At 43.7% G+C, this 115,343-nt stretch carries 101 protein-coding genes, 1 pseudogene and 1 riboswitch (2 of these 103 cut by a window edge); of the genes and pseudogenes, 56 read left to right on the top strand and 46 right to left on the bottom strand.

Annotation, left to right across the window (positions count from 1 at the left end; genetic code table 11):
- Window positions 1-315: the 5' end (the start) of an amidase gene (locus C0J08_RS01045; RefSeq protein WP_212654296.1), read on the bottom strand. 1,257 nt of this gene lie to the left of the window's left edge; the window shows 315 of its 1,572 coding nt (coding positions 1-315); its start codon is at window positions 313-315; its stop codon lies beyond the left edge, outside the window.
- Window positions 316-522: 207 nt separating this feature from the next.
- Between C0J08_RS01045 and C0J08_RS01040 the strand changes: the two genes are divergently transcribed.
- Window positions 523-1,299, top strand: coding sequence for a helix-turn-helix domain-containing protein (locus C0J08_RS01040; protein WP_212654295.1), 777 nt, complete (start codon window positions 523-525; stop codon window positions 1,297-1,299).
- A 195-nt stretch (window positions 1,300-1,494) separates the two neighbouring features.
- On the opposite strand, the gene C0J08_RS01035 is transcribed toward C0J08_RS01040, so the two are convergent.
- Window positions 1,495-2,445, bottom strand: a complete 951-nt coding sequence (locus tag C0J08_RS01035; RefSeq protein WP_212654294.1) for a LysR family transcriptional regulator — start codon at window positions 2,443-2,445, stop codon at window positions 1,495-1,497.
- A gap of 109 nt (window positions 2,446-2,554) precedes the next feature.
- On the opposite strand from C0J08_RS01035, the gene dctP reads away from it, so the two are divergent.
- The 6 genes from dctP (at window position 2,555) to C0J08_RS01005 (ending at window position 8,529) form a co-directional block, all read left to right on the top strand.
- Window positions 2,555-3,568 (top strand): TRAP transporter substrate-binding protein DctP, encoded by a 1,014-nt coding sequence (gene dctP, locus C0J08_RS01030; RefSeq protein ID WP_212654293.1) that lies wholly within the window; start codon window positions 2,555-2,557, stop codon window positions 3,566-3,568.
- Window positions 3,569-3,694: 126 nt separating this feature from the next.
- Window positions 3,695-4,144: a TRAP transporter small permease gene (locus C0J08_RS01025; protein WP_212654292.1), complete on the top strand. Its 450-nt coding sequence runs from the start codon at window positions 3,695-3,697 to the stop codon at window positions 4,142-4,144.
- Window positions 4,145-4,146: 2 nt separating this feature from the next.
- Window positions 4,147-5,424, top strand: a complete 1,278-nt coding sequence (locus C0J08_RS01020; protein ID WP_212654291.1) for a TRAP transporter large permease — start codon at window positions 4,147-4,149, stop codon at window positions 5,422-5,424.
- Between the two features lie 9 nt (window positions 5,425-5,433).
- Window positions 5,434-5,769: a hypothetical protein gene (locus tag C0J08_RS01015; RefSeq protein ID WP_212654290.1), complete on the top strand. Its 336-nt coding sequence runs from the start codon at window positions 5,434-5,436 to the stop codon at window positions 5,767-5,769.
- Window positions 5,770-5,780: 11 nt separating this feature from the next.
- A complete protein-coding gene (locus tag C0J08_RS01010) occupies window positions 5,781-6,764 on the top strand; it encodes an alpha/beta hydrolase (RefSeq protein WP_212654289.1) in 984 nt (327 codons plus the stop codon).
- Between the two features lie 484 nt (window positions 6,765-7,248).
- On the top strand, window positions 7,249-8,529 hold the full coding sequence (locus C0J08_RS01005) for a hypothetical protein (RefSeq protein ID WP_212654288.1): 1,281 nt from the start codon (window positions 7,249-7,251) through the stop codon (window positions 8,527-8,529).
- A gap of 153 nt (window positions 8,530-8,682) precedes the next feature.
- Here the strand turns inward: C0J08_RS01005 and C0J08_RS01000 are convergent, their stop codons facing one another.
- The 3 genes from C0J08_RS01000 to C0J08_RS00990 all read right to left on the bottom strand — a co-directional run bounded on the left by C0J08_RS01000 (window position 8,683) and on the right by C0J08_RS00990 (window position 11,662).
- The gene (locus C0J08_RS01000) at window positions 8,683-9,579 is read right to left on the bottom strand and encodes a mechanosensitive ion channel family protein (RefSeq protein ID WP_212654287.1); all 897 of its coding nucleotides are present in this window, start codon (window positions 9,577-9,579) and stop codon (window positions 8,683-8,685) included.
- A gap of 50 nt (window positions 9,580-9,629) precedes the next feature.
- Window positions 9,630-10,682: an AI-2E family transporter gene (locus tag C0J08_RS00995; RefSeq protein ID WP_212654286.1), complete on the bottom strand. Its 1,053-nt coding sequence runs from the start codon at window positions 10,680-10,682 to the stop codon at window positions 9,630-9,632.
- A gap of 92 nt (window positions 10,683-10,774) precedes the next feature.
- A complete protein-coding gene (locus tag C0J08_RS00990; protein ID WP_212654285.1) occupies window positions 10,775-11,662 on the bottom strand; it encodes a DMT family transporter in 888 nt (295 codons plus the stop codon).
- A 236-nt stretch (window positions 11,663-11,898) separates the two neighbouring features.
- On the opposite strand from C0J08_RS00990, the gene C0J08_RS00985 reads away from it, so the two are divergent.
- The gene (locus C0J08_RS00985) at window positions 11,899-12,495 is read left to right on the top strand and encodes a hypothetical protein (protein ID WP_212654284.1); all 597 of its coding nucleotides are present in this window, start codon (window positions 11,899-11,901) and stop codon (window positions 12,493-12,495) included.
- A gap of 56 nt (window positions 12,496-12,551) precedes the next feature.
- Window positions 12,552-12,701: pseudogene (locus C0J08_RS22820) on the top strand (DUF2256 domain-containing protein).
- Window positions 12,702-12,751: 50 nt separating this feature from the next.
- On the opposite strand, the gene C0J08_RS22705 reads toward C0J08_RS22820, so the two are convergent.
- On the bottom strand, window positions 12,752-13,852 hold the full coding sequence (locus C0J08_RS22705; RefSeq protein ID WP_212654283.1) for a methyl-accepting chemotaxis protein: 1,101 nt from the start codon (window positions 13,850-13,852) through the stop codon (window positions 12,752-12,754).
- Window positions 13,853-14,213: 361 nt separating this feature from the next.
- Between C0J08_RS22705 and C0J08_RS00965 the strand changes: the two genes are divergently transcribed.
- On the top strand, window positions 14,214-14,597 hold the full coding sequence (locus C0J08_RS00965; RefSeq protein ID WP_212654282.1) for a SpoIIAA family protein: 384 nt from the start codon (window positions 14,214-14,216) through the stop codon (window positions 14,595-14,597).
- A 28-nt stretch (window positions 14,598-14,625) separates the two neighbouring features.
- Here the strand turns inward: C0J08_RS00965 and C0J08_RS00960 are convergent, their stop codons facing one another.
- A complete protein-coding gene (locus C0J08_RS00960) occupies window positions 14,626-15,348 on the bottom strand; it encodes a metal-dependent hydrolase (protein WP_212654281.1) in 723 nt (240 codons plus the stop codon).
- A 268-nt stretch (window positions 15,349-15,616) separates the two neighbouring features.
- Here C0J08_RS00960 and mtgA point away from each other — a divergent pair, with 268 nt between their 5' ends.
- From mtgA to C0J08_RS00940, 4 genes are all read left to right on the top strand, one after another.
- Window positions 15,617-16,297, top strand: a complete 681-nt coding sequence (gene mtgA, locus C0J08_RS00955) for a monofunctional biosynthetic peptidoglycan transglycosylase (protein ID WP_212654280.1) — start codon at window positions 15,617-15,619, stop codon at window positions 16,295-16,297.
- Window positions 16,298-16,752: 455 nt separating this feature from the next.
- On the top strand, window positions 16,753-19,728 hold the full coding sequence (locus C0J08_RS00950; protein ID WP_212654279.1) for an NAD(P)-dependent oxidoreductase: 2,976 nt from the start codon (window positions 16,753-16,755) through the stop codon (window positions 19,726-19,728).
- Between the two features lie 116 nt (window positions 19,729-19,844).
- The gene (locus tag C0J08_RS00945; protein WP_212654278.1) at window positions 19,845-20,975 is read left to right on the top strand and encodes a glycerate kinase type-2 family protein; all 1,131 of its coding nucleotides are present in this window, start codon (window positions 19,845-19,847) and stop codon (window positions 20,973-20,975) included.
- A 167-nt stretch (window positions 20,976-21,142) separates the two neighbouring features.
- Entirely contained in the window at window positions 21,143-21,556 is a 414-nt protein-coding gene (locus tag C0J08_RS00940) for a universal stress protein (RefSeq protein ID WP_212654277.1), read from the top strand.
- Window positions 21,557-21,706: 150 nt separating this feature from the next.
- Here C0J08_RS00940 and C0J08_RS00935 read toward each other — a convergent pair whose 3' ends face one another.
- Window positions 21,707-22,498, bottom strand: coding sequence for a DsbA family protein (locus tag C0J08_RS00935; RefSeq protein ID WP_212654276.1), 792 nt, complete (start codon window positions 22,496-22,498; stop codon window positions 21,707-21,709).
- 204 nt (window positions 22,499-22,702) lie between these two features.
- Between C0J08_RS00935 and C0J08_RS00930 the strand changes: the two genes are divergently transcribed.
- Window positions 22,703-24,631, top strand: coding sequence for a B12-binding domain-containing radical SAM protein (locus C0J08_RS00930; protein WP_212654275.1), 1,929 nt, complete (start codon window positions 22,703-22,705; stop codon window positions 24,629-24,631).
- 58 nt (window positions 24,632-24,689) lie between these two features.
- Here the strand turns inward: C0J08_RS00930 and C0J08_RS00925 are convergent, their stop codons facing one another.
- Window positions 24,690-25,901 (bottom strand): MFS transporter, encoded by a 1,212-nt coding sequence (locus tag C0J08_RS00925; protein WP_212654274.1) that lies wholly within the window; start codon window positions 25,899-25,901, stop codon window positions 24,690-24,692.
- 133 nt (window positions 25,902-26,034) lie between these two features.
- On the opposite strand from C0J08_RS00925, the gene C0J08_RS00920 reads away from it, so the two are divergent.
- A complete protein-coding gene (locus C0J08_RS00920) occupies window positions 26,035-26,904 on the top strand; it encodes a LysR family transcriptional regulator (protein WP_212654273.1) in 870 nt (289 codons plus the stop codon).
- Window positions 26,905-26,997: 93 nt separating this feature from the next.
- Entirely contained in the window at window positions 26,998-28,638 is a 1,641-nt protein-coding gene (locus C0J08_RS00915; RefSeq protein ID WP_212654272.1) for a diacylglycerol kinase family protein, read from the top strand.
- A gap of 69 nt (window positions 28,639-28,707) precedes the next feature.
- On the opposite strand, the gene C0J08_RS00910 is transcribed toward C0J08_RS00915, so the two are convergent.
- Window positions 28,708-30,696, bottom strand: coding sequence for a BCCT family transporter (locus tag C0J08_RS00910; protein ID WP_212654271.1), 1,989 nt, complete (start codon window positions 30,694-30,696; stop codon window positions 28,708-28,710).
- A gap of 256 nt (window positions 30,697-30,952) precedes the next feature.
- Entirely contained in the window at window positions 30,953-31,405 is a 453-nt protein-coding gene (locus C0J08_RS00905; RefSeq protein WP_212654270.1) for a PA2169 family four-helix-bundle protein, read from the bottom strand.
- Between the two features lie 294 nt (window positions 31,406-31,699).
- On the opposite strand from C0J08_RS00905, the gene C0J08_RS00900 reads away from it, so the two are divergent.
- Window positions 31,700-33,700, top strand: a complete 2,001-nt coding sequence (locus C0J08_RS00900) for an oleate hydratase (protein WP_212654269.1) — start codon at window positions 31,700-31,702, stop codon at window positions 33,698-33,700.
- An 89-nt stretch (window positions 33,701-33,789) separates the two neighbouring features.
- Here the strand turns inward: C0J08_RS00900 and thrS are convergent, their stop codons facing one another.
- From thrS to C0J08_RS00885, 3 genes are all read right to left on the bottom strand, one after another.
- Window positions 33,790-34,974: a threonine--tRNA ligase gene (gene thrS, locus C0J08_RS00895; protein ID WP_212654268.1), complete on the bottom strand. Its 1,185-nt coding sequence runs from the start codon at window positions 34,972-34,974 to the stop codon at window positions 33,790-33,792.
- 301 nt (window positions 34,975-35,275) lie between these two features.
- Entirely contained in the window at window positions 35,276-36,565 is a 1,290-nt protein-coding gene (locus C0J08_RS00890; RefSeq protein ID WP_212654267.1) for a GGDEF domain-containing protein, read from the bottom strand.
- A 141-nt stretch (window positions 36,566-36,706) separates the two neighbouring features.
- Complete coding sequence (locus C0J08_RS00885) at window positions 36,707-37,168, bottom strand: Lrp/AsnC family transcriptional regulator (RefSeq protein ID WP_212654266.1); 462 nt, start codon at window positions 37,166-37,168, stop codon at window positions 36,707-36,709.
- Between the two features lie 136 nt (window positions 37,169-37,304).
- On the opposite strand from C0J08_RS00885, the gene C0J08_RS00880 reads away from it, so the two are divergent.
- From C0J08_RS00880 to C0J08_RS00850, 7 genes are all read left to right on the top strand, one after another.
- Window positions 37,305-38,345 (top strand): zinc-dependent alcohol dehydrogenase family protein, encoded by a 1,041-nt coding sequence (locus tag C0J08_RS00880; protein WP_212654265.1) that lies wholly within the window; start codon window positions 37,305-37,307, stop codon window positions 38,343-38,345.
- A 159-nt stretch (window positions 38,346-38,504) separates the two neighbouring features.
- Window positions 38,505-39,554, top strand: coding sequence for a LacI family DNA-binding transcriptional regulator (locus tag C0J08_RS00875; RefSeq protein ID WP_212654264.1), 1,050 nt, complete (start codon window positions 38,505-38,507; stop codon window positions 39,552-39,554).
- Between the two features lie 109 nt (window positions 39,555-39,663).
- The gene (locus tag C0J08_RS00870) at window positions 39,664-40,941 is read left to right on the top strand and encodes a sugar ABC transporter substrate-binding protein (protein ID WP_212654263.1); all 1,278 of its coding nucleotides are present in this window, start codon (window positions 39,664-39,666) and stop codon (window positions 40,939-40,941) included.
- 88 nt (window positions 40,942-41,029) lie between these two features.
- On the top strand, window positions 41,030-42,109 hold the full coding sequence (locus C0J08_RS00865) for a carbohydrate ABC transporter permease (RefSeq protein WP_212654262.1): 1,080 nt from the start codon (window positions 41,030-41,032) through the stop codon (window positions 42,107-42,109).
- A complete protein-coding gene (locus tag C0J08_RS00860; RefSeq protein WP_212654261.1) occupies window positions 42,109-42,987 on the top strand; it encodes a carbohydrate ABC transporter permease in 879 nt (292 codons plus the stop codon). Before C0J08_RS00865 ends, C0J08_RS00860 begins: the two co-directional genes overlap by 1 nt.
- 19 nt (window positions 42,988-43,006) lie before the next feature.
- On the top strand, window positions 43,007-43,999 hold the full coding sequence (locus tag C0J08_RS00855) for a glycoside hydrolase family protein (RefSeq protein WP_212654260.1): 993 nt from the start codon (window positions 43,007-43,009) through the stop codon (window positions 43,997-43,999).
- A gap of 2 nt (window positions 44,000-44,001) precedes the next feature.
- A complete protein-coding gene (locus tag C0J08_RS00850) occupies window positions 44,002-45,063 on the top strand; it encodes an ABC transporter ATP-binding protein (protein WP_212654259.1) in 1,062 nt (353 codons plus the stop codon).
- 71 nt (window positions 45,064-45,134) lie between these two features.
- Here C0J08_RS00850 and C0J08_RS00845 read toward each other — a convergent pair whose 3' ends face one another.
- From C0J08_RS00845 to C0J08_RS00835, 3 genes are all read right to left on the bottom strand, one after another.
- Entirely contained in the window at window positions 45,135-46,424 is a 1,290-nt protein-coding gene (locus C0J08_RS00845; RefSeq protein ID WP_212654258.1) for a sensor domain-containing phosphodiesterase, read from the bottom strand.
- A 184-nt stretch (window positions 46,425-46,608) separates the two neighbouring features.
- Complete coding sequence (locus C0J08_RS00840; RefSeq protein WP_212654257.1) at window positions 46,609-48,819, bottom strand: PepSY domain-containing protein; 2,211 nt, start codon at window positions 48,817-48,819, stop codon at window positions 46,609-46,611.
- A gap of 18 nt (window positions 48,820-48,837) precedes the next feature.
- Window positions 48,838-49,314: a DUF2271 domain-containing protein gene (locus tag C0J08_RS00835; protein WP_212654256.1), complete on the bottom strand. Its 477-nt coding sequence runs from the start codon at window positions 49,312-49,314 to the stop codon at window positions 48,838-48,840.
- Between the two features lie 178 nt (window positions 49,315-49,492).
- On the opposite strand from C0J08_RS00835, the gene C0J08_RS00830 reads away from it, so the two are divergent.
- The 4 genes from C0J08_RS00830 (at window position 49,493) to C0J08_RS00815 (ending at window position 52,306) form a co-directional block, all read left to right on the top strand.
- The gene (locus tag C0J08_RS00830; RefSeq protein ID WP_011978061.1) at window positions 49,493-50,158 is read left to right on the top strand and encodes a response regulator transcription factor; all 666 of its coding nucleotides are present in this window, start codon (window positions 49,493-49,495) and stop codon (window positions 50,156-50,158) included.
- A complete protein-coding gene (locus C0J08_RS00825) occupies window positions 50,148-51,485 on the top strand; it encodes a sensor histidine kinase (protein ID WP_212654255.1) in 1,338 nt (445 codons plus the stop codon). Before C0J08_RS00830 ends, C0J08_RS00825 begins: the two co-directional genes overlap by 11 nt.
- Before the next feature lie 108 nt (window positions 51,486-51,593).
- Entirely contained in the window at window positions 51,594-51,869 is a 276-nt protein-coding gene (locus tag C0J08_RS00820) for an Lrp/AsnC family transcriptional regulator (protein ID WP_212654254.1), read from the top strand.
- 29 nt (window positions 51,870-51,898) lie between these two features.
- Complete coding sequence (locus C0J08_RS00815) at window positions 51,899-52,306, top strand: GFA family protein (protein ID WP_212654253.1); 408 nt, start codon at window positions 51,899-51,901, stop codon at window positions 52,304-52,306.
- A 37-nt stretch (window positions 52,307-52,343) separates the two neighbouring features.
- On the opposite strand, the gene C0J08_RS00810 is transcribed toward C0J08_RS00815, so the two are convergent.
- Entirely contained in the window at window positions 52,344-53,501 is a 1,158-nt protein-coding gene (locus tag C0J08_RS00810; protein WP_212654252.1) for a methionine aminotransferase, read from the bottom strand.
- Window positions 53,502-53,675: 174 nt separating this feature from the next.
- Window positions 53,676-54,752 carry an alkene reductase gene (locus C0J08_RS00805; protein ID WP_212654251.1) on the bottom strand — a complete coding sequence of 359 codons (1,077 nt, stop codon included), beginning with the start codon at window positions 54,750-54,752 and terminating at the stop codon, window positions 53,676-53,678.
- 217 nt (window positions 54,753-54,969) lie between these two features.
- Between C0J08_RS00805 and C0J08_RS00800 the strand changes: the two genes are divergently transcribed.
- From C0J08_RS00800 to C0J08_RS00790, 3 genes are all read left to right on the top strand, one after another.
- Window positions 54,970-55,623, top strand: a complete 654-nt coding sequence (locus C0J08_RS00800; protein WP_212654250.1) for a TetR/AcrR family transcriptional regulator — start codon at window positions 54,970-54,972, stop codon at window positions 55,621-55,623.
- Window positions 55,624-55,636: 13 nt separating this feature from the next.
- A complete protein-coding gene (locus C0J08_RS00795) occupies window positions 55,637-58,030 on the top strand; it encodes a glycoside hydrolase family 3 C-terminal domain-containing protein (protein ID WP_212654249.1) in 2,394 nt (797 codons plus the stop codon).
- Window positions 58,031-58,127: 97 nt separating this feature from the next.
- Entirely contained in the window at window positions 58,128-59,513 is a 1,386-nt protein-coding gene (locus tag C0J08_RS00790; RefSeq protein WP_212654248.1) for an MFS transporter, read from the top strand.
- A 104-nt stretch (window positions 59,514-59,617) separates the two neighbouring features.
- On the opposite strand, the gene C0J08_RS00785 is transcribed toward C0J08_RS00790, so the two are convergent.
- The 6 genes from C0J08_RS00785 to C0J08_RS00760 all read right to left on the bottom strand — a co-directional run bounded on the left by C0J08_RS00785 (window position 59,618) and on the right by C0J08_RS00760 (window position 65,334).
- Window positions 59,618-60,535, bottom strand: a complete 918-nt coding sequence (locus tag C0J08_RS00785; RefSeq protein WP_212654247.1) for a ribokinase — start codon at window positions 60,533-60,535, stop codon at window positions 59,618-59,620.
- Window positions 60,532-61,467 carry a dihydrodipicolinate synthase family protein gene (locus C0J08_RS00780; protein ID WP_212654246.1) on the bottom strand — a complete coding sequence of 312 codons (936 nt, stop codon included), beginning with the start codon at window positions 61,465-61,467 and terminating at the stop codon, window positions 60,532-60,534. Before C0J08_RS00780 ends, C0J08_RS00785 begins: the two co-directional genes overlap by 4 nt.
- Window positions 61,464-62,468, bottom strand: a complete 1,005-nt coding sequence (locus tag C0J08_RS00775) for a phosphoglycerate dehydrogenase (protein WP_212654245.1) — start codon at window positions 62,466-62,468, stop codon at window positions 61,464-61,466. The genes C0J08_RS00780 and C0J08_RS00775 overlap by 4 nt, the downstream gene beginning before the upstream one ends.
- A 3-nt stretch (window positions 62,469-62,471) precedes the next feature.
- On the bottom strand, window positions 62,472-63,749 hold the full coding sequence (locus C0J08_RS00770; protein ID WP_212654244.1) for a TRAP transporter large permease: 1,278 nt from the start codon (window positions 63,747-63,749) through the stop codon (window positions 62,472-62,474).
- Complete coding sequence (locus C0J08_RS00765; RefSeq protein ID WP_212654243.1) at window positions 63,746-64,267, bottom strand: TRAP transporter small permease; 522 nt, start codon at window positions 64,265-64,267, stop codon at window positions 63,746-63,748. Before C0J08_RS00765 ends, C0J08_RS00770 begins: the two co-directional genes overlap by 4 nt.
- Before the next feature lie 74 nt (window positions 64,268-64,341).
- Complete coding sequence (locus C0J08_RS00760; RefSeq protein ID WP_212654242.1) at window positions 64,342-65,334, bottom strand: TRAP transporter substrate-binding protein; 993 nt, start codon at window positions 65,332-65,334, stop codon at window positions 64,342-64,344.
- A 133-nt stretch (window positions 65,335-65,467) separates the two neighbouring features.
- On the opposite strand from C0J08_RS00760, the gene C0J08_RS00755 reads away from it, so the two are divergent.
- Window positions 65,468-66,172, top strand: a complete 705-nt coding sequence (locus C0J08_RS00755) for a GntR family transcriptional regulator (RefSeq protein ID WP_212654241.1) — start codon at window positions 65,468-65,470, stop codon at window positions 66,170-66,172.
- A gap of 271 nt (window positions 66,173-66,443) precedes the next feature.
- Here the strand turns inward: C0J08_RS00755 and C0J08_RS00750 are convergent, their stop codons facing one another.
- Together C0J08_RS00750 and C0J08_RS00745 are read right to left on the bottom strand one after the other, a co-directional pair.
- The gene (locus tag C0J08_RS00750; protein ID WP_212654240.1) at window positions 66,444-67,409 is read right to left on the bottom strand and encodes a carbohydrate porin; all 966 of its coding nucleotides are present in this window, start codon (window positions 67,407-67,409) and stop codon (window positions 66,444-66,446) included.
- Window positions 67,410-67,728: 319 nt separating this feature from the next.
- Window positions 67,729-69,405: a GGDEF domain-containing protein gene (locus C0J08_RS00745; protein ID WP_212654239.1), complete on the bottom strand. Its 1,677-nt coding sequence runs from the start codon at window positions 69,403-69,405 to the stop codon at window positions 67,729-67,731.
- 506 nt (window positions 69,406-69,911) lie between these two features.
- Here C0J08_RS00745 and C0J08_RS00740 point away from each other — a divergent pair.
- The 4 genes from C0J08_RS00740 to C0J08_RS00725 all read left to right on the top strand — a co-directional run bounded on the left by C0J08_RS00740 (window position 69,912) and on the right by C0J08_RS00725 (window position 74,642).
- Complete coding sequence (locus tag C0J08_RS00740; protein ID WP_212654238.1) at window positions 69,912-71,162, top strand: DEAD/DEAH box helicase; 1,251 nt, start codon at window positions 69,912-69,914, stop codon at window positions 71,160-71,162.
- Window positions 71,163-71,313: 151 nt separating this feature from the next.
- Window positions 71,314-72,390: a GGDEF domain-containing protein gene (locus tag C0J08_RS00735; protein ID WP_212654237.1), complete on the top strand. Its 1,077-nt coding sequence runs from the start codon at window positions 71,314-71,316 to the stop codon at window positions 72,388-72,390.
- 380 nt (window positions 72,391-72,770) lie between these two features.
- On the top strand, window positions 72,771-73,691 hold the full coding sequence (locus tag C0J08_RS00730; RefSeq protein WP_212654236.1) for a hypothetical protein: 921 nt from the start codon (window positions 72,771-72,773) through the stop codon (window positions 73,689-73,691).
- A 93-nt stretch (window positions 73,692-73,784) separates the two neighbouring features.
- Complete coding sequence (locus C0J08_RS00725) at window positions 73,785-74,642, top strand: PA4780 family RIO1-like protein kinase (RefSeq protein WP_212654235.1); 858 nt, start codon at window positions 73,785-73,787, stop codon at window positions 74,640-74,642.
- 27 nt (window positions 74,643-74,669) lie between these two features.
- Here C0J08_RS00725 and C0J08_RS00720 read toward each other — a convergent pair whose 3' ends face one another.
- Complete coding sequence (locus C0J08_RS00720; protein ID WP_212654234.1) at window positions 74,670-75,224, bottom strand: TetR/AcrR family transcriptional regulator; 555 nt, start codon at window positions 75,222-75,224, stop codon at window positions 74,670-74,672.
- A 119-nt stretch (window positions 75,225-75,343) separates the two neighbouring features.
- On the opposite strand from C0J08_RS00720, the gene C0J08_RS00715 reads away from it, so the two are divergent.
- The 3 genes from C0J08_RS00715 to C0J08_RS00705 all read left to right on the top strand — a co-directional run bounded on the left by C0J08_RS00715 (window position 75,344) and on the right by C0J08_RS00705 (window position 77,918).
- A complete protein-coding gene (locus tag C0J08_RS00715; protein ID WP_212654233.1) occupies window positions 75,344-75,841 on the top strand; it encodes an HPP family protein in 498 nt (165 codons plus the stop codon).
- Window positions 75,842-76,034: 193 nt separating this feature from the next.
- Window positions 76,035-76,718 (top strand): 7-cyano-7-deazaguanine/7-aminomethyl-7-deazaguanine transporter, encoded by a 684-nt coding sequence (locus tag C0J08_RS00710; RefSeq protein WP_212654232.1) that lies wholly within the window; start codon window positions 76,035-76,037, stop codon window positions 76,716-76,718.
- A 276-nt stretch (window positions 76,719-76,994) separates the two neighbouring features.
- Window positions 76,995-77,918 (top strand): SphA family protein, encoded by a 924-nt coding sequence (locus C0J08_RS00705; protein WP_212654231.1) that lies wholly within the window; start codon window positions 76,995-76,997, stop codon window positions 77,916-77,918.
- Between the two features lie 78 nt (window positions 77,919-77,996).
- Here C0J08_RS00705 and C0J08_RS00700 read toward each other — a convergent pair whose 3' ends face one another.
- The 4 genes from C0J08_RS00700 to C0J08_RS00685 form a co-directional block, all read right to left on the bottom strand.
- On the bottom strand, window positions 77,997-78,515 hold the full coding sequence (locus tag C0J08_RS00700; protein ID WP_212654230.1) for a YgjP-like metallopeptidase domain-containing protein: 519 nt from the start codon (window positions 78,513-78,515) through the stop codon (window positions 77,997-77,999).
- Window positions 78,516-78,579: 64 nt separating this feature from the next.
- A complete protein-coding gene (locus tag C0J08_RS00695) occupies window positions 78,580-79,350 on the bottom strand; it encodes an inositol monophosphatase family protein (protein WP_212654229.1) in 771 nt (256 codons plus the stop codon).
- A gap of 27 nt (window positions 79,351-79,377) precedes the next feature.
- On the bottom strand, window positions 79,378-80,403 hold the full coding sequence (locus C0J08_RS00690) for a LacI family DNA-binding transcriptional regulator (protein ID WP_212654228.1): 1,026 nt from the start codon (window positions 80,401-80,403) through the stop codon (window positions 79,378-79,380).
- Window positions 80,400-81,197 carry an MBL fold metallo-hydrolase gene (locus C0J08_RS00685; RefSeq protein ID WP_212654227.1) on the bottom strand — a complete coding sequence of 266 codons (798 nt, stop codon included), beginning with the start codon at window positions 81,195-81,197 and terminating at the stop codon, window positions 80,400-80,402. The genes C0J08_RS00690 and C0J08_RS00685 overlap by 4 nt, the downstream gene beginning before the upstream one ends.
- Before the next feature lie 170 nt (window positions 81,198-81,367).
- Between C0J08_RS00685 and C0J08_RS00680 the strand changes: the two genes are divergently transcribed.
- The 4 genes from C0J08_RS00680 to C0J08_RS00665 all read left to right on the top strand — a co-directional run bounded on the left by C0J08_RS00680 (window position 81,368) and on the right by C0J08_RS00665 (window position 85,373).
- Window positions 81,368-82,438: an ABC transporter ATP-binding protein gene (locus C0J08_RS00680; protein WP_212654226.1), complete on the top strand. Its 1,071-nt coding sequence runs from the start codon at window positions 81,368-81,370 to the stop codon at window positions 82,436-82,438.
- Window positions 82,439-82,454: 16 nt separating this feature from the next.
- Window positions 82,455-83,603, top strand: a complete 1,149-nt coding sequence (locus C0J08_RS00675) for an ABC transporter substrate-binding protein (RefSeq protein WP_212654225.1) — start codon at window positions 82,455-82,457, stop codon at window positions 83,601-83,603.
- An 87-nt stretch (window positions 83,604-83,690) separates the two neighbouring features.
- Complete coding sequence (locus C0J08_RS00670; protein WP_212654224.1) at window positions 83,691-84,521, top strand: ABC transporter permease; 831 nt, start codon at window positions 83,691-83,693, stop codon at window positions 84,519-84,521.
- Window positions 84,522-85,373 (top strand): ABC transporter permease, encoded by an 852-nt coding sequence (locus C0J08_RS00665; protein ID WP_212654223.1) that lies wholly within the window; start codon window positions 84,522-84,524, stop codon window positions 85,371-85,373.
- Between the two features lie 5 nt (window positions 85,374-85,378).
- Here C0J08_RS00665 and C0J08_RS00660 read toward each other — a convergent pair whose 3' ends face one another.
- Window positions 85,379-86,101, bottom strand: coding sequence for a sulfite exporter TauE/SafE family protein (locus C0J08_RS00660; RefSeq protein WP_212654222.1), 723 nt, complete (start codon window positions 86,099-86,101; stop codon window positions 85,379-85,381).
- A 130-nt stretch (window positions 86,102-86,231) separates the two neighbouring features.
- On the opposite strand from C0J08_RS00660, the gene C0J08_RS00655 reads away from it, so the two are divergent.
- Window positions 86,232-87,146 carry a LysR family transcriptional regulator gene (locus C0J08_RS00655; protein WP_249344459.1) on the top strand — a complete coding sequence of 305 codons (915 nt, stop codon included), beginning with the start codon at window positions 86,232-86,234 and terminating at the stop codon, window positions 87,144-87,146.
- On the opposite strand, the gene C0J08_RS00650 is transcribed toward C0J08_RS00655, so the two are convergent.
- From C0J08_RS00650 to C0J08_RS00640, 3 genes are all read right to left on the bottom strand, one after another.
- Window positions 87,141-87,956: a DUF547 domain-containing protein gene (locus C0J08_RS00650; RefSeq protein ID WP_212654220.1), complete on the bottom strand. Its 816-nt coding sequence runs from the start codon at window positions 87,954-87,956 to the stop codon at window positions 87,141-87,143. The two genes, C0J08_RS00655 and C0J08_RS00650, sit on opposite strands and share 6 nt — an antisense overlap.
- A 3-nt stretch (window positions 87,957-87,959) precedes the next feature.
- Window positions 87,960-90,110 (bottom strand): dihydrolipoyl dehydrogenase family protein, encoded by a 2,151-nt coding sequence (locus C0J08_RS00645; RefSeq protein ID WP_212654219.1) that lies wholly within the window; start codon window positions 90,108-90,110, stop codon window positions 87,960-87,962.
- A 188-nt stretch (window positions 90,111-90,298) separates the two neighbouring features.
- The gene (locus tag C0J08_RS00640) at window positions 90,299-91,510 is read right to left on the bottom strand and encodes an MFS transporter (protein ID WP_212654218.1); all 1,212 of its coding nucleotides are present in this window, start codon (window positions 91,508-91,510) and stop codon (window positions 90,299-90,301) included.
- A gap of 304 nt (window positions 91,511-91,814) precedes the next feature.
- Here C0J08_RS00640 and C0J08_RS00635 point away from each other — a divergent pair, with 304 nt between their 5' ends.
- Window positions 91,815-92,852, top strand: a complete 1,038-nt coding sequence (locus C0J08_RS00635) for a GGDEF domain-containing protein (protein ID WP_212654217.1) — start codon at window positions 91,815-91,817, stop codon at window positions 92,850-92,852.
- Here the strand turns inward: C0J08_RS00635 and C0J08_RS00630 are convergent.
- From C0J08_RS00630 to C0J08_RS00615, 4 genes are all read right to left on the bottom strand, one after another.
- Window positions 92,849-93,889: a linear amide C-N hydrolase gene (locus C0J08_RS00630; protein WP_212654216.1), complete on the bottom strand. Its 1,041-nt coding sequence runs from the start codon at window positions 93,887-93,889 to the stop codon at window positions 92,849-92,851. The two genes, C0J08_RS00635 and C0J08_RS00630, sit on opposite strands and share 4 nt — an antisense overlap.
- 41 nt (window positions 93,890-93,930) lie before the next feature.
- The gene (locus C0J08_RS00625) at window positions 93,931-94,914 is read right to left on the bottom strand and encodes a GlxA family transcriptional regulator (protein WP_212654215.1); all 984 of its coding nucleotides are present in this window, start codon (window positions 94,912-94,914) and stop codon (window positions 93,931-93,933) included.
- A gap of 1 nt (window position 94,915) precedes the next feature.
- Window positions 94,916-95,818, bottom strand: coding sequence for an EamA family transporter (locus C0J08_RS00620; RefSeq protein ID WP_212654214.1), 903 nt, complete (start codon window positions 95,816-95,818; stop codon window positions 94,916-94,918).
- A gap of 152 nt (window positions 95,819-95,970) precedes the next feature.
- Window positions 95,971-96,900, bottom strand: coding sequence for a DMT family transporter (locus C0J08_RS00615; protein ID WP_212654213.1), 930 nt, complete (start codon window positions 96,898-96,900; stop codon window positions 95,971-95,973).
- A gap of 122 nt (window positions 96,901-97,022) precedes the next feature.
- Window positions 97,023-97,200: riboswitch (FMN riboswitch) on the bottom strand.
- Between the two features lie 171 nt (window positions 97,201-97,371).
- On the opposite strand from C0J08_RS00615, the gene rarD reads away from it, so the two are divergent.
- From rarD to C0J08_RS00595, 4 genes are all read left to right on the top strand, one after another.
- Window positions 97,372-98,283 (top strand): EamA family transporter RarD, encoded by a 912-nt coding sequence (rarD, locus tag C0J08_RS00610; RefSeq protein WP_212654212.1) that lies wholly within the window; start codon window positions 97,372-97,374, stop codon window positions 98,281-98,283.
- A gap of 229 nt (window positions 98,284-98,512) precedes the next feature.
- Window positions 98,513-98,950, top strand: a complete 438-nt coding sequence (locus C0J08_RS00605) for a hypothetical protein (protein ID WP_212654211.1) — start codon at window positions 98,513-98,515, stop codon at window positions 98,948-98,950.
- A 132-nt stretch (window positions 98,951-99,082) separates the two neighbouring features.
- Window positions 99,083-99,889, top strand: coding sequence for an ATP-grasp domain-containing protein (locus C0J08_RS00600; protein ID WP_212654210.1), 807 nt, complete (start codon window positions 99,083-99,085; stop codon window positions 99,887-99,889).
- A gap of 143 nt (window positions 99,890-100,032) precedes the next feature.
- The gene (locus tag C0J08_RS00595) at window positions 100,033-101,415 is read left to right on the top strand and encodes a histidine-type phosphatase (RefSeq protein ID WP_249344457.1); all 1,383 of its coding nucleotides are present in this window, start codon (window positions 100,033-100,035) and stop codon (window positions 101,413-101,415) included.
- Window positions 101,416-101,480: 65 nt separating this feature from the next.
- Here the strand turns inward: C0J08_RS00595 and C0J08_RS00590 are convergent, their stop codons facing one another.
- Window positions 101,481-101,951 carry a hypothetical protein gene (locus C0J08_RS00590; RefSeq protein ID WP_212654209.1) on the bottom strand — a complete coding sequence of 157 codons (471 nt, stop codon included), beginning with the start codon at window positions 101,949-101,951 and terminating at the stop codon, window positions 101,481-101,483.
- A 623-nt stretch (window positions 101,952-102,574) separates the two neighbouring features.
- Here C0J08_RS00590 and C0J08_RS00585 point away from each other — a divergent pair.
- From C0J08_RS00585 to C0J08_RS00565, 5 genes are all read left to right on the top strand, one after another.
- Window positions 102,575-103,600, top strand: coding sequence for a LacI family DNA-binding transcriptional regulator (locus tag C0J08_RS00585; RefSeq protein ID WP_212654208.1), 1,026 nt, complete (start codon window positions 102,575-102,577; stop codon window positions 103,598-103,600).
- A 185-nt stretch (window positions 103,601-103,785) separates the two neighbouring features.
- The gene (locus tag C0J08_RS00580) at window positions 103,786-104,811 is read left to right on the top strand and encodes an ABC transporter substrate-binding protein (RefSeq protein ID WP_212654207.1); all 1,026 of its coding nucleotides are present in this window, start codon (window positions 103,786-103,788) and stop codon (window positions 104,809-104,811) included.
- 84 nt (window positions 104,812-104,895) lie between these two features.
- Window positions 104,896-107,130: an ABC transporter permease gene (locus tag C0J08_RS00575; RefSeq protein WP_249344455.1), complete on the top strand. Its 2,235-nt coding sequence runs from the start codon at window positions 104,896-104,898 to the stop codon at window positions 107,128-107,130.
- Window positions 107,127-108,200, top strand: a complete 1,074-nt coding sequence (locus C0J08_RS00570; protein ID WP_212654206.1) for an ABC transporter ATP-binding protein — start codon at window positions 107,127-107,129, stop codon at window positions 108,198-108,200. Before C0J08_RS00575 ends, C0J08_RS00570 begins: the two co-directional genes overlap by 4 nt.
- Window positions 108,201-108,217: 17 nt before the next feature.
- Window positions 108,218-109,021: an inositol monophosphatase family protein gene (locus tag C0J08_RS00565; protein WP_212654205.1), complete on the top strand. Its 804-nt coding sequence runs from the start codon at window positions 108,218-108,220 to the stop codon at window positions 109,019-109,021.
- Window positions 109,022-109,100: 79 nt separating this feature from the next.
- Here the strand turns inward: C0J08_RS00565 and C0J08_RS00560 are convergent, their stop codons facing one another.
- The 5 genes from C0J08_RS00560 to C0J08_RS00540 form a co-directional block, all read right to left on the bottom strand.
- Complete coding sequence (locus C0J08_RS00560) at window positions 109,101-109,370, bottom strand: amphi-Trp domain-containing protein (protein ID WP_212654204.1); 270 nt, start codon at window positions 109,368-109,370, stop codon at window positions 109,101-109,103.
- 5 nt (window positions 109,371-109,375) lie between these two features.
- Window positions 109,376-110,701: a metallophosphoesterase family protein gene (locus C0J08_RS00555; protein ID WP_212654203.1), complete on the bottom strand. Its 1,326-nt coding sequence runs from the start codon at window positions 110,699-110,701 to the stop codon at window positions 109,376-109,378.
- 172 nt (window positions 110,702-110,873) lie between these two features.
- Window positions 110,874-111,959, bottom strand: coding sequence for an HprK-related kinase B (locus C0J08_RS00550; protein ID WP_212654202.1), 1,086 nt, complete (start codon window positions 111,957-111,959; stop codon window positions 110,874-110,876).
- Window positions 111,959-112,867: a GAK system ATP-grasp enzyme gene (locus C0J08_RS00545; RefSeq protein WP_212654201.1), complete on the bottom strand. Its 909-nt coding sequence runs from the start codon at window positions 112,865-112,867 to the stop codon at window positions 111,959-111,961. The genes C0J08_RS00550 and C0J08_RS00545 overlap by 1 nt, the downstream gene beginning before the upstream one ends.
- Window positions 112,860-114,545, bottom strand: a complete 1,686-nt coding sequence (locus C0J08_RS00540; protein WP_212654200.1) for a phosphotransferase — start codon at window positions 114,543-114,545, stop codon at window positions 112,860-112,862. Before C0J08_RS00540 ends, C0J08_RS00545 begins: the two co-directional genes overlap by 8 nt.
- 200 nt (window positions 114,546-114,745) lie before the next feature.
- Between C0J08_RS00540 and dgt the strand changes: the two genes are divergently transcribed.
- On the top strand, window positions 114,746-115,343 hold the 5' portion of the coding sequence (gene dgt, locus C0J08_RS00535; RefSeq protein WP_212654199.1) for a dGTPase. The gene runs 902 nt beyond the window's last position; the window shows 598 of its 1,500 coding nt (coding positions 1-598); its start codon is at window positions 114,746-114,748; its stop codon lies beyond the right edge, outside the window.

The raw sequence follows: 115,343 nt of genomic DNA, 5'->3' as shown, positions 1-115,343 counted from the left end.
CTCCTGGTCAGCCTTATGGGCTTCCTGCAATAGAATGTTTCTGTCTCTTAAAGAAACCACCGCATTGTAAGTTGGATTATAGGTATCAATTTGAGCCAAGTAGCTGTTCATGACCTCGAAACAACTGACCTGCTTATTTTTGATGATTTGGGACAGATCTACAGCACTCAATTTCAAGAGTTGATCAGGGGAGTTGACTCCATTCTGTGCAGATAAGGCCCAACTTGGGGTCACCTGAACAGCTGCTGCCAGTACCCCTAACTGACCGCCATTTTTTATTAATTGTCTACGGGTTAAATCAATTGAAGAACTCACAGCATATACTCCTTAAAGTAGATTTCGTATGAATCCCATACGCTACTTCATAACGTGGAATGATGCCGATTTACTGGTTCCACAATACGGAATCAAATCTTTTACCGGACCGGTCAGTCTTCAAAAATGCTATTGCGTCAGAATGAACTATCGACCATATTTATTTAATCAATTTTTCTAAAATTAAACATAATGGTCTAAAGCAAGATGCACTCTAAAGCCCTGCAGAAATCAAAGCTGATTATGGACACCATAAATGCCAGTGAAAGCGGAGCTCTTAGCTTGGAAAATATTCATATTTTGACACAGATACCTAAGCCAACTGTAAAAAGGTTGCTGGATGATCTGCAGGATCTGGGCGTGGTTTACCGCAAGCTGAAGGATAAACAGTATGTTGTTTTGTATAGCCGAGGCCAGGATGATAATGATAAATACCTACTGGCCAGAGAGTTATCCCCTATCCTGACTCAGCTCCATAAAGAAACAAGCATGTACTCTGATATTGTCTATCTTCACAGGGGGGCACCGGTTATATTGGAAAGCAACTTTTCCTATAGCAATATCAGGTCTGCAGCTGAAAGAATAATGGACATCAGGTTTAGCCCATTACTGTCTGCTGCGGGACGGGCACTCTATAGCGAAAATAATATTTACCACCGCTCACAGCAAGGTTACAGTGGACTTAACTTTGAACAGTTAGCCGCTGAAAAAGCCTGCGGTATCTATCAACGTATCCCCGGCAGCTGGGAGCACCCATTTCCTCCACCCTTTCCTTTAGCCGCCATTGCCTTGCCTATACGTTTTAAACAAAAAACAGTTGCGGCTATTAATCTCTATTGGAGCACTCAGCTTCCACCTTCGAGCCAAATTCCCCCGTTTAAGTTAACCGCATTACATAATGCAAGAAATACCTTAGAAAAAATGCTACAGCAAGAGAGTGTTTGCCGTAAAACGCTGCCGCAACTGCTCCAGCAGGAATGGTAATCCCTCCATTTTATGGGGCCTTGGGGGCAGATAAATTTAATCCATCTGGCTCGGTTTCCTACCGCGCGTTCTTGGCGTCACTCGCCTACCTGTTAACTTCTCAATCTCTTCTTTGAATCTGTCATTCCCCAGTGCCATCTCTGAATGCGTAGCGGATCGAATCCGTCCAATCTCTTCTTTTGGAATATGATGTTCTTATCTGGTTGATTGATCATATATATCAGCCGGCCATTTATCCGTCTGAATCAGTTCCGTAACGACTTTAAGAAGCACCTCTTCAACCCGCTTAAGTAGATAAGACTCCGCTTTTTGCCGTCGAACAGCCAAGGATACCGTACGTGTAAACGAAGGCTTCACAATACGCTTATTAAATAGGGTTCCTGTGGTAAGTTCAGGCATAACGGACGACCTTGCCAAAATTGCGGCACCTAAACCTAACTCAATTTGCCTTATCAACTGGTGCCCTGCATCGATCTCAAGCACGATATTTAGATCGATTCCTTGTTTGTTTGCTTCCTTTTGTACTTCTGTTCTAAGGCCATGCCGCCGACTTGGAGCAATGAGTGGAATACGCTCTAGATCTTTGACCTCCAACTCGTCAGGGAGTTTGCTATTCAACTCTGAGTTGCAAATTAGATAAAGCTCTTCACAAAGCAGGTGAGTGACTTCAATTTGCGGAGTAGAGGTTCGATTAAACACAAAAGCAAAGTCTATCTCGCCAGTCTCTAACCATCCCTCGAGGTAACCGGAAAATGCCTCGGCTACCGTCAGCTCTATGCCTGGTAGAGAATTCTTCACTGCAAATATTAGAGGCGTCGTAAGAACTGCTGACACGGATGGAGGAAGACCTATCGAAACGGCTCCGACAGGGGATCCTTCCCAAGCAGCAATTTCAGCTATTGCATCGTCAACTAGTAGATTCAGCCGAGAAATATAACTCAGCAGTATCTTACCCTGCTCTGTGGGTTCTATTCCTCTCGAATGCCTTTTCATCAACGATGTATTCAATGCGGACTCAAGTCTTTGCATTCTTTGAGTCACCGCTGATTGGGTCGTGTTCAATTCTTTGGCAGCCCGAGTCATGTTGCCTACTTCACAGAGAACTACGAAATCATTTAGTAACGCGATATCCTTGGATCTCAACAAACTATTACCTTATATAATACCTAACCCTTAAAAACATAATTATTATTGATACTGTGTAAGAAGTAAACTGAACCTCTCGATCAAATAATTCTAAAAACAGGAGATATCTATGAAACGCTTTTTCACTGGGCTAATCTCAACCTGCACTTTAGCCGTGTTCACCCCCCTAGTGTTTGCTGCAGACTACCAACTAGATATTTCGTTGGACACCGCTCCTACCCATGTGCGAAATGTAGCGATGGTTAAATTTGCAAATGAGTTAAGCAAGCGCTCCAACGGTCAGCTTGAAGTGCGTGTATTCCACGCAGCGGCTCAATACAAAGGTGCAAACGTGCCGACAGCGCTTGCGCAAGGCGCTATCGATATGGGTGCTCCCATGCATCAACACTTCTCTAAAATCATCCCTGAAGCCGGTACTGTCCTGTTACCTATGTTCTATGGCGCCAGTCCAGAGAAAATTCACGCCGTTTGGGACGGTCCAGCTGGTGATGAGTTAAATCGTCTTATCGAGAAAAAGCTTCGCGTTAAAGTAATTGGGCGCTGGTTCGACCTAGGATATGGAACGGTATTCACAACCAATAAGCGGTTAGAGAAACCAGAAGATATGGATGGTATGAAAATACGTGTTCCTGGCGGCGCAGCGAACGTTCAGCGCTATAAAACGTTCGGCGCTAATCCTGTATCAATTCCGCTTTCTGATCTCCCTCAGGCTCTCCAACGAGGAACAGTCGATGGCATCTGGTCCACACAGGAAACGGTACGTTCTGCAAAGCTCTGGGAGAGTGGTATTCGCTACGGATTCGAAGACCGCCAGGCTTATCTGCAATACGTGCCAATGATTAGCCTAAGATCTTGGAACAAATATCCGACAGAAATTCAGAACCTTATTACTCTTACTTGGAACGACATGATTGACGAGGTTCGCTATGTCGCTACCGAGCACCAATTGGAAGCTCGTCATATTGGTGCAAGAAATGGCATAGAGACTGTCGATCCAACCCCTGAAAGCCTAGAAAATATGCGCCAACGCCTTCTCCTCGGCCAGCCTGAAGTGGTTGAAGAACTCGGAATCTCAAAAGATTTCGTTGCAATGGTCTCGGCTGAGCTCGATAAGCTCAACTGATCAGCATAGGGAGAACAAAATAGTTCTCCCCCTTTCAAGCTGGAGGTTATCCATATGGTAATTTTTGCTACCTGGCTCACTCGTGCATCTAAATGGCTGGCAGGTGCTGTAGGGGCATGTGCTTTGTTGCTCCTATGTGCGGTGGTCATTACACGCTACTTTTTTCCCCACGCATTCCCTGATTGGGGCACTGAGGTCATCATCTATTTAACGGTATGGGCTCTGTTTTTATCAATCGGAGAACTCGCGTTGAACGCGGGACATGTCAATGCCGACTTTGTCGTTGCCCAATTATCAACCAAAAAACAACGCACACTGGGTATCCTTGCTACGCTTATGGGTTTGACTTTTTCTGTACTGTTTTTCTACCAAGGATACGCGGTTGTCGAATTTGCTCACATGCTAGGTGAGGAAGGAGACAGCACTCTGAGGCTCCCCAAATGGATCTACTATTTGGCACTTCCTACCGGGATGGCGCTTCAGTGCATCGCCTATCTCACACGTCTCTGGTGTGAGCTTGTCAACTCGAATCAGTTGCCATCGGCTTCCCATTCAGACGAACTGCTTGGAGACTAATCATGGAATTTTTGTACGTAGGTGTGGCCCTTCTATTGGCTCTCGCACTAGGTATCCCTATCTATATCGTCTTGGGGCTACTCGCCGCAGTGATGTTCTACATAGAAGGCACGCCTCTGATGGCTCTCGCCCAAATATATGTGGACCATCTCAATTCAATAACACTGCTAGCGATCCCGTTTTTCATAATATCCGCTACATTCATGCAGCGGGGAGGGATCGCACAAGCACTGGTAGACTGGGCAAATGCCTGGGTTGGGCGCTTCACCGGAGGCCTTGGTATCGTTTGTGTCACGGCAACAACGATCTTTGCTGCAATCTCTGGGTCATCCGTCGCCACAGCGGTAGCGATGGGATTAATCATGGTTCCGGCCATGCTGAATCAAAAGTACGACCGCTCCTTTGCTGTAGGACTGGTCGGTGCATCCGGTACGTTAGGTATTCTGATTCCACCAAGCTTAGCTTTTATAGTCTTCGCGATTATTGCCGAGGAATCAGTACCACGACTATTCCTTGCCGGTGTCATTCCAGGTTTGATTCAAGCAGCCTTGTTTATTACATACTCGATATGGATTGCGAAGCGGCGCAATTACCCTCGCCAACCACCACTGCCGAAAGATGAATTTGTCGCTGTTAATATTCGAGCGCTTCCCGCTATTGCTGTGCCTGTCGTCATACTCGGGGGAATCTACAGCGGTATCGTGACCGTTTCCGAATCTGCTGGCATTGCAGCGCTGGTTTCTATCGTTGTAAGCGTATTCGTTTACAAAGGCTGCGGAATGAAGGACATCATTCCGATTATTGGGGATTCGATGAAATCCACAATATCCATTGTCATGATCATTATCACAGCTCTAGCCTTTGGGCATTGGTTAACGAAATCAGGTGCTCCTCAGAATCTAGCAGACTGGGTAATCAGCCTGAATTTAGCAACCTGGCAGTTCTTAATAGTCATCAATATTCTATTTTTGGTGTTGGGCACATTCCTAGAAGTGTTTGCGATCATGTTGATCACCTTACCAATACTGCTTCCACTTTTGGCACCGATGGGAATCGACCCAATTCATTTTGCAGTGCTGATGGTTATCAACATGGAACTTGCGCTATTAACACCACCAATCGGGCTAAATATTTTTGTCCTCAGTTCGATCACCAAAACGCCAGTTGCAGAGACCATAAAAGGCGTACTGCCATTCATGGTAATTCTGCTTATTCTCCTAATCGCAGTGACTTATATACCTAGTTTGTCGCTTTGGTTGCCAACATTAGTTTACGGGTAGGAGCGAATAATGCCTGTTATCAAAATTTTTTACTCAGAGACATTGGATGCTGCGGTTCGGGAGCAGAATGAAACAATCCAAGCGGGTTTAGAGCACATGATGCGAGAAGTCCTGCGGGCCGATCCAGCAAAATGCCAAGTCGTTTTCTCATGCTCAACATTTGTGACTCCGCTACCCGTATACGTAGATATGCAATTTAGAGCGAACGAGTACCGACAAGGAGCGGTGATAGAAACCGCGATGGACAAAGTAGTCGATGTAGTAGGTAAGGCTCTATCAACCGGCATTCGTATCCGTGCGTTCGCCATCGACCAATCAACTCTTTACGCCCGTGATGTCGATTAGAGGGAATGAAAATGTATTCAGAAAAGCAAAATCAGATAAGTATCTCCGAGATCGGAAGTTTTTTCTCAGGTGGACGCATAATTACCTTGGAAGGACAACCGACCCGTGAAGTTCAGGTTGCTCGTAATGCCAAGCCTCGATTCGTAGACCTTAACGGCGACTACGTCACAGGTCAGGCCTACGTACAATTCACACGTCAAGCCAAACCAGTATTCGACAGTCCATTAATGTTTTGGCACGGTGGAGCCATGACGGGTGTCACTTGGGAAACGACCCCTGATGGGCGACCCGGATGGCAAATGTACTTCTTACGCAAAGGCTTCGATACCTATGTTTGTGACGCGGTAGAGCGTGGCCGTGCTGGCTGGTCACCCTATCCAGAGATCTACGATACATCACCGATTTTCCGCACACGTAACGAAGCTTGGAGTTTGTTTCGATTCGGTCCAGCATCGAGTTGCAAAGATGAAAATCGCCTAGCAGCTAGTTTTCCAGAGCTGAAGTTCCCGATTGAACAGCTAGATTACTTCTGCTCACAATTCGTCCCTCGCTGGACTGACCATGGCGCGATAACACTCGATGCCTACTATGCTGCGGTGGAAAAAATTGGTCCCGTTTGGTTGGTGGCACACAGCCAAGGAGGAAACTTTGCCTTAGAAGCGGCTGCAAAGCACCCTGAGCTATTTCGTGGTGTGGTCGTAATTGAGCCAGCTTCTGCTCCTGCTGATATCGGAAATGCAGCACAAGTGCCGCATCTATTTGTGTGGGGCGATTACATAGGTGGTTCTGAAACATGGAAGGGATATAGAGCTCAGGTGGATGCCTATGTTGCTCAGTTGCAGGATCTCGGCGGCAACGTAGAGGTAATCGATCTTCCAGCGCTGGGAATAGTGGGTAACTCTCACGTACCAATGATGGACTCGAACTCAGATCAGGTTGCTGACCAAGTTTTCGATTGGATTAAGCGAAATGACAATGAGTCAGGTGAAAATTAATGCATCTGGTTCGGTGCCCAATCACTCTTTCTGGGCATCACTCGCCTACCTATTAGCTTCTCAATCTCTTCTTTAACAACAATTGGAGCCAGATGAAAATTAATTCATCTGGCTCCATCTCTTATTTACACTCTGCGCCTGATGGCTGATCCTATTGAGTGTTAGAGACTCTTTAAACGTCAGCGTACGATACGGGAAAGGGATCTCGATACCGGCGTTGTCTAGTGCGAAGGCGTTGTCTAGTGCGAAGGCGTTGTCTAGTGCGAATTAAAAGGGTCAAATCCCTTAAATAGTGGTTTTTTGACTAAAAGAGCGCTAAGGTGACGAGAGATTCTTTTCTGAATTCATCACCTAAATCGAGTTATTAATGGTACTCGTCTTGGGAGTTCATCATTTCCCAAGAGATGAATTTAATACCAAACACAATAAGGCTAAAGAAGTGAATCGGGGTTGTGTTTGAATCAAGGAGACTCAAGGAGAGCTTATGATACGGTTACTAAGGCGATTACTCACCCTCATAGAAACTCAAGACACTCAGGAAAGCCCCCCTTCTAACTCGACACTCTGCTCTTACAATAAACAACCTGTTTTACCTCAAGGGAGTAGTCCGGTGGGGTTACAAAATTGGTTATCGATTAATCACCCTGAATACAGTATGTCGTCGTGGTGCTTTTATGGAAGCCTGATAGACAAACAAAGTAGCAAAATGGCAGGCATCAGTACCATTGTTCAACAGCAACAAGACTTTCCTAAACAACCGCCCTACATTGCCGAATGGTCATTGTGCGACCAAGATACTAATGGATATGTCGTTATTCCTTTTCTGCTTAGTTCCCCTTCTAAGGTAAAATACAAAAAACCATTTAAAATCGACATCGATCTATTTGAAAAAATCGACACTCTATCAATCCAACTCATCTCAGGCAAAATGGGAGAGGCAGGAGCACGCTATCAACTCTCTGGGGTTGATATCTCGTTTCACTTAGATACATGGCAATATAACATCATCCTGCATGACGCCTTTGGCGCAATTCAAGTTGGCTATGGGCCTCAATCTTTTCTTCCACAATACTTGTCTAAGGAGCAGAGCGAAGCCATTTCGAACGAATACCAAGGCAGTGTTCAGAATTACCTTGAAGACACTGAAGACACAATGCAGGGACAAGGCTCTTACTATTATTCTCTTCCCTTACTTGAGGTAGAGCACTTCACTATTAAGAAAAACAACCAGCCATACATGGCCGGAGATTCTGGTCATATATGGGTAGATTATGTAGTACAAGGGTTTACCACCGACTCACTCAAAAAACTGGGTAAAGCCAGCTGGCGTTTCTTTGCAATACAGTTCCCGGCATCTTTAAACCAGCAATTAGCTGGCCCCGCAGCACTCATGATTTCAATGGTTCAAGCAAATCCAGCCAACCAGTGGGAAAATGTAAATACCGCAAGCTTTTATTATAATCAAAACAACACTACAACAAATGGTGCAATACGACCCGAAGTTGTCTGGCAAATGGATTCCATTGTCTTTTCCCCAACGAAATTCTGGACTGCTCCAGACGGCTCAAAGATTCCAGTGGAATTCGAAATCACACTGGAATCCGGCAATTCAAAATCTCTGATAAAAGCCAAAGCAAACTGCGATAACCAATTTATACCATATGTAGACAAATATGAGGGTATCTTCAATGTGACGGCCAATATTCAAACAGACACCTTTGAGTTTAAAAACTTACAAGGCTTTGCTTGGGCTGAAGTACACTAGTAACAAATTGAAGCTCTATTTCATCAAGAATGGGGCCCAGAGCCCCAGTACGTATCAATAAGAGACACAGGATCTAACCATTTATACGGAGTGTCTCTAAGCAACCAAAATATTTGAGTGCCATGATGACCGTTGAGCCGAATACAAAAGTAACTATGGCTTATTTTTCCCATTTTCCTGCGCCGCAGGCCCTTCTTTACCGCTATTGAGCGTTAGAGGCTCCTTAAACGTCAGCGTACGATATGGGAAAGGAATTTCGATACCGGCGTTGTCTAGCGCGTATTTAATGGCCGTTACCACTTTGTCTCGGCTAACGTGCAGGCTAAGTGGATCAGATTGCGCCCACCAGCGAACAGTAAAATCTAAAGAGGAAGAATTAAATTCACGAGCATACACTTCGACGCCGCGTTTTTGGTCTATCTCTTCAATACTTTCTAATGCTTTGGTAATGACCTCACGAGCTTTATCTACATCTTCGCCATATGCCACGCCAACCACCAGATCGAAGCGACGACTACCTAGGTCCGTCAATATGTAGACAGGATTTTTAAACAGAAAACTATTCGGCACGACGATGAGTTGATCGTCGATTTTTCGCAGGTAGGTTTCTCGTACGGTGATCTTTTCAACTCGACCACTGACCCCTTCGCATTTCACATAATCATTGATCCGCATAGGTTTACGCAGCATGATCAAGATACCAGCAAAGAAGTTTTCAAATATATCTTTAAACGCCAAGCCGACCGCCACTGATCCTAAACCCAAGACGGTTAATAACTTAGCCGGTGTGAGGCTGGGGAAAATAATCGTCACTGCAAACAGCACGCCGATCGTCCATAGCGTTACCTTGCTTAGGGTAATGAATAGATCGCGCAACGAAGGTCGTATATTGGCTCTTTTTAACGATTGTCTTAGCAGCTTGGTTAAAACCGCAGACAAAAACCAAGTCAGAATCAACACCACGACCGCGATGAACAATAAAGGCAGTACTTCTATTGTGCCCAGCCACATACTCTGAGCTCTTTCATACAGCGGTTCGATAAATTTCATCAATAAACTCCCGTTGCTCACTGAAACCGTTCAATATTGAGCATAAAGCATCATTGACCCAAAGGACGAATCTTTTCACCCAATACGTCGCACACATACAGCATTTGCACGATAACAATCAGGGATACCAACATGGGAGTAGAGAGCGCCAAGCCCTGCAAACCGAAGACAGCGCCCATTAACATTTGGCCGCTTAACATGACGGCAGGCGGGAGTGAAACGGCTTTTTTTTGCACGTAGGGTGTTAAGATATTACTTTCCAACAACTGTACGATGAAGTACACCATCACCACATAAAGCGCTTGGGTTGGGCCTTCAATCAACCCCACCAAAATTGCCGGAATAGCAGCGGCTATGGGACCGATGAAAGGCACGAACGATAGCAAACCTGCCATCACGGCAAGCGCCATGATCAGCGGCATATCCAGTACCCAAAGACCAACCGCCGTTAAGACACCAACCGCCGCCATGGAGGTCGCTCGTCCAATCAACCACCATTTTAGTGCGTGATAAACAGCCGACATAACCTCGTTGAGGCGGTCGCGCTTTTCTCGTGGAAAGAGGAACAAAAAGCCTTGAATATAAGGCTTTGGATGAAGTGCCAAATAAAAGCCAATAAACAGCATCACAAAGAGATCAGCAAAGGCCCCAAAGATGGAGGAAAACGCGCCAGTCACTTGACCCATTAACTTTCCTGGAGACAACGGCGCTTGCTGCCATTGCTCTCTTGCCCAATTTAGCAAGTGCTCTCCCCAAGTTTGCTGCTTGAGGTAAGTTTGTAACTGGTTTAAACCACCGTTCAACTGCTCGCTTAATTGCACCATTTGATCGGCAATCGCAGGGCCTGCGACATAACAGGCGAAGGTTAACAAACCACCCAATACGGTTGCCACCAGCACTACCAAGCTCCAACGAGGCAGAGGTAAAACAACTTGTAGCGGACTGGCCAGCCCGACCAAAAACACGCCAAATAACGCGCCACCAAACAGTATTACCAGCACGTAGGCCAAATGCCATAACAATAAAAAAATACTCAGCGCGATGGCAATGATGCCTATGGTCGCCAATAATCGACGCATGTAATGGCTATAATCAGATCCCATCAATTACTTCCTTCGTTTTTATCGTTATTACAGTCACAGGAAAATGTCACTTACCAGCTAACATAGTATGACTTGATACATTTAGCTGATCATTAATCGTGGCGGCGTTGCAAGTAAATCACATACAAACCACTGGCAATGACAATCCCCGCCCCAATAATGGTCCATCTGTCTGGTAGCTCTCTGAATACTAAAAAGCCAATAACAGTGGCAAACACCAATAGGCTGTAATTGAACGGCTGTAACACGGAGGCTGGCGCGTACTCTAGGGCTTTCACTAACAATAGCTGAGCGGCCACACTCAACACCGAAATCACGGCCAATAGAATCCATTCCTGCATACTCGGCTCACGCCATACGGTGACGCCAAAAACGGTTGCACACACACACCCGACCAAGGCCATATAGAGTATGTTGGTATTAAAACCATCGCCCGCCGAACTTACTTGACGAGTGACCACATGATAACCAGCAAAACATAAGGCGGCACTGAGCGGTATCAGAGACTCAGGTTTAAAAACGTCCAAACCAGGTCGAAGGATAATCAATGTTCCGATAAAACCAGCACACACGGCCAGCCAAGATTTCAGACTTACTCGCTCTCCTAAAATGGGCGCCGCCAAGGCAATAGCCAGCAATGGAAACACCGCCATTAAGGAATGGGATTCAGCCAAACCAAGATGACGTAACGCCAAGTTAAAAATCGCAATTTCAGCAATGGATAATAAGGAACGTAATATTTGTAACTTAGGACGAACTGATCGTAGCGCATGACGAATCGTACTCTTGCGCATCACCCACACGATCGCAAACACAGCAAATACCCAATAACGCACTAAGACAACTTGTGCCACCGACATGTCCTGCACAAGAATTTTCGTCACGGCATCTTGCGAGGCAAATACCAACATAGCAGCTAGGCACAACAACACGCCTTTTCCTACTAAGCGGGAGCCCTCTTCCGTGTTCGATGGATTCATTTGGCTTTTGCCCTTCTATGGTGTGTTGATGATTTCAGGATTGTAAAGCATCTCAAAGAACAATTGGGCAATTTAAAATTAGGCGCTGAAAACCTTTTTGACTATCGCTGAATAGACAATCCATAATCCACTTTAAACGACCTATTTTGGTGCAAATTTGACGTGTTTTGTGCGTCTATTTCGTTGCAAAGTCGGTAGAATCGAGTTTTACGCTATCAAATGGAGCAAGGCGGCAGATGGATTTCAATATCAAGCTTATCTTTAGTGGCATCGCCATTGCGTTGGCGATGATTGGCTTTGTGCCTTACATTGTGCTGATCCTGCGTGGCAAAGTGAAGCCGCATGTATTTTCGTGGGTGATTTGGGGCATTACCACCACCATCGTATTCTTTGCTCAGCTCGAAGCCGAAGGCGGCGTGGGCGCATGGCCCATTGGACTATCTGGCTTTGTCACCATTTTGATAGCCATACTGGCCTATCTCAAACGCGGTGATGCCACCATCACTAAATTGGATTGGGTCTTTCTCGCACTGGCTTTGGCGTCTTTGCCACTTTGGTACGTTACCAATGATCCCTTGTGGGCAGTGTTGATTCTAACCACGATCGATATGATAGGATTTGGGCCGACCTTCCGAAAAGCCTACCATCGACCTTTTGAAGACAGTCGTGTCTTCTTCATCATTATGATTTTACGTAATGTCTGTTCTGTGGTGGCGTTAGAAGCCTATTCTGTTACCACGGTATTATTTCCATTCTGCTTGGCGGTGGGATTCTTGATCTTGCTGATTATTCTGCAATTTCGTCGCGGAGTGTTGTCGCATCAAGCAGCGTAATTTAAGTTGTAAAAATGCACTGAACCTAAGCCATGGCTGTTTACGTATAAGCAGCTATGACGCATAAAAAGCCCCATTTACCCGAAAAAATTTGCCCCACCTGTCAGCGTCCCTTCGCATGGCGTAAGAAATGACAGCGAGATTGGCTGCAGGTGAAATACTGCTCTGAACGCTGTAAACGCCAAGCCAAAAAAGAGGCGGTATAATCACCTCTTTCTGTACTAAATTTGCCGAATTCACTTAAAGAGATAACTTTCTAAGAGATGGTTTCCTGAAGCTGTATTGAAAGTGCTTTAGCTTCCAGTGTTCGTTCATTAAGGCGCTGTAATCGCTCATTTACTTCCACTGCCAATTTACCGATATTGACTTGTTTGACGGAGTTTTCGTTAACGAGTTGGTTAATTTCAGTCACCTCATTACAGATGTCTGCCAAAGACTCACCCGCTTTATTAGACAGCTCGACGGTGTTATGTACCGACTGAACACTGCCATCGATATTTTTCACCGCTTCTGAGACGCCTTTTTGAAGGCTTTCAATCATGGCTTGAATGTCTTGGGTGGATTGCTGAGTTTTGCTAGCAAGATTGCGAACCTCATCGGCGACAACGGCAAACCCTCGGCCTTGTTCGCCAGCACGAGCCGCTTCAATGGCCGCATTAAGCGCCAACAGGTTTGTTTGATCAGCAATGCTACGAATCACATCCAAAACAGACGAAATTTGCGCTGAGTTGTTAGAGAGCAGATTAATCACATCTGAGGTTGAGGAGACTTGATGAGTGAGCTCCTGAAGAACACCTTCGGCCAGCTGTAGGTTTGTGCGACCTTGATTAGCATCGTCCACTAGAGTTCCCACTTTTTGCGTAATGATGTTGGTATTGGCCGCAACGCCTTGAATGAGCGGAGCACTATGTTGGCGATGTTCTAGAATCTCCGCTAGATCTTGTTCCTGTTTATTCGCAATCTGACTCAGTACATCAATTTTACTCTGCAATGATGCTGCTGCCAGCGGCTCAGTTACTGGTAGGTTTTCATGATTAGGAAGTGTTAATTGTTGCAGAGCATTATCGATCCAAAGCGCTAAATCATCCGCCTTCGTTGGCATAGCCAAGGATGTATGATTGGTTGCGTACTTAGCCACCCCATCGACAATAGACTGATGCATCTGGTGTTGATAGCGGTACATCTTTAGATACCAAAAAGCAGAAAACATGGCGAATGCTGCGAGTAACCAGATCAGAATTAAACTCATACCTCTTGTCATAAAATCTATCAGAGTGAGCTGTACCGTAAAAGCGGTGGCAATCAGTGTTTCCGCAATCAGCAACCCAATAAATTGCACTTTCTGTCTATCACCCATAATCTGTTCCTATTTTTATTTTTGTGAACAATGCTTCAAAGGGATTTGATAGGAACACAAAACTGATTTCTTTTATAATTGTTTATTCAGTAACCAGTTTCAATTTTGAGATAGGCCTATCCAATTTGATCAAATAGAAAACCTATAAAACACTAGGGCTCGGCTTAACAGCACAAGCATTCCCACGCTCGTCATTCGCTTTAAACGATACTCTCTTTTTCTGGTCGATTTGTTGACACTCGCGACCAAAAACGCAAATTTCACCGCCTTTACTGACTATCTATGCTGAGTTAATCAACTTTCACATCGACTACTTTGCTTTACAGTGAACCTATCTATTCAAGCTACTTAGGAGCGGATTATGTCTGTCTATCAAAACGGTGTGACACTGAATGCAAAGCGTTATAACGACAAGCTGTTACTCAGCATGAAGACATCAGGCCACCCAAGTGACAGGGATTTTGAAAGCATCACGCCTCAGTTAGAAGCGGCGATTTATTCGATTCATTCACCCTATGCAGCCTTACTGGTCGACATCAGTGAATTCAAAGGTTGGAGTATAAAAAGTGCGTGGTCCGAATTTTTATTAAGCCAAAAACTCGGTAGTGAATTTGATCGCATTGCTATTTATGGCAAAAGCCCTTGGCAAAACCTACTTATCCGTGTGATCAGCTGGTTTATCTCGGCAGACATCAAGGTATTCAAACGTAAGAAAGACGCCACAGACTGGGTTATGTCTTCATAAGCCAGTCTTTGTCTTATGATGGTATTTTCTAGCTCCAAAGCGAAGGGAGTGCCTTTAGCTCTTGCACCAACCATGTGGCTAACGTTTCGTGCTCGGGCCACCAAGCAAAGGCATCCAGCCAAGCATCCGCAGCTGGGCTAAGCCAGTAACCGACAACACAGCCAACAACTAACACGACCGAAGCCAGCGGCTCCCCCCAGTCGGTGAGCTTCATTGCCGAACCAAATGAACGTTTAATGCGCATTCCAGAAAGCTCGATGCTATATAACTCATCAAGAGCCAGGTGAATGGTCGCACCAAGAAACACAAAGGCACCAATACCCCACGCGGTTTTCTCTGGCAAGGCGAACAAATGATACGCCGCTGGCACAGCAAGAATGGCAAACATCGTATTCGCCAATACACTATGCAATGTGCCTCTGTGTATGGTGAATTGCTCAAACGCCCAGCGAACCGGAAACCGCACCAGCAGATAGCTGACAATCGCTAGCGCGAGAATTTGCCAAGGCAATAACTTATCCATGCCAAAGGCAATCGCTAAGCCACCAGCCAAAGCACCAAACAGCCGAAATATTAATCGAATAGCCGCCGAGTNATCGGCGTCTATATCTGGTAACAAGCCACCAAGCGTGCCGGCCAAGGCGTAAAAAATCGCCTCGTTCATGTTGGCGAAGCCCATAATAAAGCTGGTAGCCGCCAAAGGCGCACTCAGTGCGGCCGCCACAGTCACATGGGTTTTAAAATCAGCCATTAATATATTTGCCTTATTTCTAAAATCTTGTATATGATCAATTTTTACATAGGGTTAAAGGTTAGTGGGCGCATACTACAGGAAATAAATCACAGAATGAAAGACATTCATTTGTAAAAAAATCATAAACGTTTAAATGCTCTTATTTGCCGCGTAGATTTTTATTCTGGTAACTCGAATGAGAATAACAGGAGGCCGCATCATTTTTTGTTTATACTTATGCGCAATCTGGGTTAAAAACCCCGCTCAACTTATCAAGAGACAATAAATGGCAAAACGTAAACAAGGTATATTCGATAGGATTTGGTTTGTTGTATGGCGTTTCTTGCTGTTGTTCGTGATTGTTTTATTACTGTTTCGGTTTGTACCTCCCCCCACCTCGGCTTTTATGCTGCAAAGCCAATACCCGGTCAAACAGACTTGGATCAGCATTGATAAGTTGCCACCTTATGTGCCTCTGGCGGTTGTAGCCTCTGAAGATCAGCGGTTCCCTCAGCACTTTGGTATCGATTTTACAGCGATCAGTAAAGCACTCGACCAATACGACGATGGCGACGGACTGCGTGGTGCCAGCACCATCACCCAACAAACTGCAAAGAATCTTTTTCTCTGGCCAGGGCGCAGCTTTATCCGCAAAGGTCTAGAAGCTGGCTTAGCCATAGGCCTAGAAACCCTTTGGGGTAAAAAACGTATTCTTGAAGTGTATTTAAACATCGCGGAATTTGGCAAAGGTATCTATGGTGTTGAAGCCGCCAGCCAATATTACTTTGGTCGTTCCGCCAGCCAGCTCACCATGAACCAAGCAGCACGACTGGCTGTGTTATTACCCAACCCACGCAAACGTGATCCCAACCATTTAACGACTTATCTTCGTCAACGAGTACATTGGGTTGAACAACAAATGCAGCAGCTTGGATCGGGGTATCTGACACCGATGCTGGAGGTTTAAGTGACACTTTTAAAGATAAATTAATGGAATAGCACTTATCCCGCCAGTTGGCACTATTCGTCACATTCATCCCATTAACATGGCAAGTAGAAAATCACGCTACGACCAAACTAAATCGCCAACCAAAGCCCACCATCATTGGTTTTTGTACACTATAAAGCCTATTTTAAAATACATCACTCTTTATCAGCTTGTAGGTAAAACGCATAATTTTGGCGTTTTCAGAACACTTTTGCATGTTTGAACAAGATTACACTCCTGCACTAGCACAAATGTTATACAGATTTTTTCTTATGCTCCTTTGTGCTTATGAAAAAGAAGCAATGCTCTGTTAGGGTGCCTGCATAGATGAAGCATTATCTGTGGGGATAAGACAGAGACTCCTCTGCCTGGTTTTTAGAATAGCCATAACGCCAGAGCATACGTATTTAACTATCTTGCAGGTAATGAAAAAGATGACTTCTATTGAGCAACTCAAATCCGCTCGCGCCAGTGCGCTTTCTCTAACTAAAAACGGAGCCCCACAAGCAACCAGTAACCAGTTCTTTGGTGTGGGTCCCATTACGGATATGACTCAAAATGAAGTCGATGCACGTCAACTACGCTTTGAGTTCGACGCTTGGATAGAAGAAAACTACCCAAAATTAGACGATAAAGGCAATCGTATCGGTAGTTTTACCACGGCTGAAATCGGTCGCGGTATGCACCGTGGTTACCCTGCGGACAAAGTCCTAAACGATATGATGCGTGAAATCCATCGCTACTTTGGTTTCCCAAAATCCAATCGTATGGCGGTAGGTCTTGGTGGCGGCCACAGTGGTTTTACGGCCGCCGCATTGCACCTAATGACAGCAAACGATGCTTCACAAATCGTCTATGTCGATACACCTAAACCTGAGTCGGCAGAAGGCAAGGCGGGCGGATTCTTCCGTCAATCTTGGGGTACGCAACTCACGGAATTGCAGCGTTACGCAAGCAATGGCGATGAAGGCCGTATTTTATTCGCAGAAGGTGAAGGTGCCATTCCAAGCGCCGACGCCCTGTTAAAAAAAGGTGTGAAACTCTTTTTCGGTGTTGGTCATGAAACAACTGGCGCGACCACCTATACCGAACAAGAAATTACGAACCTTTTAGAATGGGTTGATGCCAATCCTGAAGAACATCATGCCGTTATTGATGCGACCTCTTTACTTGGTGCCATGCCTTGGGCACAGCATCTAGTTGATGGCGTTCTAAGCAAATGTAATCTATTCATGCCATTCCAAAAAGCCATCGGCGGCATCTCTGGTTACTTTGTCGTGTCTCTGACAAAGCCGGCACTTGCTCGTATCAATACGAACCAAAAAGATCCTTCCTGGGCCATTCCTCGCCAGCTTAAAATTGCCGTACCACGAGATGCAAAAGCACCGCTAACCAGTGAAAAAACCACTGACCTTGGCCCCATTTATGACGCCGAAAAGGACCAAATGCTTGGCGGTATTATCAATACATTTAGTACCTTAGCATTTGCTGAAACCACGTTTGCGATTCTACGAAACGAAAAAATGATTGGTGACGTTTACGCCCTGAACGCCCGCTCAACAGCAAACCGTGAGAAAGTAAACCAATGGATCGACAACAACGATTTATTTGAATTAGGCGTTGCCAACGCAGACTCTCGGGGAGCAGCGGTCACGCTATTAAAAGTCACAGACAGCGACATTACAGACCCTGATGTACACGCTAAAATCATCGCCAAATCTAAACAAATTCTGGGGTACGAAGGAATTACACACAGCGATGGCATGCATGAAAAAGGTCTTGATGTGGCTCGATACGTTAATGCCTTCCCGGGCACGCCTGGTGATTATCGTGCATGGATCGGTGGTATTCGCCCTACACAAGACATCACAGCACTACTAGAAAATATTCAGTACTGCTATTTACGTGCAAAAAATGCGGTCCTAGAGGACATGCTAGCGGCACAAGGTGAATCATTCGAAAGCGCCATATCGGCTACAACCGAAGGCGATATTCGTGTAGACGATACCGATCGCGCTTACAAAGTCTTGATCGCCGATCTTGTCGGTATGGTATTTGATGCCGATGGTCATGCAGACTACAGCGAAGTCGCTACTTACGTGCAATCTAAAGGCGGCGAATTCCACGTCGGCTCTCTTTCTGATGCAGCTGAGCTGGCGAAAGGCAAAGTGCATTTCTTCTATCAACCAAGCCTTAGCCGTGAAGATGAGCTTTTAGCAGAAACCAGTGAAGGCCAATACGATGCCGTGATTGCCGCGGCGACCTTTTTCCCGGCTGAATCAAAATTCGAGCTTGGTGGCGTTCGTATTGGCGCCGGTACAGGCAACATGGGTTCTGCAAGTTGGGGTGGTGGTAACGGCGACGGTGGTGTTGCCCCCTTGATGAACACACCAAGCTTTAATTCACGTGCAACAGCACAAGCGGCAATGAAAGCCTTGTTAAAAGTGCTTCCAGACCTTCAAGTATCCAACATGCATAATCGCGTTGTGGCTGGCGATTTCGATACCGGTAAAAATCTTGCAGAATTTCCGACCACTAAACTAGAAGGCAAAAAACTGGCCGTAATTGGTTACGGTAATATCGGTCGTGAAGTAGCAAAGCTTGGTGCCGCATTTGGTATGAAAGTGTCTGTCTATGCTCGCCCAGCCCACCAGCAATGGATTGAGTCCGAAGGCTTCACTTATGCAGCTAGTATCGTTGCAGCAGCGCATGATGCAGACGTACTCAGTCCACATACTGGCCTAGGCGCTTTCAATGCAGACATAGGTAAATTCAGCAACTCCGACATCATCAATGCAGAGGTTTTTTCTGCGATGAAAAAAGGCGCCGTGCTGGTTAATTACGATCGTGGCGAAGTGGTTGATATTGAAGCGCTTGATACGGCACTTACCAGCGGTCAAATTAGCTATGCCGCTATTGATGCCGATCTATTCAAAGACCCAAATACTGGCGAATTATCGGGTCCTATGGTTCCATATCGTAATATCTATGAAAAACACGTTGGCAAAATGGAACTTCTTCCGCACGCAGCGGCAGACACCGAGCACGTTTCTCGCGTAGAAGGTGCAAAACAGGCCGTTGATCAAATTTTCAACGTGATTCAGTTCCGAAAAGTCGTTAATCTAAAAGGCGATCTTCCTGCAGGTTACACTGACGGCGGAGCAAAAACGGTAAACGGTGTGGGCAAAGTGAGCTCTAGCTCGGTGGCCAATCTCTCTGCAAAGCAAATCAAACAGCTAGCAGAAAGTGCGACACAAATAGCGGCTTACTGGGGCGCAATCAACGCAACCGAAGACGCAGATAAACGCAGTGCTTTGGTGGCCGAATATACTGAAATGATGGTGTTGAATTCAAATATCTACGGTACGTTACTTGCTCAGAATGGTCTACAAGGGCCATTTGGCAAATAGTCGTTAATATCCATAGGTCTTAGGCATATCAAAAAGCCGCATCAACATCGTGACGTGAGTCCTGTTGATGCGGCTTTTTATGTATTATGCCGACCAAATGAATAAGGGGAATAAGTTTGCATTCAGTTGATAAAGAGTCTGCTATCACTATTTTCAATGCGGCTATTGATGCGGTTGCTGGATACAATGCAACCTACCGTGCCGTGTCTGCATTTGAAGGTTTTCAACCAGATCAAATCATTGCTGTCGGCAAAGCAGCCAGCGGCATGTGTGCCGGCGCTTTAGCCGCACTTAAACAAAGTTGCCCAGCGTTATTGGTAACAAAATACGATCATACGGATCAATCTATGTGGGATGCTGATAATGTCACCGTTATCGAATCCGCTCATCCAGTACCGGATCAAAACTCACTAGATGCAGGTAAAAAAATGCTCTCTACGGTGGAGCAAATGGCGCCTGGTAGTCGATTATTACTCTTGGTTTCTGGTGGCACATCAGCATTGTCGGAAGCACTGCCCGATGATGTAACACTGGCCGACTGGCAACAGCTCACAGATCAAATGCTGGCTGCAGGCTACAACATCGGCCAAATCAACACTCGCCGAAAAGCAACCTCTCTGCTCAAAGACGGCAAATTACTAGAAGGTTTTAAAGGTTCTGATGTTCGCGTACTGGCGATCTCAGATGTAGAAGGCGATGACATTAGTGTTATTGGTTCGGGTACCGGGTCTATTCAGCGTTGCCCATCTTCGGCGAATGTTACCTTAATTGGCACCAACCAAGTTGCCCGTGAGGCATCGGCCAGCAAAGCCGTAGAGCTTGGCTATACGGTTATGGAAAATGTCGAATCACTTTATGATGATGTGGAGATATTATCTCGCTCTATTAGCAAACAACTACTTGATGCCGCGCCTGGCGTTTACATCTTTGGTGGTGAGCCAACAGTAACATTACCAGACAATCCAGGCAGCGGAGGTCGTAATCAAGCTCTTGCACTGGGCATTGCTGAGCACATCGTTGGACACGATAATATCCTTGTTCTTGTCGCTGGCACTGATGGCAGTGACGGCCCTACTGATGCGGCTGGTGGCATTGTCGATGGTTCTACAGCAAAGGATTTACTTGGCGTACGTGATGCACTAAAACGCGCTGACGCCGGTACTTATTTACGTAAACAGGATGCGATTTTCATTACAGGCCCCACCAATACCAATGTAATGGATGTGGTCATTGCCATTATTCGCTGAACGTTCACTAGAAACCACCTGCTCCAAATCTGGGGCGTGGTGGTTAACAATGGAAGTTAGCCCTTCCCTTCTTCAATATTGGTTTATCTTTGCAAGATATATTCATTTTTTTAAGTCAGAGTCTTCTACACTTCTAAAGTAGTCCAACAATAATTAGGAGGCTTGTTATGTATCAAAGTATCGCGATGCCAGTAGATTTATCTCATACAGATAAACTTGAAAAAGCGTTAAAAGTCACAGGTGATCTTGCCAAGCTCTACTCTTCAAAGGTGTTTCTTCTTGCGGTTACGGCATCCGCTCCTAGTGGTATTGCTCATAATCTTAAAGAATTTGAGGAACAATTAGACCGTTATGCCAAAGATCAGGAAAAAGAATTTGGCGTAACATTTGAAGCGGTTGTGATTCCCTGTACTGATCCAGCAGCCGACATGGACAAATCGTTAAACCATTGGCTCCATGAAAACCCTGTCGACCTAGTTGTCATGGCATCTCATGTACCAAGCTTTAAAGATCATATTTTTCACTCTCATGGTAGCTTTTTAGCGTCTCACACAGACAAATCTATTTTGCTTGTTCGTTAACTTCTGGGTGATTAGAAATGAAAGGTAAGGGAACGTATCTTGCAGAACATTCCCTTACCCCTTTCCTATTATTCTCTTTTCGACCGCTTTACCACTATGACAATCCGTTTTCATAACAACAGCCTAGACTTATGATAAAAAGTCGAACGATTAGTTATTTAACGCTCTGTCGATCGCGGCTTGTAAGGTTTCCTCATCAACAGCACCACCAATAACTGTAGTGTTTTTCACTGTGGCACCATGAGCTGGTGTGATAATAAACCCTGGCGTTCCTTTGAAACCAACCTGACGAGACAACTGATCATTGATCATAATGGTCTTTTTATAAGGTGTATCAGAAGTCTTCTTATAAGGCGCTTTTAGAGCGTCTTCTGCTACTTTTTGAATATCGTCATTGGTCAATTTACCTTCATCATGACCTGTTGCAAAAATGCCATTATGGTAACTCAGGTAGGCTTCTGGTCCTTTTTGATGCCAAATTTCGAGCCCTGTGGTCGCGGCCGTCCCAGAAGCTTCCCAACGGGATGCAAAAATAGGCCAATCACGGAAAATAAACGTCACATTTGGATTGGCTTTCATCAGTTGTTCTACTTCTGGTGCCATTTTGTGGCAATACAAACATTGATAATCAAAAAACTCTGTCACGGTTACTTTGGCTTCTTTCGGGCCAATGTGAGGAATACCATCTAGCTTCATTAAATTATCATGAGCTTTCACCGCCGACATCGTCAGAGCGGATTGCTCGGCTTGCTGCTGTTTCTTTTGGAGTTCTTGGCTCACCTTAATCAGAATTTCTGGGTGTTTTACTAAATAATCTGCAGCAATTTTGCCAATCTGTTCCTGTTGATCTGGCGAAAATGTATTGCTATCACTGGCATATGTCATTGTCGAGGTTGCCAAAATGGCTGTTGAGGATAAAACGGCTAATAGTTGTTTTTTCATACTGATATCCAATCATGTTTACATACATAAAGACCCGTTAACCACCATATCGACGCAATAGCGGCAAAGCAACGCGCAATTGTGAAGAAATTGGGGTTCACTATGGAAGTATTTTTAAACCCTCTTTGAATTAATACGACTTTTATTCAGGCCATTTGCTAAAATCCGCCTCACCCCTATTAGGTTTTACTTTAAAGGCAAGCTATGACCGTTCTTCTAATGACTCCGCCCATGACGCAACTGAATACGCCGTATCCCGCGACGGCGTATCTAACGGGCTTTTTGCGCTCTCGGGGCTATGAAGCGACGCAGCGCGACCCTGCCATCGAACTTTTTCTGGAAATGATGACTGCCCCCGCGCTGGATATTATTCGCCAGCATGTGGAAGACAATTTTGAATCCTTTGAAGACGACGAGCTGCCCGATGCGGTGTTTTGCTTCTTGGCCGAATTTGATCGCTATCGCCTGTGTGTCGAGCCTGTCATTCGCTTTTTACAAGGCAAAGACTCCAGTCTTGCACTGCGCATTACGTCTCGTCGTTTCTTGCCTGAAGGCCCTGCATTTGATGCCATAGAGCAAATGGAAGCTGTCTCCGGCGATATTTTAACCACGGCCTTTGGTCAGCTGGGTGTACAGGACAAAGCCAAATATTTAGCCACGCTGTTTATCAATGATTTGTCGGCAGTAATTACCCAAGGTGTCGACCCTTATTTTGAGGTTAGCCGTTACGGTGAACGACTTGCGGCGGCGAACCCAAGCTTTGATGATCTCTACAACACCCTAATGGGCGAACCAAGCTTCAGCTCTGAGATTCTCGAACAATTGGTTGAGCAATATTTGGAAGAAACCCAACCCAGCGTTGTGGCTTTAACCGTGCCTTTCCCTGGCAATATGCTGGGTGCATTACGTATTGCGCAAACCTGCAAAGACATTAATCCTGATCTGCCAGTAGTGCTGGGTGGAGGGTTTGTGAACACAGAGCTGCGCGCTTTGCGTGACCCTCGCGTCTTCGAGTTTGTCGATTTTATTTGTCTGGATGATGGCGAACGTCCGTTTATGACCTTGCTGGAATTCTTTGATGGCAAACGAGAAATTGACGAGTTAGTACGTACTTACTTTCTTGCCGAAGACGAAAACGGCGAGCCCTATGTTCACTACAATGAAAACGCCGAGCTGCACGACATACCACAAACCGATGTCGGTACGCCGGTTTACGATGGCCTGCCACTCACCGAATACCTATCTTTGTGCGAAATGCTCAACCCCATGCATCGCATCTGGAGTGATGGCCGCTGGAACAAGCTAACCATTGCCCACGGTTGTTATTGGCGCAAGTGTAGCTTTTGTGATGTGACACTGGATTACATCGATCGCTACGATGCCGCTGGTGCGGAGATTCTGGTGGATCGCATTGAGGAATTAATTGAAGAAACCGGGCAAACCGGCTTTCATTTTGTCGACGAAGCGGCACCACCAAAAGCCTTGTTTGCTCTGGCAAAGCGTCTTATCGAACGGGGGGTGGTGATCAGTTGGTGGGGCAATATTCGCTTTGAAAAAACCTTCACTCCTGAACGTTGCCAATTGCTGGCGGACTCTGGCTGTATTGCTGTCAGTGGCGGCCTTGAAGTGGCATCGGATCGATTATTGAAAATGATGAAAAAAGGCGTCAGTGTCGAACAAGTCGCCCGTGTTACCAAAGCCTTTAGCGATGCGGGCATTTTGGTTCACTCTTACTTAATGTACGGATTCCCAACGCAAACCGAACAAGAAACTATCGATGCATTAGACATGGTGCGTCAGATGATGGAACAAGGTTGTTTTCAATCGGCATTCTGGCATCGTTTTGCAGCCACGGCGCATAGCCCCATTGGTATCAATCCAGACGAATACGGCATCACCTTGGCGGCACGTCCAGATATTTTGTTCGCCGAAAACGACGTGGATTTCACCGACCCAACAGGAACCGATCATGACATGTTAGGGGAAGGACTGCGTAAAGCACTCTACAACTACATGCACGGCATCGGTTTTGATCAACCAATGGATTTCTGGTTCGAACGACCGGTGAAAAACACCCTAGTGAAAAAAGACCTGATTTCGAAAGCGCTTAACGATCTGATTGCCAGCCATTAACGGCCGGCAATCCGCTCATAAAAAAACAAGCTCACAGGTGAGTTAACACCCATATCTATCAAATTTCTGGTTGTAAGAAGCTGTCGGCATGTGGCTTTTGAGATTGACGTTCATGCAAGAAAATATACATTGCCAATACAAATAACACGACACCCAATCCACAAATCAGCATATACACATTAGATAAGCTGCCTGTTGCATCGTAGATCATCCCTGCAAACACATTACCTAACGCACCGCCTAGACCAAAAGCAACCATACCAATGCCATTAATCTGCATCGTCGCTTTAGACGAATATTGTTTGCTGACCCAACCGGCGATAATGCCCCAAATCGGAAAATACATCATGCCGTAGCCAAAACCGGCGACCATAACAAACTGAGCAGGACGATAAGTAAAAGCCAATAGCCCCAAGGCGAAGATCGAAAAAATCCCTAACAGTGCGACACTAGGCCCCTTTTTATCCGCTATTTTGCCGATTAAAAACCCCGCAACCATGCCGGTTAAGCCAATAATTCCCCAAGTGTAGCCGCCCAATGCGGGTGGTAGCGACAGTTCCGCCAAATAGGTATTTAGCCAAGTTGTAAATGTTATGCTTGAAGCACCCACTAATAATAAGATAAAGCAAGCCAGAAACGCGGTACGCTCACGCAATACCGTTTTAAATAACTGTCGTGTCCCCATAGCAAAAGTCACATCAATGTCTTGATCTTGTGCCTGCGAGCGAACACTTTTAAGCAAACTATAGGTAGCTAATAAGGTAATAAGCCCAAGTACTGATGCCGCCATCCAACCACTACGCCAGCCTAGTAGTGGAACAATGAGCAAAATAATCAGGCCGTTAACACTATAACCCCATGCCGTGCCACTTGAAGCAATAGATAGGTTGGTGGCTGTCCGATCAGCTCGACCATAGCGTGTGACCAACTCGACTATCGAGCCCCAACTAATCGCCGCGCTTGCCGCCATAATTGTGAGAACAAAAATCATGGTGGTCGTGTTATCAAGCCAAGCCATGGTAAAGAGCAGAGACGTGGTCAAGGTGCCAGTGACCAATAACAAGCGTCCAGAGTCTAAACGCGGGCCGATCACCCCCAATAGCATGGCACCAACTAAATAGGATACCTGCGTTAGAGCACCAGAGAGAGCGAGATGCCAGCTATTAATATCAACAGAGCCTTGCATTGTCGGTACCAATGCGGCGAACAAAAAAAGACCAAATCCGTGGCTAATGACTTGATTAAAGCCAAATGTAATTGGAATACGCATCGAAAACCTCCTCGCTCAAACACCCGATAAAGGTGTATAAATAACCATCAACGGCGCTATATTAGGAGCTTGCTTTTATTCAGTAAATCGATAAATATTAAATTCTACGTTCAACTTTATTGAAGGCTCAACAATGCGAGATTTGCCTATAAATTTACTCCGTACTTTCATGGTTGTGGCTGACACTCTGAACCTGACAGAGGCCGCAAAACAGCTGCATAAAGCCCCTTCTACGGTGAGTATGCAACTCAATCGGTTGGAAGATTTGATTGCCAATCCGCTGATGGAACGTGGACAACATGGCGTACGATTGACCGCGGTTGGGGTACAGTTGAAAGCTCATGCTCAGCAGCTTTTAAATCTTCATGACCAAATCGTCGGATCGTTTCAAAACATAGATATTAGTGGTGTTGTTCGACTTGGCACCCATGATCAATACGCAAGTCGAACACTTGCTCCCATTTTGCAGGATTTCATCCTGAGCTATCCCGAAGCGGAACTGGAAGCATTCTGCGATTATCGTCCTGATTATCTGGTAGATTTGCTGGAAAAAGGCAAACTGGATATCGCCCTTGTAGAAATGCTTGCCGATACAGAAGGCGGTGTTCGTCTACGTCGAGACGAGCTAGTTTGGGTCGGTTCAAAAGATCATTTCGTTCATACTCAAGCGGTACTTCCATTAGTGGTGTTTGCCAAAGGCTGTAAACATCGTGAATACGCTTGTGAAGCAATGGATGCCGCAAATATCCCTTATCGTATAGCCTTTACAAGTCAGAGCCGATCAGGGGTGATTGCGGCAGTTCGTGCCGGCATTGGTATTGCCATCGTTCCCTATCATACCGTTGAAGATGATCTCCTTATCCATAATGATCTTCCGCCTCTTCCTGACATGGAAGTGACACTGTTTACATCCAGCAAAGCCAACGAGGCCACACGTCGCTTAGAAAAAATTATTGTAGAAAACTCGGTGTTTAATTCTCAGATAACCGGCATTAGATATTAAGTGTCATCTAGACAACGCCTTTTCCCTTAACTTTATTTTAGAGGGGGGTGTGTTAATCTGTCCTAACTATGGCTGAACTCTAGGAGAGTTGTATTGTTTAAACCAAGTTACTATTTATTGATTACAGCGGTTTTCGTTTTGTTGGTTATCATGACCAGCAATGTCTATTTTCAATTAGCTTGGGCATGGTTAGCCCTGTCTTTTTTTACTGTCAGTCTGGCCTACCTTCTAAATAAACCCACGATCTTCCGTAAACGTTCCGATGGTACGGTACCTATTTATATTCGCTGGATATTTATGCCGTTCTTATGGAGTACACAGCTTTATAATAGCTGGGCAAGAAGCACCGATTCGGTTCCAGCACTGCAAAAAATAGACGATGGTCTTTATCTTGCGCGACGTTTGTTCCCTTCAGATATTCACCAAATCAAGGGTGAAAATATCAACGCGGTATTAGATGTGACAGCCGAATTCAGCTCGTTAAATTGGATGTCTTATCAAGCGGATGTGGATTATTTAAACGTTCCGATTCTTGATCATTCGGTGCCTTCTGACACGCAGATACATCGCGCACTCAACTGGATACACACGCACCGCAAAACAGGTCGTTCTGTGGTCATACATTGTGCGCTGGGTCGTGGTCGATCCGTCTTTATCATGGCGGCCTATTTGCTCAGCCAGAATCCTAAGTCCACTCCCAGTGAGATCATGGATAAAATACGCGAGATACGCAAAACAGCCCGTTTAAATAAACGCCAATTTAAATATTTAAAACGCGCCTTGGATAACAAGCTTCTGGTGGTTCAAAACTCAGCATGGCTAATCGCTAATCCAGTATCTGGAACGCGCCAGTGGGAAGAACAAGAAGACGTAATATTGCGTTATTTATCCGCCTACTTTGATGTCACAGTGAAAACTACAACACCAGAAATAAACGGCACAGCACTAGCGAAAGAAGCCGTCAAAGCCTCACCCGATTTGGTCATTGCTTGCGGTGGCGATGGCACAGTGACGGAAGTCGCTGCGGCACTGGTTGGCACGAATATTAGATTGGGCATTATTCCATTTGGCACCGCCAATGCGTTAAGCCATGTTTTGTGCGGCACTATGTCAAAAATCGCGCCTCTAGAAACCATTTGTTTGAACCTGATCGATGGCTGCGAACAACGCATTGATACCGCAACCTGTAATGGCGAATTAATGCTTTTACTGGCAGGCGTTGGCTTTGAGCAACAAATGATAGAAAAAGCCGACCGTACTAAAAAGAATTCCAGTGGACAACTTGCCTATTTACAAGGCTTATGGGAAGCCATCGGACAAAATGAAGTCAACGAATTTACCGTGCAGCTTAACGATGAAGAGCCCTTCACAATTAAAACGCCCAGCTTAACCATCGCCAATGCCGCTCCGGTCACCACTTTACTGGCTCAAGGCAAAGGCGTGCCAAATATCATGGATGGCGAATTGGATTTAACTTGGTTAGACCCAGAGCGCATGCAAATCTTAAACTTAGCGGAATTAGCCATGCTTGGCATGGGGGACCGTAATGAAGACAGCGAAGCAGAGGAAGGTAACAATGGTATCTTTCATCGCTCAGCACAGCGTGTGACAGTCGATATCAGTCAAGTGGGACATTACGTTGTGGACGGTGAAGAACGCCAAGCAGATAAGCTAGAGGTAGTTGTTAACCCGAGCTCTTTAAGTGTGATCGTGCCAGAGTCCGTAATCAGTTAATCACTGAATATAGGCTTTGCAAAAAAAGAGCGGCATCAAGCCGCTCTTTTTATTTTATTCCTTTAATGACTAGGGAACAGCATTCCAAGGTAACTGTCCTGGAGCGGCATCAACAAAGTTGAAATACTGCTCTAGCTGATCAATAAGATCACGTATTACCTCATCTTGACTGCAACCGTAAAGCTCATAACCCAGCGCCCCATTGCGAATATACACATCGGCTTGCCAGTGCGTATCGTATTTCGAATAATCACTGTGTGCTTCTGGTATTTCATGCTCTGTGGCAACCACTTGATAAAAGAAGTCTAATCTTTCATCACGCTCCAACTGGAAAGTAACGCCATTTTTTTCTTTCGTGATGTTGGCTTTCCAACCATGAATCGCCAACTCTTTTTGAACCTCTTCCATCGCCGGCTCAACCACATCTTTAATGAAATGCGTCACCTTAGCTTCGCCAGGAAATTTAAACAGTGTACTTAAGCGCTTGCGCCAGCTGCCTTCATGGCTGAAAGCTCGGCCAGGAGTCGCTGCGGCTTCTACTGCGGCACCGCGATGACCTTCAATCACCAAGGCTCGCCACAAGCCCATGGCGGCTAATAGCATAATCACCGCAAAAGGTAAGGCGGCCAGAATACTCATCGTTTGCAAGGCACCCAAGCCACCAGCCAACAGCAAGGTAGCGGCAATGACACCTTCAAGAGACGCCCAGAAAACACGCTGCCAAATCGGTGTTTCTAGTGCACCACCAGAGGCCAATGAATCAACCACTAAAGAGCCTGAATCCGACGAAGTAACAAAGAAAGTAATAATCAAGAAAACCGTGACGACAGATAAGAAAGTCGACCAAGGTAGCAAGTCATAAAACTGGAATAAGGCAACTGAGTGATCCGCCTGTACTTCACCAATCAAGACATCTTTACCCTGTTCCATGATCAAATACAGCGCGGTGTCGCCAAAGATGGAAAACCACAGGAAAGTAAACAAGGTCGGCACCGCAAGCACACCAAAAATAAACTGACGAATTGTTCGACCACGACTAATCTTGGCAATAAACAAACCGACAAATGGTGCCCAAGCAATGGTCCAAGCAAAGATGAACAGTGTCCAGTTACCAATCCAATCGCTTTGCGTGTAAGCCTGTAGGTTAAACGTACGTTCTACAATATTACTCAGGTAGGCCCCTGTGTTTTGAACAAAAGCATCAAGGATATGAATGCTTGGTCCTACAAAGAACACAATAACCATAATGAAAACAGCCAAAGCCATGTTCAAAATCGATAGGTTTTTGACCCCTTTATCCATACCCGCAATAACAGAACCAATCGCGGCAAGCGTAATCAACCCAATGGCGATGATTTGTACCGTAGAATTAATCGGAATGTCTTCCCAAAGGTAATGCAAACCCGCATTGATTTGCGTGACCGATAAACCCAGCGTCGTAGCCAAACCAAACAAGGTACCAAGAATGGCAAACACATCGACCACATGACCAATAGGACCATAGATACGATCACCAATCAGAGGATAAAGCGCCGAACGTACAGACAAAGGCAAACCATGACGAAATGCAAAATAAGCAAGTACAAGCCCCATCAGGCCGTAAATCCCCCAAATATGTAAGCCCCAATGAAAGTAGGCAATTTGCATGGCTTCGCGAGCCGCCCCAATGGTTTCTGCTGTCGCATTAGGTGGTTGAGAAAAGTGCAACACCGGCTCAGCCACGCCGAAGAAAAGCAAAGCGATACCGTAACCGGCGGAAAACAGCATCGCAAACCAAGCAGGGAAACTGTATTCCGGATCACCATGATCCGGCCCTAAACGGATATTTCCCCAACTACTGAATCCAACGCAGACAAGAAACACAAGAAAAATCGCCGTCGCTAGCATATAGAACCAACCAAAGGTCTGGGTTACCCATGACAAAGCACTTTGAAATGCCTGCCCAGCAAGCTCTGGATTACTTAGGGTTCCGGCAATGAGAAATAATGTAACAATAACGGTGGGAATAAATACTGGTAACAATATCGCACCAGTTGCAGTCTTTTGTGAATTGGTCATAAATACTCCTTATACCACTATACCCTGACAAACGACACGGAGAATAGCAAGTACAAAACTGCGCATAGGATATAAATATGACCACATCACCAGTGAGCTAACTTGATGAATAGACAAAGAAAAAGCCAGCATCGACGCCTAATCTGTCAATGCTGGCTTTTGAATAAAACCGTATATTTATTCGCTTTTCCCTTATTCAACAATAAGGAGAGAGTGGCTCAAAAATACAATAAACCACTTACTTTAAGCACAAAAATTAGTGCTGAGCAGCGACTTGTAATGCTTTCATTTCATCGTGGCACTCTTTCATTCTAACCTTCACGCGGCGTAGAGTGACCTCACAATCTTGAGGTTGGTTTCTTTCTAGTGCTAAATCTAGCTCTTCTAGCACTTTATCTTCCACTTCTTCCAGTTGATCCACATAGGTGAAAGAGGTCGGTTCACTGGAAATTTTTGAGATCAGTTTAGTGTAAGCTTGGCGTGCTTTAACTAGGTTATCGGCATCCGTTTCCACTTCACCCTGCTGATCAACGGCAAAAGGCTGTAGCTCAGCAACCGCTTCAGATTTAGCGCCTATCATACGATCAAAAAAGGCGTTGTACGTTGTATCGTCTAATTTCGTTTTCGCTTCTTGGTAGAATTCGATACCGCCGTTCATTACTTTAATAATGTCTGTAATGTGGTGGGCATGTGCAGTTTGAGTTTGCATATCTTCCTCCTAGTTAGCGTTTCTTTAATGTCGTGTTGCTGTATTCATACTTGGCGATAGGGGGATAAAAAACAACCGCATTCGAGCAAATGCACTTAGACTACACGTTTTCTGCAAACTACAATCAAGCACTTACAAAACCTAACGGGCCATCTTGGCTCATTTCATCATTTATCAATATTCTTGCTCAATTCAACATCTAACCCTTGATATAACGCAGCCTTCCCGACCATCGTGCGTGTCACCATGTCAGTCAGCATTATTAACGATGCATTCAAGCAAGGAGACTGAGTGATGAGTTATGAAGACATTTCGACCTTTACTATTTCTACAACGGCCCCTGAAGGCTTTGAGCATGAACCAGATGGCACCCGCGACTATTGGCACCATAAGGCATTAAATACCTTGCCTCCTTACGATTTTATTGCCCCTTATGCGCGCCACAAGCCTTTACCAACCCCAGGTATTAAAAACCGTAAAGCATGGATTATTGGTGGAGGTATTGGTGGTCTGGCCGCGGCGTTTTACCTCATTCGTGACGCCCATATGCCAGCAGAAAATATCACTATCTTGGAAGAGATGGCAGTGGAAGGCGGTTCAATGGACGGCGCGGGTAATCCTGAAGAAGGTTATATCATCCGCGGTGGCCGTGAAATGAATTGGAACTACGACACTTTATGGGACTTATTTCAAGATGTGCCTGCCGTTGAGCTGCCTGAAGGTTATTCCATCCTTGATGAGTATCGTCTTATCAATGATAACGACCCAAACTATTCTGACGCTCGCTTAATGCATAAATGTGGCAAATTGTTGAATGCAAAAGATTTTGGTCTTAGCAAATCTCAGCAATGGGAATTGATTCGTTTAATGCTAAAACGAAAGGAAGAACTAGATGACATTAGCATAGAAGATTACTTCAGTGACGGTTTCTTAAAAACCCATTTTTGGTTTCTTTTCCGCTCCATGTTTGCTTTTAAAAATTGTCATAGTTTGTTAGAAACAAAGCTCTATCTGCATCGATTCCTCGATTCTATTGACGGCTTTGCTGATATGTCCGCTTTGGTTTTTCCTAAGTACAACCAATACGATACCTTTATCAAACCCTTGGCCGACATGTTACGTGGGAAAGGCGTGCATTTTCAGTTTGGCACGCGAGTGGAAGACCTAGATATTAACTTCTCTGGTGAGAAAAAAACGGTCACTGGTATTCGTGCCGTTGTCATCAAGGATGGACAAGAAGAAGCCAAGCATATTCATGTGGGACTCGGTGATTTGGTCTTTGCCCTCACTGGTTCAATGACAGAGCATACTGCCTATGGCGATATGGACACCACACCAGAACTAACTTGCGATAAGCAGGACCCGGGAGAAAACAGTGGCTGGACCCTGTGGAAAAATCTGGCGCAAAAATCGCCTGTCTTCGGTAAACCAGAAAAATTCTACGGAGACGTGGATAAATCGATCTGGGAATCAGCTACCTTAACTTGTCGGCCGTCTCCTCTTGTCGACAAGCTGAAAACTTTGTCCGTCAATGACCCTTACTCTGGTCGCTCTGTCACTGGTGGTATCATCACAATCACCGACTCCAACTGGCTATTGAGTGTGACTTGCAATCGTCAGCCACACTTCCCAGACCAACCAGCTGATACCTTAGTACTTTGGGTTTATGGATTATTGATGGATAAAAAAGGCAATCGAATCCAAAAAACTATGGCGCAATGTAATGGCAAAGAGATTTTAACAGAACTTTGCTACCACCTTGGCATCGAAGACCAGCTTGATGAGGTTGTTGACAAAACTAAGGTTCGCCTTGCTTTGATGCCCTACATCACCGCTCAATTTATGACTCGTGCCGCTGGTGACCGTCCTCATGCTGTACCAGAAGGTTGTACTAATTTAGGTTTGATCGGGCAGTTTGTAGAAACTCGCAACGACATTATATTCACCATGGAAGCTTCTATTCGTACAGCTCGTATTGGTGTGTATAAGTTACTTAATATTCCTAAGCAAGTTCCCGATATTAGCCCTACTCAATACGACATTCGGAACCTGATTAAAGGTGCCAGAGCCCTTAACAGTGGTCAGCCATTTATGGGAGAACGATTACTCCATCGCTTGCTCGACAAAACCTACTTTGCACACATTTTGCCTCCATTGCCAGAATCAGAAGAAACCCAGCAATCTCGGTTTGAAGAGGAAATGTACGAGCTACTTGGTAAAGGCAGTACAGTGATGCATAAACTTGGCAATTGGATCGTTAAACTACGAGAGAGTTTTTCAAAAGAAAGTAAGTAATGATTGCCAATCAATAAAAAGGCCGCCAATCACTTGGCGGCCTATCTGGTTTCGCTGGTCATATAAAGTTCCTCTTATTTATTTTCTTTTTACTCATGTTGCTTTGCCATTAAGAATAATCCGAGTGCCGCTTCCTCCATCACTTCGACCTTTTTTCCTCGACGTACGGAAACTGTCTCTGATTTTACTTCCTGATCACCAATAATAACGATATTAGGGATTTTAAGCTCAAAGCCTCGTTTAATTTTACGACCAACCGAATGATCACCAAATTCACAATGTACATTAAATCCCTTTTCTTCTAAGTTAGCTCGCACCTTATTTGCATAGTCCAAAACCGAATCATTCACACTGACAATCGCAACAGGCTGAGGATGAATCCATTCAGGCAAAACTCCTTGATAAACCTCTAATAAGATACCTATCCAGCGTTCTATCGAACCATAAACAGCTTGATGCAAAATAATTGGGCGATCCCATTCCCCTTGTTCGTTATTACATTCCAATGCAAAACGCTCAGGTAAATTAAAATCCAGCTGGACTGTGCCACATTGCCAAATACGTCCAATCGCGCCTTCTAGAGCTAATTCAATCTTGGGTCCATAAAACGCCCCTTCTCCAACTTGAATGTCAAAAGGCACATTTTCCTCCTCACAAGCCGCTTTCAAAATAGCCTCTGCTCGTACCCAAGAAGCGTCATCGCCTAAAGCTTTTTCTGGCTTTGTTGAGATTTTCACTTCCAAGGCTTGGTAGCCATAATCCTGATAAATTTGCTTAGCTCGTTTCAAAAACTGTCGTACTTCTTGCTGAGCCTGAGACCAAGCACAAAATACATGAGCATCATCTTGAGTAAACTGACGCAAACGCAAGCAGCCATTTAACGAGCCAGATGATTCATTACGATGAACCAAACCAAATTCAAATAACCTAAGCGGTAGGTCCCGATAACTATGAACACCTCGCTTATACAGTAGAATATGCGCCGGACAAGACATAGGCTTAAGCGCGTACTCTTGACTGCCTCCCTGTTCCCCTCCAAAAAACATGTCTTGTGCATACATATCCATATGACCTGAAGTATGCCAAAGCTCTTTTTTCATGAATTGTGGAGTACGTACCTCTTTAAAGCCATATTGGCGGTAGCAAAGACGCATGTGTTGTTGAATTTTTTGAAACAAATGCCAGCCATTGAAATGCCAAAAGATCATTCCTGGAGCCTGTTCTTCTGAATGAAATAAGTCGAGTTGTTCCGCTAATTCGCGATGAGTTTTCATACCTTTCTCCTATGAAAGATTGCTAGTGAAAAACTCTGAGCGAACAACAAGAAGTAGACATAAAAAAGCCCTCTGGCGATTCGCTCAGAGGGCTTTTTTATCAAGCAGCAACTACCCCCCGAACAACCTTGTGGTCGCGGTGGTAGAGGTACTGATTTGATAGAAACTTGATGGATAAATCATAGAACTATTTTTACCACTTAAATCTTACTCAAACAACCCTAAAAAACAAATAGACCAGCTGTTTCTGTTTTTAAGAAAACAATATTGAAACATCAATAATTTAATCAACTGACCAAAGCTAAACAGCTACTTTCAAATCGGATTTTCCCTGTTTTTTTACCTGATACATTGTGCTATCAGCGGTTTGTATCAGTGATTTCATATCTCCGCCATGATCAGGGTAATATGCAACTCCAAGGCTAGTGCTAACTTGAACCGTTTTATTGGTATCATCAATCTTAACCGGTTCGAGAACCACATTTAGAATATCATTAGCTAATGTCAGTACTTCATCCCGATTATTCATACGATCAATCCAAATAACAAATTCATCACCACCTACCCTGACTATTTGCCCCACGTCTTTCACTTTTGCATTCAGCCTTTCAGCAATGCTGGTCAAAACTTGATTACCTGCTTCATGACCATAATTGTCATTTACCTGTTTAAAGCCATCTAAATCCAAATATAAGATAGACAATAACTGCTTTTGCAGTTTCGCTTTAGCAATCAACTCTTCTTCTTTCTCTAACAAATAATGTAATGATGGAATGCCTGTTACAGCATCATAATGTGCCAGCTGGCGTAATTTATCCTGGGCGGTTTTCTCTGCTTCTAAAGCCGAATGCAAAGCAGAAACATCATACTCAGACATCAATAATAGGAATTCTCCCGTTAAAGGGTGGCGCGTCATACGAATATCTAAACTGTGCTTACGGCAACCTACTGAGGTATTGACATCACACGTCCATTGTCCGCCTTTTTCTTCTATCGCCTGAGCTAAGACCTTCTGGCCTTCTTCTAAGTTGGAGAAACGCGAGGTAAAGAAGGAATTCCCCTCCGGAAAGTTTTGCCTTGATAGGTGTTTATAAGCTTCCGTGGCAGCAGGATTCTCGACAATAGGATCCCCCGCAAAGTTAAAACTGGTTACTAATACACTGGTATAACGCATGGCTTCAACCAGCAGCAAATTTTCTGGAATATCCCCCATATTCACTTCTTCATTAATAAAAGCAATGATGGCGCGATGTTTATCCGGCCCAACAAGAACAGCACGATGACGCATATAAAGCGTTTTCGGTTTGCCATTTGGATAAGTTGTCCACGGATCAATCGTTAAACCAGACGTTGCAGCCAGTTCGAATGTTTGTGCAGTGCGGTCCTTTGCACCTTGGGTGTCACCTGATAAATCTTTATTTATTAACTCTTCAAGAGTATTTAACCCCCAAAATTTAAGCGCCGCAGAATTACCCCACCACCATCCATGCTTATCAAGATCAAAAATCCATACAACATCAGGAATAAGTTCATATAAATCGACGTCTGAATGATCCTGTATATGGATCAAATGGTCGTAGTGGCTTACCAATTTAACTCTCCTTTCTGAAGCTATATTACCGATTTATCCTCATCATCAAACCTGACCTCCATGTAGATGTAAATTTTATTTTGTAACTGTCTAACCCATCATCATTACATAACACTCTAACATCTTGCTGTTACAACAAATTTATATTGGCAAACGAGTAGAGGACTTTAATTCTCGCAACGAAATATTCGACGCAATGGCCGATACACCGGGCAATTTTCTGAGAACTTTATCCACAAAACGGCTGTAATCATCCAAATCTTTAGCCACCACTTGTAACAGAAAATCAGCCTCTCCAGTCGTGTTATGACACGACAAAACGTTGTCACACCCTTGGATCATTTGCTCAAAAGTTTGGGTTGTATCAGCATCATGCTGATTGCAAGTGAGCTGTACAAATGCCATCACACCAAAACCTAATTTTCGTCGGTCTAAATTCGCCTGATAATCGGTAATAATACCTTCTTCTTCTAAACGTTTTAGTCGACGCCAACAGGGCGTTTCACTCAACGAAAGCTCGCTGGCTAATTTAGCATTGGTTAATTTGCCATCTTGCTGCATACGCCGAACAATATCAGTGTCTACCTTATCTAATGCAACCATGGAAAGATTCCCCTCTAATAATAGCAATATATGAAATAGTATTTCTCTAAGCCCCATATATTCAAGTAAAAGAGCAAGGTAATTTCTCGTGTTTTCATTAGCCTATTAGATGAATGCACTGACTGAGGAGTCCACCATGAAAGCCGTTGTCTACGAGAGTTTTTCAGCCACACCCAAAATTATGAATGTCGACGATCCAACGCCAGAGAATCATGGTGTGGTCATCAAAGTAGAAGCTACTGGCGTTTGCCGGAGCGATTGGCATGGCTGGATGGGGCACGACCCAGACATTGTCTTACCTCACGTTCCGGGTCATGAGTTTGCCGGTGTAATTGCAGCGGTTGGCAAAGACGTACGAGGTTTCAAAGTAGGCGATAGAGTCACCGTCCCCTTTGTGAGCGGTTGCGGTTCTTGCCCTGAATGTCACGGAGGGAATCATCAAGTCTGCGGCAATCAAACTCAACCGGGCTTCACCCATTGGGGGTCTTTTGCCGAATATGTTTCTATCCATCACGCGGATGTGAACTTGGTTGCCTTACCAGAAAACATCGATTTCACCACGGCCGCCAGCCTTGGTTGTCGCTTTGTCACCTCATTTAGAGCAGTCGTTGATCAAGGAAAAGTCAGCGCGGGTCAGTGGGTAGCCGTACATGGCTGTGGCGGTGTTGGCTTATCAGCGATCATGATCGCCAACAGTATTGGCGCAAATGTCATTGCTATCGATGTGACAGACGACAAGCTCGCGCTAGCAAAAGCCTTAGGCGCTTACGCAACCATTAACGCCACCAAGGTGGCCGATGTTGCCGAAGCCATTAAAGAAATCTCCCACGGTGGCGCTCATGTTTCTCTCGATGCACTGGGCCATCCTACCACCTGCATCAACTCCATTAAGAGCTTAAAAAAACTAGGAAAACACGTTCAAGTAGGCTTGCTGTTAGCGGAACAAGCCACACCACCAATTCCAATGAATTTGGTCATTGCGCATGAATTAGAAATCATAGGCAGCCACGGTATGCAGGCGTTTCGTTATGACGCCATGCTCGCCATGATCAAGTCTGGCAAACTTAGTCTGGAAAAATTGCTGGGGCGAACCATTAGCTTAGAAGAGTCTATTGCCGCACTAACCAACATGGACAAAGCAAACCCACCGGGGGTGACTGTCGTCACGAGTTTCTAAGATCTGTTACTTACTATAAAAAAGAGCGCTTAATGTAAAAATAAGCACTCTTTTTATTCAGATCGCTCTTGAAAATTGATCTTTTTATAATCTATTAGGTTGACAGCCATTTATTTTTAAATAAAAATGACACCGATGTCATAATGAGAAAAGAATAAAATGGCGACCATTTACGATGTTGCAAAAGCCGCTGGAGTCTCTCCAAAGACAGTTTCTCGAGTGTTAAATAATGATGTTCCTGTCGGAGAAAAGACCCGTAAAAAGGTAGAAGCTGCCATTGCCGCTCTTGGCTATGTTCCAAGTACTGCGGCGAGGTCTATGCGATCAAATAAATCAGGGCTTATCGGATTGGTCACAGGCGCTATTTCTCATTTTTCTGACACATCTAATGCGCCCACTGGTTTGCCTGATTTATTTATTGTTCAGGGTATTCAAAAAGTAATGCAAGCCTCTGGTAAAACTTTATTAATAGCCGATACGGGAGATTCTGCAGCGTCAGTGTCTCATTTAATTCGGACATTTCAAGAGCATCGTGTTGAAGGGCTTATTTATGTGGCGAATTATCATAAACAAATAGATTTACCTATCGCCAGTAAAAGTATCCACACTGTACTAGCAAACTGTTTTGATACTAATCGCACAACATCTGTGGTTCCAAATGACCAAATGGGTCAAAAATCTTTAGTGGATAAGATCATAAAAGAAGGGCACTCCAGAATTGCCTACTTGACCTTAGACCCTTCTATGATCGCAACACATCAGCGCCTTGAGGGATACCAACAATCCTTACAGGAAAGCGGTATTGCGTACGACCCAGAATTAGTTCTATGCGCTGATAAATTGGATCTCCTAGACAACGAAAAATTGATCATCGACGCGATTGATCACTTATTTTCACTTGTATCACCGCCTACCGCTATTTGCTGTGGTAACGACAAAATGGCACTCAAGTTGTATGGCATTTTAAGAGTCAAAGGTATCCGTATACCTGAACAAGTGTCCATTGCTGGTTATGATAACTACCTTGCCATTACCGAAGGTCTGTATCCTGCTTTAACCACAGTACATTTGCCTTACCAAGAAATTGGACAAGAAGCAGCACGGCAACTACTCAAGTTAATTGATGGCAAAGGCCAAAAAGAAGCAGACTCAGAAATTACCATCATTGATAGCCCTGTAATTTGGCGGCAGTCAATACTTAAGATTTAATCACCAACCATTTTACCGAGAAACGCATCTTAGCTAGGATGCGTTTCTTTTAACAAAAAAATGACATCGGTGTCATTTAAAAGACAGCTCATATAAATGGGAGAAAAACATGAAAATAACAAAAAAATTGGCTTTAACCATGTTATCTGCAAGTGCTTTAGGGAGCACCTTTGTCTCGACTTCCGCTGTTGCAACAACAAACCTTTCCATGTGGTATCACGGCGCAGGAAATGTTGTTGAAGCAAGAATAATCAATCAGATTGTTAATGACTTTAATAACAGCCAAAGCGATTGGAATGTTGTGCTGGAATCCTTTCCACAGGGATCATATAACGACTCGGTTATTGCCGCAGCATTAGCAAATAACTTACCTGATATTTTAGATGTTGATGGCCCAGTCATGCCGAACTGGGCCTGGGCTGGGTATTTACAACCTTTAAAAATCGATAAAACCAAGATCGCCGATTTTTTACCTGGTGTAAAAGGCTACTGGAACGACAAACTATATTCTGTGGGGTTGTGGGACGCGGCGGTGGCGTTAATAACTCGTCGATCGATCTTAAATGATATCGAGATTAGAGTACCTACCATTGATTCACCTTGGTCTCAACAAGAATTCAATAACGTCTTGGTAAAATTAAAAGCAACTGGCAAATACGATTATCCATTGGATCTAGGCCTTGCTTGGAAAGGAGAGTGGTTCCCATATGCCTTTAGTCCTTTCTTACAAAGCTTTGGTGGCGATCTGATTGACCGCTCAAACTATAAAACAGCCGAAGGAAAACTAAATGGTGAAGACGCTATTGCTTTTGGGGAATGGTGGCAGGAACTATTTAGTAAAGGCTATTCTCCCGGAAACTCTCAAGATCCAGCAGATCGTGATAATGGACTAATAGAAGGTAAATATGCAATGCAGTGGAATGGTAATTGGGCTGCATTAAATATTATCAATAAATTTGGTGATGATGTTTTGTTATTGCCCGCTCCAGACTTTGGTCACGGCTCAAAAATTGGCGCTGCAAGTTGGCAATTGGGCGTTTCTTCCACCTCTGCGCACCCTCAGGGTGCTTCAGAGTTTATTGAGTTTGCTCTCCAAGATAAGTATTTAGCCGCGTTTTCTGACGGTATCGGCGTTATTCCACCAACAAAATCGGCTGCTGAATTGACTAAGAACTATAAAAAAGGTGGACCCATGGCCGTTTTTTATGACTTATCCAAAGCTCAAGCTATGGTTCGGCCTGTTACTCCAGGCTATATCGTAGAGGCAAAAGTATTTGAAAAAGCCTTAGCAGATATCGCCGATGGCGCGGACGTAGAAGACACCCTTGATAGCGCTGTTGATGAAATAGATGCAGACATTCAAAGAAATAGTGATTACAGCCATTAAAACAGTCTAGACGAATGTAGGCTAAGGATACTCTTTAGCCTACTAATTTTAGCTTAAGCCCTTTTGGCTCATAGCTCTGGTGATTCTTATGAAAAAAAACTCCGTATTAGCGCAGCACAACAAAGCCGGGTGGATATTTGCCACGCCTGGTTTTAGCTTAATGGTGCTCTTTATTGTTGTTCCGTTCATTTTAGCAATTGTTTTTTCTATGACAAATCAACGATTGATGTCTCCTAACAAAGCTGAGTACGTTGGCTTTGAAAATTATGCCAACATGCTAGATCTTGGTGTTTTGGTCGTGGGTCCCAAGGTAGATGCCAATGGTTCAGTATTATTAGATAAAAATGGTGAAGTTCAATATCCAAAACTTAGAAAATTCACCCGCAATAACCCAGATTACCCAAATGTACAGGGAATGAAAGAATGGTTTTCGTTTACTTGGGGAGATAAAAAAGTTGCCATCATGGCGAGTGATTTAGTGTTTCTGAAAGCACTCATTAACACTTTCACTTTTGTCCTATTTGTTGCCCCTTTGCAGGGCGCTTTGGCGCTTGTTTTGGCACTACTGATCAACCAACCACTTCGTGGCATTCATATTTTTAGATCCATTTATTTTATGCCTGTGGTCGTATCGATTGTTGTCGTTTCATTACTCTGGCGTTTCATTTATGACGGACAAAATGGCTTATTAAATAATGCGCTTAGCACTATTACTTTTGGCTATTTTGAACCTGTGGATTGGCTAGGAAATCCAGATACAGCACTAGGTTCCATCATGGCGATGTCGATTTGGCAAGCAGTAGGGTTCCATATGATTATTTGGCTATCTGGCTTACAAACCATATCTCCAACACTATACGAGGCAGCCAAAATTGAAGGGGCCTCATCTTGGCAGACTTTTCGATTTATAACATGGCCAGGGTTACGCAACACTGCCGTATTGGTATTAATCGTTATTACTATGCAAGCTTTCTCATTGTTTGCTCAGATTGATGTAATGACGAACGGAGGACCATTAGACAGTACACAAACCATTGTTTATCAAACTGTCGAACGCGGTTATGGCAAACAAGACATTTCTGGTGGCTCGGCCATGTCTGTGGTGCTGTTCTTGATTGTTTTAAGCATTTCACTATTTCAACGTTATTTAACGCGGGAGAAGAATTGATGTTTCGACTAGATATGGACAACCCGACGTTGCGGTTAATCGTGCGTTATATGGTACTGACTCTCATCGCACTCATTTTTGTCATTCCGATTGTTTTTATGATGATGTCATCGCTAAAACCTGATCAACAGTTGTTAGCAGATACCTCCTCTATACGAGCGTTCCTTCCTATTGGAGACATTAGTTTTGATAACTATAAAGCTGCCTTTGAACGCGCTCCTATTGGCATATTTATGATGAATTCACTGTTTGTCACTGGCACGACTGTCATACTTAGTCTGCTCGTTTGTTCGATGGCAGGGTTTTCCTTTGTATTTCTCAACTGGCGAGGAAAAAACATCGCCTTTTCAATTATTTTAGCGACTCTAATTGTGCCTTTTGAAACCATTGCCATTCCAATGTTGTTGATGGTTTCAAAGCTGCCTTGGCTTGGATTAGATGGTTTTAGTTGGGGTTGGTTAAACAGCTATCAAGTTCAGATCATTCCATTCATCGCTGATGGACTAACCATTTTTTTATTCGCTCAGTATTTCAAAGATTTGCCAAAAGAGCTTATTGAAGCATCACGAATAGAAGGTTGCAGTTGGTGGCAAGTGTACTGGAGAGTCGTGATGCCTTTATCCGGTCCGATCATAGCGACCGCTGCCATTCTAAAATTCTTAGCCATGTATAACCAGTATTTGTGGCCAATCATGGTGACTCAGCAAGAACAATATCGCCCAGTATTAGTTGGTTTACAGTACTTTTTTCAATTGAACACGGCATGGGGAGAAGTCATGGCTTATTTAACCATCATCACTGTGCCTGTATTAGCATTTTACGTCGCTTTACAGCGTGCATTTATCGCTTCCATCGCATCGACTGGGGTCAAAGGATAAACTTTTTGGAGTATTAAAAATGACAATAGCATTAGAAAGAAAATGGATATGGGACAGTTGGTATCACAAAGAAGGTGATGTTTGGCATGGCTATTTTTTACAAGCAGACAAGTCGCTTGTCGATCCAGAGCTGCGCCATTTAAATGTCACTCAGGCCCATGCAACATCAAAAGATTTGATCCATTGGAAACATTTAGGCACCTGCTTCGAACCTTCGTCCTCAACAGCTTGGGACGATTCTACAACATGGACAGGTAGTGTGGTGAAAGATGATAATGGTTTGTACCACCTCTTTTATACTGGTACCTGTTTAGCTGAGCAAAGCTTATACCAGCGTGTAGGTCATGCAGTCAGTGATGATCTACACAATTGGAAACGTGTAGGAAGTGGCTTGTGCTTAGACCTTGTCGGAGACAATGCCCAGTACTATGAGCAGCAACATCAAGTAGGTCATTGGCATGATCGAGCCATGCGTGATCCTTGGGTGATGAAAAATCCGAATGGTAAAGGCTGGTTAATGTATTTTACTGCTCGTGCGCCTGGTATTGAAGAGCCCAATGCTGGCGGTGCCATTGGCTTTGCAACCTCCGACGATTTATATCACTGGGAGCTTCAAAAGCCCGTTTTTGTTGGCGGCTTCGGTCAATTAGAAGTCCCACAAGTGTTTGAACTTGCTGGTCGTTGGTACTGTTTATTCTGCACATCGTCTTTCCATTGGTCTGAGGCTTACGTAAAAGCTCATCCAGGCAGCCCTGTCACAGGCAATCACTACTTAGTTTCGGACAACCCTGAAGGGCCATGGAACCTTCCGGACGGTGAATTTCTAGACGGCAATAATCCATGTTACCGATATGCAGCACGAATCCTACAAACAGATAAAGGCCCCGTGATCATAGGTTTTCATGATCAAGGACCAAATGGTTTTGTTGGTGAAATTTTAGATCCCGTCGCAGTACATGTGAGTGATGAAGGATTGTTAAGTACAGACGATAACAATAAAAAAGGACAGTAGTCATGGCGGATTTACAGCTAAAATCCATTGAAAAAAACTACGGCTCAACTCGTGTTATTAAGGGCATCGATATCGATATCAAAGACGGCGAGTTCGTTGTTTTTGTTGGCCCTTCGGGTTGTGGTAAATCCACTCTTTTACGTATGATAGCAGGGCTTGAAGATATTTCTGGTGGAGAGTTAACCATAGACGGAAATGTCGTCAATGAGTTACAACCAAAGGACAGAGGGATCGCCATGGTTTTCCAATCTTATGCCATTTTCCCTCATATGACGGTACGAGAGAACGTTGGCTTTGGATTAACCGTATCAGGCGTTCCCAAGGAGGAAAAAATACAACGGGTAACCGAAGCAGCACAAATACTACAAATGGAACATTTGCTGGATCGTCGCCCTAGCCAACTGTCTGGAGGTCAAAGACAACGTGTTGCAATAGGTCGCGCCATTGTTCGTAATCCTAAAGTGTTTTTATTTGATGAACCACTCTCAAATTTAGACGCCGCCTTGCGGATGGATATGAGAATGGAGATTTCAAAGTTGCATAAAAAACTCGATGCCACCATGATTTATGTGACTCACGACCAAGTTGAAGCGATGACTTTAGCGGACAAAATCGTCGTGCTCAAAGATGGAGAAGTGCAACAAATTGGCTCACCAATGGAGCTTTTCCATAAGCCAGCAAATCGCTTTGTCGCGGGGTTTCTTGGCTCTCCATCAATGAACTTTGTGAAAGTAAAAGTGGTGGCTCATGATAACGACGGCATCACCGTCAGTTCAGACGTTATAGATGAGGTGGTCTTACCTAGACACAATAGTGATGTTGCCATTGGAAACACTCTTGAGCTAGGGATTCGTCCTCAGTATTTAGAGCCTCATCACGGTGAAGTAAAAGGTTCAATGCATGGCCGTGTGTCATTATCAGAACGTCTTGGTACCGAAACCGTGCTAGACATTACATTAGCTGATGGAAATAAAGTAATTGCGTCTATTAATGAAGATAAAGTCTTTGAAATCGACGAAGAAATAAGCCTGTCTTTTGATATCGAAAAGGTTCATATATTCTAAAAAAAGACGAGCAATTTTTATTGCGATAATCATGATAAGGAGCCTCATTAAAGAGGCTCCTTTCATACAAACTAAGCTCGACTAGAGCAAAAAGTTAACACGTCATCAATTGGCAGCGGATGGCAAAAAAAGTATCCTTGAATTGTTTGAGCCCCTAACTCTTGTAGTGCTTCCAGCTCTTCCAAGGTCTCCACACCTTCACCGAGAACGTTGCTTTTGGTTTCTTTTGCAAAGCCGATTAAAGCGGCAACCAAAGCTCTTTTTCTGTGATCTGAATTGATATTAGAAATTAAACTTCTATCTAATTTGATGATGTCTGCTTGCAGCTCCAGTATGTGCTGAAAACTTGCAAAACCAGCTCCTGCATCATCGACAGCAAGTCGCATGCCTCGTTTTCGAAATGGCCGAATCGCGTTACGAAATGCTTTGTAGTCTGGAATACATTCTCGCTCAGTCACCTCCAAAACAATTCTATGCAAAGGTGCTTTATCTAACATGGCTTGCAGATAAGGCAAGGTAAGATGCTTAGGGGAAATATTTAGGGTTATATAATATTGCTCTGGAATATCAGGCAACAAATTAAGCGCCTCCTCAATGGCAAACAACTCAAGCACTTCACCAATACCAGACACATTGGCTTTATTGAACCAATAATCAGGGGAACGGTATGGTTCGGTTTGAAAGCGCGATAAACACTCAAAGCCTTGAACACTCTTCTTTTTCAAATCATAAATGGGCTGGAGAACAATATTAAGCCGTTTTTTATTGATAATATCGAAGAGATCATCTCGGGCCATTTGCTGCACTTTTGAAACAATAAGTTCTTTTTCAATATTACGCGCTGCAAATTTTGCGAACAGGGTTAAAAGCGATAAATCTTTATTTGATAAAGATTTATCTGCTCGCTCGCTAAAACAGCATAAAGTGCCGTAAATGGAATCGTCGGATAGATAAATTGGTACGCCGATGTAACTACCAATATTCAACGCTTTGGTGACGGCTAAGTCTTTTGTTAGTTTATTTTTTGAGGTATCTGGAATGATGCTTGGCAGCTTTTTATCCGCGATCAGCCGGCAATAGGTTTCTTCATTTTTATCTTTATGACCTTGATGAAGAGCAATGGTACTGCCAACACTATTATCAACATGAAGCATTTCACGATAACCATGATGAAAACGAGATAAAAAAGCTGTATCCATTCCCAAATGCTGACGAATGGTTTGAATCAAATGATCTAAGTCCTGGTGCAGAGCCATAGTCAAAGAGTCTTCAGCCTGAATTTCGCCCTTGCTCTGCATGCTTAAAATAGCAGACAACAAGTCAACATCATCGTTAATTTTCAGCATCATTGTCTCGCGCATTCTCTACCTCTGAGAATTTATTTATATGCATTGGATATGAAAATCATCCCAAAAAACTAAATTCAGGATAACAGAGGCACTGACGTTCTTACTGTGTTGTTTAGACGTTATTAGGTAACCAATTGAGTCTATCGTTGTTCCTTAATGTCATTATGTAAATAAATGAATCATTAGGTAAACGGAGCTAATAAACATCCTCCAAATAACGGCCCTGGGCTTTTAAGGCGTCAACATTGATCTGCAAGGGTTTAAGAATGTCATCAATCGCCTGAGCGACACCAGCGGCCATGTCTCGACCACCACAAACAAGGATCTGCGCACCTTGCTCTAACATTTGTCGCACCGCGGTTTGATCTTCTAACAGCTTGTCCTGTACGTACGTTTTTTCAGCGGCTTGGCTTTTCGTCTGTGAGAAAGCCGTTTGCAGTCCAGTTAAACGATGATCCTCAAGGTAACGACCTAGGTCTGGTTGATAAAGAAAATCTGACTCTTCATTGCGTCCGCCCCAGTAAAGAAACATTGGATTACGCTGAGTATTTTTGCGAATAAATCCCGCCAACGGACCTATGCCCGCGCCAGCACCAATAAGAATGATTGGATTGCCGCCAACCGCAGGACGAAACTCAGGATTTTGGCGAATAAAACCTTTAATTCCATCACCCAGTCTTAAGTTATGTAAATAACCAGAACAAAGACCATATGGCTGTTTGCGTACGCAGATTTCTAATACGCCATCGGTTGTTGAGGATGCTAAGGAATAAAAACGTGCCACGTCATCATTTGGTGGCACAATCCCCAATAAGTCTCCCGCTTCAAAAAGTGGTAAGGGATCCTTACCCGTTGCACTAAAGCGAAAAATGCTTGTGGCAGCCAAGCCATCTAGACCATAGTCTTCACGACCTATCAGTGTCAGCTTTGCGGTCGGAGTCGGCAGCGGGTTATGAGTTAAAGCAAGCGGAATACCAGTCACATCAGCAATATCATTACCCCATTCCCGAAATTGTGCAGAAGAACCTCGATTGATCAAACCTACCGAGTGAAGGCGAGCTATGCCTTTGTTTTGTATAGCTGCATCCACATCTAGTGCATACTGACAGAATTGCGGAAACTGCTGATCACCGAAGCCCAATACGGCAAATTGCATGGTCTGATCCGGCCGAAAACTCGCTAATTTTGCTAAAAAATTATGGGCAGAAGACGGTGCATCGCCATTGCCGTAGGTCGAAGTTAAAATAAACAATCGCTTAGCTTGTGGATAATAATCCGCCAATTGGTTCATCTCAGCGCAATACACCTTGCAACCCGCTTTACAGAGGTTTGCTTGCAGGTCTCGAGCAAATCCCCAAGTTGTATTGCCCTCAGATCCGACCAAAATAATGGTATCCGCTTGCTCAATATCCACTATGTTGATCTGACTATTGACTTGACTAATGGCCGAACGGCGACGAATCCACCAAGACCGAGCACCAGTATAAGACAACACAGACACAGTCAACGCAGAAGCTCCTAGGATTAACCCTAACCACCACAAACCTTCGCCTGTATGGAGTTTCGTCACCCATTGTTGTAGTACGCCACTTTCAGGTAAAGCCGCAAAAGAAAGCCATTGGCCTGTTGATTGATCGACAAATCCAACGCCACTACGTGTTGTTACCGAATAGACATCTTGTCGGTCATTAGGAGCAGGAAAGGTGAGCTCTCGCAGTTCACTTAAATCTATGTTTTTTAATGCTATTAACGAACTGACGGAAGCGGGCTGTCCACCCGAAACAGCATTCGGGAACTCGGCTTCTACATAAGTATGATCAGTAAAGACACCAAAGCGCAGCGCTGACATATAGGCGCCGGTTAATGAGGAAAGTAACAAACCAAGTATTGCAAAACGCGCTAACTCAGAATGAATACGTTTGCTGCCTTTACCTTTAAAGGGTTTAACCAAGGCTTTCCAACCACCAATGCGACGGACCAATAAAAAAGTTCCAGAAAGACAGATCAGCACCATAAAGCCAGCTGTCACGCCCGCCATGATTCGACCCGTGTCACCCAATAAAAAAGAACGATGCAGATTCTTTACCCAAACCATCACAGCGGAAGGTTTATACGGCGCAATGCTTTCACCCGTTAACGGATTAACCAAGTCTGCGTGAACTTTATTATCTTGTTGATAGTGAACAATGACTTCGCCAGAAAGATCTCGCTCGATGCGTTCGACTTGTGGGAAATGTGTCACGACATGCTGAGCCAGCGTTGCCGCGCTTATTTCGCCAGCGGCAGGAATCACTGCGGCGGCTCGTTGAAATGTCGGCATCAAAGACAGTATTGCTCCAGTACCGGCAAGTAGTACGACAAACAACATGACCGCCAAACTTGGTAAACCATGAATTTTACGTAACATAATTTTTACTCCTGCTGATTATTTAAAATCATAGGTAAATGACATCACGTAACCGCTACCAACGACAGCTTTGCCTGCCCCTGCGGTTGTCAAAGGCGTCGATACATCGGCTTGGTTGCTGTTTGCGTCTTCAACTGCGCTATCAATGACGATTTTATAGCCAGAGTCGATCAAGCTATCGTCTATGTTCTGGCTAATAGTTAATGATCTACCACTGGTGACACTCGCTCCAGTTTTTCCATCGTATTCAACCGCTCTCTTCCCACTTGCACGTGACCAACCACGTAAGTGCGAATAATATTTACGTTTTTTCCCAGCCACCCAGATTGTCTGCTGATACTTGTTATTGGCATCCAGAAGGTAAATTGCAAAATACGCGCCGCTGCCACTGTAGCGGGCCAGTTGGGTGGTAAAGGTTACTTCTCTCGCTTGCGCCGACATAGACAATGCCAAACAGGAAAGAATGCTAAATGTCAGTAGGATATATTTCATCATGGTTGCCTTTTTCGTTCTGTTAACAACACTCTATAATCCTTTCCTGACTCTAAACTGAATGCTGATATTTTTTATAAAAAACAATCAGAATCGAAAGTAGCCGTTACAGCCTCTCCATTCAGGTTAATGTCAGATCGATAAGCTATGATGAACGCAACAGTTAAATCAGGGATATGGCATGCGAGTATTGTTAATAGAAGATACAACGGGTTTAGGTGAAGCGGTTCGAGATCAAATTTGCGACGACGGTCACGCTGTGGATTGGGTACAGAGCTTGAACTTTGCCGAAGCCAGTGTGCAAGCAACAAGCTACGATCTGGTATTGCTCGATCTAATGTTACCGGATGGCAATGGTTTTGATTTTCTAAAAAGTCTTAGAAAATCAGGAAACTCAACCCCCGTAATCATTCTCACTGCTCGCGATCAGGTGTCGGACCGAATTGAGGGTCTGAACGCTGGAGCAGACGACTATTTAATCAAGCCTTTTGACCTTTCTGAATTGTCTGCTCGTGTCGGAGCCGTTGCTCGACGGTATCGTGGCGATCCAAATCCTCTTGTCAAATTGGGACATTTAGAAATAGATTTGGGAGAGCATCGCATCAAGGCAAACGGCCTACCTGTGGAATTAACCGCGCGTGAATGGGCGCTATTCGAAGGGTTAGTACAACGTCCAGGAACACTATTGTCTCGCTCGCAACTTGAAGACCGCTTATACCAATTTGGCGCTGAAATCGAGAGCAACACCATTGAAGTTTACATCAGTCGCTTACGCAAGAAACTGGGTCGAGATGTCATTATTACCGTCAGAAACATGGGCTATCGCTTGGAGACTTATGAGCACTAACGCTAGTTTAAAGAAAAGCCTCAGTATAGGTTTGACTATAGGGGTTTCATTATTGTGGCTATTTGGTGCTATTAGCTCAGGTCTAGTCGTTCAAAAAGAGATGAATGAGTCTTTTGATAAAGCGCTGAAAAAATCTGCTCTGCAAATTCTACCTTTGGTGATTAGCGATTCATTACAGAAAAAGAAAGACAATAGTCAAGAAATCCCAACAAGAGAAAATGATGACGAATACCTAACTTATACCATCAAAGACCAGCACGGAAATGTTCTTTTTCATTCTAAGGATGCCAATCCGAAAGTATTTAACGGCTCGCTACAAATGGGCTTCTCAAACACAGAAAGTCACCGAATATACACAACCTCGACACTAGATAATCGAGTTTATATTCAAGTTGCCGAGCAGCTGGCCCGAAGAAATGAAGACCTTATTGAAGCAGGTATTGCCTTACTACTCCCCTTATTATTCCTTGCGCCCATTAGTTTATTTGGCATTTGGTGGATCATTCGCTTATCTCTTCGAAAAGTCGCCGTATTTCAATTCGATATTGCAGAGCGTGGTGCAGGGAATTTATCTCCAGTGGAAATGGAAAAACTCCCCAAAGAATTTAAACCTATCGCGGTAGCGGTCAATCGCTTGCTCGAACGACTCCGCCGCACATTAGAAGCTGAACGCAGCTTTACCGCCAACAGTGCCCATGAATTACGTACGCCACTGGCGACAGCATTGGCCAAGGTACAACGCATCAAGTCGGCGGCAACAGACGAGCCATTAAAAACGCAAATCACAGATGTTGAAAACTCGCTCAAAAGTTTATCAAAGCAGTCTGAAAAATTACTCGAATTAGCAAAGGCAGAAGGTGGTGGCGCTATTTCACAACAGCCAAATAATCTTGTGCCTATATTGAAGATGATAGTGGGTGACTTTAGTCGTCAATTCCCAGAACGGATTAAATTAACTTTAGCAAAAAATGAGATTAACTCGCTATTAGACCCAGATGCCTTTGCCATTCTCGCGCGTAACTTAATTGAAAATGCGCTCAAACATGGCCGCTCCAATCATCCAGTGGATGTCAATTTGCAAGCAGACGGCAGGTTGCGAGTGGTAAACGAGTGTGACTTAGTTGCACCGCAAGATCTCGCTTTATTACGTAATCGATTTGTGCGAGCCAATACAACGGCGCCTGGCTCCGGTCTGGGACTGGCGATTGTCGATGCAATTGCCAAAGGAGCAGGGATAACCTTAGAACTTCGGTCTCCCGCGAATGGAAAAAAAGATGGATTCGAGGTGGAATTGAACTTAGGCACAAACCTAACCCAAGCTAGCTAATTTGTGCCTTTGTAAATCATCACTTAAGGTGCTTTAATCCCCCTACTAAACGCTGACCGTCATATTTTAAAGCACCAGCGTCCATCAACAATATGAAGAGGATCTCTCATGGTTACTGCTATCATCATGCTTTCTGTTGAGAAAAAGCACATCAACCAAGTCGCCGAAAAGCTCGCTTCCATTGAAGGTTTATCTGAGGTGTATTCGGTAAGTGGCCCCTATGATATTGCGGCGATTGCTCGTGTTCAGAACAATGACGAAATATCTGAATTAGTCACGCAACATCTCGCTCAAATAGATTACATTCTGAAGACAGAAACCATGTTGGCTTTTAAAGCTTATTCAAAAGATGACTTAGAAGGCATGTTTTCTGTAGGTGTTTAACCTTTAATGCTAACTTGGAGTATTCAATTATGAATCATCTTCACACAGGCTCTTGTTTATGCGGTACGGTTAAATTCGAGCTAGAGGGGGAATTTCAGAAGTTCTTCCTTTGTCATTGCAGTCGTTGCCAAAAAACATCCGGTAGCGCCCATTGTGCTAATTTATTCGCTCCTGGAGCGAAACTAACTTGGCTAAGCGGTGAAGACAAGCTTAGTTTTTATCAGCTCGAAAACACCCATTTTTCTCGCACTTTTTGCTCGGTATGCGGATCCAATGTTCCAACCGATGCAAAAGCTCGCGGCGTGGTCGTTGTTCCAGCCGGATGCCTAGATACCGAGGTAGACATAACACCGCAAGCTCATATCTTCATGGACAGCAAAGGCAACTGGGACGAGCATCTCAGCGATGTTCCAGCATTTGAAACCTTGCCCCAGTAAATACAACTCGGCGAAGCTTTTGTTTCGCCGAGTCACTTTATAGGCGAGCTAGCCGCTGAGCAGCATCTAATAAGGTACTTTCTTCTTTTGCGAAGCATAAGCGAATGAGGCGCTGATTGGTTGGCGGTTGCTGATAAAAAACACTCACAGGTATCGCCGCCACACCCACTCGATCAATAAGCCATTCACAGAACGCCACATCGTCCAGATCACTAATCTCACTGTAATCCAACAACTGAAAATAGGTCCCACTGCAAGGCAGCAGAGTGAATCGACTGTCTGCCAACGCGTTTCGTAATACATCCCGTTTTTGTTGGTAAAAACCTGATAACCCCGCGCTGGCTTCAGGCTCCGCCACTAAATGTTCCGCCAAGGCTTGCTGCAACGGCGTGGCCGTACAGAAAGAAACAAACTGATGCACTTTTCGCAGCTCAACCGTTAAGGCTTTCGGTGCCACAATGTAGCCCACTTTCCAGCCGGTTAGGTGAAAGCTTTTACCAAACGAAGACACCACCAAGCTGCGTTTCGCCAACTCAGTATGTTTGTGAACACTCACTGCTGAATTTCCAAAGTGAATAAATTCATAGACTTCATCGGACAAAACATAAATATCGCGCTGAGCAATCGCTTGCCATAAAGACTCTAAATCCTCTTCCAACCAACAGCTTCCTGTTGGATTATGTGGCGTGTTAATGATGACTAAACGCGTCTTATCCGTTAGCAGCTCAGAAAACGCCTGCCAGTCAGGACGAAAATCTGGCGCTTTCAAAGTCACTCGGCGGCACACACCGCCTGCTAGACTGACAGCGGGTTCATATAGATCATAAGCTGGATCAAACAGAATCACTTCATCGCCGTTCTGTACCAAGGCAGCAATGGCATCAAAAATGGCTTCCGACGCCCCGCTCGTCACCGTAACTTCATCATTCGAGCTAACATTTCGGCCGTAATGTCGCTTAATCAAGCTCGCAATAGCGTCTCTGAGCATTGGCAAACCTGTCATAGGCGAATATTGATTATTGCCGGTTAAAATCGCTTGGGATGCGCGCTCCAATAATCGAGAGTCAGGTGGGAAGTCTGGAAAACCCTGAGATAAATTAATTGCGCCTTTTTCGGCCGCAAGAGCGGACATTTTGGTAAAAATAGTGGTGCCGACAGAAGGTAACTTAGAAGTAAGAACAGAATGGGTGGTCACAATGATATTGCCTTAAACACAAGTGAATTTAACTAAGTTCAAAGACTTAGAGACAAGAAGTCAATCCTTTTGCCAAGGAAACCTATTTACAACAGGAATATCGAATCCAACAGCAAAAAAACGCCAAAGCTGAATGAAGCCTTGGCGTTTTGCATTCATGAGCAGGTAATCTCGTTATGCATTCATAAACGGGTAATCGGTATAACCTTCTTTTCCTGATGTATAGAAAGTATCTGGGTTCGGCTCGTTTAGTTCGGCTCCCGCCTCAACCCGTTCTACAAAATCAGGGTTTGCAAGAATGCCTTTACCGAAGGCGACACTGTCCGCTTGATTGTTCTCAATCACTTGATTGGCTTCTTCCGGTGTATAACTCATATTCACCATTAAATGCCCTTTGTAATGTTCACGAGCGACAGTCACGACATCGGCTTGCTGCTCTGCAAAGAAATCAGCACGCATCAAATGTAAGTACGCCAAGTTAAACTGATTTAAATGCTCAGCCAAAAAGCGCGTCCACGTAACAGGGTCATTTTCTCTCATACTTTGGAAAGTGTTTAAAGGCGACAAGCGCAGACCCACTCGGCCGCTGCCCAAAACGTCTGTCACCGCTTCTAAAATCTCAGTCAAAAAACGAGCACGATTTTCTAAAGAGCCGCCATATTCATCGGTACGTTGATTAGAGCTTTCTCGCAAAAATTGGTCAATCAAATAACCGTTAGCGCCGTGGATTTCAACGCCATCAAAGCCCGCTTCTTTGGCATTAATCGCGGCTTGGCGGAAGTCATTCACAATGCTTTTTATTTCATCCACGCTTAAGGCATGAGGAACGGTATAGGACTGTTTGCCTTGCGGAGTATGTGTTTCCCCATCAATGGCAATCGCGCTTGCAGAAACCGACTCTTTACCGTCATTAAACAAAGGGTGAGCCGCACGGCCACCATGCCAAATCTGTATAAAAATGCGGCCGCCTTTTTCATGTACGGCTTTTGTCGTGAGTTTCCAGCCTTCGATTTGTTCTTGCGAATAAATGCCCGGCTCGTCTCCGAACGTAGACGTACCTTCTGTCACCATGGTGCATTCTGTAATCAACAAGCCGGTGCTAGCCCGTTGCGAATAATATTCCGCCATTAAGGCGTTAGGCAGATGCCCTGGTGCACGTCGGCGCGTCAAAGGCGCCATAATAAAACGGTTTGGTAACTCTAGATCGCCCACTGTTACAGGGCTAAAAAGGCTTTTCTCAGTGCTTGTCATTGTGAACTCCAGAAAATATTTCAGTCTTTGGACAAAGTATATAAAGCTAAATATGGCTGTTAATTGGAAAAACAATGTCATGCACTTTCTTTACAGGATAAAACGCAATCTGTTGCTACTTTTTAGGCAAACAATGCAGCTTTCTCCGTATTTTTGATTGACTCTCTATTTCACACATCTTAGATTGTAGAAAAATATAACACGTGTAACATTTTATATGACATCAAGAATGGTTCACCAAACCGAGGCAACTCGGGACAAAATCATCCATATTGCAGAAGCACTTTTTATTGAAAATGGCTTTGCAGACACACAAATGAAAGACATTGCGGCCGCCACTGGCATGAGCCGCAATACGCTATATCGCTATTACCAAGACAAATACGACTTGGGGTTTGCTATTTTGGTGGTTGTCATCACACGTAAACTCAAGGTGTATCAAAGCATCATAGAAAAAATCGAAGCGCGTCATTACGCCACGATTCACGAAGGAATTGGCGTATTAATGCACGCTTATTCAGATCCTCAATATGAAGATGACGACCGCTTCATTGCCGAATTTGATGGTTATTATGCAGGCTCACGCATTCCTAGTGGATTCCGAGAAAAGCTGAAGCAGCTGATGCCAGATAGCATCACAAACTCCCTCAACAACCTTGTTCTGCTTGGACAAGAAGAAGGCAGTATCCGCAGTGACATTCCAGCCGACTATTTGATGGTCACTATTTTCAACGCGATCACCACCTTCTTCCGGCGCATGCTATTGCGCCGAGACGCCCTAATGGAAATTGAGCAAGAAGCGATCCCTAAACTCACCCCGGTTTTAATTCAATTGCTAATGGATGGAATGAAGCCATCTCCACAACGTTAAAAAGGATAAAACAATGAGTGATTCAAGAATAAAACAACTCTTAACGGAGCTCACCTTAGAAGAAAAAGCCATGCTTTGTACTGGCAAGGACTTTTGGAATCTACATGGTATCGAGCGCTTGGATTTACCCTCAATCATGGTGACGGATGGTCCTCATGGTTTACGAAAACAAGCAGGAGAAGGCGATCATGTAGGTTTAAACGCCGCCGTAAAAGCCACTTGTTTTCCTACCGCATCAGGGCTTGCTGCTTCTTGGAATACAAAACTCATTGAAGAAATGGGCACAGCGCTTGGCAAAGAATGCCGTGCTGAAGAAGTTTCCGTTTTACTTGGTCCTGGCACCAATATTAAACGCAACCCATTAGGCGGACGTAACTTCGAATACTTTTCTGAAGATCCTCTTCTGGCTGGCGACATGTCAGCGGCGTGGATCAAAGGTGTACAGAGCCAAGGCGTAGGCACCAGTCTAAAACATTACGCAGTGAACAATCATGAGCATTGCCGTATGACAGTCGATGCGATCGTAGATCAAAGAACACTTCGTGAAATTTACCTTCCTGCTTTTGAAAAAGCCGTTAAGCAAACCCAACCTTGGACCATCATGTGCTCCTACAACAAGGTAAATGGCACCTATGCGGCAGAACACAAACAACTGCTTGATGACATTCTTGTTAAAGAATGGGGATTTGAAGGCATTGTCGTAACCGATTGGGGCGCGAATAATGACCGCGTGGAAGGTGTAAAAAATGGCCAACACCTTGAAATGCCAAGCTCGGGCGACATGAATACCAAGAAAATCATGGCCGCCGTAGAAAGCGGACAGCTAACAATGGAAGCCTTAGACAAATCCGTTGCTCGCGTTCTAGCGCTGATTCTGAAATCCAAAGCGGCCTTAGAAGCCGAAGCGGTTCAAGCAGACTTATCGGCTCATCACGAACTCGCCGCCCGAATCGCAGAAGAAACCTGCGTCCTGTTGAAGAATGATGGAATCTTGCCAATTACCAAAGGAAAGAAAGTCGCTGTCATTGGTGCTCTAGCCAACAATACGCGCTACCAAGGCGCCGGCAGTTCTAAAATTAACCCATTCAAATTAGAGCAACCGCTCGACGAAATTAGAAAACAATTTGGTGCCGATAATGTCAGTTACACCGCTGGCTATCACCTCAATGATCAAGAAGACAGTGCTGAAATCGATAAAGCGATTGAGTTGGCAAAACAAGCCGATGTGGTTTTCTTATTTGCTGGGCTAACGCCAAAATACGAATCCGAAGGTTTTGACCGCCAGCACCTGAATCTACCGCAAGTTCAACTGGATCTTATCGCGGCCCTTGGCGAGCAGTTAAATAAAACCGTGGTGGTTTTACAAAATGGTGCGCCCGTTGTTTTGCCTTTTGTGAATAAAGTCCCAGCCATATTGGAAGCCTATTTGGGCGGTCAAGCAGGTGCGTCAGCAATTGCGAAAGTATTGTCTGGTGAGGTCAACCCAAGTGGTAAATTGGCCGAAACCTTCCCTGTCTGCTTAGAAGATGTGCCAAGCCAACCTTATTTCCCAGGCACCACCAAGCAAGTCCAATATCGTGAGGCTATTTGGGTAGGCTATCGCTATTTTGATACCATCAAAACGCAAGCACTTTTCCCATTCGGCCATGGCTTATCTTATACAGACTTCACCTATTACCATTTAAAACTGCTCAGTGGTGATAAAGAGCACTTTGCAGAAAACGATTCTATTACACTGCAAATCACCATTACCAATACAGGCGACAAAGCCGGTGCTGAAGTGGTGCAGTGCTACGTAGGTCAAAATTCCCCATCACAACCTCGTCCTGCGAAAGAGCTAAAAGCCTTTAAAAAGGTCTTTTTAGAGGTAGGCGAAAGTAAGGAAATCACCTTCGAATTAGATTATCGAGCTTTTGCCTATTGGCATAAAGACAAAGCAAAATGGGTCGCAGAAAGTGATGATTATCGAATCTACGTTGGCTCTTCTGTTGAGGACATTCGTGATACGGCGACGATCGTATTGAAAACCGATATTGATGCAGAATCGCCTAACCAAGCATTAACCCCTTATTTTGAACCAGCCAAGCGCGACTTCAACGACGCGGCTTTCAGCGCTTTATTAGGCTATGACATTCCAACCCCAACCCCGATTAAGCCTTATACGGTAAATTCTACCTTAGGCGACATTGCCAACGAACCTCTAGGCAAGCCTCTTTATGATGGCATGCTTTCGGTGTTTACCCAGATGATGGGAGGGGATCAAAACGACTCAGCGGCCGAAGCCGATCGCCTAATGGCGGAATCCATGGTAGCCGATATGCCCTTGAGAAATCTGCCTGTGTTCAACAGCCAGCAATATTCTGAGGATAACATCTTACAACTTATTGCTTCGCTGAATAACAAGTAAGAATTTAAAACCCGTTTCAAACCTAAGTCATTACGCCTATCAACAAGGCGTAATGACAATCAGCTCCTTTATTAACAATAAAAACAATGAGGCAATGATGTCCAACTCTCACTATGAAACCAGCCGTAAAGAACGGTTTAGCTATTACACTTTTTTCACAGGTCAGAACATTATTTTTATGTTCGTGACTATTTTTATCAGCGTTTACTACACCTCAGTACTCGGTTTATCCGCTGGAACGGTGGGCATTATCTTTCTTTTGGCGAGAGTCTGGGATGCCGTTAATGACCCGATCTTATCGATTATAGTGGAACGTAGTCGATTAAAAGGCGGTAAATTTAAGCCTTGGGTAAATGCCATCGCATGGGCGGTCCCTCTGGCGACCATACTGATATTTGCTTTTGGGGATTATCTTGCTGAGCAACCTATGTGGATTCGCGTAACGTATGCCTTCGCCACTTACGTCGGCTGGGGAATGTTGTATACCGTCTCGGACGCTCCCGCTTATGCCATTGGATCAGTAATGACACAGAATAAAGATGAACGAAATGTCATTTATTCTTTTGTACGTTTCGGTGGTTTTGTCGGTATGGTAATTGCCATGGTTAGCGCACCTTGGCTAGTGGAAAAACTTGAAGGTAAATGGACATTAGCGGCGCTTATTATGTGTATTGTCGCCATGTTTTTGATGCTCACCATACGCACAGTGAAAGAGCGTCATGTAGTAGAGCAAGAGGTTCCGACTCTCAAACAAATATTGGGCACAGTCACTGGCAATAAATACTTACTGATGTTTATTCTTGCCTTTGTCTTTATTGGTGGATCAAACTTTGCTTTCACCTTAATGCCCTATATCGCACGGGATGTCTTTAATGACCCATCTCTTTCCGGTTTACTCCTATTCGCCATGATAGGCCCAGCCATGCTGGCTTCTCCTTTAGTTCCCATTGGCATTCGTAAAGTTGGTAAAATTGGTACCTTTGCTTGGGCTTCTGCGGCATTGGCGGTTTTGTCGGTCATTACTTGGGGACTTGGCCATCAACATCTTGAAGTGTTTGTTGCTTTAACCATGATTAAAGCCATCGCCCTTGGCGTCACATTAATTATGCCAAGCATCTTCATTGCTGATTGCATTGAATATGGCTACATACGCTCAGGGAAACGCTTAGAAGCGGTGACCTTTGCCACCCAAACCTTCGCCAATAAAGCTACCACAGCCGTTGGCGGTGCCATTGCAATGGGATACTTGGCTTTGGTGGGTTTTGTTGAATCTACTGGAGGAGCGGTTGTAAAGCAGACACCACAAGTCATTCAAGGTATGTGGGACGCTCTCAATTTAGGCAATGCAATTGGCGCGACCATTGGCTTGGTCATCTTTTTATACAGTTATAAACTAACAGACCAAGTCTTAGCCGACCTAAAACCTGATGATTTGCCTGAGAATAAAAACACTACTTTAAATGAGACAATTGTTGCTAAATGACGTTATATTTTGTGTTTGGCAATAACCTATCTCAAACAAGCGGTTATACTAAAACCAAATAAATAACCGCGTTTTACATTTAAAACGCGGTTATTTCGAGAAGGCTAATTTCTTAAAAGAAATTCATCAACCTCAGATCTCAAAGGAATAGCGTTTGCTGCTCCAGGCTTAGTTGCCGTTAAAGCTCCTGTTGCCGAAGCAAAGCGAAGAGCATCCTTTAAAGTCATTTTTTCATACAATGCAACAGCCAAGGCTCCACAAAAAGCATCGCCCGCAGCCACAGTATCGCAAGCATCAACGACAAAACTAGGAATACTTCCTGACGTCCCATCCGAACAAGCAAAAGATAAACCATGCGAACCAAGCTTCACAATGGCCAACTGTAAGCCATAAGACAGTAGTTCCTTAGCCGCTTGTTCTGCTTCATCTCTTGTTTTTGGACGCCAGCCTATTATCGCCTCACATTCACTTTCATTTGGTGTAATAGCATCAGCAAATTCTATTAACGGCTTGATTTCATTTACATCGCTAGCTGGAGCAGGGTCAAGAATGACATAAGCACCTCTTTTACGCGCCAAAGCCATAGCCGAACGAACCGCTTGCAATGGCGTTTCCAACTGAACCAAAAGAACCTGAGTGTCATGAAAAACATCCGGATCAGGCCCCGTATCCGACCAACTCATGTTGGCACCGCCAACAATAGAAATAGTATTTTGTGCAGACTCATTCACATGAATAAGTGCAATACCAGTGTTGGCAGAAACAGACATAACATGATCAAGACAAATATCAAAGCGCTCTAATTCTTTACGCGCCTTTGCACCAAAGGCGTCCATTCCAACCGCTGCAACAAAACGCCCTCCTTGCGGAGAAAGCTTTCGCACAGCAACGGCTTGATTGGCGCCTTTACCCCCTAATTCAATAGAATAATTGTTTGCATGAATAGTTTCACCAGGACTTGGAAACTCTTTAACATAAGTCGTTATATCCAGGTTAATTGAGCCGTAAATAGTAATACTCATTTAACCAAGCCTGAAACCTTACCCCGGTAAAATTCACTGCCTTGAGCAATACGATCCAAAATAGGTGAAACACCCCAGAAGCGTTCAAAAATATCATAATCTTGAACTCGACTTACTGTTTCAGAAAATGTTCCAAGTCTTTTATGATAATGCTTTGCAAGTTTTGGGTATCCCATAGCTTCCGCCTGTGCAGCAAGAACTAAAAAAGTCGCCAGCTCCTCAGCTAATTCAGGATAAGCCGAACCATGATGGTATAACCATGCATAAAGATCTGGATGAATATTATTAAATACACCACAAAACCCTGTTGAGCCGGCTTGCATAGCTGGCCATGCAATAGCAGCATTCGCATTAACAATACCTAAAGGCGTATCTTTCACTAACGCTATACGACGTTTTACAATATCCAAATCACAAGACACATCTTTTAAAAGTGAAAAACGTCCGGTTTGCGCACAATGTATTAACTCATCATCACTAAGCAATCGACGATATGGAGCTGGGCATTCGTATAACCCAAGAGTGATGTCTTCAGGAAGTGCGCTAATTAACGCATCAACATTACGAAGCAAGGTATCTGATGTATCGCCTTCTACGGCTAAGCGGTTTGTCACCAAGACAACACCATCCGCCCCTGTTTCGGCCATTGCATTAAGTTCATGAACCTGATCAGAAAATTGATCTGATACATGTCCAGATACCACTACAGGAACCTTTCCAGACACTTGTTTAACGGTGAATTTTGCCAACTCTACACGTTCTTCAAGACTAAGAAATTGCATTTCGGAAGATTGGCAAACAGCGAATAGTGCAGTTGTACCATTTTCAAGGTACCAATCAATTAAACGAGAATAACCATCCCAATCCACTTTATTATTTTGCGTAAATGGGGTCAGCATAACCGGGATAATTCCGTCTACAGTAATAGTCACTTGGTGTTTTCCTTCAAAGATAATGTTTCTGGGTTTACTACATAAGGCACTAAGTCGGATGGATTACCATGCAACCATGTCAATATATTATTGATACAACGTTTAGTTACTAGCTCCTCAGCCATACGATCCATACCCGATACGTGAGGGCTTAAAATTACATTGCTCTGTTCTCGTAACGGGTCATTTTCAGGGAGAGGCTCTATTTCGAATACATCAAGCCCGGCTCCCCCTAAGCGACCACTTTTTAAAGCTCGCAGAAGAGCAGCTTGATCTATTAATGGTCCGCGAGACGTATTAACAATAATGGCCCCAGGCTTCATTTTTGCGAAAGCTTCATCATTCATCATATGACGTGTGCTTGGTATAGAAGGAGCATGAATAGACACCAAATCAGATTGGGCTAAAAGAGTGTCCAAATCTACAATTTTAACCCCAGCATCTGCAGCGGCTTCTTGACTCAGTTGTGGGTCAGCAACCAGCACCGTCATCCCCTGACCGATTAAGCGCCGAGCCATCGCCCCGCCAATACGACCTAAACCGATCAAACCTGCCGTTCGCCCCCAAAGCCCAGGATGAAAGCCATCAAAATACCATTCTCCACTTTTGACCATTGCATCACGGCGGCCGATGCCGCAAGCCAGTGACAAAGCCATCGCATGAGCATATTCAGCTACACTCTCATGATTTTCACCAAACGCCATGGCAAGAGGAATACCTGCTGATGTGGCTGCAGGCACATTAACTTGATCATAACCAACCCCCCATCGAGCAATAATTTTCAAAGAAGAGGCAGTAGCTATAACTTCAGGTGTATAAGGTTCTCCCCCTGCTATGGTTGCTACCACATTGTCAGCTAACATAGCTTTGAGCTGTTCAGCGGTAGGTAAACGGCCAGTCTCATTCACAACAACCTCGTATCCAGCACTTCGCAAAGGATCAAATAAAGGACTTTGATTATTAAACTGTTCCGTCAGAACAAGTATTTTTTGATTTGGCATTGATTACTCCACTAAATTTGGAAGGAAAGTTGATAGGCTTGGCCAAAAGATCAGTAGCCCTATAGCAATAATCTGAGCGACAAGAAAAGGTAAGACAGCAATAAACATTCGACCTATCGGAATTTGACCTATTTGAGCAGCAACGAACAAACAAATTCCCACTGGTGGAGTTATCAAACTAATGGTTCCAGATAAAAGAAATACCATTGCGAATTGCATTTCATCGATGCCTAAAGCCCTAGATATCGGCAAAAAGATAGGAGCAAGCAGAAGAACCTGGACACCAGGCTCTAAGAAGAACCCAGCTATTAAAAGCACACCCAAAATAAAAAGTAGGAAGGTGGTTGGGTCGTTAGCAAAAAATGAAGTCAGTCCACGTATTTCGCCAATCGCACCTGTCACCGTAAGCGTATACGATAGAACCGACGCACCAGCTATCACCAAATAAAGCACTGATGTTGTACGCATTGAATGTTTAAGCGCATCAAAAATAGACCGGCCATTAAGTGTTTTTAATAGGAAGGTCCCAAGTAACATTGCGTATACACAAGCGACACCACCAGCCTCCGTTGCAGTAAACGCACCTGAAAGTGTGCCAAAAACGATAAAAAGAGGAATAGAAAAAACCAGTAAGCTTTCAAAAGCCAATTTGCCACCAGTTTTTTCAACGACTTTTATTTCACCTTTTGGCAAACCTTTTGTAACACCAGTTATAAACACCACTACAGCGCAAGCAAGACCAAGTAAAAGCCCCGGAACAATCCCTGCAACAAATAATTTAATGATTGAAACTTGAGCTACGGAAGCATACACAATCATAATGACAGAAGGAGGAATAATAGGCCCAATCATTGAGCTTGCTACAGTGACAGCAGCGGAAAACTCACGGCTATAACCTTGCTTCGGCATACCATTAATGAAAATCTTACCTAATGCAGCAGTATCAGCAATCGCCGTTCCGGATATACCAGCAAAAAAGACCGACGCTAGTATATTTGCATAAGCAGCCCCACCTCGAATTGCTCGAGTAACCTTCGCTGCTGCAGTAATCAAAGTTTCTGTAATTCCACCTCGATTCATTAGCTCGCCTGCAAAAATATAAAACGGTGCGGCCAATAATGAGAAGTTATCAAGAGAGCTAAAAAATCGCGTAGGAATGAGTACCATCGGAATACCGGAAAACCAAGTAGACACGGCCCCAGTCAAACCTAAAGCGATCGCTATAGGCGCGCCTATCAAAACGAGAAAGAAAAAGCTAACAAAGACAAAAGCAGGGCTCATAATGATTCTCCAATATCGCTAGAGGGTTTCATAACCGACTCTAAAAAAGCGGCCAAAGCCTGTATAGCAATCAATAAATAGCCTAGAACAACTGCGCTATAAGGGATCCACATAGGAATACGCATTGAAGGCGACACTTGCCCCGTATCTAAAATGAAAATAAAACCAAGAGACACTACAACAGCGGCTAAAAAAAGCGTTGCAATCAAGGAAACGAAAGCGGCTAATTTTCGTACAATGGCACTAGGTACCAAATCAATTAAATCTATAACCATTTGTTCGCTATAACGAAACGTAGCCCCCGCGGCGATATAAACAGCCCAAATGATGCTATAACGCATAAATTCTTCTCCCCACCCTATAGGAGAATCTAATACGTAACGAGCCACTATAGATAAACAGTTGATTGAGATAATAGCGGCTAAAATGCTTGCTGCCACAACATCACTAATACGTGCGAGTAATGTGCTAAAGCGTAGAAAAGCTGCCATTACCTGAGACGTTTTTTTTATCGTCATAGTAAATTCCTATGAAAAACACCTACACTGGCCAAATGTACTCGGCCAGTGTGTTTATGGAGTTAAGCCATCACTTATTTTTTATAAAGTGTATCTTCATTTTCTTGTACAGCTGAAATGAAGTTATTCACATAATCAGCGCCTAACTCTTTAGACAAGAACTCCAAAACAGGTGCTTGTGCTTTTTCTCTGAAAAGTGCCTTTTCATCCGCTGAATTGACATAAACATCAACACCTTTATCGCGAATACGCTGTGTATCATCTAGGTATCCTTGCCCTTTACCAGCTAACATAATTGATGTGTACAACTGCACACCATCAAGAACAGCACGACGGCTTTGATCGTTTAATTTCGCTAAAAAGCTGGGATTAGCATAAACGAACACAGCAGAGAAAATATGCTCATCAAGGGACATATACTTAATAACGTCAGCCCATCCGCCATTAATAACTGTTGAAGGTGGATTTTCTCCCCCATCTACAACACCTTGACGAATTGCCATTGCACTTTCAGGAAAAGGAATCGGGGTCGGAGCAGCACCCAAGCTTTTCATTAGAGAAATCATGACAGGACTTTCCATTGAGCGTAGTTTCAAGCCCTTAACATCTTCAGGTTTACGAATTGGATGTTTGTTATTAACAAAGTTTCGAAAACCGTCTGCCGCAAAACCTACAATTTGTAAGCCCGCTACTTTTGAGACGTCAGCAACAAAGTCGTCCATCACGGCGGAGTCATTCATAAACTTCATTGCAGATCGCACAGAACTGAAAAGATAAGGAGTTGAAAACACTTGAACCTTTGGATAGAAAGAGGCTAATGCGCCATCAGTCGTAGCAGTCATTTGGAAAATATTGCTACGTACACTTTCTAGTAATTCGCGATCACCACCAACACCGCCATGCAGTAGCTGTACATCAACATCACCACTGGAATGAAACTCCACATACTTTTTAAAAGCTTTCATTGCCTGCGTTTCTGGATTATCGGCTTCAGGCAATGTCGTCGCGAATCTCAAGGTTTCAGACTGAACAGTTCCTACCATTGAGCCCATCAAGACCATAGCCATAAAAGTCTTTTTGAAAGATATATTTAAAAACATATTTCACCTTAGTTTTTTTATTATTGACCACGGAACAGTACTAACATACATCTAACATGTCAATTTAATGTTTGCTACTTTTCTAACTTTGAGAAATACTATGTTGATGAAAACTCAGACGATAGATATGCAAACAACTAACTCTAAAATTAATGATGGTCCTCTATTAAGAAGGACGGCTTATGAACGAATTGAAGCGCTCCTCAATACTGGAGCACTAACTCCTGGCCAAATTGTTTCACAACGGGAATTAGTAGAACTTACTGATTCAACACTTGGATCTGTTCGAGAAGCAGTCTCTCGATTAGAGGCGGAGGGATTACTTCAAACCCTCCCAAAACGAGGACTGATGGTTCCCAGTTTAGACATAACATTTGTTCGTAATGCTTATGAACTGCGAAAGTTAATAGAAGTAGGCACTTTAGAAAGATCTGCAGCTGCGATCCCAAAATCCACAGTAGAAAGCTGGATAAAGCAACATGAAGAGCTTCTTGAACAAATTACGGATGAACAAGACAAAGCTATATTTGAAGTGATACAGGAACTCGACTGGACTATGCATTCAAAGATAGTCGGTGCAGGCAAAAATGCACTCGTTGATAACGTTTACCGAATTACAGCGATCAAAATTCGTATGGCAGTGCAATCCAGAATTCAAGTTACACCATTTAATGGACATCGAGTCATCAATGAGCACTTATCTTTTCTTCGCCCCTTAGCTGCTGGAAACTTAGAGCTATGTCGTATGAAGCTTGAACAGCACATCAACAACTCTTTGACATTAGCTCTTGGCGGAACAATTTAGTTTGAATAAAACACACAGATAGAGGCTAGCAGGCTAACAAAACTAGGCGGCCAATCAAGTTGTTTATAGCTTTCAGAGAGAATTGAAGGTTCAAGGGAAGTAGAAGAGAAATAAAACAAAATAAGCGCAGTGAAAAGCGATATCGTCAGAAAAGGGAATAACTTACGATATCGCTCTTTTTCAACTATGTGTTTCTATCAATAGCTTGATAAGAAGCAACGTCATCAGAAAAGGGAATAACTAACGACATTGCTCTTTTTATAACTATTTCTTAGAAGCCATAGTTAAAGCGAACACGCGCTGCAGTTATTTTATCATTTGCACCTGCAGCTAAATTATTGGCTTTGGAGTATGATCCAGCAAGAGTAACGGTTGCGTTTTCAATATCCAACACAGGCATAGTGTATGCAACATAAGTTGTTAGCAATGATGGATCATCGCCTGTCTTATTATCAACAGAAGACGAAATCAAACCTAAACCAAAGTTTCCGTAAGTCATGTTTGCGGTAACAGAAGTTACTTTATCGTCAGTTTCATCATTTTTACCAAAGGCTGCAGCAAGATTCACATTCGCTGCGGCAACATCAAAGTTAGCCGCTATTGCATAGCCGGACTTTTTCACTTTCTTCGTTGCAGTTTGGTCATAGTTAACACTTTCGTAACCAGCCGTAATCGTGGCCCCGCCAGCATTAAAAGTAACAGAAGGACGGAAGCCTGAAATCGCTTTGGTATCATCACCATCTACCGAACCGTAAATAGTATCAAGCTCAAACTTAACATTTTCACTAGCATTAAAGTGCAAAGCAAACTGACCAGCATCACCATCTGCACGACCACGAGCCCAATTTGCTTCATAAACACTTACATCAGAATCTATAGAAACATTTTCTACAACCGTGTCTTTTCCTTTAGGAAACAGGTTCACACCTTCAAAGCGACCGGCTTGTAGATCCCAAGCACTATTACCAAGTTGAATATAAGCATCATCAACAGATGTCGTACCATCGGTTTTGATCAAAGCCGTTCCTTTGCCTGCAAAGAAATTATCGCCAGAAATATGCTTACCACTAACGTTTAATGCGACACGGCCATCTTGCGAATAGGTAGAATCACCGACGGATTTAGAAATAGCATTGGTATTTAATTCGAAATCAGCGTCGAAGGAAGGAGCGGCTTGAACTGCACTGATAGATAGTAAACTTCCAACAATAGCAGTATGTAGAATTGTTTTTTTCATAATTTTCAGACCTGAATGTTGTTTTTATAATAAATAGAGCTTAACAAAAACGTGTGTTTTCGATCTCAATAATACATTTCAGTAACTTTATTACAACAAAGCAACAACAGGATTCTTTCTTATTTTTTACTTAATTTCATTAACAAATCTTAAAAATAACACAAGCTATTGTTTGTAAACGTTTTTTAAAAACAAAACATGAAGTCGAAAAAGTCAAATGCGAAAAAACAAAGAAATAAAATCTAAAAACAAAAGAAACTCAAAATATTATGTTTTTTAGCAACGTAATTATGAAAGTTTATTATCAAATAGCTTTCATTTATTCATTCCGAAAAGCACCATGAAATTTTTCAAAATACATGGCCTTATCCGCTCTGTGCAGGAGCGATTCCAATGTGTCATTTTTTTGAACAGAAGCACTCCCGACACTAAACTTCACAGTTACGTAAGCACCATTAACCAGGACCTTCACAGTGGCTTCAGTACTTTTTAGTCGTGCTGAAATGCTGTTTTGACTTTTCTCTTGCGTAACCAAAATCAGAAACTCATCACCACCCCATCTTGCTACCACACCGTCTTCACCAACAATATCCATTAGGTACGCGGCTATTTTTTGCAAAACAAGATCACCCACAGCATGGCCATATTGATCATTTATTGATTTAAATTCATTTACATCTAGATTAATTAAGCTAAAAGGTTGCTCATATTGTTGCCATTTTTGCATATACTCGACCATATGAGCTTCAAAACCACGTCGGTTATATAGCTCTGTTAAAGGGTCCAATATTGAAATTCGGCTTAATTCAGCCGTGCGCTCCGCCACTTTATCCTCAAGTTCATGCTGGTACTCTAAAAGCGATGTCGCCATAGTTTGATAGTGAGATGCTAATCGCTTGATTTCAGGTACAGCAAAACGGGAAAGAAAAGGGGCTCGGTCTTTATTGTTCGCTAAGGCCTGAATAGATAAGTCCAACTCGCCTAGTGGTTTGGTCACCATGACCGTCAATAACAAATGAACAATAACTAAGGCGCAAACAAGACAAATGAAAAACATCAACAAAAGCCCTGAGAATTCGGCTAGCGGTAGAAAGTTATCAATTTCAATGAAATTCACTTGAAACCAATCGATTTCAGGAATGTAAATCACACTAGCAAGCTGACGAACGCCATTTTTCTGAAGGGAATAGGTCTCAACTTGATTCGTTTCTTGCTTAGCTAATTCAAACCCTTGCTTGAGCTTCTTCCTAGAAATATCATCATCTAATAACTGAAAAATGAGCTTTTTATCCTGAGCTTGTTTGGTGACAGCTGCGTAATCAATCAATTCAGTTTTTTGATGGAGTTGGATAGAGCCTTCATAATTAGTAAAAACAATCGCGGAATAAATATCTTGTTTTTCAACCATTTGATAAAGAAAATCAGACAAGTCGAGCCCTGTACCAACGACACCCAATACATCATCACCATCGCGAATTAAAACATCACTCCAAAGCTTAACAAGACCTAGCTCAACATCTGGGTTCACATTCAAGTGTAGATCAAGTTTTTTTGCCATTATCTGATAAAACCAAGCATCCGCAGGCTTTGTTTCATCTAAGGTGTAACGATACAAATCCTGTTTTGAAGCTTCATTAGCGTCGCTGTAAAAATATTGTTCACTTCCTTTTAAAGCAATAAAGTAAGAATCATCAGAAAACCTATAACGAAAAGCCTCTGCATCTTTTAGCGCTTCTTGCTTTAGCCCCTCATCGAAAGGCTGCTTAGCCCAAGCTTTTAGTGATTCAAGCTGGGCAAACTCCTTGGACAACTTGACCTCTTGAATCAAAGGCAACAAGGTCCGAACCTTGTCATATTGGATTTGTTTTTCTGCGTATCTCTCTACCCAGCTGACAATAATGCCTTCCGCCATTACTCGCATCGACAGCCAAGCCAAGAAACAAAACAGCGCTAAAATTAAAGTGGTTAATAGCAAAAGTCGTGACTTAATTGTCATGTTTATAACATTCCATAAATCTAAATTAAAAAGCCGCTAACAAAACCCAACACAAGCTACGAAGGCATCCTTACAACGAAGAACATTAATGAAACACTATTACTCATAAAAATGTAGGTCAGTTTTGTAAATAAACCACTCTCCCCCTTTTCTTAAGGAAGATGCGAACAAGTCCTCTTGTCTCAGCATGTGGATAAAGGCCTGTTATTCGAGGCGAGTAGCGAATGTGAATAGTGGTTCTATTTTCGAGGTGCTCAACAGGCCATGCCCTGCGGGTCTTTCAGAGAAAACGCCACATGTCGTTGCGACTCTTTGAAAGGCACCTACATTCCTTCAGAGTCGCGCCTTATTTGACGATTTCTTTGAAAGACTGAGACTTAGTAGACTTATTCGTACCTTCCTTAACTAACGCTTAAATCTCTATCGCAGAAAATACTCGCTCTATGGCGACCTTAAAAAATGTTACCATTCTCTCCACAATCAACATCTTTAGACACGAGCCCACCATGAGTTTTGCATCCCTAGACCTTCATCCATATATTATTCAACGCGTCACTGAATTGGGCTATTCAGCACCAACGCCCATTCAGCTTGCCGCGATTCCAGTCGTTTTATCTGGTAAAGACGTGATGGCTGGTGCCCAAACTGGTACAGGAAAAACAGCGGCTTTTGCATTACCACTCCTACAAAAAATACAACTCGCCAAACAATCCAAAGACAGTGAAGACATTCAAGCACTGATATTAACTCCGACTCGTGAACTAGCTCAGCAAGTCCATGCCAGCTTTGAAAAATACAGTACAAACCTGCCAATAAAATCGGTTGTCGCCTATGGCGGTGCCAGTATAAACGTACAACTGGAAGCACTAAGGAAAGGCTGTGATATGTTGGTCGCTACACCTGGACGTTTACTAGAGTTAATCATGAAAGATCTGATTGATTTGAATGGCCTAAAAACCTTGGTGTTGGATGAAGCAGACCGAATGCTTGATATGGGTTTCATTATTGATATAAAGAGAATATTGAAAAAGCTCCCTGAATCTAGACAGACACTGTTCTTTTCTGCCACCTTTAATGATGATATTTTTGCGCTAAGCAAAAGCCTATTAAATAGTCCGCAATTAATCGAAGTCGATAGTCGTAATACAACGGCAACTAAGGTTGAGCAGACCATTTATGCCGTTGATCAAGATAGAAAAAGTGCGCTACTGTCTTTCCTTATCGGATCCAAGAATTGGCAACAGGTCTTGATTTTTACTCGCACCAAGCTGGGCGCAGATGAGCTAGCCAAAGAAATGCAAAAAGACGGCATTGCCACTCAAGCCATTCATGGTGATAAATCACAAGGGGCACGCGACCGTGTTTTAAGCGATTTTAAAGCAGGTAAAGTGCGGGCCCTAATAGCCACAGATGTTGCAGCAAGAGGTATCGACATAGAGCAATTACATTACGTTGTTAACCACGAACTTCCTTATAACGCAGAAGATTATATTCACCGAATAGGCCGAACAGGTCGCGCAGGAACCACTGGCCTAGCTATATCCTTGGTAGCAGAAAAAGAACACTATCTACTAAACGATATTGAAAAACTTGTTGGCGAACAATTCATACCACAATGGCTCCCAGGTTTTGAACCAGACTTAAACAAAATAATGAGTCCAAAAAAACGACGGGAACCGTCAAAAAAAGAGTTGAGAGCAAAAGCTCTTGGACTCACGTCTCCAAAAGCTAAAGCTCCAAAGAAAAGGCGTCGTTAGAGCTTAACTTTAGAAGCGCAACCTAGCAAAAACCGCCTTTGTAGCTCTTTTCTTTGTGACTCTCTTTTTCCAAAGAAATAAAAAGCAACGGACATTAAGACTTAAAAGTGCTATACAACCGAGCTTAATTGCTTACTTCGATAGATTAATAATGAAAAATACGAAACAACTTAATCAACAACCGCTTTCTGCGGCATCAATGTCACCGAAACTATTTCGTAAAATGCTCATTGTTGCTGTATTAGGTTTCAGTGCCATTTGGGGTATCGACGCTTCAAGCGGAATTATTTCTCATTTCGATGCTATAGCTTACCCAATCTGTATTAGTGCTTTTCTCTTTGTTTTCGTGCTCAGTATTGTTACTAACATCAACCACCAAAGCCTTCATTTCCTCACTTATTTTATTGTTGCGGGCTATCTAATTAGTACAAGCATTTGGCATCACATGGCTGAAAACGGCTTATTTTCAAATTCAGCACAGTGGTTAGGGTTAAACTATGTTATTGCTTACCTTTTTTTAGAGGTCAAAAAAGCCGCTCCAACAACCATCATTGTCTTCTTTGCCACTATCATTGGACATTACATTGCCATCATCCAATACCACACATTGGCTGATACCATTGGCGTGGTTCTCAATATAGCTATTGCTCACCTCATATACATATACTTGTTATGGACGGTGATTAAACTCCGAATTAAAACAGACCAAATCACAGAACGAGCAGACACTCTTGAGAACTTCGCCTACGTAGACTTACTCACTCGAATTTTAAACAGACGAGGGATAGAAAAAGTTTTTAATGAGCTAAACCTAGACTCAGAAGAACAACACAAGATATACGCCATATTAATAATTGATATTGATCATTTTAAACAGGTCAATGACACTTTTGGACACCTTGCAGGAGACCAGGCACTTACTCGCATCGCGGGTAAACTCAGCCGAACGGTCCATCCTAATGACGTACTGGGTCGTTGGGGTGGTGAAGAGTTTATTGTTTTAACGTTAAATAGAACGCCACAACAAGTTATGGAGCTAGCTGAAAAAATAAAATCGGCCGTCAGCAACCTTACTTTTGATGATATAGATTCCATTACTGTCAGCATTGGTATCGGCTACTCCTATGAAGCGACCTCGAAAGAAAATGTCTTCAAAATTGCGGACAACCACCTTTATATTGCAAAACAATCTGGCCGAAACACCATACGCTCAAGTATTCCCTCTTAATAAGAAGCTCTTGCTCAATCAAGCTCCCACGTTTCTCCCCTCCCTCACTAAAAACCCTATCTTCACTCGCTTAAAAGCTCTATCTTCACACACTTAAAAGCACCACTAGCAAAAACGCATTGTCGATCCCCCCTTCCCCCAACAAAACGTCCACATAAACCATCATCGAATACGTCACTACAGCACTTAAAAACAATAATAGTCACAACCAACCCGACACTTTATCACTCATGATTAAAAGATGCTTACAGCTATTTTGATCAATAAATATACTGTAAATTTATTGTAAGGTCACAAAAATACACGTAGTATTTACGGAACACTCTACACAGTAATTATTCGTTTTTTATAATTAAAAAAGCTAAAAAGGATTAAACCGCATGATTAGAGGTAATAATGAGTATCTTGATGCAACGTCCGAAAGAGAATGTGCTTTTTATGCCGACTTTTTAGTAAAAAACATCCGCAGTGCTTCGGCTAAAAATTTACGTGGAGAATCCCAAGTCGAGCGTTTAGAAAAACTAAACAACGAATTGCAAAACTTAATTAGTAAAAATCGCGCCCCGCAAAACTTCGCTAGCCAAATGCGTTCGGCATTCAAAGCAACGCAACTTCCTATTAGTTATTTTCGTTGGCTAGATAAAAAAAATGAGCGCCTTTGTAATTGGGCTTGGTGCTACTTAAAAAGCCATTCTAAAAAGCCAAATACAGACGAAGAGCAAACGGACAATATTGAAAACTCATTTTTATTGCTCTATGAAAAAGCATTCAATACCGAAAGAGAGAATTCAGCCGATAGATACAACGACGTCATTGATGCTTTTTACCTTGGAGAGGCAGACTCTCAGCAGCAGGAAGCGCTTTTAGAAAAACTAAAGGATAAATGGCAAGACATTCGCTTCAATGAAACTCTGGTCAACTGGCTTGAAGATAATAATCCTGCTCAATGGATTTGGACATGGTCTTATCTGCAAAATATCACGCAGCGACCTCTTGAAAATGCTTGGATTCCTACCACAGCAGTAGAAAAAAAAGCCGCGGTTATTGCTACTATCGATTTATCTGATAACGTAGACCGTAAGGCTTTAATCATTGATAAAATGAAGAAAGCATGGAGCCAGAAAAAGTTTCGTGAGAAGTCGAGTGGAAAAAAGCCTTATAGCATTAGCATGACACTTAATACTAAGCAGAAATTAAATGCTTTGGCTGAAGAAAATAATATGAAAATCAATGAGATGGTTGAGTATTTAGTAAGGAATGAATATAAAAAGCGAGATTCAAATAAATCGTCTTCTTTATAACAAGATAGAAATGTTTTCGCTACATCAGAAATATAGGTCATTTTCTACTTCTGATAGTTTCATTTGTCATCTAATCACTGTATAACGAGCCGCATGAAAATCCCTAAAAGAATACAACCTCTCATCGAAGATGGCTTAGTAGACGAAGTTCTTCGACAATTAATGAGCGGAAAAGAAGCGACTGTCTACGTGGTGCGCTGCGGATCAGAGATCCGTTGCGCAAAAGTGTATAAAGAAGCTGCCAAGCGTAGCTTTAAGCAGGCAGTTCAATACCGCGAGGGTCGAAAAGTTCGCAATAGCCGTCGCTCTAGAGCAATGGAAAAAGGCTCCAAGTTTGGCCGAGATGAGCAAGAAAACCTTTGGCAAAATGCAGAAGTCGATGCCCTATACCGCTTGGCCGCGGCAGGGGTTCGAACCCCGACGCCTTATGGCTGCTTTGACGGTGTCTTATTAATGGAACTGGTGACCGATGATAATGGTGAAGTCGCCCCACGTCTTAATGATGTCGTCCTGACAGAAGAGCAAGCCAAGCACGATCATGACCTCATTATTAAAGATATTGTTCGCATGTTATGCGCCGGCTTGGTTCATGGCGATTTGTCTGAATTTAACGTGCTGGTCGACTCTAACGGCCCAGTTATTATTGATTTGCCACAAGCCGTCGATGCCGCCGCCAACAATAATGCCGAATGGATGCTAGAGCGCGATGTGAACAATATGCGCAACTACTACGGTATGTTTGCACCTGAGCTGCTTGAGACTCAATATGCGAAAGAAATTTGGGCGCTCTTTGAAGCCGGAAAGCTAACACCACATACAGAACTCACGGGGTTATTTGAAGACCCCACCGAAGAAGCCGATGTGGATGCCGTATTACAAGAAATTAAAGAAGCCTTTGAAGAAGAACAAGATCGCTTAGCTCGCATTAGAAACAGCGATACCGAAGATTAAAAGCCAAATAGGTACAGTTTTTCTACTCTAACCTAAGAGAGTAACAGCCATAGCTTTTGCTCTCTTAGCCGCATCTAGGTCACCCGAAACATACGCTTGAGCAATCGCCCCTTCTTTTAACACACTAATACTTTGCGCTACATCGGCAAGATCCAGTTCTGATACACATCCAACAAGATGTGCCTGAACAAAAGACGTAATATTCTGTTTATGTCGCTGACATAACCCATTTACAATATGATCAGAAAACTCTCCATTGGCCTTTACAAAGAAACAGCCTTTAAAAGGCGATAACACCTCAACTCTATCGTGAAACCAATCATCAAGCGCATCAAACAAAGCTAAAACAGCGGCTTTTCCCTCGCCAGACGCCATCATTCTGGATGTTAACCAATCCATAAAAACTTGATCTTGGTAAATCAACACAGCCTCAACTAAGGCCTCTTTACTACTAAAGTGGTGATAAAGGGTTTTTTTTGCCACTCCAGATTCCTGCAAAATCTGGTTAATACCAACCGCATGAATGCCATGCTGATAAAAAAGTTTGAACGCTGTATGAATTAATAAATCAGGTTTGTTCACTTCATCCCCCTTGGTAAAAAGAATATTGACATAGGTGAACAGACTTGTCTACCATTGAATAGACAAATCGGTCTACTTGAATTTATGCTGATTAAAACCTGCTCTAGAGGAGCCTATTCATGCTATCTAATTTTTTCACTTCATTTTATCAATCTCGTTTTTGTGCAACTTGCTTAGCAGGGATGGGAGCCACTCTGTGTATTTTTCTCATTGCTCAAGGAGCTCAACTTGCACCTGAATATCTTGGAATTATGGCGCCCTTTGGCGCAACTATGGTCATTCTTTTTGCCTTACCCAAAAGTCCATTAGCTCAGCCAAAAAACATTCTAGGGGGTCACTTACTAACAACCTGCATAGGGTTAATTACCTTACAATTCTGGGATATCACGCCATTCACTATGGCACTGAGTGTTGGGCTAGGCGTTTCCTTGATGATGCTGACCAATACCTTGCATCCACCAGCAGGTGCAACCCCTCTTGTCGTTTTATCATTAAAAGTGTCATGGGGCTTTTTGTTTTCTCCTGTCTTATCAGGATGCTTACTGATTATTCTATTTGGATGGTTTTACCATAACTGGATATCACGAATCGGGTATCCGCTAAAAACAAAAAATTAGCGCCTTAAGCACCGTTCTTTAGACATTTTTGTCTTTCCAGGCACTATTTTTTAATGTTGGCGCTTTTTTAACCAAATGATTCATGTATAATTCTGCCCCGCATTTTAATGCGACATAACTGGAAGTTCGCTTTTTAAAGGCGAATGAGAAAATTTGGGTTCCCTCACCCCAATCAAACGAAAAAGGTCACAATATGAGCACGTTTACATCTGAGCAAAAAAGCAAGGCCCTGTGGTATCTTGCGATATTTCACTTACTAATCATTGCTTCAAGCAATTATCTAGTCCAAATTCCCTTCACGGTATTAGGATTTCATACCACTTGGGGAGCATTCACTTTTCCTTTTATCTTCTTAGCGACCGACCTCACGGTAAGAATCTTTGGTGCGTCACTAGCAAGAAAAATTATCTTCTTGGTCATGATTCCATCGTTAATCGTTTCTTACGTTTTATCGGTAGTCTTTGCTCAAGGGGCATTTCAAGGCTTCGGGGATTTGTCATCGTTAAACACCTTTGTTGGACGTATAGCTATCGCGAGTCTGATGGCCTACTTACTAGGTCAAGTACTAGATATCCAAGTGTTTAACCGCCTACGCCAATTAAAACAATGGTGGATTGCCCCTGCAGCCTCAACATTATTTGGTAATGGATTAGACACATTGGCCTTCTTTGGTATTGCGTTTTATCAAAGCCCAGACCCATTTATGGCACAACATTGGCAGGAAATTGCCTTAGCGGATTTTGGTTTTAAACTCATCATTAGCCTTGGTCTATTCATTCCTATGTATGGCATGTTATTGAATTACTTAACAAAACATATCACAGCGATCAAACCAGACTTTCATGTGCCAAGCGTACAAGGAAATAGTGCGCTATAAAAATTGACGTTATTTAAAGAAAACGATGGAACTCTTACTGTTTGCTAAGATATTCCATCGTTTTACATTCCTCCCAAAACACCCTCTTTTCATTACTGACCCAAAATAACATTCTGCAATAATTCTTCTTTTAAAAACCAACAATTCATCCGAACGGGATATTTAGTTGAAAATATAAACAATTAATTTTACCAACTATCCTAAATGGGATATGAATTAATACATAACTCTAGGCATGCTTCTTTCGTACAACTAATAACAATAAAAGAGGAATGTATGAATAGATTTAAATTAAGCTCAATCGTTAGTATTAGTGCAGGTCTTATACTATCGGGCTCGGTACTCGCAACTGAAAACGGTGCGCCAAGTACTGCTCCAGGTATTTATGGTTTTGGAGCTGGTTATATGCCTCCAGCGACGGACGTAGGTACTTTTGCGATAAGGGCCTCAATCTACAAAGCGAACAAAAATTTAGATGGCAGTGGGAACGACAAGTTAACGGACTTTTCTCAAACCGTAAAAGCTCTTTCACTCACTTACATCAAAATGACCGACACACAATTTCAGGGTGCAACCTATGGGTATGGTATTGTTGCTCCGTTCCTAAATCTCGACATTGATGGCACAGTGCCAAGTGCCAACATCAAAGTTGCAGGCTCAGATTCAGGCATCGCAGATATTCAAATTATTCCTTATATCCTGCAGTGGCACCCGTCAGCAAATTTAGCGACCAATACTCAGCTACAAATACAAATCCCAACAGGCCATTACGATAAAGACGAGACAATCACGACAGGGCTCAACCACTGGACGTTTTCGCCTGCGTTTAACTTCACCTACACAACAGACAGTGAGTTTGAAGTTTCTTCAAGCTTCCAGTTAGACATCAATACCGAAAACAAAGACACAGATTACACAAGTGGTATGGAATACAGACACGAGTTTGCCATTGGCCAACACTTTGGCGATTGGACCGTTGGACTAGGTGGTTTTTACTACAAGCAGCTAACTGATGATAAAGGAAAGGCAAGCAGCAACATAGTGAATGGAAACAAAGCCGAAACCGTTGCATTAGGACCAGAACTTAGCTTCTTCCGTCCAGGCCTACCTATTGTCTCCTTCCATGCTTACAAAGAGTTTAAGGCGAAAAACCGCACGCAAGGCTACACAGCGGCCTTGTTAGTATCTCAGAGCTTCTAAACTCTGATCAATCATGATGACGACAATAGTTATCCCCTTTTCTATTGCCGTCATCGTGTTTCAACTTGATATCTGCGATTAAAGCCAAAGATCACCAAATCGATCCCGATGACTCAAATATAAACGCAAATCAAATTCTAGCTGATGGTAGTCTGGCTCCATGTAACAACACAGCTTATAAAATGCTTTGTTATGATCTTTTTCTTTTAGATGTGCCAATTCATGCACCACTATCATCTTTAATAACGGCTCAGGTATTCTGCGGAACAAAGACGAAATACGGATTTCATTTTTTGCTTTTAACTTATTGCCTTGCATCCGCGAAACAAAAGTATGCAGCCCGAGCGCATTATTGATGACATGAATTTTATCATCGTAAATGACTTTGCTGATTGGCGGGGAACTGCGCATATACTCATTTTTGAGATCCATGGCATAGTCATATAATGCCCGAGTCCCATTCAGCTGATGAACATCTGGGTATTTATTTAACAACCAAGCACCGGATTTTTCCGAATCCAGCAAAGTTTCAGCCTGCTGCTGAACCTGAGCACTATAGGCGCCCAGATAGTTTTTTACCCCACTCTTTTGACTCATAGTTACTATCTATAAAAGTTTCACAAGGCCGATGAGTGTCGCAGAACTTAGCCCAAAACACCATTTATGACACTAGCGAAGACTTCAAATTCTGCCATAACTGTGGGCTTGCAGCCCAAACAAGGTTTCCTTTTAGCAGTCCATCATTTTTAAGAAAATCCGTGACTTGTCCACCCGCTTCTTTGATTAACAACAGTCCAGCCAAGGCATCCCAACTGTTTAAATGAGACTCAAAATAGCCATGAACTAACCCAGATGACACATGAGCCAACATAAGCGCACCGGCACCAAAACGCCGATACTCAATGTTCTGTTTATCCAACAGCAAGATCAAATCACAATAAGCTTGTATAGGACGACGATTAGAGCGCCCTAAGCCAACAATAGCCTGACCGACTTCAGGCTCATGGATGTTCAAACGAACACCATTCAAGTACGCACCTTGACCTTTCTTAGCAAGAAAAAACTCATCACGGTCAGGCGCATAGACAAAGCCCATCTGGATGTCATTACCTTTCACGTACGCCACTGACACACACCAATAATCCATACCTTGAACATAGTTCGTGGTGCCATCAATCGGGTCAATCACCCAAACCCCATCTAACTCTGGATTGCACCCTTGAATCCCCCCGGTCTCTTCGCCTAAAAAGGCATCACTTGGAAATAAAGTACGAATCACCTGTTTTAATTCATCTTCCACTGCAATATCTGCCTGTGAAACAAAGTCTTGTCGACCTTTCGTTGTCACTGACAGCCCCGACTGTCGAATCGCTTGGGCACGCTGCCCAGCCTTTTTAATCGTGGACTCTAACACCTTATATTTATCTTGCATCTGACTTAACCCTTACGATGGTCATTTCTAAATTAGAGGGGATGTATTTCTAATTACCAACTTGACTGGAATTTCTTCTACACACTGAGCAATAGATGGGTCTTTTCCTCGGGCCTCTAAGCAAGATAGAACACGCTTCGAAGTCTCGATGACGTCTTGATGAATCGTCGTTAAACGATAACTGTATTGTGCGGTTTGTGGCGTATTATCAAAACCAATAATGTGAAAGTTCGTGGGCGCATCCAAACCATTTTCGCGCATGCCATCCAAAAAGCCGCAGGCAAGTTGAGCGTTGGCACAGAACACACCATCGACAATGTTACCTTGTAAATAGAACTGGTGAGCCGCTTGTCTTCCGCCTTCATAACCATCTGTTTCGGCGACAATTTGAAGTAAATCACTTTCAGTACATAAGCCTTTTTCAACCATCTCTCGACGAAATTTCTCGCCACGGTTGATACCAGACCAAGTAGATTCTCTATAATTTAGCCAAGCAAACGACCGACAACCGCAACGAGTAAAATGCTCAGCAACAAGTGAAGCCGCCATCTTATTATCAGAGCAAACAAAGTCCACATCAGGCCTATCCATATGACGATTAATCCCAACCACAGGGATATTATGCTGAACACACTCTTTCACCAGATCTGCTGGCGGTTGACCAGACGTGACAACGACACCAGAAACACGAAATTGTGTAAAACGTCGAATCGTCATTTCCAGTTCATCTGCATCACGTACTTCTGTAACAAGCGCTTGATAGCCTTTGCGCTGTATTTCACTTAATAAGCCTTCAAGTAAACTACTCCGAAACGGATCACTTAAGCGAGCCACAACCACACCAATTAACTGGCTGCGTTTGCGATTTAAGCCTTGAGCCAAAAAATTCACTTGATAGCCTAATTCGTTCGCCGCTTGTAATATTTTTTCGCGGGTTTCACGGGCAACGTTACCTTGATTGCTAAACACTCTAGACACCGATGCACGTGATACTCCGGCCAGTTTTGCGACATCTTCGGCAGACACGGAACGACCCCGTCGAGTATTACTCACAACTTGCCCCCTTTCTCGGCTAAAAACGAACGGAAAGCATTTTGACTAAAATCTATGTCATTTAAATCCAGTTGCAAACCGTCTCGGCTCAAAAACATATCAGGCATATTTGCCATCGCATTCAATAAACTTGGTATCGCGTCATCAAAACAATGATAAATGCCTAAAGCCTTTACTTCCGTCTCTCGCAGTAATCGCTCGCAGTCTGGGAAGTCGCCATGAGAAGCACCACTAGACAGACCAGTAAAAGAAGCACATTCCTGGAACGCAACATCCGCACCTCTCATTAAAGCTTGGCTAGCTGCCGTCGGACGACCATCGCCACTGTAAAACAAAGTTTTTCCATCAATCGTTATTCGAATAGCTTTGTTTGCCATTTCATGCTGAGTATTTGCCGTACGAATTTGCCAATGCTTCCATTCAAATTCGTCCGTAATATCCTGCCAATAAATATCAAAGCATAATTGCGTTTCCGGCCAAATAGCCAAGCTCACCAATGATTGAAGCGATGGTTGCTGATTTGCTTGGCAAAAAATGGTTAATGGCTCAGTACGTTTGAAACTTTTCCACTGATTAATCAACGCCGCTAATCCCGAGCTATGGTCAGGATGAATGTGGGTAAAATAAATGACCGAGATATCATTCACGTCAATATTACGCTGCCAAATAGCTCGTGGAATCGTAGGCCCACAGTCGATAAGCCATTGGTTTTGCTGACAATCTGTCACCTTAATCGCAGAAGTGTTATTGCATGTAGAAAATGCACTACCACTACCAATCACATCAATTTTCATACTGTCTCACCAAGATGTCTTTTTAGCTTAATTAAATTGTCATAAAGATCCGACAAAGTAGGCAACCATAATGTCGGTTAGAGATTGCATTTTTTTTACAAAGCACTGAACACGTGTTCATTTCTAAAAAAAACTACCGATACACTCGTTTTTCGTACTTGGAGCAGGGTATGGCGCACTTACATATAGAGAATTTACAAGCGGGCTACGGTAAAAAATTAATTTTAGACAATATCAATTTAACCGTTGATCAAGGTGAAATGATTGCTCTACTCGGTCCATCAGGCTGTGGCAAAACCACACTCCTTAATGCCTTGTGCGGTTTTGTACCTGTTAGCCATGGTGAAATTTTCACGGGTAATCGTGCTGTTTCTCAGCTACCAGCCGAAAAACGCAATATAACGATGGTTTTTCAAAGCTACGCTCTGTGGCCTCATATGACTGTCGCACAAAATATTGGCTACGGACTCAAAGTGCGAAAAGCCAAACGAATGGATATAGATGCCCGAGTGGCTGAGCTCTTAAGCATTGTAAAGTTAGAGGGATTAGAGCACGAAAAAGTCACCGCCCTTTCAGGAGGGCAACGTCAACGAGTCGCACTGGCTCGCGCTTTGGCCATTCGTCCCGATGTCTTAGTACTGGATGAGCCACTTTCTAATCTCGACGCAAAGGTTCGTTTGAGTGTTCGTCATGAGATCAAAGCATTACAAAAGCAACTAGGATTTACCTCGCTCATTGTGACCCATGATCAGGAAGAAGCGTTAGTCATGGCTGATCGAATTGCCGTATTAAACCAAGGAAAAATAGAACAAATAGGTACACCTGAAGAAATTTACCATCACCCAAATACGCCTTTTGTTGCCGACTTTATGGGGGCTGAAAATCATTTCCAATGGCCAATTCATGACGAAGCTTTCAGCTTACACCTCGACCATCATGCCGCCCATTTAGATGTCTATTTTCGTAGTGAAAACGTGATCTTATCGACACAAACTACTCGCCAAACCGATGACATTAATACGGGGTTAACCATTCATGGCGAGATTGAGCAAAGTGTTTTCTTTGGCAACAACTACCAAATTAGTGTGCGCTGCGGGAAGCACACCATACAGGCAAATCATGATCAGAACTTGCCTGAGCACACTCCCGTAACCTTACGCGTTCCTATCGATGCTCTGCATGTTTTTGCTAAGCAAGAAAAACATTCTGAGCTTCAAAAAAACCATGCTGTTTCTGTTTAATCAATGAGGATGAATCATGTTTGCTAAAACTAACATCGCCGTAATTGCCGCTGTCGGCCTTACTCAATTTTCAAGTTTTGCGTATGCAGAAACCACACTGAATGTGGCTTCTGCAGGCAGTCAAAACATGGTGGATTACGTAAAAACCTATCTTGCGCCAAAGTTTGAAGCCACTCACCCAGGTGTTAAGGTAAATGTCGTTGGAACGGGGCCTGGTGATGCGGGTTCACACAAAATCATGGAAAAACTGTCTGCACAAAATGACAGCGGCCTTGCTAAATGGGACATTGATGTTGCTGTCGTACATCAGAAAATCGGTGGCGAACTGGTTAAAGACGGATTACTTGCAAAATATCGTAGTGATATTGATACAGGTAAAATGGTTTCCCGCGACAGTGCTAAAAATGCACTAGGCATCAATGTTAACGGTTATGTTATGCCAATGTTCCATAGCCAAACAGCCATTGCTTACAACAGCGACTTCATCAAAAATCCACCAAAGTCTTACGACGAGCTGATTAAATGGACACAACAACACCCTAAATCTTTTGGTTATAACGGTATCAAAAACGGCATGTCAGGCGTCAGTTTTGTAACCGGTTGGATATATGCCTATGGCACTGATGCAAATAAGCTGTCCTCCATGCCTTACGACAAAAGCGTTGAATCTTCTTGGAAAAAAGCCTTTGCAGAACTAAAACAGTTCAATAAAAACATTACCTTTACCCCGGGCAACGCTGGCACTTTAGACATGCTAAACCGTGGTGAAATTTTCATGGGCCCAGTTTGGGTAGATATGTTTTACAGCTGGAAAGAGCAAGGCAAGATTCCGCCATCGTTAAAACTGTCTTTGATTGCCCCAGGGATGCCTGGCCAACCTATGTACTATGTCACTCCGACCAAAGCACAACATCCAAAACTGGCTAGAGAGTTTATTGAGTTAGCCACTAGTCCAGAGATCCAAGCAGAAGGCATAGTGAAGAAATTTAACTGGTATCCAGGAATCGATGCAAATTATGTAAAAGCCAAGCTTGATCGCGCCACTTGGGAGAAATTGTTCGCCGAAATTACTCCGAGTGATTTATCAAAATATGGTAAAAGTTTCCCGATTGGGCCGTACTTTGATGACATCAAAGAAGGTTACGAGCGTAATGTTTCTAACTAAACGATAGTGATAGAAACTTGCTCGATTTAAGCCCTGAGCCGCGTTGCTCGGGGCTATTTTACCTCATATTGGTTCTTGGAAATAAACATGCGTCAGACGACATCACACAAGCTTTGGTTAATCGCTCCAGCAGCTCTAATGGTCGGTATTTTCTTTTTATACCCTTTGTGCTTCTCTCTCTATTCAGCCATTACTTTAGACGGAAGCTTAACGCTCACCCATTTAGATAAAGCTTTTGACCTCTACTCAAAAGACATTCTGTTCACCATTATCATTGTGCTGATATCGGTCGCTATCTTAGCCATTTTATCCATTACCATCGCCGCATTGATTACCTTATCGCCTTTTCGTTCTTTGACTAAAACTCTAGGTTTTCTTTATCGCTTACCTTTGTTTATCCCTTTTATTGTCACCGCACAAATGATGCGCACCTTTCTAGCCAAAAATGGCCTAATGAATAATGCCTTTGTCGCGTCGGGTCTACTAACCCCGATGGATACCGTATCTTTTCTTGGTTGGAGTGGCATTATTATCACCTTTGTCTGGAAGCAGTTAGCCTTTTCGACTTTGTTAATCTCCGGTGCGATGGCCGCCTTAGACGAATCTCAGATCCGCGCAGCCCGTAATCTAGGTGCTTCACGTCTGCGTATTTTGTTACAAATTATCTTGCCACAAATCATTCCGACGCTGGGTGTTGCCATAGTGTTATCCATTGTCACCATGATGTCCGTACTGTCTGTTCCGCTAATGATAGGAACAGGCTCGCCCACTATGATGACAGCGGACATGGCGTTTCGTATTAATTCGTATGGTGATTATCACGTCGCCAATGCACTCGGTTTGGTGTCGTACTGTATTTGCGCAGGATTGGCTTGGTTTTACTTACGCCAGAACTTAAAAGAAAAAGGGGCTAACTAAATGAGCGTTTCACAAAACCGCAACGTATTTGAGATGTTAAACCTTCAATCGCTACGTCCCAGCTTCTGGCTACAATCTGTGTTTATCTTATTACTCGCATTGATCTTGTTTGGCCCAATCATGAACTTACTGATTTGGACCGTAGCAGAAAGCTGGTATTTTCCTCATGCTTTGCCAAGCCAATGGGGATTTAAATATTGGCAGCAAGTATTTAACCCTTATAGCGATGTATCAGGGTCATTATTTACCAGCTTACTGATTGCGGTATTAACCGTGGCGGTTTGTATGATCGTCTCAATTCCGGCGGGTTATGCACTCTCCAAACGCAGTATGCCACTGCGTATTTTTTGGATGTTACTGTTTTTAATTCCTCAAGCATTTCCAAATCTCACCGTGTACATGAACATCGCCAAACTCTTTTATGGCTTTGGCTTAAACGGCACTGTGTTAGGTGTCATTATAGTCCACAGCGTACATGGCTTAATGTTCTCTATTTGGATCAGCGTAGCCGCTTTTTCTTCAACCGACCCAATGCTAGAACGCGCATCTAGAAACTTAGGTGCTGGGCCTTTCTATACTTTCTTTCATATTGTATTACCACAAGCGGCACCGGGTCTTATTGCTAGCTGTATTTTTGTCTTTTTAGAGTCATTAGACGAATTTACCGGCACATTCTTCGTGGGTTCACCAAATATCAGCACATTGCCGCTTTTACTTTATACCGCCAGCATGGAAGGTAATTATCAGATAGCCTCTATCACAGCCTTGATTCTACTTGTACCTTCCATTTTATTCATGGTCATCATTAACAAATTTATGCGACCCGATATGCTATCTAAACTAGGAAAATAAGATGACTAAAATACAAACAATTTCACCGCGGCAATGGCAGACATAATGCGAATCAACCACTTAAATTGTACTGGGTTCACTTTTTTCAGGAAGAGGTAACCAATAAAAGAGCCGATCGCCAAACCAGGGAGCCCGTACAAACTAACTTGAACGCTTTCCAGAGAAAACAAACCAAGCGCCATATAAAAAGGCAGTTTAACCAGATTAATAATAAAGAAAGCCCAAGCTCGCGTGCTCACATAAGTTTCTTTATCCAGCTTTTGTTCCAACAAAAACAGGCTAAAAAGCGGCCCTGCGGCGTTCGCCATCATGGTCACAATGCCGCCCAGAAAGCCCATGGAATAGGCCGCCCAAGGTTTTTGCATAAAGGTTGCAGGACGAAAATCCAGATAAAGACCCAGCGCGATCATGGCAATGATCATAACACCCAAGAAATTAATAAATTGCTCTCCATCGATGTTCGCCAAAAAGTGACTGGCGACAAAAACACCGAGAAAAGCCAAAGGTAAAAAACGCGCCAAAACCGACCAATTTACCTTAGATCGATAGCTCCAAACCGCCATGATATCGGTAATAATGTACAAGGGTAGTAACACGGCCAAGGCCTCTGGCCCAGGGAAGGCCACCAATAAAATAGGCAGTACCAGCAATCCCATTCCGCCTACGGAAAACTTTGAAAAGCCAGTAATTAATCCCGCCAAAAACAGCACAACAAAGACAGAATCCACTTTTTTACTCCTTATTTTCTAACAACGAAAATGTTCGTTTATGCGTGCAATGATACGGCAAATAATGAACAATAAATAATCTCGTTTTATTATTATAATGATCATAATTATTAATCGTGTGGAGTCTGTTATGAAGCTGGACCAATTAAGAGCCTTTATTGCTGTGGTGGAAACGGGAAGTTTTCGTTCCGCGGCGGACTCCATTCATAAGACTCAACCGGGCATCAGTGCCGCGGTAAAAGCCTTAGAAGAACAATATGGCATTTCGCTGTTTGATCGAAATAGCTATCGACCAACGCTCACAGCGGAAGGTCATGCCTTCTTTCTACAAAGCAAAAAGCTGATGTCTCAGGTCTTACAATTGGAGAACTTAGGACACGATCTCGCCCAAGGCACAGAAGCACCACTTCAACTTTGTTTAAGCCAAATGGCGTTAGACGATAACTGCATGATGCGCATCAAAGCTTTCCAGCAACAACACTCGGACGTCACCTTAGATATCACCACAGACCATCTTTATGGCGTGCAAGAAAAGCTCGCCAAAGACAAATGCGAAATCGCCATTGGCCCGCGCTATGGACTCGATGACCGACACGCTTTTATCGAGCTCAATAAAATCATGATGATAACGGTAATGAGCCCAGAGCTACTCGCCACAGTCAACACAAGTGACACCAAGATCAAGCAACAACAGCTGTATTCGATTCCACAAATCTTAGTGACTAACACCGCCGCCAATGCCTCTGAAAATGGCCACAGATACGTACTGCCCACTGGCAAGCGCTGGTACGTCAATGACTTTCAGATCAAGAAAAATTTGCTCTTGCATGGTTTTGGCTGGGCCAGAATGCCAAAACACTATATTCAATCCGAGCTAGACAATAAACAGCTGATCCCAATCGAAGTAGAAAACTTCACCTCGCAGAATCAGCTGCCTATTTTTATGATACGTTTACGCCATCAAACACAAAGTTATCAAGCGAACCTTTTTTGGGAAATGATGCGAGGCTTTTCACCTTCGCCAACCATAGAAACCGATCTATAAGGTTTTATTTAATGCCCAATCGTAATCTAAGAAACGAATGCTCATGTCTTTGTCTTTCAGCTTCTGACTCTCGGCAGAGGTTAAAGACAAATCCGCGGCATGATCCAGCAAAAATTGCTCCAATGAGGTGTACCCCTTCCAACCTTTTTCAAAGTCTTCTCGATACCATTTGAAAATCGAAGACAGTAGCAACTTGTCCGCTTCGGCCCGATTTCGGCTGCGATCTTGCAGGAAAAGTCGCGTTTGTTCGTCTAACTGAGCCCCTAAATGCTTGCCCATATAGGCTTCATTACGAAGCGCTGGACAACCGACACTGGCGCAATTCACCGCGAAATGAATGCGCGGATCTTGATAACGATCCGAACCACGAATCAAATTATGCTCAATGTCATCCAAAGAGCGCGTTTCCCCTAATAACGGAACAAAAGACTGACTCCACGGTGAACGAAAAAAACTCCCGAGATCTTTAATCGAGTCCAAATCAGGCCATTTGGTTAGAATCAAATCCACCGTCCACGCATTATAAGCATTGATCAAAAACGCCAATTGCTCGTCTTTCGGCCAAGCATCAAACTCGCCGCTTTTCACCTTAGATAAATCCGCTAAGTAGCGATCCAGTTCGGCCTTATCATCGGCAAAACCTTGATAATCCACTTGGCTTGCCTGACCGCCCTTGAGCTCCACAACGTGCTGTTTGAGCAAGGCATCCCATGCTTGATGATCAAACCCTTTTGCATTTACCTGCGCGCTAAACAAGGCAGATAAAGTGACACTAAACAGCGTAATAATCAGTACTCTAAGCATTTTCATATACTAACCTCGACGCCAAGTGTGGTATTTTTCCAGCCAATTCAATATTCGCTGTGGCGCATGGGCGCGTTTCCATTCACCGGCGGCGTATTTATTGGCTTCGGCCCAGGTTGGGTAAGTGTGAATGGTGCCGAGCACCTTGTTCAGACCCAGACCATGTTTCATTGCTAAGACAAACTCGGCCAGCAAATCCCCAGCATGTTCGCCCACTATGGTGACGCCTAAAATCTTATCCTTGCCCGGAACCGTCAGCACTTTCACAAAGCCTTTAGCGGCGCTATCGGCAATGGCACGATCAAGGTCATCCAAATCGTAACTCACCATCTCATAATCAATGCCTTTCTCTTTGGCATCTTGCTCGCTCAAGCCCACTCGCGCGACTTCAGGATCAACAAAGGTGGTCCAAGGAATCACCCGATAATCCACACGGAATTTTTTGAAGGAACCAAATAGCGCATTTACCGCGGCATACCAAGCTTGGTGAGCGGCCACATGGGTAAATTGATACGGTCCCGCCACATCGCCTGCGGCAAAAATATTCGGGTAAAGAGTTTCAAGGTAATCGTTTGTGACAATCGTGCCCTTGGTTTCAATCCCCAAGTTTTCCAAGCCGTAACCTTCAAGGCGCGCTTCACGACCAACGGCACAGATAAGCGCATCAAACTCCACTACAGACTCTTGCCCATCGTGTTCGACAATCAGACGCTTCACCTCGCCTTCTTTCTCGCAGCGCAGCGCATTGTGTGATGTCAGAATATTAACGCCATCTTGCCGCAGACTTTCTTGCGCCAACACAGACACTTCTTCGTCTTCTCGCCCCATAATACGAGCTGAGCGCTCTACTTGCGTCACTGTCGACCCCAAGCGAGCAAAACTTTGTGCTAGCTCACAACCGATTGGGCCACCACCTAACACCACCAAACGCTTCGGCGGCTCGTCGAATGTCGCAAAGGCGTCCCACATAGTATCGCTGGTGTAATAACCCACCTCGTCCAACCCCGGTAAGTCAGGCACAAATGGACGCGCGCCAGTCGCCAACACAATACTACGCGCTGTGAGCCGTGTCGTTCCGCCGTCATTCAGTTGAATCTCCACGGTCCAAGGGTCAATCAGCTTGGCGTAGCCTTGCACCACATCCACACCCATTTTGCTGTAACGCTCGACGCTGTCATGGGGCTCGATTTTGGCAATCACATCGTGAATACGTTGCATGACTTTTTTGAAAGAAAAAGTCGGCTCGCTGCTGTTCAAACCATAGTTTTCGGCATGGCGCATTTGGTGAGCCACTTTGGCGCTTTTAATCAGCGCCTTACTTGGCACACAACCATAATTCAGGCAATCTCCCCCCATCTTATGGGCTTCGATCAAGGTCACTTTGGCCTTCACTGTGGCTGCGATGTAAGCACTCACTAAGCCACCAGCGCCAGCACCGATGACAATGAGATTTCGATCGAAGGACTTTGGCTTGGTAAAGTCAGAATAGACACGGCGCGCTTTCACCAGATCGACGATCTTCTTCGCGATCAAAGGAAACACTCCCAACAAGACAAAAGACAATAAAAGCGAAGGCGATAAAATGCCCGACAGGCTCTCTAACTGCCCCAATTGTGTTCCGGCATTCACGTACACCAAGGTGCCCGCAAACATCCCCACTTGGCTCACCCAATAAAAAGTTAAAGCACGAATAGTGGTAAGACCCATCAGCAAATTAATGAGGAAAAACGGGAAGATAGGAACCAAACGCAGAGTAAATAAGTAAAATGCGCCTTCCCTTTCTATTCCTTCGTTAATCGCTTTCAAACGATCACCAAAGCGTTTTTGCACTGTGTCTTGAAGCAGATAGCGGGAAACCAGAAACGCCAAGGTCGCGCCAATGGAGCTGGCAAAAGACACAATCAGTGTCCCCCAAGCTAAACCAAACAAGGCCCCTGCCGCCAGTGTCATGATCGCCGCACCAGGCAAGGACAGAGCCGTGACAATGACATACAAAAGTAAAAACACACCGCCAACCAAGAAAGGTCTTTCGGCTTGCCATTCTTCAAATTGCACAAGGCCCGATTTCAAACCATCCAGCGTTAATAGCTGGTGTAAATCAAAATAGAAAAAGCCCGTGACCAATGCGGCAATCAATACCAGCAATCCAATTTTTTTCATTCGTCAAACTCCGAAAGAGCCTTGCGACTCGGGGAAAACACAATTAATCAATTCGTTAATGGTAATTAGACAGAATACAGGCTGGAATTATTACAGCAAGAAGGATTATTTTTTCAATAATCCGCTAAGAACAGAAAGAGAGCCGCGTCTGACAGACTCAAACGCGGCAAAAAGAAAAGAATCGTTATTTATAAAACGGCTTTAATACGGCCAGCTAACAAACTAAATAGCACACCGAAACCACAAACGCACAACACCAAAACTATCAAACCAGATAGGCCATACACGGCAATGGCCGTGGCAAAGCTTGGCGGTCCAACGGTCGCACCAATGTTACCGAACTGAGCCAGCAAGCCATAACCTTGCGCTTGCTCGCTTGGGTTGCGCGCCAGTGTTGGAATCATCGCCAAAGCAGAGCCAGGCACCATGCCTAGAAACAACACCATCACACCGACCACAAGGCAAAAAAGCTCTGGCGAACCATTTATGAGCGACAACAAACAAGCACAGGTCGCCACACCACAATACGCCATCAAAGCAACACGCTGTGGCCGCATAAGATATTGCGCAATAGCCCCCGCTAAAAAAGTACCGCCTGTACTAATGAGTGGCAACACAACCATCATCAGCTTCTGCAATGTGGAATCGCCAATCAAACCAGGCACGTAGGTCAATACAGACACCAAAGTGCAGGTGTAAAACAAAAACACGCAGCTGGGCAGCAAAGCACGAGGATTCTGATAAATCTTGATCATCTGCTTCAAAAAGCCATCCTGCATTTCCGTCACAGGAACCAAATCCAATACAGGGTTCTTTCTTAGCTTAAAGAAAAGCACCACGCCCATTGTGGTAATAAACACACCATGACTTAAAAACAGCGTTTGCAGGCCGTAGTGGTCTAAAATATTTTTTCCTGCCCAACCACATAACGCAAAAGCGACACCGAAAAAGGTGCCCCAAATGCCCATGGTCAAAGACTTATGTTGTGGCGCACTTAATTTAGCAATCAAAGTCGGCGCTGCCACCACCACACCCAATTGCGAAAAGCCTTCCAACATGCGGGTCACAAACAATAGATTAAAATGTGGCAAAGTGGATTGAATCAAAGACAAGCAACCGCCTAGCAACAAAGCGCCCACCAACACCTTCAAATAACCCACTCGACTGGCAATCATGCCCGCCGATACACCAAACACCAAGCCAGCAATACCCACTGCGGAAAGCGCCGCGCCCGTTGACGTGGCGCCCATTTGATAATGCTCAAGCAAACCATCAAAAGACACCGAAAACTTAGCAAACTGCATGGCCGCCGAAATACCCGCCACCCAAAGCAAAATAACATTTAGCCATTGGGTTTTTGCTTCAGTCGTTGGGAAACCATTAGAGGTAGGGTTAGACATTACTATTCCTTTTACAATGCGAGACAAGCCATCTGAAAATAAAGAGACAAAACTGACCTGCTGGACAAAATCTGGGCGCTATTCTAAAACAAAAAGCACCAAAGGTGGGCAGTAAAAAATAAATTCTTTATTCTTAAGAATTTATTAGAGGCCATAAAACCATTCATCAAAACTCTATGTTTTAACAATAAATAACCTAATATCGTTCAAGTAATTATTTGTATTCGACGGCATATAATGATCGTTTTTGATACCTATTCAGGCTAGTATCAATTGGTCTAATAGTTAGAGTTTAGGTTACCTTGTGATCAGCAAAATTCTCAATAAATGTATGCATGTTGACCCGTCTGATGATCAATATCGCTACCTTACGATCCTGCTTTCCTCAATCGTTTTTGTCAGTGTCGCTGTCATCGGCTTTACCATCTATAACATCCGCACCGGAAACTATCCGTTATTAATCATTGCGGAATCGGTTAGTTCTTTATTATGCCTATTAAGCCTCTACCTTCTTTTAGGTAAACAGCAGGTAAAAGTGGCGGCTTTTCTGTTTCTGGGCGTGGTTACGACCATCTGCTTCCTAACCATGTTACTGGTTGGCAATAGGTCAGACTCTTTGGCTTTGGCTCTTGTCTGCCCAGTTCTTAGTGTTTTCCTGCTTGGCTTTTGGCGTGGCGGCCTGTTCAGCTTATTATATTTTGTTGCCTTTTCTTGGTTATGTATAAGTCATATTGGCGTTTGGAAGCCCGCTCCATTCCATATAATCAGCTATATACAGCTTGCAATGATTTATGTCCTATTATTTATTTTTGTCTGCTTTTATGAATTCAACCGCATCAAATCACACCAACTTCTCAAGGAATCCAATGACAAACTAAAAGCCCTAGCCTCAACCGATGTTTTAACAGAATTAAAAAACCGACGTTTTTTAGAAGATATTTTATTAAACACCAAACACTCTTCTTTTTTCGCTATGTTAGATGTCGATGATTTTAAAAATATCAATGATACTTATGGCCATGATATTGGCGATAAGGTACTAAAGGAGCTCGCCTTTCTGATTAGAAAGGCCGTTGACGTCAATGGCGTTGTCGCTCGCTGGGGCGGAGAAGAGTTTGCCATATTGTTCAATGTCATAGACGAGCATAAAGTAAAAAGTCTATTAAACAGCGTCAGAAAAGACATTGCGGAACATGATTTTGATCTAGACACAGACATCACGGTTAGCATAGGCGCAGGCACCTTCTTCCCTGAAAACCACAAGAAATCGTTTCTCGACATCGACAAAACGCTCTATCTTGCCAAATCCTCTGGCAAGGACTGCATTAAGTTTGTCGACTAAGCAAACGGGTCATCACACGGCAACAGCTTATCATTCATTAAACCTAATTGAGTACAAGGCTTATTTGGTGTAGAAACTTGAAGCCTGCTATTTCCGCCAACACCACTTTCACCATCAAAGGTACACCAAACCAGACTTAACGCTTCTGTATTCTGAAAGTAATACGTCCGTGTTTTCGTATCACTTAGATTTGACCAAAGCGTATAAGGCACTTGTTTCTCATTCAATTGACAATGCAATGGTGTAGAACAGGTTGTTACCATTGAACGTACTTGAGCAAGCCTATCTACCTCGGCGTTTTCTCCATGCATGTAACGATAAAAACACCCACGTTCAAACCTCTGAGTTGGCGAACAACCACCAGGAGCAGTATAAACAGGGGATAAATTAGGTTCAGGCGATTTATCCCATTGAAATAACCAGTATTGCATAAGCTGTAACTGAGCAGGATAGCTAGGCTGATTCGTCATAACGGTATAATTATCATCTGCATAAAAAGACATTAGTCCATCAGACACTTCGATAATCAAAGAATGACCCTTTTTATCAGACACCGCCAAATGCAAAAGCGCCTTTGAATCTGGAGCACCAGGAACACTTTCCTCAATCAAACGAATATCATTGTTTGAAAAGAAATGCTGCACCTCGTGAACATTCGCAAAGCAGTCCAAAACAAATTGAGCCCAACGCAAAACACTTAATGCTTTTTCATTTTGAGATAAAGAAGAACGGTCATAACTGGCCCCGGTATCCAATAGTGCATTGACGACTAGACCTGCTGAGTTCATCCCATCACTGGCACCAAACCCAACCGAATCCTCACCAACTAGAGTCACAATAGAAGCGTATTTGGCTTTCCACCTCAAAACTTGGCTATCCTTTACACCGAGGGTTTCCATCATCTCTACACTTATCCCCACACCATAACGCCCAGCAACGAAGCGATATAAATAAGCAGGTAACATAAACTTCCAGTCTAAATTACGCCCTACAGTGACCTGATTAGGATCAATATTGTTTAGAATTCTTGTACACATTGAAGCTATCTCCATATCTAAAGCACAAACATCAGAGCACCTTAGCATTTCGCTCGATAATAAGAAGGAGAGAACGAATGTTGTCTCGCCCAAAGTCGACGAAACTGTCTAGGGTCATCAAAACCACAACGTTCAGCCACGTCTTCTATTGGCAAAGACGTACTTTGTAAAAATTGCATCGCTAAAGTCAGACGAAGTTTATGGATATATTCTCGAGTTGTCACACCCGCGCTTTCTTTAAACAAGCGCACAAGATGCCGCGGACTACATTGAGCGATTTCAGCCAAGCTTTCTAGTGACCAATTCCGAGCAGGATCTACCTGTATAGCGTCTTGCACTCGATGTACACTTTGATGAAGATGATTGCGGTTTTCTAACCACGGTGATTGGCTCGGGTCATTCGGACCGCGACGAGAAAACAGCACCATGTGACGGGCCACCTGACTCGCACAATTCGCTCCAAACTCTTGCTGTATAAGATACAAGGCCAAATCAATACCAGCCGTCACACCAGCACTGCTATAAAAATCACCATCTACAGCGAACAATCGATTAGCAAGCACTTTAGCGCTAGGCGCTGCCTCTTGCAGTTCGTCTATATGCATATGGTGAGTCGTACAGGCTCGTCCGTCTAAAAGACCAGCTTTAGCAAACAACAAAGTACCAGCACAAATGCTAATATAACGACCAATATACTCAGTCTGTTTACTTAACCAGCTTATCGTTGCTTCCATCGCTGGCGTTTCTAAATCCACTCGATCACCCGACAACCCTGTACTAATAACCCAGCTGTTCGCCGCCATCACATTCGGTAAAGGCTCAACTTGAAGGTTCAATCCCAAAGCATTTTCAACCTTTGCTTCAGGGCCAATAAAATGCAGCTCGAATTGTTTCGATCCCTCACATTCAACTTCAGCTGCAAACCGATTGCTATATTGGAAAGCCTCCGCAGGGCCAATCGTATCCAACAAAACACTATTTGGTAGCATGATAAAATAAACATGAATCTTATCGACAGTAGACACCTTATGCCTCTTTAAAAATTGTTTTGAACTGACCGAAAAGCCGAGCGCCAAAGGTATTCACCAACAATCCAGTTAGGACAAAACACACCCCAATCCATTGTAATGGTAATAAGCTTTCGCCCAATATGACGGCCGCAAAAGTCAAACCCACGATAGGAACCCCTAAGGTCAAAGGTGCGACCTGACTCGCAGGATAACGACTCATCAAATACCCCCAAAGAGAATACCCCAAAATCGTCGCCACCAAGGCAAGATAAACCAAAGCACCAAAAGACACCCAACTGATATGAAGCAAACTCGAATAGATCAACTCAGGCCCTTCCATAAACCACGAACAGACAAAAAAAGGTAAGGGTGGCACCCACGCACTCCAAATAACCACATTTACATTTACCGAATACCCTTTCTGACTCATTGCTCGAGCACTGATATTACCCATTGCCCAACTCGCTGCGGCAAACAGAGTCAGGATAAAGCCAAACAACGTCATATCGCCCACACCAGACACAACCGCAATCATCAGCAAACCACTACCTGCCAAAACAATCGCTAGCACCTGATGAATACGCACGCCTTCTTGCAAAAATAACAAAGCAAATACCATGGTAAACAAAGCCTGAGACTGCAACACCAAAGACGCCAATCCTGCGGGCATTCCATTCGCCATCGCCACAAACAAAAAGGCAAACTGCATGAACCCCATCGGCAGCGCATAAATGCACAACCACTTCAGCGGAATATTTGGCCGTTTAACCAACAAACAACCAATCGCCGCTACCGCCAAAAAGCGTAACCCACCCAACAACAATGGTGGCACTTCGCCAAGGCCAAAAGCAATCACCACAAAGTTTAAGCCCCAAGCGAAGATAATAACGAGAGCCAAGATACTGTCTTTAAACGTCATAATACTTACCACCATTAAATTTGATACAAGCATTATGAAATCGGAATTTAATCGAAACGAGGGCAGACCGCAGGGTCAAAAAGGACAAGAATTAAATTCGAAAATGGTCCAGTAGATCATCTACCAGACCATTTGAAAGGAAGTTAGAAAAACTACTGAACCGCTGGCGTCAATTCTTCTCTTCTCAGTTCTTTCATACGCAAGCCAATGTTGCCGAGGATGAGCATCAAGCCGCCGATAATTTGGTAGCCGGTTAAGCCCATGTCGAGGAACAACCAGTTGATGGCGGCTGCGAATACTGGGAAGGACAGTTCCGCCAAGGTAGCCAGTTGCGCAGGTACGGTTTTTAAACCTTGGTAGTAGAACCACATACCAATAAAACCACTGAGCAACGCCATGGCAACGGCCAAACTAAGATCGACAGGTTTCATGGCGATTAAGGTATCAGACTGAGCTAATGCAAGCGGTAATAACACCAATAATCCCGCCACAAAACGGCCAGACATGATCGCATTGGCCGGCATGTGTTGATGGGATAAATACTTACCACACACGGTTGCTGCGCCCCACGCAACAACCGCAATCAAGGTATAACCATAGCCTTTTAGAATACTCGTCGTGTCATTTGAATAATGCCATTGGGCATCACCAAGTTGACGCAAATCCGGCCACATCATCACAAAACTGCCTAATAATATGACCGCTGCCCATTGCACAAAATGCCCTTCGATGCGTTCTTTAAGCAACCAATAGGCGAGTAAAATCGCCACAATCGGCTGAAGCTTTTGCAGCAAAATCACCACGGTGGGATTCAAATAGTGGAAAGCTTCGGTAAAAGCCAAGGTTCCCATGGCCGAACCAATACCACCAATAAAGAACAAACACGAAAAGCCACCTATCGACATATGACGATAGACATGACGATAACGCCACAGCAATGGGGCGACAAACAGCACTAAGGTAAGGTGTTCGATTAAAACAATTTGCAGAGTGGAATAACCCGCACCCAATAGAGGATAACGAATTAAGGTATCAAGTGCCCACGTGAAGCACGCGATCATGATAAAGAATGTTCCTGCCATCTTTGGTTTCTCCAAATAATAAGATGCACAGGGGTGATGAGAACGAATAGTACCAAGGTGTCTGTCGCCACAAAAACAACAGAACAGAAGCCCCTAAGGAAATTAGGTGCCACTAAGACTTGGTCGATCTTCTATCATCCGGACTGTAACCGTCGGCTCTGGAGTCTCACCAGATCTGCTGACCCTTATTGCTAAAAAGACATATCTTTAAGCAACAAGGCGCTCGCGGGCTATTTACTGGATTATTCAATCAAGCAAATCACCGCCGGTGGGGAATTTCGCCCCGCCCCGAAGTTCGATTAATGTGTAAATTCAGCTTTAACTTTAACCCCATCCCCCAGCTTAGGCAATACGTTCACTGTGTACATGACTGAAATAGTCTATTTCTAATGCAATAAAAAATGTGCCTAGTTGCGTCTCATTCATATACACTCTTTACCCCCAGATAATTCATTGAGCAGGATGACATCAATGCAGAACTCCTCGAAAAGCGGCATCTTTTACGCATTAACCGCGTTCACTTTGTGGGCCATTGCTCCCATCTATTTTAAAGAAATGTCGTTCATTCCCGCTCAAGAAATTCTTGCTCATCGGGTTATTTGGTCTTGTCTGCTGGTGATGATATTAATCGTCCTATTACGCTATACCGACGCCCTAAAAGTAGTATTGCGCTCCCCTAAAACACTAGGCGCCATGTTAATTTCCACCGCGCTGATCGCTTTTAACTGGGGGATTTTTATTTGGGCGATACAAAATAATCAAATACTCAGTGCCAGTTTGGGTTATTACATCAACCCTCTGATCAGCATCTTATTAGGTGTTATTTTCTTTAAAGATAAGTTAGACAGAGTCAGAAAAGCCGCCGTGGTTCTATGTTTTTGCGCGGTCGCTTTTGAAGTGATTCAATTTGGCTCTTTGCCTTGGGTTGCGCTTATCCTTGCAACGACCTTTGGTTTTTATGGCTTAGTTCGTAAAAAGGTGGCCGTAGACAGTTTCACGGGGATGGCGATTGAAACGGCAATTTTGCTGCCTTTTGCCTTTGCCTATTTAATGCTGAGCGACTCACCCAGTGCGAACATGTTCGAAAACACCAGCACTGTCAATTGGCTGCTGTTCGCTTCGGGCCCCATCACCATGGTTCCACTCATGTGCTTTGCGGCTGCGGCGAATAGGGTCAGTCTCGTGACCCTTGGTTTCTTCCAATACATAGGCCCAACAGGCATGTTTATTCTAGCGGTATTTTTGTATGACGAGCCACTTAGCCCAGAAAAGCTCACGACCTTTGTGTTGATTTGGTCGGCGCTTGCTATGCTCATCGCCGACTCTATTCGACGTATTAGAAAAACCAAGGCAACAAGCCTTATCGACCAAGAGACACCTTAATTTCCCATCCGACAGTGCAAACAAGTGAAGATGTAAACAATCATACTTCGCTTGTTTGACGATGTTTTTCTTCTTCCCTAGCGCTTTTTCAAGCGATCGCCATGATTTGTAAAGATTGATTATATGACGTCATTAACAAGGAAGCTTCGTGGCAACCCGTTGATAAGACTATTTATCTTCCCACAAGACCCTATTGATAAAAGCATCTTCAACAAGGTGGTTTTATCCAATGAGCTTTAATCTACAAAAAATCTTTGCCAAAACATTTTCAACAATCTTTTTTACCCTTGCAGGTTTTGTGGTGCTGGCGAGCTTTGCCGGTGCTATCAATGAATACAATCACGGTGAAAACCTCACCCAAGTCATCATAAAGATAATCAACTCAAACATCATCGCCATTGCCGTTTTTGAACTGGCTATGGTAATCCATAAAGAATACGGCAGTGATAATGAACACAATGTGGTTGTGCTATTAAGGCGCACGCTACCGAGGTTCATTGGTACAGTCTGTGTTGCGATGGCACTGGAAGGTCTCATTATGGTGATCAAATACAGCCAACTCGATATGGCTGGCAATTTATATTACCCCGTGGCAATTGTTGCCAGCGCAGGTTTTTTACTCATTTCGCTTGGAATTTTCCTAAAACATGCACCTAGTGAGCATTGATTTCTTTAGAACCAAAACAGTCAATTATGAGATGATTTAGCATGATAAGTTATTAAAGGTGATGGTATTTTTGTTCCTTTTTTCCGTGTCTGGCCTCACAATCGCGGCATGTTTAGCTACTGATTATATAAAATGAAAATCATCTCTTTTGACGCCTTAAGAACCTTACACTTGCCTCATGTCCGCTACATAAAACCGGAATCTATGTACGATCACTTAGAGGAAATCAAAGAAGCCGACTGGTTGCTTTTTCCTCAATATTGGCAACTAACCGCGTTAGTCTTTGGGCTGAAAAAGCGTATTTTCCCGAGTCTCGCATCTTATATGATTGGTCATGATAAAATCGAAATGACCCGAGCATTTCGTACCGTTGCGCCCCATAATCATCCTTATACCGTGATCTCAGCCAACACCCCATATGAAGCCGAAAAGATTTGGGATGAAATGCCGTCCCCTTTCGTCGCTAAAATTCCACGCAGCAGTATGGGAAATGGAGTATTTTTGATCGAAACCATCGGGCAATGGCGCGATTATGTTGCTCAAACAGAGGTTCTCTACGCACAAGAATATCTTCCTATCGATCGCGACATGCGGGTAATTTGGGTGGGCAATAAAATTGTCAGCGGCTATTGGCGCTTACAGTCTGATAATGGTTTTCATAATAATGTTAGCCAAGGCGGGCAAGTAGAGGTCGCGCTGATTCCGAAAGAAGCACAAGACCTAGTTACTTATTTAGCGGAATCGCTCGACATCAACCATGGCGGATTCGACATTGCCATGGTGGGATCACATCCTTATGTCATCGAAATAAACCGTATCTTTGGTAATCAAGGGTTACCCACTATTCAACAAGATGTGAATATGGAGCTGCTCAACTACCTCAACGAACAACATTTACTGTCCACTGCAATGCCAATAGATCAGCCTAGTGGCTTCTAATTAAGTACCTATCTTGCCGTCATATAAAACACCTGCAAGATAGGTCAGCAACACTCTAAGCAGAATATTTCGTCATCGTTGCGTCACATAACCGGGTTACTATTCGTCAATTAAAAATCATTCCCCCCTATAAGGACGTTCCTTTGAATACTAGAGCCTTTATTCCGGTTCTCGGCCTGTTAGCCACGCTAGCGGGTTGTAGCTCCGTTGAAACAAAATCAAATATGCCGTCTGACACTTATGTGTACGGAACAAAATCCACTTACATGCCACAAGAGAGTGCAGAAAATTACACTTCTGTACCGCAGAATTACCATCTAGTTTATAGCGAATTAGTGGCTCGTCATGGTTCCCGTGCGCTTTCTAAACCCAAATACGACGATATCAGCCTCAAAATCTGGCAAGCCGCAAAAGCCCAAAATGCGTTAACGCCACTAGGGAAAGAACTGGGGCCTGAAATTCAGCGCTTAATGGCCGCCAATGTCGAGATGGGATACGGCAACTTATCCGAGCTAGGTAAGCAAGAGCACATGATGATTGCTCAACGTATGGCCAAACGCGATGCAAAATTGTTTGATCGTGCGGTTAAGAACCAGCAAAAAATTGTCCTGGAATACTCCGGCAAGGACAGAGCAAAAGACAGCGGATTGGCTTTTGTTCAAGGTCTAGAAAGCATCAACCCAGCGCTAACACCCTTGATCAGTAAACCGATCAAAAACAAAGCACAATTGTATTTCCACAAACAAGACAACAATCAAGATTACCAAGACTACAAAGAAAATAATCCCGAGCTACGCGCGGCAATTGATCATTTACTTGATCAACCAAAGTCCCACCAAATGGCAAGAGAAATGCTAGAGCGCGTTTATTCACCTGAGTTTGTGGATCAACTGGAAGCCGGACAGTTATCCTTCATTAGGTTTGGTAAGAAAAAAACGACGGTTTATAACGATGTCGCCGCGGCGATTCAGTTATTCAACTTGTACCTTATTGCTCCTGGCTTAGCCTATGAAGCGGGTGATCAACCATGGCGTTTCAAGCAATTCGTTACCCCAGAGGAGTCCCAGTGGTTTTCTTATATTCTTGATGGCGAAGACTATTACGAAAAAGGTCCTAGCTTTGCTGACACCAACATCACTTACAAAATGGCGTCAGTCTTGGAGCAAGATTTCTTCAAGGAAGTCAAAGGCATTCAAGATGGAACCAACGACAAAGCCGCTAAAATACGCTTTGCGCATGCCGAGGCCATCATTCCTTTTGCAGCACAAATGCAGTTAAAAGGCAGTGAGCAGGGTGTTTCCCGTCGAGTCGGTTATACATTAGAAACCAGTCCTTGGCGTGGTAGTTGGGTGGCTCCTTACAGCGCCAACATTCAATGGGATGTATACCGCAACCAAACAGGCAACTTGTTAGTGCGGATGCTGTATAACGAAAAAGAAATTGCCTTTAAAGACAGCTGTTCGCCGATCAAAGCCGGCAGTTATTTTTATCGCTTTTCTGAGTTAACCCGTTGCTACAATCAATAAACGGCCAATAAAAAAACAGCCATGGCTCTCACTCATGGCTGTTTTAATAGCAAGTCAATAAACAACTAGTTCGTTTTTTTCGCCATCAAGATCATCCTATCTAGAGCCGTATTCAAAGACTTAGCCACTTCAGGTTTAATACGCGTGTTCGCCCGACAACTGTTGATGGCAGCGGCGTATTCAGTAAACAGCTTTCTCTCTGAGTAACGCTCAGTAAGATGTTTAAAAAACGTTGCTTTTTGCCTATCAAACAGCCGCTGCATCAGTTTTGCTTTTGGTTTGCTACCACCATACATACTTAATAATTTCGGTGTTATGACATCCTGCTGAAGATAATGCTTGTAAGCAGACAAACCGCTATGAACGATTGCCATATCTGCCACGGCATAGTTTGCAGCAAAATCATTCAATTTCGTATCAACGAACTCGACCAATGCAAGACAAGAATTGAGCTCATTTATAGAAGGAGTCGCCCCATACATCGCAGGCGAACAGACTAAACCGACGACAAGCATCAGGTATTTTTTATTTTTCATAGCCCATCTCCTTTTATTGTCTTCATAAACAAACCAAACAATTAACAAATAGAAACAAAATGATTACATAAAATAACACTAAGGCTTATTTAATCCAAATTTATTGAAGCTCATTATTAGAAATAAAAACTATTAAATGCCCTCAATGTACAGCTAACGCTATTTGCAGTTCGATATAATACGCTTCGAGGAAGGAGAGTTATCCACCAGTTTAGTAGTAGGGCGAATGGGGCTTGGGACGGAATTTCATCACAAGTTTTGACGGTAACTTTTTTAAACAGTATCAACGCTCTCCACACAAAAAGTACATTCGCAATTCTATGTAAACCATGAAAACATTTGTTTGAACTCGCCCCATAATCTTGGTTACTCTGACTAAAGAGACTAAAGAGACTAAAGAGCTGTACTCTTCAAAGCCTAGATCTATTTTTTATGAAAGTGAGTATTTTTTGCTTCATATTGAGTTACGAGGCATCTTTTATTAAAAAATAGCCTTTTTTACCCTAAATGTTTTAATCTGACAGCTGATAGGCAAGGGGCAGCTTATCAATAGTATCCAAGTTCTAAACAAGGTTTAAAAACGGTGCCCAGCTTTCTTGTACTAAATGGATTAGAGCAAACAAATGAACAAGCGCAATGCCACTTCTGCCGATGTCGCCATTTTAGCGGGGGTATCCCAATCTACTGTATCTCGTAGTTTTGACCCTGATAGCCGAATCTCGGAAGCGACTCGTCAGCGTGTTTTTGCCGCTGCAGAGCAACTTGGCTATCAGGTCAATAAAGCGGCACAAACTATGATAAGAAAACGCAGCGACCTAGTTGGCCTTGTCACAGCAGGCTTAGAAGATCCTTTTCGTTCTGAGTTCCTACATAAATTAATCGTTGAAGTGCAAAGTTGTGGACTTCGTCCCATGGTGATGGATGTGTCTGATAGACAGACCATAGACGAGGAATTACATGGACTCATTCAATACCAACTAAGTGGCGTAATTATTACCTCAGGCACGCCTAGTGAAAACATAGGGAAAGCCTTTATAAAATACGGTATTCCTGTGGTGTTAATAAACCGAACCGAACACTCGGATGAAGCAGACATAGTGAATTTAGATAATGAAAATGCTGGAGCCATGGCGGCTGAAGCCTTACTAAAATCAGGCAAAACTAATCTCCTTGTCGTACATGCAAAAAAGCCAAGTTTCAGCAGTGTAATGCGTGCTAAAGGTTTCCTGAATTATTTAGCCTCCCACGGGAATCATAACGAAATACAAGCCAATGAAGTGTTGTGTGAAGCGGGCAACTACGATGGTGGCTATCAGGTGGCCAAGAAAATCTTAGCCTCAGCCTATAAACCCGACGGCATATTTTTCTGTATGGATCATATTGCTTGTGGCTTCCTGGATGCCGCCAAACAACTAGTCTCCGCGAAAAAAATAGAGTCTATTGGTGTCATTGGCTGCGATGACATTGCATTAGCCCGTTTTAAGGCCTATGACTTAACAACGGTTAAACAACCTTCAAGCGAGATAGCAAAAGCAGCGCTACAAACTTTGCTAAATAGATTAAAGTCCCCAACGTCAGCCCCCACTAAACAGACCATTTCAGCAGAACTAGTTTATCGCTCTACCTTGTCATTACCTCAAATCAAATAAGCTAAAAAAATAGTACCGTTATTTTTAGCTTCTCCGGTAATGTTACCTATTGATCACAATAGAATTTTTATTTCAAACTATTTATTTTTGAAATTTACCTTTCGTTTTTAATATTTGCCTAGTATGCTTGAATGGTTGTTCATACGTATGCACAACTATTCAAAACACTAGGAGGCAATATAAAAATGAAAAAATCTCCATATATCCTTAGCCTTGCTCTCACTGCAACAACCTTAATCGCCACCCCTGCTATGGCCAAAAAGTTGAATGTTCTCTGCTCCACAGATACAGATTGGTGCAGCTTGATGGAAACAAGCTTTGAGGCAGAAACAGGTATCGATGTGTCTCTTATTCGTAAGAGTTCTGGCGAAGCGTATGCACAACTGCGTGCCGAAGCAAAAAATCCAAAAATTGATATTTGGTGGGGCGGGACAGGTGACCCGCACCTACAAGCGGCTGCGGAAAAACTCACTCAAGTATACAAACCGAAAGCTCTTCCTGATCTAAGAGATTGGGCACAAAACCAAGCTAAAGTATCTGGTTACCGCACCGTCGGTGTGTACGCTGGCGCATTGGGCTTTGGTTATAATGAAGACATTTTGAAATCTAAAGGTTTACCAGCTCCACAATGTTGGAAAGACCTCGCTAAACCTATTTACAAAGGTGAAGTACAAATCGCCAACCCAAACTCATCTGGAACCTCGTACACCGCTCTAGCAACCTTTGTACAAATGATGGGAGAAGATCAAGCTTTCGACTTTCTTGCTCAACTACATAAAAACATCAATCAATATACCAAATCAGGTTCAGCCCCCATCAAAGCCGCTTCTAACGGCGAAACCGCCATCGGTATTACCTTTATTCACGACATCGTAAAACAAGTCAAAAAAGGCTACCCAGTTAAAGCCGTTGCACCTTGTGAAGGTACAGGTTATGAAGTGGGCTCGATGAGTATCGTCAAAGGTGCTCGTCACCTAAAAGAAGCAAAAATGTGGGCGGAATTTGCTTTACGTCCTGATATTCAAACCCTGGCCGAAAAAGCCAACGCCTATCAAGTCCCCTCCAATAAATCAGCCACCACACCACCCGGAGCACCTGACTTCGATACTCTGAAACTGATCGATTACGATTTTGCCAAATACGGCTCTGCAGATACGCGCCAACATTTGCTGCAACGCTGGGATAATGAGATCAAATCTCTACCTCGTTAATCAATCAGACAATCCTTGTTTATCCTGAGATCTGCTGGGGCTTAGCTCCAGCAGAAGCTCAAGTTACCGTTTGGAGTATCAATCGTGAAACACTCTTTTATTCCGTGGCTGTTACTCGGCTGGATCGGCTTCTTGCTGATACCTTGGTATCTGCTCGAAGATGGTTTTTGGTCATTTGTCTGGTTAACCGATGGTTATCCTACTGACCTCTACTACGCCCCTGCTATTCTACAAGGTTTACTTGGCGATAAGCTTTGGTTACTTCCACTCGCATTGCCTTTAATCGCACCTTTACGACTAATTCCATTATCCAAGAGTGACCCTCGATATAGCCGTTACCTAATCTATTCTGGTGCTTTTGGCCTTCTTTATTTGATGACCCAAGGTTTTGCAATTGGTGTCAGTGGTTGGCAATTTACAGGGCTCGAGTCTTTATTTGGTGAGTTGGAAAACCAACAATACGGTTTTGGCTATGGTGCCATGCTGTGTGGCCTATCCTTTCTCATACTACTAACTACAGGGTTAGCTGCTACAGGCTTTTTAAAAGGAGATGTATTTGTCACAGGTAGCATTGGTTTGATCGTCGCTCTGGTTGGCTTGTTCGTCTTTTTCCCTGTCAGCCAAGTATTAATTAGTGCCTTCATGAACAATGACGGCATGTTTGCTCCAACGGCATTTTTCAGTAAGTTTTTTAGCGATAATATCTGGTCATTGTCTTGCCTCAGTGGTGGTTATACTTGTGGCACAGCATGGAACTCTTTAACGCTGGCGATTTTGACCGCAACATTAACAACCTTACTAGGTTTATCTTTTGCGCTGGTTGTTACGCGTACTGGGTTTCGTTGGAAAAAATCCTTACGCTTACTCACTGTTTTGCCAATCATTACTCCACCTTTTGTCATTGGCTTAGCGCTGATCTTATTGTTTGGACGCTCAGGCGTGGTAACACAATTCTTTGCTGATATTTTCCATATTGAACCAGGTCGATGGCTCTATGGCATGCCAGGTGTATTACTTGCTCAAGTATTATCTTTTACACCGATTTCCTTTTTGGTTTTGATTGGCGTGGTGGAAGGCGTTAGTCCTTCTATGGAAGAAGCCTCTCAGACCTTACGTGCCGATCGTTGGCGAACCTTTACCAATGTATCTCTGCCATTAATGCGACCTGGTTTAGCCAATGCCTTTTTACTCGCCTTCATTGAAAGTTTGGCGGACTTTGGTAACCCAATGGTACTTGGTGGCGACTTTGATGTGCTGTCTACAGAGATATTTTTCGCCATTGTAGGCGCACAAAACGATCAAGGTTACGCTGCGGTCTTAGCCATACTCTTACTATTCTTCACTTTGAGTGCTTTTTTCCTTCAACGTCATTGGATCGGCAAAAAATCCTACACCACGGTCACAGGCAAGGCGGATTCTGGCGCTTACATGGGCTTAAACCATGGTATGAAGCTCGCCTGTTATATGACGGCTTTACCTTGGGCTGCGTTAACCGTCGTCATTTACGGCATGATCATGTTTGGTGGTTTTGTGCAAAACTGGGGATACGACAACAGCTTTACTCTGCAACACTATCAAGACGCTTTTTCTGTTGGCTGGGGGGAATTTGGCGTGATCTGGGAAGGCGCTGCATGGGACTCACTATGGACAACGTTGAGTATTTCCGCCATCGCTGCACCGTTTACTGCCCTCGTTGGTTTGCTGACCGCCTACTTGTTAGTACGTCAACAATTCAAATGGAAAAATGCTTTTGAGTTCGGCACTATGTTGAGCTTTGCCATTCCCGGCACAGTGATTGGTATCAGTTATATCCTTGCCTTCAACGTCCCCCCATTAGAGCTGACGGGCACAGGCGTAATTCTGATTATCTGTTTTGTTTTCCGTAATATGCCTGTTGGTGTCCGTGGTGGTATCGCCGCTATGAGCCAGTTAGACAAAAGCCTAGACGAAGCCTCGTTAACCTTAGGTGCAAACAGTTTGATGACCTTCCGACGCGTCATACTTCCTCTACTACGACCCGCCATTATTGCTGCTTTGGTCTACAGCTTTGTACGAGCTATTACGTCCGTTAGTGCTGTCATCTTTCTCGTTAGTGCGGATCACAATATGGCTACGTCTTACATTATTGGCTTGGTCGAGAACGGTGAGTATGGCATTGCTATCGCCTATTGTAGTGTACTGATTTTAGTGATGCTAACAGCCATTATCGCAATCAATCTATTTGTGGGAGAGCGTCGTTTAAGACGCACCAATGCTATCTCTCACTCAAACCAATCATCGGCTACTTCCAGCCCTTCTCTTAAGGAGAAACACGCATGAGTCTCCATTACAAATCAGGCTCAGTGAGCTTTGAAAATGTTATTAAAACCTTTGGTAATGTCACTGCTATTGATAATGTGTCCTTTACCATAGAACCCGGCAATCTTGTCACTTTGTTAGGACCAAGTGGCTGCGGTAAAACCACTACATTACGCATGTTAGCTGGCTTAGAACACCCAACCTCCGGCCGAATTATGATTGGCAACAAGGATGTCACACACCTGCCCGCCACAGACAGAGACGTCAGTATGGTATTTCAATCCTATGCTTTGTTTCCGCATATGACGGTGGCCGAAAATGTCGCCTATGGCCTAAACGCCAGCGGCGTTAATAAAATTGAAGCCAAGGAAAAAAGCGAAGAAGGACTAGAGCTTGTCGGTTTAGCTGATTATGGCCAACGTTATCCCAGTGAACTGTCTGGTGGACAACAGCAACGTGTTGCCGTCGCACGAGCACTGGTTCTGGAACCTGAAGTACTGTTGTTAGACGAGCCTTTATCCAACCTAGATGCAAAATTACGTCGACATGTTCGTGAAGAAATCCGTGAGCTTCAGCAAAAAATAGGATTAACCGCCGTTTATGTGACCCACGACCAAGAAGAAGCGCTAGCTGTGTCGGATCGTATTATCGTGATGAATCGTTCGGTTATTGCGCAAGAAGGTAGCCCTCGTGAACTCTATGAGGCACCCGCCTCCAGCTTTATCGCTGACTTTATTGGTGACGCGAATCTCATTGAGGCCGATATCATTGCCACCGATGGTCAGACCGCTGAGGTTGCTGTTGGTACACTACGCTGCTCCTTGCCACAACGCGATTTTGGTAAAGGTCGAGTGCAGCTAGCCGTCCACCCAAGTTCTGTACGTTTATCCGTGCGAGACCAACAGTCCACTGGACTCAAAGGTACCGTTAGACGAGCCACTTATTTAGGCAATCAAATGCAATACGATGTTGACTCTGAAGTGGGTGACTTATTTGTCGTCGACTATCGTGTTGAACAAGCAATTCCCGTCGGTTCCGATGTGTCTATTGCATTTTCAAATCGCGGTCTTGCGTTAGTTAAGACAGCTTAGAGTGGAGACTACACCTCATGTTTTTAGCTCATAATCTAGTAGATCAAGCGGTTCTCGACCGATTTAATCAGGCTGAAAAAGTCATAAAAATTGCTGGAGCTCAAGCGTTAGAGTACTTTCGTAATCGAGAAAAACTTATTGTCGAAACCAAAATGGAACCCCAAGACGTAGTCAGTATTGCTGACCGCAATGTGGAAACCACCATCATCGAAAGCTTACAAGATTTCTTCCCAAGGGATGGCTTTCTTGGAGAAGAACAAGGTATTACTCAAGGGGATAATCAGTATTTATGGGTCATTGATCCAATTGACGGTACGGCGTGTTTCCTCAATGGCATGCATTCTTGGTGTATTTCGATAGCACTGATGGTGGATGATAAAATTGCCTGCGGCTTAATATTTGACCCAAACAGTAACGAGTTATTTAGTGCAATAGCGGGCCAAGGTTGCTTTGTAAACGATAAGAAAGTCATGACACTAGAAGTCAACTCGGTACAAGAAGGAGTCATGGGGTTAGGAACTTCTCACCGAGTACCCGCATCATTATGTGTAAACTTTATCGATAAACTGTTAAACCAAGGGGGCATGTTTATTCGCAACGGCTCTGGGGCTCTTATGCTGGCTTATGTAGCGGCAGGTCGCTTAATTGGTTATTACGAACCCCACATCAATTCTTGGGATTGTTTAGCAGGCCTTATCATGGTGGATGAGGCTGGCGGGTCAACCAATCATTTTTTGAATGGCGAAGGGTTACTTAACGGTAATCCAATACTGGTAGCGGCCAATGGCGTTAGCGATTCACTCAATCAGATGATTGTTTAAACGCCAGTTTAGCCGGTGTATCTATGAATTTTACCGCCTTGTGATAAAAGCACACTGGCGGTTTTTTCTGCCTAATACATTAGGATAAAATATTTGGTGCCGTTTTATTCAAGCGTTTGGGGTGTTTTTCCCAACGTACTTTAACCTCAAATTGTTGGCTGTCTTCGTCTTCATAAGCACGCACTTTTAAACGCATTAGGCCTTTTGGATTAAGGGTTAACGTGCCTTCTTTTTCTTCGCTGAATTCCAGTTTCCCCTTTGATAAACCTTTCGACAGCGCTTTTAATACATCTTGAATATCATCAGCGTCCAGTAAGGCTTCGTATTTAAACTCTGTTTTCGATTTCATAATGTTTATCCGTAAATTCCCTGTAGTTCTTCCGCCGTAATCACTTTGGCGGTAGGGTAATCGCAGCTTAACCCAACAACCCCTGTGTCTTTACCGATCAAGGTGGCCCCGATGCCATAACTCTTCAAGCCTTCTGCTTTACGAGAATGCGAATCCAAAGTAATGTCCGCTTCTACATGAACCAAGCCCTTTTTAATGGCAATGCGCTGGCCTTGCTGACGGTTAATATGCCCTTGTACCACCACATGAACCCCAGCTTTATGAATAGCCTCCACACCTCGATGGGTCAATGGCAAGTCGGCATCACGGTATTTTGTACGAAAGGTGTTCGCAATCGAGCTATAGTAAAAGCTGAATAAATCACGGCGTTTTAAATTACGGTGAAAGGCTTTATTGGCATACTTAGTCCCACTTTTTAATAACATTTGCCCCATGCTGTCATCCAAACCCGCGTGCAAAAATAAAAAAGAACCGCGCTTGGCAACCAATTCCATTTTGCGAAAAAACCAATTGAACTCACCTTTCTTATGCAAGAACAACTGCTGACATTTCAAAGAAGTAGCATAGACCTGACGTAAACTCAGCCCTGCGGCTAAGCAATGCTTTTCAAAGCTATGATTTTTCGACGCCATTTTGCGGACTTCTCGGTCAATCCCTTCTACCGTTAAAAAGCCCGCGGCATGAAATGGAAATTCTTTAAACCAATCTTCCCCGGGAAAGAGCAAGTCTCGGCAAGTGTCTTCATCAGGAATTTTTTTATCCCATTTGGTATCCGCCAAGTACTCGTCAAAAACTTCACGAAATAACGGCACCACCTTTTTACCCATACGAACAAAAAAGTGTTGATTACCAATGTCTTTTTTACGCGCTAAGGCCAGCAACCCCATTAACAAACGTAAATCATGGTTACCAGCGAGCAAAGTTACTCGCGCTTTCAACTTATAAAGCTGCTTTACGCTACGAAGTAATTCAAGATTACTCGGTCCTTTGTCCAAGCAGTCACCACCAACGATGATTTCTGACTGTCGACCTTTTTTGGTTAACGTCAGATGACCAACACCCGCGCGTTTCTTACGCTCTGCTACGCCTGCCGCAATTAAAGAAGCTTCAAAAGCCACGGCGTCCGCATGAGGATCAGAAATAAATACCACCGAACGTTTTGGCCAGCGCAACTTATTTTTCTGAAAGCGTTTTGGGGTTTTATTGGATTCCAGAACATGACTGTTTACCGAGCTATCGTCCCGAGGCCAAGACGCCCATTCTGTCGGTAAGCGAGAAATGATCTCCGCATGATGCAGACGATTTTTAATAGCTGGAATGGGGCTCGACATGAGGTTATTACCTTTCAGTTGATGGTTTGAGACCTTAAGGGCAACGTTCTAAAGCACTCTAACCGTCAGAAAATTCAAACAAGATGAGCAGCGTAAAAACAGACTAAGCCTTTTACTATGACAAAGTTTTATGACAGTTAAATGAACAAGCAGCATAAAGCTCCCTATCACATCAGGTTAACGCGCCAATCAGTTCATAAGCTTGATCAAAATCGATCTTGCCTGTGAGGCGATAAACCTCCACATTCGACAATTCATCACAATAGTGGCCAACCGAATCCACCGCATTTAAATCGGCAAAGGTACCAGTATTATCTTGATAAAATGGCCCAGGTCGTTTGCGTAGACCTTCAATCACCTGCGGCTCTTTTGCTAAATCAACGGACTCCAACTGTGTCGGTGCTGAACTGTCTAAAGACCAATCAAGCATAATCAAACGTGATAAATTTGCTGCTAGCACCACACGGTCAGCATCATACTCATCTTCGATCTGGACATCGTATTTTTCTTCTAATGCCCATAGCTCACTTTGAGGCATTTGATGAAGAGCTTGTTGGCGCGACTCAGGTAAAATATGGCGTAAGCGATCTGAATTTAATAGGGTGCCAGGGTTAACACGTGGCAATTTCGCCAAACCAATGGTTTTTGTCTCCAGCCCTTCTTTTTTCAATAAAATACGGTCATTAGTGAGAAATTTACGCTCTGGGTTTTCCAAGCAACGTAGCATCAAGGTCGATTTGCCACCACCTGAACCCGCGGCAATAGCTGTTGCTTCACCCTTCACACAAAAAGCCGAGGCATGGCCTAACGTAAAGCCCTGACGTAAATAATGATTCAAAAATTGATTATTTATAAAGTTGATAATTTGAGCCAAGTTAGATGCACAAGGACCAACCGCAACCGCATGATCCGGTCGCTGTAAAAACGCCATGCCTGTTTTGAATTTTTTAATCCAACGTCCACCAGCCACATCAAGGTAACCTTCTTTACGGCCCTGTTTGCCTTCTTCTCGTGGCACGTCCAACCAATCTAGCTCATCGCCAACAACGCTTTGCTCCATCACATACACATTTAAAGACGTTGTTGTATGTGCCTCGACCTTCAAATAACTACGGTAATAATCAGCGATACCAGCCAATAACATCACTTCATTGGAATGCACGGTTACAGCCAAGTCAGCAAAGTGCAATCGGATCGTTTCGGTACAATGGCTTAGGCCTTCATTCACATGAGGTAAATTCAATAAAGTTTTAATCATTATGCGATCTCCTTGTCCTGCAAAACGCACTCTTGTACAACATACTCTGCATAAGCACTGGCCGCATCGATATCGCAGCCTTCTAACGCACCTTTAAAACCGCCAAAGGCCGAGACCTCAAACACCACAGGTCCTTGATCTGTCAAAGCAATATCCACGGTGGTAAAACTCAAGTCGTAACAGGATTGAGCCCGACGACCTAACTCAATCAAAGCCGCATCAGGTTCAAACTTTTCATACTTTCCACCACTATGAATGGTGGTGTTCCAAGAGTCTTTATTACCCACTCGCACATACGTACAAAGATATTCACCACCGATAAAGACCATGCCCAGATCTCGGCCATCGAGTTTCACAGTTTGTTGAATATAATAAATTGACTGACTCTGACGATACGCTTCTAAAGCGTTACGGACAAATTCGTCGCTGTCTTCTTTTGTCAGCATGACCATACCGCGCGCTTTAGTAGAATACAGAGGTTTTAATATCGCCGAACCAAACTCTCTCACGGTAGCAAAAGCCTGCTCTGGGTTTTCCGTGATGCGTGTTTTCGGCATCGGAATATTGCCTTGTTGCAAGGCAAGTGTGCCGCTTAAACGGTTCACCAAGTTACCAACACTTTCGGTTGGACTAAACAATTTGACGCCAGCACGCTCCGCATAAGACAGTAAATGAATGCGATCTTCCGTGGCAGGTGAATAGACTTCACTTATTTTTTTGATGATGAGTCCATCTAACGTCATCAAATCCAAATCTTGATACATCAGCTGATTGGTGTCTAAACGCAATTCCACTTTGCTCATATCAATCACGGCACGAAAGCCAGTACGTTCTTCAAGACGATCCGCCAATACTTCTGTGGACCATTTTCCAGGGATACCAACCACCCCAATTTTCAACTTATTCAACGTAAAGCTCCTTAAGTGGTAAAGTAAATGTTTGGGCTTGTTCTGGTGATAATTTGGCTAAACGCTCCAGCAAATATCGAGCGCGTAAATGCATTCTGGAAGCCAATTTTTTATCAAATATAAACCGTGTTGATGTAGCAAACGAACGAGCAAGTCCCGCCGCCAGACGTACTTCAAACGAGGTATCTTGTTGACGATTGGCAAAGCGTCGACCAAAGCGATACACCTCTTTGGCGCTTTCCATCATCTGTGTTCGCGTCTCCCCACTGAGCACCTGTAAACGATAAATCGAGACCATTAACACCGATAAATCCTGAACATAGTCAAAGTAAGAAGCACGATGTAGATCAATAAAATAAACGCGTTTTTCGGCTTCATCGTAAATCAAATTATCGACATTAAAATCCCCATGGGTAAGCACCGAAAACGGCGCGCGCCATTGACCCTCTTGTCTCGACACTCGATGTACTAACTCATCAAAACTCAGACTGGTATAGCCACAAATACGCTCTTCCTCTTTAAAAAATTCAGGATGAACCTTACGACTGTCGCCAATACGCTTTTTGAGCTGGCCCATAAAATTCGCTGAGCAAGATTCGGACGTCAAGCTAGCTTTCCAAGTCTGGTTCAACGTTTTAAACAGTGCTTTCAACGCGGCTTTCGTGCCCTCTTGATCGCCTGCAAGCAATAAGGCTTCCAAAGTTTTACCTGGAATATGCTCAATCAGCAAAGAGGATTGTTCATTGCTATCATCACTTCGAGAAGCGGTTGTTTCGCTGGTGATTTTAGACGCCCCAGTTTGAGACAGAACACTGGGAGCAAGGCGAGGGTCAATATTGCGCCATTGATTGACGCCAGCCACTTCTTCTTCGATCTTTGAGCGGTCTCCTTCCTTGTAAACAGCTAATACATCCTTGCCCGATTCATCCTTGTGCGTAATGGCAGCAATGGCGCTGCCAGAGCGAGTTAACGCCAAACGGCGAACTTTTAAATCTCTCAGGTCATAATTAAGGTTTGTCGCGCTGTCTAATAAATGAGGATAATTTTGCAAAGTAGCGACTTGGCCGAGATCCGTTTTAATCAAAGCTTCCGCCACAACGCCTAACTGCTCGATCAAGCGCTTTATACTGACATTACTTAAAATGGCTGCTCGCAGTTGATCATCACTCAAATCGAGCTTTGCTCGTAAGGTTAGCGATTGCAATTCGTTATAGCTGACAAGCAGCTTATGAGTACGTCGACCCAACTTAATGCCTGAACGACGACGATTTTCACTGACACCCACTTTAACAAGCCGCAGGGCACGTCTAATTCGTTTCACCAACTTGCGGCATTCTTGACCTGTTGGATGCTCGTAGGGGGCCTCTAAGGTACCTTCTCGAACACAATCGAAACAGTGCTTAGTCAGCATTTCAAGGGCAATCACCAAAGAATGCATACCACTGATGCGAGCGTGAAAGGTCGTATTAGCTTTACGACGCTCTAATAAACGCGCTGTTTCAATATCCGCTTTTTCACGCAATGCTTGCACATAACCACGACGGCTACGAATCCGGGACAATAACTCAACCGATCCCGAGGTGAAAAAAAGCTCGACGAGATGACAGTGTGTTTCGACTTCATGTAAGAGAAAAGACACATGCTCTTGCAGAGTCGCCACAACTGGGGGTGAAGGCATAACATTTTTTCCTACTACTTTTACCTTTGACTATACAGACAGTAGAAAGCATCTAGATGACAGTATTGTTACAAGCTAGAAGCAAACCTAACAGCAAACGAACAAGATGACTGGATCTCAGCAGTTAACGCATGACTTCCCGGTAAAAAAATCGTTACTATCGGAAGATAAACATCAAATTCAGATCAAGGACGCTCATCATGACAAGTAATTTTAGACAGAAAATTCGACCTCACCGATTTTATCAGTCAAAAAACTTTAATAATGAGAATCGAGATCTAGCGATCTTTGAAAGCGACCGAGGCCGGATTATCAACTCCGCGGCGATTCGTCGTTTACAGCAAAAAACTCAAGTCTTCCCTTTAGAAAGAAATGCAGCGGTGCGCAGTCGTCTTACTCATTCTATGGAGGTACAGCAAGTCGGCCGCTTCATTAGCCAGCAAATATTTAAAAAGTTGAGCACCTCTCAACAGGAAAAATATGGTTTAAATGACCTCGATCGACAATTTGAGTCAATTGTCGAGATGTCCTGTTTAATGCACGACGTGGGCAACCCCTCATTCGGTCACTTTGGTGAAGAAGCCATCAAACAATGGTTTCATAATCATATCGACGAACTCACCAAAAGAAAGGATCTAAAAAATGACCTAGATAAGCTAACGCCCATCAAGACCGACCTTTGTTCCTTTGAGGGCAACGCTCAAGCCTTGCGTATCGTTCATTCACTCCAAACACTTAACTTAACCTATACGCAAATGTCCGGCATTATGAAATACACTCGACGAGCTGATCAGGACA

The sequence above is a fragment of the Marinomonas sp. CT5 genome (assembly GCF_018336975.1).
In the GTDB taxonomy this organism is placed as follows: Bacteria; Pseudomonadota; Gammaproteobacteria; order Pseudomonadales; family Marinomonadaceae; genus Marinomonas.
Note: the sequence above shows the minus strand (reverse complement) of the source record. Positions and strands in the feature narration are given on the sequence as shown.

Coding starts and splice junctions, on each gene's coding strand:
- C0J08_RS01040 (WP_212654295.1), top strand. CDS start 523: ATGCACTCTAAAGCCCTGCAGAAATCAAAGCTGATTATGGACACCATA.
- dctP (WP_212654293.1), top strand. CDS start 2,555: ATGAAACGCTTTTTCACTGGGCTAATCTCAACCTGCACTTTAGCCGTG.
- C0J08_RS01020 (WP_212654291.1), top strand. CDS start 4,147: ATGGAATTTTTGTACGTAGGTGTGGCCCTTCTATTGGCTCTCGCACTA.
- C0J08_RS01015 (WP_212654290.1), top strand. CDS start 5,434: ATGCCTGTTATCAAAATTTTTTACTCAGAGACATTGGATGCTGCGGTT.
- C0J08_RS01010 (WP_212654289.1), top strand. CDS start 5,781: ATGTATTCAGAAAAGCAAAATCAGATAAGTATCTCCGAGATCGGAAGT.
- C0J08_RS01005 (WP_212654288.1), top strand. CDS start 7,249: ATGATACGGTTACTAAGGCGATTACTCACCCTCATAGAAACTCAAGAC.
- C0J08_RS01000 (WP_212654287.1), bottom strand. CDS start 9,579: ATGAAATTTATCGAACCGCTGTATGAAAGAGCTCAGAGTATGTGGCTG.
- C0J08_RS00995 (WP_212654286.1), bottom strand. CDS start 10,682: ATGGGATCTGATTATAGCCATTACATGCGTCGATTATTGGCGACCATA.
- C0J08_RS00990 (WP_212654285.1), bottom strand. CDS start 11,662: ATGAATCCATCGAACACGGAAGAGGGCTCCCGCTTAGTAGGAAAAGGC.
- C0J08_RS00985 (WP_212654284.1), top strand. CDS start 11,899: ATGGATTTCAATATCAAGCTTATCTTTAGTGGCATCGCCATTGCGTTG.
- C0J08_RS22705 (WP_212654283.1), bottom strand. CDS start 13,852: ATGGGTGATAGACAGAAAGTGCAATTTATTGGGTTGCTGATTGCGGAA.
- C0J08_RS00965 (WP_212654282.1), top strand. CDS start 14,214: ATGTCTGTCTATCAAAACGGTGTGACACTGAATGCAAAGCGTTATAAC.
- mtgA (WP_212654280.1), top strand. CDS start 15,617: ATGGCAAAACGTAAACAAGGTATATTCGATAGGATTTGGTTTGTTGTA.
- C0J08_RS00950 (WP_212654279.1), top strand. CDS start 16,753: ATGACTTCTATTGAGCAACTCAAATCCGCTCGCGCCAGTGCGCTTTCT.
- C0J08_RS00940 (WP_212654277.1), top strand. CDS start 21,143: ATGTATCAAAGTATCGCGATGCCAGTAGATTTATCTCATACAGATAAA.
- C0J08_RS00935 (WP_212654276.1), bottom strand. CDS start 22,498: ATGAAAAAACAACTATTAGCCGTTTTATCCTCAACAGCCATTTTGGCA.
- C0J08_RS00930 (WP_212654275.1), top strand. CDS start 22,703: ATGACCGTTCTTCTAATGACTCCGCCCATGACGCAACTGAATACGCCG.
- C0J08_RS00925 (WP_212654274.1), bottom strand. CDS start 25,901: ATGCGTATTCCAATTACATTTGGCTTTAATCAAGTCATTAGCCACGGA.
- C0J08_RS00920 (WP_212654273.1), top strand. CDS start 26,035: ATGCGAGATTTGCCTATAAATTTACTCCGTACTTTCATGGTTGTGGCT.
- C0J08_RS00910 (WP_212654271.1), bottom strand. CDS start 30,696: ATGACCAATTCACAAAAGACTGCAACTGGTGCGATATTGTTACCAGTA.
- C0J08_RS00905 (WP_212654270.1), bottom strand. CDS start 31,405: ATGCAAACTCAAACTGCACATGCCCACCACATTACAGACATTATTAAA.
- C0J08_RS00900 (WP_212654269.1), top strand. CDS start 31,700: ATGAGTTATGAAGACATTTCGACCTTTACTATTTCTACAACGGCCCCT.
- thrS (WP_212654268.1), bottom strand. CDS start 34,974: ATGAAAACTCATCGCGAATTAGCGGAACAACTCGACTTATTTCATTCA.
- C0J08_RS00885 (WP_212654266.1), bottom strand. CDS start 37,168: ATGGTTGCATTAGATAAGGTAGACACTGATATTGTTCGGCGTATGCAG.
- C0J08_RS00880 (WP_212654265.1), top strand. CDS start 37,305: ATGAAAGCCGTTGTCTACGAGAGTTTTTCAGCCACACCCAAAATTATG.
- C0J08_RS00875 (WP_212654264.1), top strand. CDS start 38,505: ATGGCGACCATTTACGATGTTGCAAAAGCCGCTGGAGTCTCTCCAAAG.
- C0J08_RS00870 (WP_212654263.1), top strand. CDS start 39,664: ATGAAAATAACAAAAAAATTGGCTTTAACCATGTTATCTGCAAGTGCT.
- C0J08_RS00865 (WP_212654262.1), top strand. CDS start 41,030: ATGAAAAAAAACTCCGTATTAGCGCAGCACAACAAAGCCGGGTGGATA.
- C0J08_RS00860 (WP_212654261.1), top strand. CDS start 42,109: ATGTTTCGACTAGATATGGACAACCCGACGTTGCGGTTAATCGTGCGT.
- C0J08_RS00855 (WP_212654260.1), top strand. CDS start 43,007: ATGACAATAGCATTAGAAAGAAAATGGATATGGGACAGTTGGTATCAC.
- C0J08_RS00850 (WP_212654259.1), top strand. CDS start 44,002: ATGGCGGATTTACAGCTAAAATCCATTGAAAAAAACTACGGCTCAACT.
- C0J08_RS00845 (WP_212654258.1), bottom strand. CDS start 46,424: ATGCGCGAGACAATGATGCTGAAAATTAACGATGATGTTGACTTGTTG.
- C0J08_RS00840 (WP_212654257.1), bottom strand. CDS start 48,819: ATGTTACGTAAAATTCATGGTTTACCAAGTTTGGCGGTCATGTTGTTT.
- C0J08_RS00835 (WP_212654256.1), bottom strand. CDS start 49,314: ATGATGAAATATATCCTACTGACATTTAGCATTCTTTCCTGTTTGGCA.
- C0J08_RS00830 (WP_011978061.1), top strand. CDS start 49,493: ATGCGAGTATTGTTAATAGAAGATACAACGGGTTTAGGTGAAGCGGTT.
- C0J08_RS00825 (WP_212654255.1), top strand. CDS start 50,148: ATGAGCACTAACGCTAGTTTAAAGAAAAGCCTCAGTATAGGTTTGACT.
- C0J08_RS00820 (WP_212654254.1), top strand. CDS start 51,594: ATGGTTACTGCTATCATCATGCTTTCTGTTGAGAAAAAGCACATCAAC.
- C0J08_RS00815 (WP_212654253.1), top strand. CDS start 51,899: ATGAATCATCTTCACACAGGCTCTTGTTTATGCGGTACGGTTAAATTC.
- C0J08_RS00805 (WP_212654251.1), bottom strand. CDS start 54,752: ATGACAAGCACTGAGAAAAGCCTTTTTAGCCCTGTAACAGTGGGCGAT.
- C0J08_RS00800 (WP_212654250.1), top strand. CDS start 54,970: ATGACATCAAGAATGGTTCACCAAACCGAGGCAACTCGGGACAAAATC.
- C0J08_RS00795 (WP_212654249.1), top strand. CDS start 55,637: ATGAGTGATTCAAGAATAAAACAACTCTTAACGGAGCTCACCTTAGAA.
- C0J08_RS00790 (WP_212654248.1), top strand. CDS start 58,128: ATGTCCAACTCTCACTATGAAACCAGCCGTAAAGAACGGTTTAGCTAT.
- C0J08_RS00785 (WP_212654247.1), bottom strand. CDS start 60,535: ATGAGTATTACTATTTACGGCTCAATTAACCTGGATATAACGACTTAT.
- C0J08_RS00775 (WP_212654245.1), bottom strand. CDS start 62,468: ATGCCAAATCAAAAAATACTTGTTCTGACGGAACAGTTTAATAATCAA.
- C0J08_RS00770 (WP_212654244.1), bottom strand. CDS start 63,749: ATGAGCCCTGCTTTTGTCTTTGTTAGCTTTTTCTTTCTCGTTTTGATA.
- C0J08_RS00765 (WP_212654243.1), bottom strand. CDS start 64,267: ATGACGATAAAAAAAACGTCTCAGGTAATGGCAGCTTTTCTACGCTTT.
- C0J08_RS00760 (WP_212654242.1), bottom strand. CDS start 65,334: ATGGCTATGGTCTTGATGGGCTCAATGGTAGGAACTGTTCAGTCTGAA.
- C0J08_RS00755 (WP_212654241.1), top strand. CDS start 65,468: ATGTTGATGAAAACTCAGACGATAGATATGCAAACAACTAACTCTAAA.
- C0J08_RS00750 (WP_212654240.1), bottom strand. CDS start 67,409: ATGAAAAAAACAATTCTACATACTGCTATTGTTGGAAGTTTACTATCT.
- C0J08_RS00745 (WP_212654239.1), bottom strand. CDS start 69,405: ATGACAATTAAGTCACGACTTTTGCTATTAACCACTTTAATTTTAGCG.
- C0J08_RS00740 (WP_212654238.1), top strand. CDS start 69,912: ATGAGTTTTGCATCCCTAGACCTTCATCCATATATTATTCAACGCGTC.
- C0J08_RS00735 (WP_212654237.1), top strand. CDS start 71,314: ATGAAAAATACGAAACAACTTAATCAACAACCGCTTTCTGCGGCATCA.
- C0J08_RS00730 (WP_212654236.1), top strand. CDS start 72,771: ATGATTAGAGGTAATAATGAGTATCTTGATGCAACGTCCGAAAGAGAA.
- C0J08_RS00725 (WP_212654235.1), top strand. CDS start 73,785: ATGAAAATCCCTAAAAGAATACAACCTCTCATCGAAGATGGCTTAGTA.
- C0J08_RS00715 (WP_212654233.1), top strand. CDS start 75,344: ATGCTATCTAATTTTTTCACTTCATTTTATCAATCTCGTTTTTGTGCA.
- C0J08_RS00710 (WP_212654232.1), top strand. CDS start 76,035: ATGAGCACGTTTACATCTGAGCAAAAAAGCAAGGCCCTGTGGTATCTT.
- C0J08_RS00705 (WP_212654231.1), top strand. CDS start 76,995: ATGAATAGATTTAAATTAAGCTCAATCGTTAGTATTAGTGCAGGTCTT.
- C0J08_RS00700 (WP_212654230.1), bottom strand. CDS start 78,515: ATGAGTCAAAAGAGTGGGGTAAAAAACTATCTGGGCGCCTATAGTGCT.
- C0J08_RS00695 (WP_212654229.1), bottom strand. CDS start 79,350: ATGCAAGATAAATATAAGGTGTTAGAGTCCACGATTAAAAAGGCTGGG.
- C0J08_RS00685 (WP_212654227.1), bottom strand. CDS start 81,197: ATGAAAATTGATGTGATTGGTAGTGGTAGTGCATTTTCTACATGCAAT.
- C0J08_RS00680 (WP_212654226.1), top strand. CDS start 81,368: ATGGCGCACTTACATATAGAGAATTTACAAGCGGGCTACGGTAAAAAA.
- C0J08_RS00675 (WP_212654225.1), top strand. CDS start 82,455: ATGTTTGCTAAAACTAACATCGCCGTAATTGCCGCTGTCGGCCTTACT.
- C0J08_RS00670 (WP_212654224.1), top strand. CDS start 83,691: ATGCGTCAGACGACATCACACAAGCTTTGGTTAATCGCTCCAGCAGCT.
- C0J08_RS00665 (WP_212654223.1), top strand. CDS start 84,522: ATGAGCGTTTCACAAAACCGCAACGTATTTGAGATGTTAAACCTTCAA.
- C0J08_RS00655 (WP_249344459.1), top strand. CDS start 86,232: ATGAAGCTGGACCAATTAAGAGCCTTTATTGCTGTGGTGGAAACGGGA.
- C0J08_RS00650 (WP_212654220.1), bottom strand. CDS start 87,956: ATGAAAATGCTTAGAGTACTGATTATTACGCTGTTTAGTGTCACTTTA.
- C0J08_RS00645 (WP_212654219.1), bottom strand. CDS start 90,110: ATGAAAAAAATTGGATTGCTGGTATTGATTGCCGCATTGGTCACGGGC.
- C0J08_RS00640 (WP_212654218.1), bottom strand. CDS start 91,510: ATGTCTAACCCTACCTCTAATGGTTTCCCAACGACTGAAGCAAAAACC.
- C0J08_RS00630 (WP_212654216.1), bottom strand. CDS start 93,889: ATGTGTACAAGAATTCTAAACAATATTGATCCTAATCAGGTCACTGTA.
- C0J08_RS00620 (WP_212654214.1), bottom strand. CDS start 95,818: ATGACGTTTAAAGACAGTATCTTGGCTCTCGTTATTATCTTCGCTTGG.
- C0J08_RS00615 (WP_212654213.1), bottom strand. CDS start 96,900: ATGGCAGGAACATTCTTTATCATGATCGCGTGCTTCACGTGGGCACTT.
- rarD (WP_212654212.1), top strand. CDS start 97,372: ATGCAGAACTCCTCGAAAAGCGGCATCTTTTACGCATTAACCGCGTTC.
- C0J08_RS00605 (WP_212654211.1), top strand. CDS start 98,513: ATGAGCTTTAATCTACAAAAAATCTTTGCCAAAACATTTTCAACAATC.
- C0J08_RS00600 (WP_212654210.1), top strand. CDS start 99,083: ATGAAAATCATCTCTTTTGACGCCTTAAGAACCTTACACTTGCCTCAT.
- C0J08_RS00590 (WP_212654209.1), bottom strand. CDS start 101,951: ATGAAAAATAAAAAATACCTGATGCTTGTCGTCGGTTTAGTCTGTTCG.
- C0J08_RS00585 (WP_212654208.1), top strand. CDS start 102,575: ATGAACAAGCGCAATGCCACTTCTGCCGATGTCGCCATTTTAGCGGGG.
- C0J08_RS00580 (WP_212654207.1), top strand. CDS start 103,786: ATGAAAAAATCTCCATATATCCTTAGCCTTGCTCTCACTGCAACAACC.
- C0J08_RS00570 (WP_212654206.1), top strand. CDS start 107,127: ATGAGTCTCCATTACAAATCAGGCTCAGTGAGCTTTGAAAATGTTATT.
- C0J08_RS00565 (WP_212654205.1), top strand. CDS start 108,218: ATGTTTTTAGCTCATAATCTAGTAGATCAAGCGGTTCTCGACCGATTT.
- C0J08_RS00560 (WP_212654204.1), bottom strand. CDS start 109,370: ATGAAATCGAAAACAGAGTTTAAATACGAAGCCTTACTGGACGCTGAT.
- C0J08_RS00555 (WP_212654203.1), bottom strand. CDS start 110,701: ATGTCGAGCCCCATTCCAGCTATTAAAAATCGTCTGCATCATGCGGAG.
- C0J08_RS00550 (WP_212654202.1), bottom strand. CDS start 111,959: ATGATTAAAACTTTATTGAATTTACCTCATGTGAATGAAGGCCTAAGC.
- C0J08_RS00540 (WP_212654200.1), bottom strand. CDS start 114,545: ATGCCTTCACCCCCAGTTGTGGCGACTCTGCAAGAGCATGTGTCTTTT.